General features: G+C 43.2%; 104 protein-coding genes, 2 tRNA genes and 1 CRISPR repeat array (2 of these 107 running past the window's edge). Of the genes, 45 read left to right on the forward strand and 61 right to left on the reverse strand.

Translation table 11 applies throughout. The features are described 5' to 3' along the window. The 3 genes in view from H0R92_RS05975 to H0R92_RS05985 are tightly spaced (each overlapping or abutting the next) and all read left to right on the forward strand, a layout consistent with a single transcriptional unit that may run on beyond the window. Window positions 1-589: the 3' portion of a CBS domain-containing protein gene (locus H0R92_RS05975; protein WP_432962113.1), read on the forward strand. The gene continues 335 nt to the left of window position 1, outside the view; only the last 589 of its 924 coding nucleotides appear in the window; its start codon lies off the left edge, out of view; it ends in the stop codon at window positions 587-589. Continuing rightward, entirely contained in the window at window positions 576-908 is a 333-nt protein-coding gene (locus H0R92_RS05980) for a hypothetical protein (protein WP_432962115.1), read from the forward strand. Before H0R92_RS05975 ends, H0R92_RS05980 begins: the two co-directional genes overlap by 14 nt. Beyond that, the gene (locus H0R92_RS05985; RefSeq protein WP_432962117.1) at window positions 905-1,648 is read left to right on the forward strand and encodes a PHP domain-containing protein; all 744 of its coding nucleotides are present in this window, start codon (window positions 905-907) and stop codon (window positions 1,646-1,648) included. The genes H0R92_RS05980 and H0R92_RS05985 overlap by 4 nt, the downstream gene beginning before the upstream one ends. A 65-nt stretch (window positions 1,649-1,713) precedes the next feature. On the opposite strand, the gene H0R92_RS05990 is transcribed toward H0R92_RS05985, so the two are convergent. The 10 genes from H0R92_RS05990 to cas9 form a co-directional block, all read right to left on the reverse strand. Next, the gene (locus H0R92_RS05990) at window positions 1,714-2,436 is read right to left on the reverse strand and encodes an amino acid ABC transporter ATP-binding protein (protein ID WP_432962120.1); all 723 of its coding nucleotides are present in this window, start codon (window positions 2,434-2,436) and stop codon (window positions 1,714-1,716) included. Further along, a complete protein-coding gene (locus tag H0R92_RS05995) occupies window positions 2,423-3,091 on the reverse strand; it encodes an amino acid ABC transporter permease (RefSeq protein WP_432962122.1) in 669 nt (222 codons plus the stop codon). Before H0R92_RS05995 ends, H0R92_RS05990 begins: the two co-directional genes overlap by 14 nt. Window positions 3,092-3,160: 69 nt before the next feature. Then, on the reverse strand, window positions 3,161-3,940 hold the full coding sequence (locus H0R92_RS06000) for a transporter substrate-binding domain-containing protein (RefSeq protein WP_432962125.1): 780 nt from the start codon (window positions 3,938-3,940) through the stop codon (window positions 3,161-3,163). 70 nt (window positions 3,941-4,010) lie between these two features. Then, window positions 4,011-4,790, reverse strand: coding sequence for a transporter substrate-binding domain-containing protein (locus H0R92_RS06005; protein WP_432962128.1), 780 nt, complete (start codon window positions 4,788-4,790; stop codon window positions 4,011-4,013). Between the two features lie 168 nt (window positions 4,791-4,958). After that, window positions 4,959-7,019 (reverse strand): ABC-F family ATP-binding cassette domain-containing protein, encoded by a 2,061-nt coding sequence (locus H0R92_RS06010; RefSeq protein ID WP_432962130.1) that lies wholly within the window; start codon window positions 7,017-7,019, stop codon window positions 4,959-4,961. Window positions 7,020-7,024: 5 nt separating this feature from the next. Beyond that, window positions 7,025-8,473, reverse strand: a complete 1,449-nt coding sequence (locus H0R92_RS06015; protein WP_432962133.1) for an SH3 domain-containing protein — start codon at window positions 8,471-8,473, stop codon at window positions 7,025-7,027. Continuing rightward, window positions 8,470-10,944 carry a hypothetical protein gene (locus H0R92_RS06020; RefSeq protein WP_432962136.1) on the reverse strand — a complete coding sequence of 825 codons (2,475 nt, stop codon included), beginning with the start codon at window positions 10,942-10,944 and terminating at the stop codon, window positions 8,470-8,472. The genes H0R92_RS06015 and H0R92_RS06020 overlap by 4 nt, the downstream gene beginning before the upstream one ends. A gap of 27 nt (window positions 10,945-10,971) precedes the next feature. Beyond that, window positions 10,972-13,249: a CRISPR direct-repeat array (repeat unit 36 nt; unit sequence GTTACAGGTTGACTTGGAAAATTAATCAGGTATAAT). Window positions 13,250-13,317: 68 nt separating this feature from the next. Further along, a complete protein-coding gene (gene cas2, locus H0R92_RS06025; protein ID WP_432962138.1) occupies window positions 13,318-13,659 on the reverse strand; it encodes a CRISPR-associated endonuclease Cas2 in 342 nt (113 codons plus the stop codon). After that, window positions 13,634-14,554 (reverse strand): type II CRISPR-associated endonuclease Cas1, encoded by a 921-nt coding sequence (gene cas1 / locus H0R92_RS06030; protein ID WP_432962141.1) that lies wholly within the window; start codon window positions 14,552-14,554, stop codon window positions 13,634-13,636. The genes cas2 and cas1 overlap by 26 nt, the downstream gene beginning before the upstream one ends. A gap of 32 nt (window positions 14,555-14,586) precedes the next feature. Further along, window positions 14,587-17,961: a type II CRISPR RNA-guided endonuclease Cas9 gene (gene cas9, locus H0R92_RS06035; protein ID WP_432962143.1), complete on the reverse strand. Its 3,375-nt coding sequence runs from the start codon at window positions 17,959-17,961 to the stop codon at window positions 14,587-14,589. 197 nt (window positions 17,962-18,158) lie between these two features. Between cas9 and H0R92_RS06040 the strand changes: the two genes are divergently transcribed. Beyond that, window positions 18,159-18,788: a DUF1007 family protein gene (locus tag H0R92_RS06040; protein WP_432962145.1), complete on the forward strand. Its 630-nt coding sequence runs from the start codon at window positions 18,159-18,161 to the stop codon at window positions 18,786-18,788. Window positions 18,789-18,807: 19 nt separating this feature from the next. Continuing rightward, window positions 18,808-19,911 (forward strand): nickel/cobalt transporter, encoded by a 1,104-nt coding sequence (locus tag H0R92_RS06045; protein ID WP_432962147.1) that lies wholly within the window; start codon window positions 18,808-18,810, stop codon window positions 19,909-19,911. Window positions 19,912-19,926: 15 nt separating this feature from the next. Here the strand turns inward: H0R92_RS06045 and H0R92_RS06050 are convergent, their stop codons facing one another. From H0R92_RS06050 to H0R92_RS06060, 3 genes are all read right to left on the reverse strand, one after another. Continuing rightward, window positions 19,927-21,123 carry a hypothetical protein gene (locus H0R92_RS06050; RefSeq protein ID WP_432962149.1) on the reverse strand — a complete coding sequence of 399 codons (1,197 nt, stop codon included), beginning with the start codon at window positions 21,121-21,123 and terminating at the stop codon, window positions 19,927-19,929. 42 nt (window positions 21,124-21,165) lie between these two features. Further along, the gene (locus tag H0R92_RS06055) at window positions 21,166-21,351 is read right to left on the reverse strand and encodes a hypothetical protein (protein WP_432962151.1); all 186 of its coding nucleotides are present in this window, start codon (window positions 21,349-21,351) and stop codon (window positions 21,166-21,168) included. Window positions 21,352-21,429: 78 nt separating this feature from the next. Next, window positions 21,430-21,801, reverse strand: a complete 372-nt coding sequence (locus tag H0R92_RS06060) for a hypothetical protein (RefSeq protein WP_432962154.1) — start codon at window positions 21,799-21,801, stop codon at window positions 21,430-21,432. Between the two features lie 178 nt (window positions 21,802-21,979). On the opposite strand from H0R92_RS06060, the gene H0R92_RS06065 reads away from it, so the two are divergent. Next, entirely contained in the window at window positions 21,980-23,386 is a 1,407-nt protein-coding gene (locus H0R92_RS06065) for an ATP-binding protein (protein ID WP_432962156.1), read from the forward strand. A gap of 172 nt (window positions 23,387-23,558) precedes the next feature. Here the strand turns inward: H0R92_RS06065 and H0R92_RS06070 are convergent, their stop codons facing one another. Beyond that, a complete protein-coding gene (locus H0R92_RS06070; protein ID WP_432962159.1) occupies window positions 23,559-24,599 on the reverse strand; it encodes a C45 family autoproteolytic acyltransferase/hydolase in 1,041 nt (346 codons plus the stop codon). A 311-nt stretch (window positions 24,600-24,910) separates the two neighbouring features. Here H0R92_RS06070 and H0R92_RS06075 point away from each other — a divergent pair, with 311 nt between their 5' ends. The 3 genes from H0R92_RS06075 (at window position 24,911) to H0R92_RS06085 (ending at window position 30,038) form a co-directional block, all read left to right on the forward strand. Continuing rightward, on the forward strand, window positions 24,911-27,448 hold the full coding sequence (locus H0R92_RS06075) for a ribonucleoside-diphosphate reductase subunit alpha (RefSeq protein WP_432962162.1): 2,538 nt from the start codon (window positions 24,911-24,913) through the stop codon (window positions 27,446-27,448). 28 nt (window positions 27,449-27,476) lie between these two features. Then, entirely contained in the window at window positions 27,477-28,541 is a 1,065-nt protein-coding gene (locus H0R92_RS06080; protein WP_432962165.1) for a ribonucleotide-diphosphate reductase subunit beta, read from the forward strand. Window positions 28,542-28,661: 120 nt separating this feature from the next. Further along, on the forward strand, window positions 28,662-30,038 hold the full coding sequence (locus H0R92_RS06085; protein ID WP_432962167.1) for an ATP-dependent 6-phosphofructokinase: 1,377 nt from the start codon (window positions 28,662-28,664) through the stop codon (window positions 30,036-30,038). An 11-nt stretch (window positions 30,039-30,049) separates the two neighbouring features. Here the strand turns inward: H0R92_RS06085 and H0R92_RS06090 are convergent, their stop codons facing one another. From H0R92_RS06090 to H0R92_RS06100, 3 genes are all read right to left on the reverse strand, one after another. Next, window positions 30,050-31,435 (reverse strand): aldehyde dehydrogenase, encoded by a 1,386-nt coding sequence (locus H0R92_RS06090; RefSeq protein ID WP_432962170.1) that lies wholly within the window; start codon window positions 31,433-31,435, stop codon window positions 30,050-30,052. Between the two features lie 137 nt (window positions 31,436-31,572). Then, a complete protein-coding gene (locus H0R92_RS06095) occupies window positions 31,573-32,022 on the reverse strand; it encodes a YhcH/YjgK/YiaL family protein (RefSeq protein WP_432962172.1) in 450 nt (149 codons plus the stop codon). Between the two features lie 87 nt (window positions 32,023-32,109). Continuing rightward, window positions 32,110-34,542 carry a helix-hairpin-helix domain-containing protein gene (locus H0R92_RS06100; protein WP_432962175.1) on the reverse strand — a complete coding sequence of 811 codons (2,433 nt, stop codon included), beginning with the start codon at window positions 34,540-34,542 and terminating at the stop codon, window positions 32,110-32,112. A gap of 81 nt (window positions 34,543-34,623) precedes the next feature. Here H0R92_RS06100 and H0R92_RS06105 point away from each other — a divergent pair, with 81 nt between their 5' ends. The 7 genes from H0R92_RS06105 (at window position 34,624) to H0R92_RS06135 (ending at window position 41,612) form a co-directional block, all read left to right on the forward strand. Then, window positions 34,624-35,742, forward strand: a complete 1,119-nt coding sequence (locus H0R92_RS06105; protein ID WP_432962177.1) for a C40 family peptidase — start codon at window positions 34,624-34,626, stop codon at window positions 35,740-35,742. Window positions 35,743-35,758: 16 nt separating this feature from the next. After that, window positions 35,759-36,472 carry a hypothetical protein gene (locus tag H0R92_RS06110; RefSeq protein WP_432962180.1) on the forward strand — a complete coding sequence of 238 codons (714 nt, stop codon included), beginning with the start codon at window positions 35,759-35,761 and terminating at the stop codon, window positions 36,470-36,472. A 127-nt stretch (window positions 36,473-36,599) separates the two neighbouring features. Further along, on the forward strand, window positions 36,600-37,082 hold the full coding sequence (locus H0R92_RS06115) for an NAD(P)H-dependent oxidoreductase subunit E (protein WP_432962182.1): 483 nt from the start codon (window positions 36,600-36,602) through the stop codon (window positions 37,080-37,082). Between the two features lie 7 nt (window positions 37,083-37,089). After that, a complete protein-coding gene (locus H0R92_RS06120) occupies window positions 37,090-37,635 on the forward strand; it encodes an ATP-binding protein (RefSeq protein WP_432962185.1) in 546 nt (181 codons plus the stop codon). A gap of 26 nt (window positions 37,636-37,661) precedes the next feature. Beyond that, window positions 37,662-38,057 carry a (2Fe-2S) ferredoxin domain-containing protein gene (locus tag H0R92_RS06125; protein WP_432962188.1) on the forward strand — a complete coding sequence of 132 codons (396 nt, stop codon included), beginning with the start codon at window positions 37,662-37,664 and terminating at the stop codon, window positions 38,055-38,057. Window positions 38,058-38,066: 9 nt separating this feature from the next. Then, window positions 38,067-39,848, forward strand: a complete 1,782-nt coding sequence (locus H0R92_RS06130; protein WP_432962191.1) for an NADH-ubiquinone oxidoreductase-F iron-sulfur binding region domain-containing protein — start codon at window positions 38,067-38,069, stop codon at window positions 39,846-39,848. Window positions 39,849-39,872: 24 nt separating this feature from the next. Beyond that, the gene (locus H0R92_RS06135) at window positions 39,873-41,612 is read left to right on the forward strand and encodes an NADH-dependent [FeFe] hydrogenase, group A6 (RefSeq protein WP_432962193.1); all 1,740 of its coding nucleotides are present in this window, start codon (window positions 39,873-39,875) and stop codon (window positions 41,610-41,612) included. A 160-nt stretch (window positions 41,613-41,772) separates the two neighbouring features. Here H0R92_RS06135 and H0R92_RS06140 read toward each other — a convergent pair whose 3' ends face one another. The 6 genes from H0R92_RS06140 to H0R92_RS06165 all read right to left on the reverse strand — a co-directional run bounded on the left by H0R92_RS06140 (window position 41,773) and on the right by H0R92_RS06165 (window position 47,820). Beyond that, entirely contained in the window at window positions 41,773-42,102 is a 330-nt protein-coding gene (locus tag H0R92_RS06140; protein ID WP_432962196.1) for a type II toxin-antitoxin system PemK/MazF family toxin, read from the reverse strand. After that, window positions 42,090-42,332 carry an AbrB/MazE/SpoVT family DNA-binding domain-containing protein gene (locus tag H0R92_RS06145; protein WP_432962198.1) on the reverse strand — a complete coding sequence of 81 codons (243 nt, stop codon included), beginning with the start codon at window positions 42,330-42,332 and terminating at the stop codon, window positions 42,090-42,092. Before H0R92_RS06145 ends, H0R92_RS06140 begins: the two co-directional genes overlap by 13 nt. An 87-nt stretch (window positions 42,333-42,419) precedes the next feature. Next, complete coding sequence (locus H0R92_RS06150; RefSeq protein WP_432962201.1) at window positions 42,420-43,031, reverse strand: hypothetical protein; 612 nt, start codon at window positions 43,029-43,031, stop codon at window positions 42,420-42,422. A 2-nt stretch (window positions 43,032-43,033) separates the two neighbouring features. Beyond that, window positions 43,034-44,446, reverse strand: coding sequence for a tRNA uridine-5-carboxymethylaminomethyl(34) synthesis GTPase MnmE (mnmE, locus tag H0R92_RS06155; protein ID WP_432962203.1), 1,413 nt, complete (start codon window positions 44,444-44,446; stop codon window positions 43,034-43,036). After that, window positions 44,443-45,474, reverse strand: coding sequence for a phosphatase PAP2 family protein (locus H0R92_RS06160; protein WP_432962205.1), 1,032 nt, complete (start codon window positions 45,472-45,474; stop codon window positions 44,443-44,445). The genes mnmE and H0R92_RS06160 overlap by 4 nt, the downstream gene beginning before the upstream one ends. Window positions 45,475-45,564: 90 nt before the next feature. Continuing rightward, a complete protein-coding gene (locus tag H0R92_RS06165; protein ID WP_432962208.1) occupies window positions 45,565-47,820 on the reverse strand; it encodes a putative glycoside hydrolase in 2,256 nt (751 codons plus the stop codon). Window positions 47,821-47,894: 74 nt separating this feature from the next. Here H0R92_RS06165 and H0R92_RS06170 point away from each other — a divergent pair, with 74 nt between their 5' ends. Then, window positions 47,895-48,980: a 6-phosphofructokinase gene (locus H0R92_RS06170; RefSeq protein ID WP_432962211.1), complete on the forward strand. Its 1,086-nt coding sequence runs from the start codon at window positions 47,895-47,897 to the stop codon at window positions 48,978-48,980. Between the two features lie 27 nt (window positions 48,981-49,007). Here H0R92_RS06170 and H0R92_RS06175 read toward each other — a convergent pair whose 3' ends face one another. The 4 genes from H0R92_RS06175 to H0R92_RS06190 form a co-directional block, all read right to left on the reverse strand. After that, entirely contained in the window at window positions 49,008-49,700 is a 693-nt protein-coding gene (locus H0R92_RS06175; protein WP_432962213.1) for an ABC transporter ATP-binding protein, read from the reverse strand. Continuing rightward, entirely contained in the window at window positions 49,697-51,250 is a 1,554-nt protein-coding gene (locus tag H0R92_RS06180) for an ABC transporter permease (protein WP_432962215.1), read from the reverse strand. Before H0R92_RS06180 ends, H0R92_RS06175 begins: the two co-directional genes overlap by 4 nt. A 66-nt stretch (window positions 51,251-51,316) precedes the next feature. Further along, entirely contained in the window at window positions 51,317-52,336 is a 1,020-nt protein-coding gene (locus H0R92_RS06185; RefSeq protein ID WP_432962217.1) for a thiamine ABC transporter substrate-binding protein, read from the reverse strand. Between the two features lie 158 nt (window positions 52,337-52,494). Beyond that, a tRNA-Val gene (locus H0R92_RS06190) sits at window positions 52,495-52,566 on the reverse strand. Window positions 52,567-52,766: 200 nt separating this feature from the next. Here H0R92_RS06190 and H0R92_RS06195 point away from each other — a divergent pair. Genes H0R92_RS06195 through H0R92_RS06215 form a run of 5 tightly spaced genes read left to right on the forward strand, consistent with a single transcriptional unit; the run spans window position 52,767 to window position 59,646 of the window. Next, on the forward strand, window positions 52,767-54,176 hold the full coding sequence (locus tag H0R92_RS06195; RefSeq protein ID WP_432962219.1) for a 3' terminal RNA ribose 2'-O-methyltransferase Hen1: 1,410 nt from the start codon (window positions 52,767-52,769) through the stop codon (window positions 54,174-54,176). Further along, a complete protein-coding gene (locus H0R92_RS06200) occupies window positions 54,157-56,766 on the forward strand; it encodes a polynucleotide kinase-phosphatase (RefSeq protein WP_432962221.1) in 2,610 nt (869 codons plus the stop codon). The genes H0R92_RS06195 and H0R92_RS06200 overlap by 20 nt, the downstream gene beginning before the upstream one ends. A gap of 17 nt (window positions 56,767-56,783) precedes the next feature. After that, a complete protein-coding gene (locus H0R92_RS06205; protein ID WP_432962223.1) occupies window positions 56,784-57,239 on the forward strand; it encodes a flavodoxin domain-containing protein in 456 nt (151 codons plus the stop codon). After that, the gene (locus H0R92_RS06210; RefSeq protein ID WP_432962225.1) at window positions 57,239-57,787 is read left to right on the forward strand and encodes a GNAT family N-acetyltransferase; all 549 of its coding nucleotides are present in this window, start codon (window positions 57,239-57,241) and stop codon (window positions 57,785-57,787) included. The genes H0R92_RS06205 and H0R92_RS06210 overlap by 1 nt, the downstream gene beginning before the upstream one ends. 29 nt (window positions 57,788-57,816) lie before the next feature. Further along, a complete protein-coding gene (locus H0R92_RS06215; protein WP_432962227.1) occupies window positions 57,817-59,646 on the forward strand; it encodes a methyl-accepting chemotaxis protein in 1,830 nt (609 codons plus the stop codon). 40 nt (window positions 59,647-59,686) lie between these two features. On the opposite strand, the gene H0R92_RS06220 is transcribed toward H0R92_RS06215, so the two are convergent. The 6 genes from H0R92_RS06220 to H0R92_RS06245 all read right to left on the reverse strand — a co-directional run bounded on the left by H0R92_RS06220 (window position 59,687) and on the right by H0R92_RS06245 (window position 65,979). Next, on the reverse strand, window positions 59,687-60,310 hold the full coding sequence (locus tag H0R92_RS06220) for an HD domain-containing protein (protein ID WP_432962229.1): 624 nt from the start codon (window positions 60,308-60,310) through the stop codon (window positions 59,687-59,689). Then, the gene (locus H0R92_RS06225; RefSeq protein WP_432962231.1) at window positions 60,292-60,639 is read right to left on the reverse strand and encodes a hypothetical protein; all 348 of its coding nucleotides are present in this window, start codon (window positions 60,637-60,639) and stop codon (window positions 60,292-60,294) included. Before H0R92_RS06225 ends, H0R92_RS06220 begins: the two co-directional genes overlap by 19 nt. Before the next feature lie 31 nt (window positions 60,640-60,670). Then, window positions 60,671-62,764 (reverse strand): heavy metal translocating P-type ATPase, encoded by a 2,094-nt coding sequence (locus H0R92_RS06230; protein ID WP_432962233.1) that lies wholly within the window; start codon window positions 62,762-62,764, stop codon window positions 60,671-60,673. Between the two features lie 34 nt (window positions 62,765-62,798). After that, window positions 62,799-63,101, reverse strand: coding sequence for an ArsR/SmtB family transcription factor (locus H0R92_RS06235; protein ID WP_432962235.1), 303 nt, complete (start codon window positions 63,099-63,101; stop codon window positions 62,799-62,801). 152 nt (window positions 63,102-63,253) lie between these two features. Beyond that, on the reverse strand, window positions 63,254-63,748 hold the full coding sequence (locus H0R92_RS06240; RefSeq protein ID WP_432962237.1) for a DNA-deoxyinosine glycosylase: 495 nt from the start codon (window positions 63,746-63,748) through the stop codon (window positions 63,254-63,256). 101 nt (window positions 63,749-63,849) lie between these two features. After that, window positions 63,850-65,979 carry a methyl-accepting chemotaxis protein gene (locus H0R92_RS06245; RefSeq protein WP_432962238.1) on the reverse strand — a complete coding sequence of 710 codons (2,130 nt, stop codon included), beginning with the start codon at window positions 65,977-65,979 and terminating at the stop codon, window positions 63,850-63,852. 304 nt (window positions 65,980-66,283) lie between these two features. Between H0R92_RS06245 and ychF the strand changes: the two genes are divergently transcribed. Together ychF and H0R92_RS06255 are read left to right on the forward strand one after the other, a co-directional pair. Then, on the forward strand, window positions 66,284-67,417 hold the full coding sequence (gene ychF, locus H0R92_RS06250; protein WP_432962240.1) for a redox-regulated ATPase YchF: 1,134 nt from the start codon (window positions 66,284-66,286) through the stop codon (window positions 67,415-67,417). Window positions 67,418-67,515: 98 nt separating this feature from the next. Then, window positions 67,516-68,574, forward strand: coding sequence for an endonuclease/exonuclease/phosphatase family protein (locus H0R92_RS06255; RefSeq protein ID WP_432962242.1), 1,059 nt, complete (start codon window positions 67,516-67,518; stop codon window positions 68,572-68,574). Between the two features lie 92 nt (window positions 68,575-68,666). Here the strand turns inward: H0R92_RS06255 and rd are convergent, their stop codons facing one another. Continuing rightward, window positions 68,667-68,828 (reverse strand): rubredoxin, encoded by a 162-nt coding sequence (rd, locus tag H0R92_RS06260; protein WP_432962244.1) that lies wholly within the window; start codon window positions 68,826-68,828, stop codon window positions 68,667-68,669. Between the two features lie 152 nt (window positions 68,829-68,980). Here rd and H0R92_RS06265 point away from each other — a divergent pair. Together H0R92_RS06265 and H0R92_RS06270 are read left to right on the forward strand one after the other, a co-directional pair. Continuing rightward, window positions 68,981-69,054 (forward strand) — tRNA-Ala (locus H0R92_RS06265). Window positions 69,055-69,167: 113 nt separating this feature from the next. Then, window positions 69,168-70,826 carry a hypothetical protein gene (locus H0R92_RS06270; protein WP_432962246.1) on the forward strand — a complete coding sequence of 553 codons (1,659 nt, stop codon included), beginning with the start codon at window positions 69,168-69,170 and terminating at the stop codon, window positions 70,824-70,826. Window positions 70,827-70,862: 36 nt separating this feature from the next. On the opposite strand, the gene H0R92_RS06275 is transcribed toward H0R92_RS06270, so the two are convergent. The 4 genes from H0R92_RS06275 to H0R92_RS06290 all read right to left on the reverse strand — a co-directional run bounded on the left by H0R92_RS06275 (window position 70,863) and on the right by H0R92_RS06290 (window position 73,724). Then, window positions 70,863-71,135 (reverse strand): leader peptide processing enzyme, encoded by a 273-nt coding sequence (locus tag H0R92_RS06275; RefSeq protein WP_432962248.1) that lies wholly within the window; start codon window positions 71,133-71,135, stop codon window positions 70,863-70,865. Further along, window positions 71,128-71,709, reverse strand: a complete 582-nt coding sequence (gene lspA, locus H0R92_RS06280) for a signal peptidase II (RefSeq protein WP_432962250.1) — start codon at window positions 71,707-71,709, stop codon at window positions 71,128-71,130. Before lspA ends, H0R92_RS06275 begins: the two co-directional genes overlap by 8 nt. Window positions 71,710-71,781: 72 nt before the next feature. After that, complete coding sequence (locus H0R92_RS06285) at window positions 71,782-72,549, reverse strand: Nif3-like dinuclear metal center hexameric protein (protein WP_432962252.1); 768 nt, start codon at window positions 72,547-72,549, stop codon at window positions 71,782-71,784. After that, entirely contained in the window at window positions 72,546-73,724 is a 1,179-nt protein-coding gene (locus H0R92_RS06290; RefSeq protein ID WP_432962254.1) for a hypothetical protein, read from the reverse strand. The genes H0R92_RS06285 and H0R92_RS06290 overlap by 4 nt, the downstream gene beginning before the upstream one ends. Before the next feature lie 200 nt (window positions 73,725-73,924). Here H0R92_RS06290 and H0R92_RS06295 point away from each other — a divergent pair, with 200 nt between their 5' ends. The 8 genes from H0R92_RS06295 to H0R92_RS06330 all read left to right on the forward strand — a co-directional run bounded on the left by H0R92_RS06295 (window position 73,925) and on the right by H0R92_RS06330 (window position 81,387). Beyond that, a complete protein-coding gene (locus tag H0R92_RS06295) occupies window positions 73,925-75,475 on the forward strand; it encodes a BglG family transcription antiterminator (protein WP_432962256.1) in 1,551 nt (516 codons plus the stop codon). After that, complete coding sequence (locus H0R92_RS06300) at window positions 75,465-75,920, forward strand: PTS sugar transporter subunit IIA (protein ID WP_432962258.1); 456 nt, start codon at window positions 75,465-75,467, stop codon at window positions 75,918-75,920. The genes H0R92_RS06295 and H0R92_RS06300 overlap by 11 nt, the downstream gene beginning before the upstream one ends. Beyond that, window positions 75,921-76,181, forward strand: coding sequence for an HPr family phosphocarrier protein (locus H0R92_RS06305; protein WP_432962260.1), 261 nt, complete (start codon window positions 75,921-75,923; stop codon window positions 76,179-76,181). Between the two features lie 9 nt (window positions 76,182-76,190). Continuing rightward, on the forward strand, window positions 76,191-77,852 hold the full coding sequence (ptsP, locus tag H0R92_RS06310) for a phosphoenolpyruvate--protein phosphotransferase (protein WP_432962262.1): 1,662 nt from the start codon (window positions 76,191-76,193) through the stop codon (window positions 77,850-77,852). Then, on the forward strand, window positions 77,849-78,133 hold the full coding sequence (locus H0R92_RS06315; protein ID WP_432962264.1) for a PTS sugar transporter subunit IIB: 285 nt from the start codon (window positions 77,849-77,851) through the stop codon (window positions 78,131-78,133). Before ptsP ends, H0R92_RS06315 begins: the two co-directional genes overlap by 4 nt. A 103-nt stretch (window positions 78,134-78,236) precedes the next feature. Further along, window positions 78,237-79,505: a PTS ascorbate transporter subunit IIC gene (locus H0R92_RS06320; protein WP_432962266.1), complete on the forward strand. Its 1,269-nt coding sequence runs from the start codon at window positions 78,237-78,239 to the stop codon at window positions 79,503-79,505. A gap of 122 nt (window positions 79,506-79,627) precedes the next feature. Further along, window positions 79,628-80,461, forward strand: coding sequence for a transketolase (locus tag H0R92_RS06325; RefSeq protein WP_432962268.1), 834 nt, complete (start codon window positions 79,628-79,630; stop codon window positions 80,459-80,461). Beyond that, entirely contained in the window at window positions 80,458-81,387 is a 930-nt protein-coding gene (locus H0R92_RS06330; RefSeq protein WP_432962270.1) for a transketolase family protein, read from the forward strand. The genes H0R92_RS06325 and H0R92_RS06330 overlap by 4 nt, the downstream gene beginning before the upstream one ends. Window positions 81,388-81,391: 4 nt before the next feature. Here H0R92_RS06330 and nth read toward each other — a convergent pair whose 3' ends face one another. Continuing rightward, window positions 81,392-82,048: an endonuclease III gene (gene nth, locus H0R92_RS06335; protein ID WP_432962272.1), complete on the reverse strand. Its 657-nt coding sequence runs from the start codon at window positions 82,046-82,048 to the stop codon at window positions 81,392-81,394. Then, the gene (metK, locus tag H0R92_RS06340) at window positions 82,035-83,201 is read right to left on the reverse strand and encodes a methionine adenosyltransferase (RefSeq protein WP_432962274.1); all 1,167 of its coding nucleotides are present in this window, start codon (window positions 83,199-83,201) and stop codon (window positions 82,035-82,037) included. Before metK ends, nth begins: the two co-directional genes overlap by 14 nt. Window positions 83,202-83,327: 126 nt before the next feature. On the opposite strand from metK, the gene H0R92_RS06345 reads away from it, so the two are divergent. Then, a complete protein-coding gene (locus H0R92_RS06345) occupies window positions 83,328-83,636 on the forward strand; it encodes an isoamylase early set domain-containing protein (RefSeq protein WP_432962276.1) in 309 nt (102 codons plus the stop codon). Window positions 83,637-83,641: 5 nt separating this feature from the next. Here the strand turns inward: H0R92_RS06345 and H0R92_RS06350 are convergent, their stop codons facing one another. Then, on the reverse strand, window positions 83,642-84,721 hold the full coding sequence (locus H0R92_RS06350; RefSeq protein WP_432962278.1) for an FAD:protein FMN transferase: 1,080 nt from the start codon (window positions 84,719-84,721) through the stop codon (window positions 83,642-83,644). Between the two features lie 60 nt (window positions 84,722-84,781). On the opposite strand from H0R92_RS06350, the gene H0R92_RS06355 reads away from it, so the two are divergent. From H0R92_RS06355 to H0R92_RS06380, 6 genes are all read left to right on the forward strand, one after another. Then, window positions 84,782-85,987 (forward strand): CdaR family transcriptional regulator, encoded by a 1,206-nt coding sequence (locus H0R92_RS06355; RefSeq protein WP_432962280.1) that lies wholly within the window; start codon window positions 84,782-84,784, stop codon window positions 85,985-85,987. A 194-nt stretch (window positions 85,988-86,181) separates the two neighbouring features. Then, window positions 86,182-87,213 carry a zinc-dependent alcohol dehydrogenase gene (locus H0R92_RS06360; RefSeq protein WP_432962282.1) on the forward strand — a complete coding sequence of 344 codons (1,032 nt, stop codon included), beginning with the start codon at window positions 86,182-86,184 and terminating at the stop codon, window positions 87,211-87,213. Window positions 87,214-87,311: 98 nt separating this feature from the next. Further along, window positions 87,312-88,202 (forward strand): transketolase, encoded by an 891-nt coding sequence (locus H0R92_RS06365; protein WP_432962284.1) that lies wholly within the window; start codon window positions 87,312-87,314, stop codon window positions 88,200-88,202. Next, window positions 88,199-89,131 carry a transketolase family protein gene (locus H0R92_RS06370; protein ID WP_432962286.1) on the forward strand — a complete coding sequence of 311 codons (933 nt, stop codon included), beginning with the start codon at window positions 88,199-88,201 and terminating at the stop codon, window positions 89,129-89,131. Before H0R92_RS06365 ends, H0R92_RS06370 begins: the two co-directional genes overlap by 4 nt. 18 nt (window positions 89,132-89,149) lie before the next feature. Next, window positions 89,150-90,430 carry an iron-containing alcohol dehydrogenase gene (locus H0R92_RS06375; RefSeq protein ID WP_432962288.1) on the forward strand — a complete coding sequence of 427 codons (1,281 nt, stop codon included), beginning with the start codon at window positions 89,150-89,152 and terminating at the stop codon, window positions 90,428-90,430. 162 nt (window positions 90,431-90,592) lie between these two features. Continuing rightward, a complete protein-coding gene (locus tag H0R92_RS06380) occupies window positions 90,593-91,258 on the forward strand; it encodes a GntR family transcriptional regulator (RefSeq protein WP_432962290.1) in 666 nt (221 codons plus the stop codon). 124 nt (window positions 91,259-91,382) lie between these two features. On the opposite strand, the gene H0R92_RS06385 is transcribed toward H0R92_RS06380, so the two are convergent. The 6 genes from H0R92_RS06385 to H0R92_RS06410 are packed head-to-tail and all read right to left on the reverse strand — an operon-like array spanning window position 91,383 to window position 98,432. Next, window positions 91,383-92,669, reverse strand: a complete 1,287-nt coding sequence (locus H0R92_RS06385) for a TRAP transporter large permease (protein WP_432962292.1) — start codon at window positions 92,667-92,669, stop codon at window positions 91,383-91,385. Beyond that, a complete protein-coding gene (locus H0R92_RS06390; RefSeq protein WP_432962294.1) occupies window positions 92,662-93,153 on the reverse strand; it encodes a TRAP transporter small permease in 492 nt (163 codons plus the stop codon). Before H0R92_RS06390 ends, H0R92_RS06385 begins: the two co-directional genes overlap by 8 nt. Before the next feature lie 17 nt (window positions 93,154-93,170). Continuing rightward, window positions 93,171-94,181: a C4-dicarboxylate TRAP transporter substrate-binding protein gene (locus tag H0R92_RS06395; protein WP_432962296.1), complete on the reverse strand. Its 1,011-nt coding sequence runs from the start codon at window positions 94,179-94,181 to the stop codon at window positions 93,171-93,173. 38 nt (window positions 94,182-94,219) lie between these two features. Then, window positions 94,220-95,038 (reverse strand): SDR family NAD(P)-dependent oxidoreductase, encoded by an 819-nt coding sequence (locus tag H0R92_RS06400; RefSeq protein WP_432962298.1) that lies wholly within the window; start codon window positions 95,036-95,038, stop codon window positions 94,220-94,222. A gap of 12 nt (window positions 95,039-95,050) precedes the next feature. Further along, window positions 95,051-96,760 (reverse strand): tagaturonate epimerase family protein, encoded by a 1,710-nt coding sequence (locus H0R92_RS06405; RefSeq protein ID WP_432962300.1) that lies wholly within the window; start codon window positions 96,758-96,760, stop codon window positions 95,051-95,053. 1 nt (window position 96,761) lies between these two features. Further along, the gene (locus H0R92_RS06410; protein ID WP_432962302.1) at window positions 96,762-98,432 is read right to left on the reverse strand and encodes a transaldolase family protein; all 1,671 of its coding nucleotides are present in this window, start codon (window positions 98,430-98,432) and stop codon (window positions 96,762-96,764) included. A gap of 262 nt (window positions 98,433-98,694) precedes the next feature. Between H0R92_RS06410 and H0R92_RS06415 the strand changes: the two genes are divergently transcribed. Continuing rightward, window positions 98,695-99,849 (forward strand): glycerate kinase family protein, encoded by a 1,155-nt coding sequence (locus H0R92_RS06415; RefSeq protein ID WP_432962304.1) that lies wholly within the window; start codon window positions 98,695-98,697, stop codon window positions 99,847-99,849. Window positions 99,850-99,857: 8 nt separating this feature from the next. Here the strand turns inward: H0R92_RS06415 and H0R92_RS06420 are convergent, their stop codons facing one another. The 10 genes from H0R92_RS06420 to H0R92_RS06465 form a co-directional block, all read right to left on the reverse strand. Beyond that, complete coding sequence (locus H0R92_RS06420) at window positions 99,858-100,148, reverse strand: VOC family protein (protein ID WP_432962306.1); 291 nt, start codon at window positions 100,146-100,148, stop codon at window positions 99,858-99,860. 77 nt (window positions 100,149-100,225) lie between these two features. Beyond that, window positions 100,226-100,741 carry a C39 family peptidase gene (locus tag H0R92_RS06425; protein WP_432962308.1) on the reverse strand — a complete coding sequence of 172 codons (516 nt, stop codon included), beginning with the start codon at window positions 100,739-100,741 and terminating at the stop codon, window positions 100,226-100,228. A 212-nt stretch (window positions 100,742-100,953) separates the two neighbouring features. After that, window positions 100,954-101,763 carry a tetratricopeptide repeat protein gene (locus H0R92_RS06430; protein ID WP_432962310.1) on the reverse strand — a complete coding sequence of 270 codons (810 nt, stop codon included), beginning with the start codon at window positions 101,761-101,763 and terminating at the stop codon, window positions 100,954-100,956. 138 nt (window positions 101,764-101,901) lie between these two features. Then, window positions 101,902-102,789: a hypothetical protein gene (locus tag H0R92_RS06435; protein WP_432962312.1), complete on the reverse strand. Its 888-nt coding sequence runs from the start codon at window positions 102,787-102,789 to the stop codon at window positions 101,902-101,904. 48 nt (window positions 102,790-102,837) lie between these two features. After that, a complete protein-coding gene (aspS, locus tag H0R92_RS06440; protein WP_432962314.1) occupies window positions 102,838-104,625 on the reverse strand; it encodes an aspartate--tRNA ligase in 1,788 nt (595 codons plus the stop codon). Window positions 104,626-104,673: 48 nt separating this feature from the next. After that, window positions 104,674-105,195, reverse strand: a complete 522-nt coding sequence (locus H0R92_RS06445) for a response regulator transcription factor (protein WP_432962316.1) — start codon at window positions 105,193-105,195, stop codon at window positions 104,674-104,676. Window positions 105,196-105,198: 3 nt separating this feature from the next. Continuing rightward, window positions 105,199-106,161, reverse strand: a complete 963-nt coding sequence (locus H0R92_RS06450) for a hypothetical protein (protein ID WP_432962318.1) — start codon at window positions 106,159-106,161, stop codon at window positions 105,199-105,201. A 151-nt stretch (window positions 106,162-106,312) separates the two neighbouring features. Beyond that, window positions 106,313-107,110 (reverse strand): ankyrin repeat domain-containing protein, encoded by a 798-nt coding sequence (locus H0R92_RS06455; RefSeq protein ID WP_432962320.1) that lies wholly within the window; start codon window positions 107,108-107,110, stop codon window positions 106,313-106,315. Window positions 107,111-107,221: 111 nt separating this feature from the next. Continuing rightward, complete coding sequence (locus tag H0R92_RS06460) at window positions 107,222-107,347, reverse strand: hypothetical protein (protein ID WP_432962322.1); 126 nt, start codon at window positions 107,345-107,347, stop codon at window positions 107,222-107,224. A gap of 280 nt (window positions 107,348-107,627) precedes the next feature. Next, entirely contained in the window at window positions 107,628-108,512 is an 885-nt protein-coding gene (locus tag H0R92_RS06465; protein WP_432962324.1) for a DUF4846 domain-containing protein, read from the reverse strand. A gap of 229 nt (window positions 108,513-108,741) precedes the next feature. Here H0R92_RS06465 and H0R92_RS06470 point away from each other — a divergent pair, with 229 nt between their 5' ends. After that, the gene (locus H0R92_RS06470; protein ID WP_432962326.1) at window positions 108,742-109,944 is read left to right on the forward strand and encodes an iron-containing alcohol dehydrogenase; all 1,203 of its coding nucleotides are present in this window, start codon (window positions 108,742-108,744) and stop codon (window positions 109,942-109,944) included. Between the two features lie 133 nt (window positions 109,945-110,077). On the opposite strand, the gene H0R92_RS06475 is transcribed toward H0R92_RS06470, so the two are convergent. From H0R92_RS06475 to H0R92_RS06490, 4 genes are all read right to left on the reverse strand, one after another. Next, complete coding sequence (locus H0R92_RS06475) at window positions 110,078-111,394, reverse strand: lactate racemase domain-containing protein (protein ID WP_432962328.1); 1,317 nt, start codon at window positions 111,392-111,394, stop codon at window positions 110,078-110,080. Between the two features lie 104 nt (window positions 111,395-111,498). Continuing rightward, window positions 111,499-112,788: a TRAP transporter large permease gene (locus H0R92_RS06480; RefSeq protein WP_432962330.1), complete on the reverse strand. Its 1,290-nt coding sequence runs from the start codon at window positions 112,786-112,788 to the stop codon at window positions 111,499-111,501. Next, a complete protein-coding gene (locus H0R92_RS06485) occupies window positions 112,788-113,333 on the reverse strand; it encodes a TRAP transporter small permease (RefSeq protein WP_432962332.1) in 546 nt (181 codons plus the stop codon). The genes H0R92_RS06480 and H0R92_RS06485 overlap by 1 nt, the downstream gene beginning before the upstream one ends. A 91-nt stretch (window positions 113,334-113,424) precedes the next feature. Next, entirely contained in the window at window positions 113,425-114,447 is a 1,023-nt protein-coding gene (locus H0R92_RS06490; protein ID WP_432962334.1) for a TRAP transporter substrate-binding protein, read from the reverse strand. Between the two features lie 233 nt (window positions 114,448-114,680). Between H0R92_RS06490 and H0R92_RS06495 the strand changes: the two genes are divergently transcribed. Together H0R92_RS06495 and H0R92_RS06500 are read left to right on the forward strand one after the other, a co-directional pair. After that, entirely contained in the window at window positions 114,681-115,076 is a 396-nt protein-coding gene (locus H0R92_RS06495; protein ID WP_432962336.1) for a GntR family transcriptional regulator, read from the forward strand. Beyond that, window positions 115,076-115,343 carry the 5' end (the start) of an ABC transporter ATP-binding protein gene (locus H0R92_RS06500; protein WP_432962338.1) on the forward strand. Its footprint extends 434 nt past the window's final position, so the window shows 268 of its 702 coding nt (coding positions 1-268); the start codon lies at window positions 115,076-115,078; the stop codon falls past the right edge of the window. The genes H0R92_RS06495 and H0R92_RS06500 overlap by 1 nt, the downstream gene beginning before the upstream one ends.

The raw sequence follows: 115,343 nt of genomic DNA on the forward strand, positions 1-115,343 counted from the left end.
ATACAAGTTCGGCCGGTTTCCCGTATTGAACACCGAAAACAAATTAACCGGCATCGTTACCGCCTCGGATGTTATTGAAGCTCTTCTTGTTGCAATGAATAAAGAGGTCGAGCGCTTGGAACAGGGTACGCAGGACGCTCTTAAAAAAGCCCCGAACCGCGTACTTGAATTTAAAACCGAACCTTTTAACTTTGAAACGGCAGGACAGGCGTCAACCGAAATAAAAAAGCTCTTGCGTTCTATGGGCATACATCCTGCTGTTGCACGCCGTATCGGCATTGCAAGCTATGAGTTGGAAATAAATCAAGTAGTGCATTCCAGCGGCGGTATTATGCGCTATTATATTACAAGCAGTAAATTGGTTATAGAAGCGGTCGATTTCGGTCCGGGAATCCCCGACATCGAAAAAGCGCTGTGCGAGGGATTTTCCACAGCAACCGATAAGGTGCGCGCGTTCGGCTTCGGAGCCGGTATGGGATTGCCGAATACAAAACGGGTGTCGGACGACTTTTCGATTCAATCCGAAGTCGGTAAAGGTACGACCATTCAAGCTTTATTTAATTTGGAGGCAGCCGATGAAACTCAGTGAAATGGCGGAAAAACTCGGTGTGCGCGCCCTGTTTGAGCCGTACAACGACACGGAAGTTTTAACCGCTTATGCGGGAGACTTACTCAGCGACGTTATGGGCAATGCTCCCGACGGGGCAGTGTTGATTACGATTCAAGCGCATAAAAATACGATAGCGGTAGCTTCTTTAAAAGAATCGCCTGCAATTATTATTTGCAACAGCCGCCCCGCCGCCGAGGATATGCTTGAAGCTGCAAAAGACGAGGGCATAGCCGTCTTTGTTTCGGATAAAAATCAATTCGAAATTGCAGGAAGCCTGTACGCATTGCTTTATCCATGATTATAAAGGCGGACTTACATCTTCATTCATGCCTTTCTCCCTGCGGCGATTTGTCCATGTCGCCTTCTTTAATCGTACAAACCCTTAAACAAAGAGGCATCGCCCTTGCAGCCCTTACCGATCACAACACGGCTTTAAATTGCCCCGCCTTTGCTTACCATTGTAAAAAAGAAGGCATTGCAGCCTTGTACGGTATGGAAGCACAGACAACGGAAGAAGTACATGTGCTTTGTCTTTTTTCCGAACTCGATACCGCCCTTGCCTTCGGGGAGGAAATATACGGCTTAATGCCGCACATGCCCTTTAATCCCGAAAAAAGCGGCGACCAGGTGTATGTGGATGAAAACGACGATATTATCGGGGAAGTGGACGCTTTTTTGATTGTGTCTGCCGAACTGAGCATAGACGAGCTGGCATTGCGCGTACATGAGCTTGGAGGCGCCGTTATTCCCGCCCATGCCGAGCGTCCGGCGTTTTCGATGGTCAGCCAACTGGGCTTTATACCTAAGGGCGATTGGGACGCCTTGGAACTTGTACGGCTGCCGCCACAAGGAATCGACACACTGGGCTATCCGCTTACCACTTCTTCGGACGCCCATTATCCCGAACATATCGGGCGGCGCGCCTTCGATTTGGATTTGGGAAACGCACCCTTAAAAGGAAACGGCGGCTTGTGCCGCGAAGACGGAAGCGTCGATATGGCGGTTTTTAAACAAGCCCTTTTGCGCCGCCCCCGCTAAACCGCTTGGCGGCTCCGCCGGAAGACTTACCGAGCCGCCGGACTTGTCCTTTCGGATAATTCCGGTTACAAAACCTTTTGTAAAAATTGCTGTAAGCGCTTGTTTTGCGGATGATTGAATATTTCGTCCGGCGTACCCTTTTCGGCAACAACGCCTTCATCCATAAAAAGGATTTTATCGGCAACTTCGCGCGCAAAGCCCATTTCATGAGTTACAACCGCCATAGTCATACCTTCGGCGGCAAGCTCCCGCATAAGCGAAAGCACTTCGCCGACCATTTCCGGATCGAGGGCGCTTGTAGGTTCGTCGAAAAGCATAACGTCCGGGCCCATCGCCAAAGAACGCACAATTGCAATTCTTTGCTTTTGACCGCCTGAAATTTGCGAAGGATAGACCTCCGCCTTATCTTCCAAGCCGATGCGTTTTAAAAGAGAAAGGGCCTTTGCGCGCGCTTCTTCTTTCGTTGCAAGCTTTTGCGTAACGGGAGCGAGCATAATGTTTTGCAAAACGGTTAAGTGCGGAAAAAGGTTAAAATGTTGAAACACCATTCCCATTTTGCGTCTGACCTTGTCTATATCGATTTTTTTATCGGTTAATTCAATCCCTTCAAAAAGGATGCTGCCGCTTGTCGGTTTTTCAAGTAAATTAAGGCAGCGCAAAAACGTACTTTTGCCGGAACCGGAAGGCCCGATAATGACGATTTTTTCGCCTTTTTCGATTGTTTCGGTAATGCCGTTTAAAACGTTCAAATCGCCGAATTGCTTTTTTAAGTTTTTAACCTCTATCACTTTGCGCCAGCCTTTTTTCAAAAATCGAAAAGAATTTTGTCAATCCGAGGGTTATAATCAAATACAGCAAACCCACCGATAAAAGCGGAATCCACGCATTGTAGGTTGCATTGCGAATCATATCGCCGGCCTTTGTCAAATCGGTAACCGCTATAAAACTTGCAACAGCCGTTTCTTTTATAAGAACAATAAACTCACTCGTATAAGCCGGAAGGGCAGCCTTTGCCGCCTGAGGAAACACGATTTTTAAAAGGGTTTGTCTTCTCGATAAGCCGAGCGAACGGCCCGCTTCCGTTTGGCCGATATCCACTCCCTGTATGCCCGCACGAAACAACTCGGTACAATATGCGCCGGAGTTTATACCGTATGCAAGGACGGCGACCGTTAATCTGTTTAAGCCGAGGGGGGCAAAGATAACAAAGTAAAAAATCATAAGCTGGGTTGCCAGCGGAATTCCCCGGATAACGGTTGTATACAACTCTCCCACACCGCGCAAAAAGCGTTTTTCGGATATTTTAAAAAGGGCAAAAACACAACCCAATACGGTACCGATTATAATGGAACACAGGGATATGTACATAGTCGTTCCCAAACCCCGAATCAGCAGCTTCCAACGGTCAGCGGCAATTATCGTATCATAGACGGACTGAAACACCGTTTACCTCCAAAAATACGAATCGGGTTGCCCGATTCGGACAAACCCGTTGCGTATGTTCACATTGTTTTATTTTTTAATGATGATAACTTGTTCGGATGCAAAATAAGGCTCGGAAAAGTCCACATTCTTTTTCCGCTCTTCGGTAACCGACATACCCGCAGCAATAAAGTCTATTGCACCCGACGAAAGAGCCGGAATAAGGCTGTCGAAGGCCATGTCAACCACTTCCAATTTTGCATTGAAGTTTTTTGCAATATATTGTCCCATTGTAATGTCAAAGCCGACTATTTCCGTTCCTTCCACATATTCAAAGGGAGGAAACGCGGCGTTGGTTCCCAATTTTACGGTTTTGCCCTGTGCGCTGCCGGTAAGGACGGGCGGAATTTTAATTTTTCCGTCTGCGGGCATAAAGGCCGCAATCAATTTTTCGTAACCGCCGTTTGATTTAAGCGTTTGAATGGTACCGTTGATGGAATCCAATAAAACTTTATTTCCTTTTTTTACGGCAATCGCATACTCTTCTTTTGCAAATTTGTCGGTTACAATCATTAATGACGGATTTTTTGAAACGATTTCTTTTGCCGGAAGTTCATCCAACACAACCGCATCAAGGGCGCCGTTTTTCAAATCCAAGGCCGCATCTATACCCGATTTAAAAGAAACGAGTTTGACATCGGAATAGTTTTCCTGTACATAAAGTTCACCGGTTGTTCCCGCCTGCACGCCGACTTTTTTTCCTTCCAAATCGGCCGCCGACGCAATCGTCACCTTTTCTTTACTTCCGCCGGCAAACACAAGGGCGGACACAAAAAACATTACAACACATACACTTACAATTTTTTTCATACTATACCTCCTGATTAATCTGTAAGTTTGGCAAATGCCGATTATGTTTTTAACAAAATCGGCGGCTGTCTTATTTTTTTACCATAATAACCAATCCGGTTTTATAATAGGGGATGGAAAAATCCACATTCTTTTTCCGTTCTTCGGTAACGGTCATACCCGCCGCAATAAAATCTATCGCACCGGACGCCAAGGCGGGAATAAGGCTGTCGAAGGCCATATCGACCGTTTCAAGCTTTGCCTGATACGTTTTTGCGATATAATGACTCAGCGTTATATCGAAGCCGACCAATTCGTTACCCTCCACATATTCAAAGGGCGGAAAAGCCGATTCCGTACCGAGCTTTACGGTTTTGCCCTGTGCGGGATTTGAAGGCGGTGCGGGAATTTTGATTTTCCCGTCGGCAGGCATAAAAGCATCGATAAGCTTATTATAGCTGCCGTCTTTTTTCATGGTTTCTATCGTTTTATTGATTGAATCCAATAAAGCTTTATTTCCTTTTTTTACGGCAATCGCATATTCTTCTTCAGACAAATAGGTATCTAAAATCATTAAGCTGCTGTTTTTTGCAACAATCTCTTTTGCCGGAAGTTCGTCCAATACGACTGCATCGAGGGCGCCGGTTTTTAAATCCATAGCGGCATCGATAACCGATTTGAAAGAAGCGATTTTTGCGCTCGGATAATTTTCCTGTACATAGAGTTCGCCGGTTGTTCCCGCTTGTACGCCTATACGCTTACCTTTTAAGTCGGCAGCCGACTTAACGGCGTTTTTTTCACTATTTCCGTTTGCAAAAAGGACTACGGAAAACACAGAACATACCGCGAGCATAAGTGCAGTTTTTTTCATAGCAATCCTCCTGATAATCGGCAGTATAGAGTATTACAGAAATATTGTCAATAAAATTTTGCATAAATATACAAAATTTAGCCATTTTTATGCATAAAAAACGCCTTTTATTCGATTTTAGAGCAAAAATACGGCATCTATGCATAATCACGGCAGTATATACGACTTTTAACGATTTAAAAAGGTTTCAAGTTTGTGCAGCGCTTTTTCCCATTCGGAGTTTAAAACGTCCAATTCCGATGAAAGTTTTTCTATATGATTTTGTACGGCGCGGCTTTTTTGTACGTCCGAATAGATTTCGGGCTTTGCAAGTTCGGCTTCGAATTCCGCTTTGCGCTCTTCTTTTTGAGTAATTTCATCCATAAGGCGCTTTTCTTCTTTTTCGAGCTTGCGCCGTGCAGCTTGCAGTTTTTTTTGTTCTTCATAACTGAGCGGAACGGCGGGAGCGGCAAGCGCTGCGGATAAAGAACCGACATTTTCGATACCGCCGGCCGCTTGTTCAAAAACGGTATGCTGCAAAGCCCCTTTTGAAGAAAAATCGATTTTAGGCGCAGGCTCTTGCGTATGCACGTTTTCGTCTTGCATAAAAAGATTCCGCTTTGCACGCTGTTCCATATAATAATCGTAGGGCCCCGGATAAAGGCTGTATCGGCCGCCGTCCAATTCCAAAATACGCGTCGCCAGGCTTTGGGTAAAACTTCTGTCGTGCGAAATAAAAACAACCGTGCCGCCGAAGCTTTCAAGTGCATGTAACAGCGCATCCTTTGAATGAATGTCCAAGTGGTTTGTCGGTTCGTCGAGAATCAATAAGTTTACGGGACGCAGCAACAAGCGTAAAAGGGCAAGACGGCTTTTTTCTCCGCCGGAAAGAACGTTCACCGATTTATAAATATCGTCGCCGCGGAACAAAAAGGCCGCGAGCATATCGCGCAATTTGGGAACAAGGGCGGTCGGCGCTTCCGCTTCGAGCATATCGATAACGGAAAAATCGCCTTTAAGCGTTTCGGCGTTGTCTTGACTGAAATAACCGATACTTACATTGGCGCCCAAAGCAAGATTTCCGTCATATGCCGCATCTTCCTGCGCAAGAATACGCAGCAAAGTTGTTTTTCCCGCCCCGTTGCATCCGGTAACGACTATGCGTTCTCCTTTTTCTACGGTAAGATCGATGTTTTGTAAAACGGTGTGGGCAAAGGTTTCGCCGTTTTTACGCACTCCCGTATAGGTTTTGCCGATTTTTTCGAGGTTCAAAACGATGCGGCCGGAATGCGGAGCCGGCGGAAAAGCAAAGCGGATTTTTTTTAAAGCTTCGGGGATTTCGATAAGCTCGGTTTTTTCCAATTGTTTTATGCGCTCCTGCACTTGGGCGGCCTTTGCGGCATTGTATCTGAAGCGGCGGATAAATTCTTCGGTTTTGCGGATTTTTTCCTGCTGAAGTTCATAGCGTGCAACGATCCCTTCCATTTCGCTTTTGCGGATTTTTTCGTATGCACTGAAGTTGCCCGCATAACGGTGAAGTTCGGCATTAAAAAGTTCGTAAACTTCGTTTACGCAGGTATCTAAAAAATAGCGGTCGTGACTTACAAGCAAAAAACCGCCTGAAAAATTCAGTAAAAATTCTTCAAGCCAAGTTCGCGCTTCTATATCCAAATAGTTGGTCGGTTCGTCTAAAAGCAAAATATCCGGGTTTTGCAGCAATGCCTTTGCCAAGGCGATTCTCATTTGCCAGCCGCCGGAAAATTCTTCAACGGGTTTTGTAAAATCGCTTTGTGAAAACCCCAAGCCGGCAAGCACTTGTTCGATTTGCGTATTGCGGTAATACCACTTCGAATCGTTTAAAAAATCGGCGATTTCCTGATAACGCTCCAAAAGCGGCGCTTGAGATTTTTCGTCGGTAACGGTTTTTAAGCGTTCCGCGATTTTTTCCATTTCTTCATACAGGCGGTAACCTTCACCGAAAGCTTTATCCGCTTCTTCGCGCAGGTTTGTTCCTTTGTGAACGATACCCGATTGCGGCAAATAGACAATGCGGCAATTTTTTTGAACCGTTCTGTCTCCCGAATCGGCATCGCTCAAGCCGGCGGCAATTTTCATAAGCGTTGTTTTTCCGCAGCCGTTTGCACCTGCAAGGGCGGCTCTGCTTTGTTTACGTAAATTCAGCGTAACGTTTTTTAAGATTTCACGCTCTCCGAATTTTAAACCGATGCCCGATAATTGTAAAAAAGACATGGCTTTTACCGCTTTGCAAAAAACAAAACAAGCGGGTTGATGCTTCTGTTGTTAACCGTACTTTTTTTGACCGAACCGTTTGCGATATTTTCCAAGCGTAACCCCGTTTCTTCCATTTTATACAAAAAGCTTACTTCCGCGTCCGCACCCGTAAAAGAAAAAGTTAACACTCCGTCGAATTGGCGCTCAAGTTCGCCTGCAATAAAGTATTTTATGGAAGCGCTGCCGCGTCCCGTATTCGACCTGCTCAACGACTGCGGAAGAATGCCGGAATTCAGTAAAAGACGGAACCCGGTCCACGTAAAACTTTGATCTTCGTTAAGCGTTAAGGTTCCGTAGTTCGAACTGACAAAAACCGGTCCGTAGGATACGAGAGTTGAATATTGGCGCAATCGCCGACCGCGTTCGTAGGCAATCAATTCGTTTATAAATTGGGCCGTACTTTTTTGTTCCGTGTCCGAATCTTCATCGGCAGCAGGCGTAAAAGACGTATCGGTTTCCGTGGGAATATCGTTTTCCCTGGGAATATCATTTTCCGTCAGCCGGTTTAAAGATAAAAACTGGGGTATGCCGCTTTTTTCCAAACTGACAAAGCCGTATGAAACCGGCAGGCCGTTTTTTCCGACATACTGAACGACAATCGTGTCTTCCGATTGAACAGTCATCGTAAAGGGAGTTTGTGTAAAAGTATAGGTGTTTATACCCGTTTTTTTTGCTCCTTGAAATTCTTCGCTTGTGCTTAGACCTTCTAAGGAAATGCTTACAAAGCCGCTTTCGCTGCCCGTATCAAATCCGTATTCCGGTTTAATACGTTCCAAGTCGATTTTTCCGCTGTCGATAATTCCCTTGTAAAAGTCGGGTACCCAGCGCTTCGCAAGCACTTTTTCCAATACGGCGTCTTTTTCTTCGATTTCTTCCGCTATACCCGCGTCGGTCTTTGTTTCGTCAAAGAGGCGGAGGTTGTAGGAAAAGCACCAGCCGCGTGAGCCGTCAGCAGTGAGTACCCGAAGCCATTCGCCTTCAAGAGGGGTTTTACCCATCATAACGGCTTGGCCTTCACCCTTGTACAGAATCTTTATCACTTCGTTGTGACGCAGACGGTATACTTGCTTTGCCGTATTTACGGGTTCGGCACGTATCGGAAGACCGTCCAATGCCGCACGTGCATAGTGCCGGCGGTATTCGGCATAATACGAAGCGGTTTTTTGTGCCGTTCGTTTCGATTCAGGCTCGCTTATCTGCCAAAGGGGAACTTCGAGTTTTTCCTTTGAGCCGGGAATACCGATTATATATACCTTGCCTATATTCGAACGCACATAAACGGGAACGATGTCGCCGTCGTGCAAATTATGTTCGGGAATCGACCAAAGAACTACCCCGTAGCCCATTTTTCCGGAACAGCCTGCAAGGATAAAAAGCAGGGATATAAGCAGCATTATATATACACGTTTCATAGGCAAAGCATACCACAACGATAAAATAACCTCAAGAGAAGAAGAAAAGGCTGTTCGCTGCCGGTATAGAAAAAACTCGAAAGTTCTCGCGGCTCTTTTCCGATAACAATCTTTTCAACGTCATGCTCCAGCACCTCTTTATTGATTGCCTGCGTACTTTCTTCGTAAAAATCTGCTTCCGTTTGAAAATACAGCGCTTCAGGATTTTCGCCGATAATGTCGCTTTTGGTTAAAAAAGGCTTGACAGATTCCGCTTTTTCTCCGATACTGTCGGTAGAAGGGTTGAGCTTGGAGAATGCCTCTAAGGGGAATGATACCCCGGTGATTGCGCTCCATTTATCAGCCCTTTTGTCGTCTATATATAATAAACGCCCCGCATCTATAAAGTTTTCCTGTAAAATATTCAAACCTTTTTTTGAATACACATCTCTTTCATACACGCTTCGTATGGAATTCATTTGGATATGCTTATCTTTGTGGTTCATTTCAATAGCTACGACAACCGGTTTTCCGCGTACAAAGTGCTCGGTAAATATTAAGCGACTGTTAGGCTTATCTTCTTTTTGCGACTTAAACACCGCTACAGGGTCAAGCAGCTGTTCGGGTAAAGTATTTAATAATTCCTGCGTTATAGCCTTATGTTTGTTCGTGATATGTGTAAGGCTTGCCCCCGTTATCGTTATCGGCTTATCAGCAAAACCCACAGCGCGCAGTATTGCAGGGGTCTTTTTGCACACTGTTATACTTTCATGGCTCTTCATTTGCCGTGCAAAATAGCGCGCAATATCGGCTCGGTACTTACTGGCGGCTTGCGCAAACTCCTGCTGTTCTTCCGTTACGACTTCTGTTTGAAAAAGTAATGTATCCCACGGCTCTTGCTCAAACGCATTAAAATCATCTTCACTAAGACTTTCGTATAAAGCAAGGTCTTCTTGCCAACGTTGCCGCATATATTCATCTTGTTCTTCGGCTATCATTTTTTTTGCAAATTCAATATCACTGCGTCTTTGTGCTTCAAAATCAAAGTTATATCCCTTTGCAATAACGGTATAACGGTTATAAACACCGTCCTGCGCACTCTTAAAAGGTCTAGTCATATCGTAAAAATCGCCCCATGTGCTGAAACCGACTTTTACCGTACCTTGTATTTGTTGCCCGTCCAAAGGCCATTTACATGATGCTACATTTCCCCAGTGGTCACTTCTCCTATATACACCCTCGTCCGAATACCAATATTCGGAGCCGGAACGGCTTTTGAAATCGGGCTTCCGATCCGGCGCATTCGTTACTTCGTGCCAATCCGCATAACTTGATGTATAAAAATTATTGCGATTTATTTGTTTACCGTCTTCAATACTCTCTACTGCCGCCTGAAACAGCATATCTTTCAACTGCTCATCACTGAACGGCCTCATCTCCTGTACCGCTTTACCCGCGGCATTGTACGCATCCTGCGCTTGTTCATACACCGTTTTTTCGCTGTTGACCTCATCGTCTTGTTGTGCTATAGTATCAGTAATGGAGCCGTGCAATAAAGGGACGTTCACTTCTTTTGAACTGGCGTTAGCCCTGAGTGCGGCTTCTTCTTTTATCCTGTCCAGTACCATATCCTCAAGCGATATGTCTTCCAAATAATAATGATATGCTTTAGTCGTACTATCTTGTACCTTTCGAGCAGTTAAATGTGCCTTGTAGGTTTTATCTTCTACGCTTAAACCCGTTTCAAAATATTTTACACTTTCTATGTTACGACGATTTTCTTTGTCATCAACCGCATTTGTTTCTACTGCTGATTCAATCAATTTATCAAGTATTTGCATGGAAAGTATTTGCTCGCGGGTCTTTGTTTTGGATTTCCATTCTCCTAAAATATCCCGCGATACCCTTATATCCGTATCGGTATCGATATTATGATAGCTGTTCCCCTGAAAATGCGCTTTAGCATAGTTCATGTATTTATCTTTTAATGCGGCGTTATCAAGCGCCTTATCTTCCGCTGTTTCGACAATTCTGTTTTGCTCGTAACTTTCAGCGCTTGCGTATTTTCCGCTCGTATTTTGTTTTGCCCTTTTCGCGCTTTCCGCCTCTTGTATATTCTGCTCCGCCTGCCGTAATGCGCCGCCTTGTACGCCCAAAAGCTCATCATACACTGCGCGTATATCATCGTTTATATGTACCAGCTCTTTTAAGCTCTTGTATATACGCGCCAAAAATTCTGCCGCCTTTTGGAATATGTTTTTTAATTCCGCACTCGGTGCCTTTCCCTCTTTCAGGTATTGCTCAAAACCGCGTGCAAACCGCTCTTCCGTTTCGCGCGTCCATTTGCCGTCTGTTACACCAAAGGCTTTTTCCGCCTGCTGTAAAAGCTCTCCTTGCATAGTGCGCCGCGCTACGTGGGCGGCTTCATGCACAAAGGTCGAAAAATCGCTTTTTTCACTTACATAGACAAGTGCTTTTATATCGCCTTCCAAGCCCTTAAAATCGGTCGCACCCTTAATGTTACAGGTTGACTTGGAAAATTAATCAGGTATAATGCGGGCGAAAATCGAATTCGTTTCCGATTTGTTACAGGTTGACTTGGAAAATTAATCAGGTATAATAACTTACGGCCTAAATGCCAGTAATCAAACGTTACAGGTTGACTTGGAAAATTAATCAGGTATAATGTAAGATATGGCAACGATAGATACGACACTGTTACAGGTTGACTTGGAAAATTAATCAGGTATAATGCCGGTCAAAAGCCCCTCGTCCTTTTTGTTGTTACAGGTTGACTTGGAAAATTAATCAGGTATAATCCGTATCGTAACCAAGACGCTACAGTCGCGGTTACAGGTTGACTTGGAAAATTAATCAGGTATAATTTAAGCGCGAGACCTATACGTTCACTGTCGGTTACAGGTTGACTTGGAAAATTAATCAGGTATAATCCGTATCGTAACCAAGACGCTACAGTCGCGGTTACAGGTTGACTTGGAAAATTAATCAGGTATAATTTAAGCGCGAGACCTATACGTTCACTGTCGGTTACAGGTTGACTTGGAAAATTAATCAGGTATAATCTCGTTGCCGTTGTCTGGTTCGGCTACTGTGTTACAGGTTGACTTGGAAAATTAATCAGGTATAATTTTCCTGCTTTTTCCTGTAACCACACACCAGTTACAGGTTGACTTGGAAAATTAATCAGGTATAATTTTAGAGTTTCAGAGATTTTTGAAGGTGAAGTTACAGGTTGACTTGGAAAATTAATCAGGTATAATGGGCATCCGCCGTCTTTTGCAATTCTTTTAGTTACAGGTTGACTTGGAAAATTAATCAGGTATAATCTATTTCCGTTTATCATTATTTATTCCTCTGTTACAGGTTGACTTGGAAAATTAATCAGGTATAATTGACCGTCAACGGATATGCCTTTTCCTGCGGTTACAGGTTGACTTGGAAAATTAATCAGGTATAATTCAAACGTCGTTATATTTTCAAGAGATACCGTTACAGGTTGACTTGGAAAATTAATCAGGTATAATATGCCGGTTGGATTGAAGCAATTTCGACTTGTTACAGGTTGACTTGGAAAATTAATCAGGTATAATTAAGGAAAAGCAGTACAGAATATTATGAAGGTTACAGGTTGACTTGGAAAATTAATCAGGTATAATCTATAGGCCGTTCTTTACCGATAGGGTGTCGTTACAGGTTGACTTGGAAAATTAATCAGGTATAATTCATCGCTACTACCAAGCGTTTGGTTTCCGTTACAGGTTGACTTGGAAAATTAATCAGGTATAATGCCGGAACGAGTGGAAGCACAGCCCGCGTTGTTACAGGTTGACTTGGAAAATTAATCAGGTATAATTCGAGTTGCGCCCTAAAGGACGCAACTTTTGTTACAGGTTGACTTGGAAAATTAATCAGGTATAATATAATGCGTCGTTCTGTCTAATTTGTCAAGGTTACAGGTTGACTTGGAAAATTAATCAGGTATAATATATATTACGATACGTTCCTACATCTTCTTGTTACAGGTTGACTTGGAAAATTAATCAGGTATAATAAATGCTAATGTTTCCACAAGCCGCTCTGAGTTACAGGTTGACTTGGAAAATTAATCAGGTATAATGACGGCGTGTTGTTTGTAGTTTTCTCTACGTTACAGGTTGACTTGGAAAATTAATCAGGTATAATCAAATAATATTCACTCTGTAAAAGCCGAGTGTTACAGGTTGACTTGGAAAATTAATCAGGTATAATACCTTTGAGGTACGGTGTATGAAAGATTTTGTTACAGGTTGACTTGGAAAATTAATCAGGTATAATCGCGGCAAATGTCGGGCGGCGCAGGTCTATGTTACAGGTTGACTTGGAAAATTAATCAGGTATAATGGGACACGTACGCCCTTACGATTTAAAGAAGTTACAGGTTGACTTGGAAAATTAATCAGGTATAATCCTGTTTCATACAATATTTGGAAACATAACGTTACAGGTTGACTTGGAAAATTAATCAGGTATAATGTTACGTTGTGAAGTTGAAAAGATTCGACAGTTACAGGTTGACTTGGAAAATTAATCAGGTATAATTTTAATAACCTTTTCCATAATAAGCCTCCAGTTACAGGTTGACTTGGAAAATTAATCAGGTATAATGTATGTTCATTCCGGTGCGAGTCCGCACTGGTTACAGGTTGACTTGGAAAATTAATCAGGTATAATTTGTTGGTAGCGCTGTCGGTTTGTCTGGTAGTTACAGGTTGACTTGGAAAATTAATCAGGTATAATAGGTCCGTTCTATTGTGTTTCTAAGCAAGGAATTACATGGGACGGACTTATTATTTTTCCGGTCAAAACTAAAACATTAAAAGCTGTTTTGACGGATTTTTTTTGCTTTTTTTGGCATTACCGACATAACTTTTTATGTTTTCATACTGACGGTCGGTAACGGTGAGGATATCCACCTTTCCTTTACTGGGCAAGCTTTTTTCAATAAGTCGGTAGTATTTATCACAAGCATCTATTCCCGACAACACTTTTACATAAATTGAGTATTGTACCATAGAAAAACCGCAGTCCAATAAAAAATTTCTAAAATCGGTTGCATCTTTTCGTTCTTTTTTTTCCACAACCGGCAAATCGAATAATACCATCATCCACATAAGCTCGTACTTATTCAATACGGGAAAATTTTTCATTTTTTCCCTCCCAAACAGGGATTTCAAAATCGGCATCGCGTAACTTCAAAGCTTTTACAAAAGAAGATGCCATATAATGCATACTTTGAAATGCCGGCGAATAGCCTTCAACCGTTTTCATCTTTATCCATAACGCTTGGATTAAGGTTTTTTTCGTTTCAGGAGTTAAAACAAACAGCATATTTTCACACAATTTGTACACAATACAGTCTACAATCGGCCGGTATATTTCAAAAAAATCATCGGCAAGACAAAACGGATTGAGCATATTTTGATGATGGATTCCAAGTGCCGGATGTAATCCTGCGGCACACAGTGCCCTGCACATAGAAGAACGCATAACGGCATAACCGTAATTCAGCAGGGCGTTTATTCCGTCCCCATCCTGATCGCGAATAAAATCCTTGCCGAATAATGCCTGCCAATACACCTTTGCCCCATACCCTTCCCGTTGGTCCTTATCGCCGGATTTTACATCTTTTGAAATATGTTCCAACAAGGCTGCTTCCGGTTTATTGCCGCATAGCAACAGTGATTTTGCCTGATTGTGCAGTTTTCTGCTTACAATTTGCTTCCAAATTTGTTTTTGAAAGGGAATACTTGCATCTATTTGTGTCCGTATAATACCTGCATGCCTATAATTACCTGCAACAGGATACACAATGGAAACAGGTTCATAATTTTTACCGCACAAAACAGTAACGGCGCCGCGGGAAGATAATTCGACAATAATATTTTTTGTTATGCTTGCACCCTGTGCACTGATAAGTAAAACGGCAATATCGTCGAGGGCGACTTTTCCTATTTCTTCATCCTTTGTGCGGATATTGAGAAAGCCGCGCTCAAGAGAAAGGTGACGATTTTCCTCTTGAATTTCGACAATTTGGTGCAGCATACCTTTAGTATCGGTATAAAAAGCCCCTTATTTTAGCTTTCGTTTTTTCCGCGGAACACTTTGCCGGTCGGAGATACCGTTATCTTCCGTGCCGCCCTCGTACCGAACAGTACATTTATCGAAATAAAGTTTTGTCCCGCATTTGTTCCCCAGTCTTTTTCCAAAAGGTTTTCGTTTGTCGCATATACCCATGACTCAATGTCTTTTGCCGCATAAATCGGGCGTATATCTAATTTGTTTTGAGTTGCGCTAAAACTCGCTATCCTGGCTTTTTTCCATATTCCGTTTTGCGAAAATTCAATATAATCGTCTTTGTGCAAAAGACAAACTTTTCGTGCGGCAGGATGAGGCTTTTTTTCAATCGGCCGTTTGTTTTTATCGATATCTTCAGGATCCCGTCGAATGTATTGGCCTTGAAAAGTCGATTTTTCCCCTTCTTTTTTCGGAGGAATTTCCCAAATCATAACGCAAAAATAATCTTCCGGATTTAAATACCGCGTGCAGATATTTCGCTTTTTTGCATTCGGAGAAATGACAATCGGTTTTTGTATAAAGGTTTTACACCGTATATGTCTTATTGGCGGAAGCTTTAATCTTTCCCGTTCGTCATTAAAATCGGCCAACACTTTTTCAACTGATTCGTTAGGATGTGCATCGGTACGTGTACGCAGTTTTTCGCGAATCTCTTTATCGACAATTGTTTCTATGTCTTTTTTTGTTTTTAAGGATGAAAAATCGGTACGCGCAGCAAAAAAATATTTGTAAACCGATATTTGCGGGTATGTAGTTTTTAATTCGCTTACCGCTTTTTTTAAGCTGCCGCGTTCGGCAATCAATTCTTCAAATTCTTCACGTATACGTTCGTCCTTAATGTTTTCAATATCTTCTTGTATCAGGCTTTGTATCGGAACCTTTGTTTCCTGTTTTATACGGCCGAGTAAGGTTTCTTTTGAAAGTTTGCCTTCCGGACCGTGATCCGGTTTAAAACTGACGACGATTTTTCGCAGTGCCTCTGTAATATCGCTTCTCGCAAAGGGCAGCGGGGGCAAAGCATTCCCCGTTTTTGTACTTTTTTCCCGCATGGTATGCAAATTCGATATCTTTTGAAGTAAAGATCTGTCGGTTAATGCGATAACCATAGCGTCAAGGGCGTGATGACGGTGATCGTATCTGTTTTTTTTAAGCTCTCCTATTTGTTCGCTTTTTAAATTAAATTCGGCAATAACAGCGTCGGTCAACTCGCGGTTTAAAATCTTGTCTATTTGCCAAACGTCGCGCAATTTTTTTGTCATAGCTCCCGTGATAACCCATACGTTCGAAGGTTTATCGGTTATACTGGTTATATACCTGCGTGCAGCTTTGGACAGGTAGCGGGTATCGTTCAATTGGCGTTCGATAAAATTTCTGCTTGCCAAAAATGCTTCCACGGCATCCGATGCAAAACGCGCCTGTTTTTTGGGATTGCTCAAGCGCGAAACTCTTTCCATAATATCAGCCCAATTATACCCTTCCGGATTTGTGCCGAATGCTTCGTAGGGCGTGTGTTCTCCTTTTATCGCATTGCAGCGTGCATGAGCTACGGTCAAATTCGATTCATTATCTAAAAAACTTCGGCTGTAGGGAATAATATGTTCGATTTCAATATTTTTTGTAAACAGTTCCGATGCACTTATTTGCTTGCCGCAGTATAAACAGGGGCGGCTTAAACTGTCGTTTCCCAATTCTTCCCATAATCTCATTTTTCTGCGTTCAAGCCGGCCGGGAAAGGAAATTGCAGAATATGCTTCTTTTATTTTTTTATTTAAAATTTCGTTTTGTTTTGCTTGCAAAGCTTGTTTTTTACGTATTTCTTTTTTTGCATCCGTGCTTGCTTTTAATTCGCGTGAAAGCTCTACGACTATTTCGGCCGGTTTTCCGTACTCTTTGATAAGACCGTTTACGACGACTCTTGTTTGATTTAATGCGACATGTACGGTCGGGTTCCCTATTTTCCCGTATTTTTTTTCGGGATTTTTTTCGTCGGCTTGACCGTTTGCACCGATAGTGCTGCCGGTAAGCACTTTTCCGTAGTAGGGTAAAAGGTTGTGTTTTTGAACCGAATCGTCATAATGATCGTATCCGAGCAAAAGCAATGCTTTATCGAATTGGAGGCGTTTTTCGCTCATTTCCCGCACAAGCTTTTGCTGAAGTTCGGCACATAAACTTACCGTGCCGTCTTGAAGGGATATTTTTGCGATGTTACGCCTTTGTTCCTCGGAAAGTTCATACTTTGAAAGCATCGCAAACACATCTTTGTCTTCATTTGCGCTGATAAGACATTCCGTAATGGCGTCTTGTTCTTCCAGCGAAAAGCTATCCCACATTTCACCGAAACATTCCGGTTTACGCATAACCGCTGCAGTACGGTTACCGTTTAATTTGCTGCGCGCTTCGGTTTCAAGGTTAAAACGGCCTTCTATATGCAAAAGTTTTTTGATTTTGCCGAAACTCAATTCGTTTACCTTGTCCAAAGCATCTATCAAAATATCCTGCTGTTCTTCATTTAAACACACGGGATTATTTTTTTCGTCATAATATTTTAAATTGTATACTTCCTGTAAAATACGGTATTTATGCGAACTGGGCATAGCCTTAAAAGTGCGTTCTTTATCCGTCATAAATTGACACTTACCCCGTTCTTGGGGCTGCAGCGGTCGTTGGAAAAAAATAAGATGCTTTATTTTATCCCAATTTACGTTTGGGAAAAAAGGTTCTTGTGTTTTACGCAATAAATCGAATTCCGTTTCATACATAGCGCGCAGGGGATAAAAATCGGTTCTTCCGGGAACAAAGCGGATACCCTTATTATTATCGCGGTTTTTCCATAAAAATTCGCCCAAACTTCTGCATCCGCTGTCATCTATTATTTTCGTTAAAAGTTCACACTTTTCGCTTTGACTTAACTTTGCTCCCGCGTTTTTTTGTGTGCTTTCCGTTTTTTTTGTATCCGTTACATTATCTTTATCTTTACGGTTGCTTTTAAAACCGCGCCGGACACCCAAATGAAATAAGGCACGCCCGAGTTCAAAAGCTTCCAATTTTTTATCCAATCCCTTTACCCGCAGTTCATAGGGATTTACCGCTTTAAGTTTAAGCGCTTCTTCAGTATTTGCCGGAAAGAGGCCGTCCGTCCGTAATTGTACAAATAAAGCGCGCCTGCGTTGTTTTCTTCGTCGTAAATTCTTTCTGATACCGCGCGCCTGCCTGCGTGCGACAGCAAGCGGTTCTCCCGTTTTAGGTTCTCTTCCGTCGGAAAAAATACGTACGCCCATATCGACCAATTTGTCGGGTTCGCCGTCTTTATTGAGACCCAAAGCACACCAGCCTATTGAATTTGTTCCTAAATCGAGTCCTAATCGCCACTGCATATCGACTTCCTTATTATGTTACGGTATCAATAAAAACTGTAGCACAGGCAGGCGCTCTTGTCAAATTTTATTATAAAAAAATGTAAACAATTTTTATAGATGGTCTTTTATAAATTCGATTTATGCGCTTTTTCTTTGACGGGTTTTATCCTTTTGCCCCCTTGACTTAAAAAGGCATAAAAGGACACTATAAGACTATGAAAAAACACTTTTTTACGGTTGCGGTTTTAATGTACGGCGCATTTGTGTTTGCACATCCTCATGTTGCAATTACCTCATCGGTTAATTTTGTATGGGAAGGCAAAAGTTTACAGGGTGCTTATATCGAATGGACCTTCGACAGATTTTTCAGCGCGGACATTATAAACTGGCTTGATGCCGACCGCGACGGTACCTTTAATAAAGCGGAAAACGAACAAGTATATAATAACGCTTTTATCAATTTACGAAATTACTATTATTATACCTTTATTCGGCAAGGGAAAAAACGGACAAATCCCGAAAAAGTTACGCAGTTTAAAGCAACTCAAAATAAGGGAATTATGACATATCGGTTTTATATCGATCTATCCTCGTATGCAGGCAATGAACTCTACGTCGCCGTATATGATTATACGTATTTTTGCGACATACGCTATGCCGAAGACAGGGGCGTACTTTTGACATACGACCGCTCTCAAATTAACCCCTCTTTTACAATAATTGAAAACCGCGACTACCCCGTGTTTTACGATCCGCTCGGTCCGATCACCGATACGAGCGTATATTATGAATGGAAACCGGGATTGCAAACCTATTATCCGCGCGAAATTCGTATCAGCTGGTAGCGGGCGGGACGGCCGGTTTATGCGGAATACAAAGCGTACAATTTTTATCTGCGCTTTATGTGCACTTTTTTTTACGATTGCCGCTCCCGCGTTAAAAGCAAACCCCTTGTATACGCCCGGTGCTGCCGGCGCCGCACAGGAGCAAAAAAAGACAAACAGTGGAAACGGGCAGGCGGAGCAAAACGAAGCCGCACAAACAAAGGAGCATACCCCCGACGCTCAGGGTGCGGACATAAAACAGCTTCGCCCGGTGCGTATAAGCGGCGCTTCTTCCGAATTAATCGGAATGCAGCGTTCCGTCCGCGAGCGTGTAGGCGATTTATTGTATGCATTTAAAGAGGGTAAAGCTGAAGGCAGCCTATCCTCCGGAAAAAACACAGGCATTTTGCGGCTTCTTTTTATACTTTCTTTTTTATACGGCATTTTACACGCCGCAGGCCCCGGACACAGAAAAACCCTTGTGTTTTCGCTGTATTTAACCCGCTGCGCCCCTGTGTGGGAACCGTTTGCCGCTTCATGTGTACTTACATTTTTACACGGCGGAACCGCGGTAGCGCTGATTTTAATTTTAAAAGGCGTGGAATCTTCTTTGGGAGCCTCCGCCGACCGTATCGGCATTTACTTGGAAGGTTTTTCTTATTTGCTTATTATTCTTACCGCTGCCGTTCTTTTGGTAAAAGAGAGTGTCGAATTTTTTATGCACGGGCGCTGTTCGTGCGGCGGCAGACACAGACTGCAAAACACAAAGCTTCCCGCCAAACAAAGCGCGCCGAACGCTTCTTTTGAAAAAACCGGCCCCGTGCAAAATATATCGCTGATATCGCTTTTTGTATCCGGCCTTTATCCCTGCCCCGGTGCAGTTCTTGTTTTGATTTTATCCTATACGCTTGATGTAACCGGGCTGGGAATTATTTGCGTTTTTATTATGTCGGCCGGTATGGCACTGCCTGTAGGCGCCTCTGCCTACCTTGCATGGGCAGGCAGAAGCGGTTTGTTTCAAATCCTAAAGAAAAACCGAAAAAGCGCCGCCGCGCTTTCGTTTGCAGTAGAAGCGTTCGGCTATGTGCTGCTCATCGTTTTTTCACTGTATATTGCCCTGCCCTTTTTCAAAAACTTTATATAAGCGGCCTTGCTCTTTTTAATACTCCCTCATGTGTTTGGTTTTCCGCTGTTCAAAAAAACCTTTTTTTGTTACCGTTTCGGACACTGCCCGTATGTATTCTTCATTCCGTTCCATTTCGCTTACCGTATAGAATTTATAGGCTTTATCGCTTATGTTCGAAAGCTCGGCTTTATAATAATTGGAATCCGCTTTTTTTGAAAAACGGTAATATTTGGATAGATGAACGGCAAAAAACCATTCGGCGTCATTGTTAATCATGTAAATATAAAACACAGGCCTTCCGGAAGGTGCGTATTGAGGGTCGAACCTTTGTTCGATTTTTCTTCCCAAGCCTTTTTCCAATTCGCTGTAAAAATCTTTCGGCGAAATTAATATATGCTTATTCGGATTGTCGTCTTTTGAATACTTTTTTTGCTCTTTGTTGTAAATTAAACAATACACGAGCTCGGTATTGCCTTCAAACGGATATGCTCCTGTTTTTGTTTTATATTCTTCGATAAGTTTTCCGTAATATACCAAATCGCGCAGCCTGATAATATCGCAGTCGTCTTGAAACGCCTGCTCGATTTTATCTAATGGCGGAGACGCATTTTTTAGATAGTCGATTTCCTCTTCGGATTTTTCCGGACTTGTAATTTTTTCAGTAATAAACTGCAAGATAGGTTCCGTATGTTCAATGCTTTTTTGAAATACGATTTCAATTTTATTTAAGCGGCGGGGAAAAGACATTTTTATAAGATTTTCATTTTTGTAAAGGCCGGCCGCATTATTCGATCCGATTTTTATTCCGCTGCCGTCAAAATATACATTCAACCCGTCATCTTCCACTTTGGCGCTTACTTTTTTTCCTAATGTTTTTGAAAATAAATCCTCTATTATTTCCAAGGTCGCACTTTGAGCGGTAATTAAATGGAAATCTCCCTTTACAAATTTTCCCTCATTGGAAACGGATTCTTCGACTGCCGTAAAATAGGTATAGTTATATTTTTCTTTTACATAACGCGCTTTGGCAATCAGTTTTTTTATTGAATTGACATCGTTTACAATCGATCCGGTATTTTGTTTATGCACAATATTATATTCGATTACATGTGCATAATTGTCCGCAAAATAATAGGCAACATATATTTCTTGAGCCGAAAAATTATTCACTTGTGCAAAACACATTGCTGCAACACAAAAGAAAATCAATAACCATAGGCTTTTTTTCATTTTTGTCCTCCGCTTTTGTGCCGATATTTTTTGCATCTCTTTTTATTCAACGGCGATATTTCCGGTTACGGGCTTTCCGTTCCATATTTTCCCGTCAGAGATATAGTACAATCTCATGTTTGTTTTATCGGTTTTTATATAATCAATTACATACACATTGCCGGATTCTACATTCATAGGATAATTATCATAAGGCAGCACGTCGCCGGTTTTTGGTTTGCCTTTCATTGCCTCATATGCTCCGTCAAGCTGCCAAAACTCCTGTATTCTTTTTGGTGCAAAGATAAAGCAATATTAAAAACGGTGTTAGGCCGCTATTTCAATATAAAAAGGGCTGCCTCGTGTTCCCGTTCCTTTTATCTCTTTTATAATATGTATTTCCTTTAGTAGTGAAAAGAAAAAAGTGCAATTACAATTGTGTCTGCCTTTTGTTGAATCAAATACTGACGGATTATAGGCCTTTAAATCATTTGAAGAACATTTTCTGCCTCTAAACATATTATATGCATCATATAAATCTTTTATATTTACATATATTTTTGAATTTCCTCGTTGATAACAAATGTTTCCCGCCTCAGAAATATTTTTAATAATGCTTTGTCCGCCGCCGGGGTTTTGCAGTTTTAATTCGGGTTTTATGAGAGCAAATACTTTTTCTTCAAATTCCGTTTCATTCATATTTTCCAAGACTCCTATGTATTGTTTTTTTACAGTATACCACACAGAGAACAGTTGTCAATAATGCAAAACTCCTCAAATTCATCAAAAAATGTGCGAGGACAGATCTCCTTGACAAACCCCTTCCGGCATGAGATACTTTACTCGGATACAACCGAGTCGGAAGGAGCCGAGTAAAATGAAATTTTTAGGAAGAAAAACGGAGCTCAAGCGATTAAAAAAAAGCCTATCCGATAAAGGCAATAAAACAATACTCATCTACGGACGCAGGAGAATCGGAAAAAGCGAACTCATTAAGCATGCGCTCGCAGACGAAAAAGCAAAAAGTATATACTATGAATGCAGACAAACATCGGAGCATAATAATACTGAAGGCCTGTCAACTCTTTTATCGGAAATATTCCGAATGCCGCCGCTTGCCTTTAGAGAAATTGAAGATGTCCTCAGATTTATTTTCAAAAAATCCCTTGAAGAAAAGATACTCCTATGTCTGGACGAATATACTTATTTACGTGAGTCGGTACACGGAATGGACAGCATACTGAAATCACTTATAGATGAGTACCGTGAATATTCAAATCTTAAACTGATACTATGCGGCTCCTTTGTTGATACAATGCGATCGCTTTTGGAAGTTCAAAATCCTCTATACGGCAGAATCGATTTAACCATGTTCATAGAGCCTATGGATTATTATGACTCGGCATTGTTTTACAATGACTTTTCAGACGAGGATAAGGTCAAGCTGTACAGTGTGTTCGGGGGAATTCCTTATTATAACAGACTTATAGATCCGAAATTGACTGCCTACGAAAATATATCGGAGCTTATAGTATCGGAGGGCTCACGGCTTGAAAACGAAGTAACGATGAATCTTAAATCGGAATTAAGCAAATTGGTGAACGCTAACGAAGTTTTTGATGCGCTTTCCCGCGGATATTCAAAATTCAGCGATATACTTTCGCAATCCCATGTTTCAAGCAGTCCCGCACTTTCCGATACGCTCGATAAACTGATTAAGATGACCGTTATTGTAAAGAACTCTCCGATTAACGATAAAAACAATCGTAAAAAAACAGGCTATTATATAAGCGATAATCTGTCAAAATTCTATTACAGATATATTTTCAGATACTCTTCACAAAGAAGCGTAATGGAAACAAACACCTTTTATGAAAGATACATAAAAGAAGATTTTGAAACGAACTTTATCCCCAAAACATTTGAAGAAATAACCAAACAATATTTGATACGAAAAAATAAAAGCGGAACTTTTCCGGAACCCTTTGATTTAATAGGATCGTACTATTATGACAATCCGGCAGAAAAAACAAACGGGGAATTCGATGTAGTAACATCCGGACCGAACGGATATATCTTTTTTGAAGTCAAGTACCGTAATTCCGAAATTTCCGAAAAAACGATTCGTAAAGAGATAGAGCAAGTCGAAAAAACGGGACTCCGATGTTATAAGTACGGGTTCGTATCAAAATCCGGCTTTGGAAATATTGTAAATAAAAAAGACTTGCTTTTAATAACATTAAAAGAGATGTATCGGACAGATAGCGCGAAAAACGGATATTAACTGTTTTATCATACCCTAAACTGCTGTCAATTATGCAAAACCCCTCAAATTTGCCGAAAAATGCGCCAAACGTGCAGCCTGCATAATTCTCCATACACAAAACTCCTCAAATTCGTCAAAAAATGCCTCAAACGTACTAGCGACACACCTTTTTTCCCGCCGGGAATTTCCGTTAGGGCAAAACCGGTTTTAATCGAGTATCGGATATATACTTTTTCTTTAACGGATGTCCTTCTGCCCTCAATATTTCTCCATTGGAGATATTAATAACCGATGACCAAATTGTGGTAAAATTCATATCTTTAGGATATTGGCACATAAGACCGTATTTTCCCATAAGTATATTTTTCAAATATTCAACGGGATTATAAATATCTGCGCTTTTCATTGCCCTTTCAACAATATTAAATCTGATATCCGACATAAAATCTTTTGGATTACCGGCATCATATTTCCGCATAGAATTTGATATAAAATGATTGACTGCTATTATATATTTATTATTTTGAATGTTAAACTCTGCTTGTCTGATATTTATTTTTTGCGGATGACACTCAAGAACAGCCATCTCGCCTATTTTATCTATCACCAAGATATTACAGCTTGAAGCTACCGGGAGCTTTTTAATAAACAGAATCGCCTCATTAACCGTTTTACATTTTTCTAAAATCAATCGGACTATAAAAACCGAATTTATTCCCGGAAGAATTTCATTTATTTTAGGTTTTACAAAGGTCATTGCCGCCGCTAACCCGTGTTCATTCATACCTTCTTCACCATTCACAAATGCAGATGTATTTAGAATAAATTTGTTTCCGTATTCGGGTTGATAATAAACACTTTTACTTACGGGTTCCAGAAACGGAGGTAAATCGTTATTTCTGCCGTAATACACTTTATTGTTGCAAACAAAACCGAATGCGGTACAGCCTCGAATTTCCGTAGATTCGTTTTCATTTAAATCAAGACAACACCCCATGCACATTAACCATGAGGCAAACTTATTATTATCTATTTCAATTTGATCCGTAATTCCTCTAATTTCTTCATATATTTCCGGAAAAAGATCTTTCATAATTTTCGTACTTTCCGTTCCGAATTTCTTTTGAAAGACATCAAGGGCAATAGGAAAATGCACATTACTTTTTTTCAATACAAGCCCCATCTTTTTTCCCATTTCATAATGATTTCCTTTAAATCTTGGGTGATACATAATTTTCCCCTATACCTTAATTCTATAAGAATAAATTTTAATGTCAATTGAAAAACAAATAAATCCGCTTTTTATTGTTATCGGGAACAAAGATTCGTTTCAGTTCAAATTCGGGCAAATGTGCGCCAAACGCACAATCGATTTACCAAACATGCACAAAACCCCTCAAATTCGTCAAAAAATGCCCCAAACGAGCATCCTCTGCGCTCCTTGCGGTTTGCTTCCTCAAAGCCCTTGCCTTTTATTCCTCAGAAGTTTATAATCACTACAATATCGCATAGATTACAAAGCGATTAACGGATGGAAAATCAATGGAAATTATTAAACGGACGGGGCAAACGGAAGCCTTTAGAAGTATAAAAATTGCGGACGCGATGGCTGCGGCTTTTAAAAGCGTCGGAACGGACACAGGCGCGGTAGGGCACCTGACTGCGGAAATTGAAGAAGAATTAAAACGGCTGCACGAGGCGGGAAACCGAATTCATATAGAAACGATACAGGATTTGGTTGAAAAAACGCTGATAAAGCATAACTATCCGGCCGAAGTAAAAAGCTTTATTTTATACCGCGAAAACCGGACAAAAAAGCGCCGCGCGCGTAAAAGAATTGTCGAAACCTTTGTATCGCTCGATTTGGACGGCGAATTAAAGTCCATTCAAAAAGATTTTCCCGATGACGAATATTCGCTTGACGCGCTGTATCATAAATATTCGGCATTCAAAAAAGAAGGAGTTTCCGATGCCGATGCATTAAGCGCCCTTATCCGCGCGGCGGTGGAATTGAGCACACAGGAAGCGCCGAATTGGGAATATATCGCATCCCGCCTTTTAATGATTCAATTCAAAATCAAACTGAACGAAAATCTTAGCGTGGCGGGTATCGAAAGTTTTTACGGTAAAATCAAATACTTAACCGATGAAAAACTGTACGGCTCTTATATTCTTGAGCAATATTCAAAAAGCGAAATCGACTCTTTTGAAAAAATATTAAAACGCTGCGATTCGGGAGAAGAAAACCGAAACGCCCTTTTAACTTACAGCGCCCTCGACCTGCTTTTGCGCCGCTACGTTATCCGCACGCGCTCAAACGTTCCCCTTGAAACACCGCAGGAAATGTTTATGGGAATCGCCATGCATTTGGCTATGAGCGAAAAAACGGAACGCTCCTCATGGGTACTGCGCTTTTACGACATGCTCAGTAAATTGCAGGTAACGGTTGCAACGCCCACCCTTTCAAATGCGCGCAAACCCTACCATCAACTTTCATCCTGCTTTATAGACACCGTTCCCGATTCTCTTGAAGGCATATACCGCTCTATAAACAACTTTGCACAAGTGTCCAAATTCGGCGGCGGCATGGGGCTGTACTTCGGAAAGGTGCGCGCTTCAGGCTCGCCGATACGCGGTTTTCAGGGAGCGGCGGGAGGCATTGTCCGCTGGATAAAACTTGCAAACGACACCGCCGTTGCCGTAGACCAGCTGGGAGTCCGCCAAGGCTCGGTTGCCGTTTATCTTGACGTATGGCACAAAGACATTCCCGAATTTTTGCAGCTGCGCACAAACAACGGCGACGACCGCATGAAGGCCCATGACGTATTTCCCGCCGTCTGTTATCCGGACTTGTTTTGGAAAACCGCAAAAGAAAACATAGACGCCCCCTGGTATCTTTTATGTCCGCACGAAGTTTTAAAAATCAAAGGCTATGCCCTCGAAGATTTTTACGGCGAAGAATGGGAAGTGCGCTATAAGGACTGTATCAACGACAGCCGCATTCACAAGCGGTCGATTTCGGTAAAAGAATTGGTGCGACTTATTTTAAAGTCCGCAGTGGAAACGGGTACCCCCTTTGCCTTTTTCCGCGACACGGTAAACCGCGCAAACCCCAACCCCCACACGGGAATGATTTACTGCTCGAACCTCTGTACCGAAATCGCCCAAAACATGAGCGCCATTGAATTCGTTAAGCGCGAAATAAAAGACGAAAACGGAGATACCCTGATTGCCGAAACCACAAAGGCGGGAGACTTTGTCGTATGCAACCTCGCTTCTTTGGTGCTCGGCAATATCGACACCGACAAAGAAGGCGAGCTTGAATCGATAACCGAAAGCGCGGTACGCGCCCTCGACAACGTTATAGATTTGAACTTTTATCCTTTAACCTATGCCGAAATTACAAACAAACGCTACCGCTCAATCGGATTGGGAACAAGCGGCTACCACCACATACTGGCAAAAAAGGGAATCGTGTGGGAAAGCGAAGCACACCTTGCCTTTGCCGATAAACTTTTTGAGCGCATTAACAGGGCGGCGGTAAAAGCAAGCGCGTCGATAGCCGCCGAAAAGGGTTCATACAGCCTGTTTGAAGGCTCCGACTGGAATACGGGCGCTTATTTTGAAAAGCGCGGCTATACGGGCAATGAATGGAATGAGGTAAAAAAAGCGGCTTGCAAGGGAATGCGCAACGCCTACCTTATTGCCGTTGCCCCGACAAGCTCCACATCGATTATCGCAGGCACCAGTGCGGGAGTAGACCCGATTATGAACCGCTATTTTTTAGAAGAAAAAAAGGGCAGCATTATGCCGCGTGTCGCTCCGGGCTTAAACCGGGACACCTTTTGGCTGTATAAAAGCGCCCACACCATAGACCAAAGCTGGTCGCTGCGGGCTGCGGGAGCGCGCCAAAGGCATATAGACCAGGCGCAGTCGGTAAACCTGTACATCACCAATACCTTTACAATGCGTCAAGTTATGGACTTATACATACTCGCTTGGGAAAAAGGTGTCAAGTCGATTTACTATGTGCGCTCAAAATCCCTTGAAGTGGAAGAATGCGAATCCTGCGCGGGATAAAAATAACCGAATACCATAGGAGAGAAGTATGAACAACAGCGAAAACATACACAGACATTTATCAAAAAAAGCGCTTTTTAATGCCGACGGGGACACCGATGTTGTAAAGCGTCGCATGATAGGCGGCAATACCACCAATTTGAACGATTTTAACAACATAAAATATGCGTGGACAAGCGATTGGTACCGCCAGGCAATGAACAATTTTTGGATTCCCGAAGAAATCAATTTGCAAAACGACGTGCAGGAATACCGCCGCTTATCCCCCGAAGAGCGCACCGGCTATGACAAAACCCTGTCTTTTTTAGTGTTTTTGGACAGCATTCAAACGGCAAACCTTCCGTCAATCGGCGAATACATCACCGCAAACGAGGTGAACCTCTGCCTTGCCATTCAAACCTATCAGGAAGCCATCCATTCGCAAAGCTACGGCTACATGCTCGACACAATCTGCAATCCGGCGGAGCGCAGCGAAATTCTGTATCAGTGGAAAAACGATGAACATTTGCTTGCGCGTAACAGTTTTATAGGCGGCTTGTACAACGATTTTCAAAAAAATCAAAGCCCCTATACCCTTGTGCGCACCGCAGTGGCAAACTATATTTTGGAAGGCATTTATTTTTATTCGGGCTTTATGTTTTTTTACAATTTGGGACGCAACGGCAAAATGAGCGGCTCGGTACAGGAAATCCGCTATATAAACCGCGACGAAAACACTCACCTGTGGCTGTTCCGCTCGATTTTGCAGGAACTGCAAAAAGAAGAGCCTGAACTGTTCACCCCCGAACTTGTTGACGAATACCGCGCAATGATTAAAGAAGGCGCGGAGCAGGAAATCAAATGGGGGCACTACGTTATAGGCGACAAAATTCCGGGTCTGAACAAAACGATGATAAGCGATTATATAAAATATCTTGCAAACCTGCGCTGCGCCAACTTGAAGTTCGCCCCGATATACGAGGGACATGAAGAAGAACCGAGCGCAACCGCGTGGATAAGCCAGTACAGCAATGCAAACCTTATCAAAACCGATTTTTTTGAAGCAAAGTCCACCGCCTACGCAAAATCAACCGCCCTTGTGGACGATTTATAGGCACAGTCAAACCGGCGCGGGAGCGGGCAGGCAGCGCATACGTGCTTTTAATAGCGGCTTACAAGTACCCGCCTTGCTTTTTTTTGGAATAGACACTACGATATAAAAAAGGAGCTTTTTATGAAAGGTGTGTTCGATTTTACCGTTGATCAATTAGGTCCCTGTAAGGTTGCTTCTCCGATTATGCTTTCAAAGGTTTACGGAGATTTTATTGCAAACTACGTAAAAGACGATGATTTTATCCGCTATAATGTGGATATTTATGACAATGTTCTTGAAACGGAAGCGGAAGCTTACAATAACAATTTAATTCAAAAAGCCGGCCCGCGCGAATACATCTATTTTAATCCGAAGCATGTAAACGCGGGAATTATGACGTGCGGGGGATTATGTCCCGGATTGAATGACGTTATCCGCTCAGTGGTACGCTGTTTGTGGAACCGCTATGGAGTACGCCGCATCCGCGGTATCCGTTTCGGTTTTCAAGGCCTTTTTTCGGAAGCCGGGTTCGATACAATCGATTTAAATCCCGACTTGGTTGACGATATTCATAAATCGGGCGGTTCTTTTTTAGGAACAAGCCGCGGCGGCGGCAACCGCGTAATCGAAATAGTCGATGCAATAGAAGCGCTGAATTTAAACATGCTTTTTATTATCGGCGGAGACGGTACCCAGCGAGGAGCTTTGGAAGTAGCCGATGAAATTGAAAAACGCGGTTTAAAAATTTCGGTTGTAGGCGTTCCCAAAACGGTAGACAACGATCTTATTTTTATTCAAAAATCGTTCGGTTTCGATACGGCAGTGGAACAAGCGACACAAACGGTTGCCGCCGCCCATATGGAAGCTCATTCGCAAATAAACGGCATAGGCCTTATAAAGCTTATGGGGCGTGAAGCGGGCTTTATTGCCGCCGCAACCGCCCTTGCAAGCCATGAAGCCAACTTTTGTCTTATTCCCGAAGTGCCCTTTCATTTGGAAGGAGAAGGCGGCTTTTTGGATTCGCTGGAGCAGCGCATAAAAAGGCGGCATCATGCGGTGGTTATCGTCGCCGAAGGTGCGGGTCAAGAACTTTTAAAAACAACCGATGCAAAAGATGCGTCGGGTAATAAAAAACTCGGCGATATCGGCGTTTTTTTAAAAGACAAAATCAGCGAATATTTTGCCGAAAAGAAAATTCCCATCAACTTAAAATATATCGACCCCAGCTACCAAATACGTTCGGCGCGGACCACGGCTACCGATTCGATTTATTGCGAGCGTTTGGGAAACAATGCGGTTCACGCGGCGATGGCCGGAAAAACAAAGCTGGTTATCGGACTTATTCACAATAAATACGTACACTTGCCGACCCGCTTGGTAACCAGCCGGCGCAACACGGTAGATCCCGAAGGTTCATTATGGCGCGACGTTATCGATGCAACCGGACAACCCATTTTAATGCTGAAAAACAAAGATTTTTTTCTTTCGCAAAGCGGCGGAACAGCAAAAGAAAAATAAGTTCGGTAAGCTTACTTCATAAGCTTTTGTAACAGTGCAAGTTTTGAGCTGTAGGGCGGATAGCGCACGGTTATGTCGGGGAAGGTGCCGCGCGTAAGCACCGACTTTGTATGGCTGAAAGTGTCGAAGCTTGCCTTGCCGTGATAACGGCCCATACCGCTGTTTCCGATACCTCCGAAGGGCATCTTTGAAGAAGCCAGATGGACAATCGTATCGTTTATGCAGCCGCCCCCGTAAGAAAGGCGTTTGACGATAAAGCGGATATTTTGTTTCGACGACGAAAAAAAGTACAGGGCGAGGGGGCGGGGGCGTTCCGTAACAAAGCGGCGCACTTCTTCCAAAGAGGAAAATTCCAAAACTGGCATTATCGGGCCGAATATTTCTTCGCTCATAACGGGCGAGTCCGGCAAAGGAGAGTCCAAAATAACCGGCGCTATTTTGCGGGAAGCGGCATCGCGTGCGCCGCCTAACACACATTTTCCGTTTGCGGGATTTGTTCCGTCAGACAGGGCGGCCAAGCGTTCAAAATGACGTTCCGTGATAATTTTTGCGTAGTCGGGATTTGTAAGCGGATTGTCTCCGTAATGGCGGCCGGCCCAATAGCACATGCGTTCAATCAGTTTTTGTTTTATGTCCTTGTGCGCCAAAACATAGTCCGGGCATACACAGGTTTGCCCCGCATTCAAATACTTTCCCCATACGATACGGCGCGCCGCCAAATCGATATCGGCGCTTTCGTCTACAATACAAGGGCTTTTGCCGCCCAGCTCCAAACTGACGGGGGTTAAAAACTTCGCGGCGCTTTCCATAACGAGTCGGCCGACCGTTGTGCCTCCCGTAAAAAATATATAGTCGAACTGCTGTTTGAGCAAATCGGCATTTGCTTCGCGTCCGCCTTCGACGACGGCAACGTATTTTTCAGGATATATCGAACGGATAAGTTTTTGTATAAGTTTGGAAGTTGCCGGAGAATAATTCGATGGTTTTAAAACGGCGCAGTTTCCGGCCGCAATAGCTCCCGCAAGGGGATCCATTGCAAGCTGAAAGGGATAGTTCCACGGCGACATAATAAGAACGCGCCCGTAGGGCTCAAAATGCATGGCCCCCTTTGCCGGAAACAAAGCCAAAGGCATTGAAGCGCGTTTCGGCTTTGCCCATTTTGAAAGGTGTGTAAGCAAGTAACGTATTTCTTCAAGCACAATGCCGATTTCGGTTGCGTAGGTTTCAAAGGGCGCCTTATTTAAATCGGCTTTAAGGGCGTCAAAGATTTCGGTTTGATTGTCGGCGATAACCCGATACAGTTTTTTTAATTGATTTTTGCGGAAGTTTATATCGAGGGTTTCTCCGCCGTTAAAATACTCTTTTTGGATTTGTACCAATTCGGCTATATTACTCATAGCGGCAAGCATAAACCGAGAGGCGCCGAAAGTCAAGGGTATGGCGGCAGTATTTAAAAACACCGGTTTTTAAATACTGCCGTCCGCACGGTATTTTTTCCGCTATTATAATCCTATTACGGATAAAATATCTTAACTTAATTTCTTATTTTGAAAATTACTTTTTTAACCTTTTCACTTGATCCTGCGGGCAAGCCGGGTTTATGCGGTTCTCCGGGAAAAAATATTACAAAATCTTTTGTTGAAGCTTCAAGGCTTAAAAGGCTTTTACCGTCGGCGAGTTCGACATCCTTTTGTTCATCGTAATCGCCGTAAGCACCGCACGAAGGATTAAAGGTAAAGTCCATTTTTTCTTTTCCCTTAAGCACAACTTGTACGTCCGTATCTAAACGGTGTTTTTCAAAGCGTTTTCCTTCCGCGCTTGTGTCGTACTCACCGATATTGTAGCGAACGCGCTTATCGTCGGTCGTATATGAACCGGGAGCTTTTTCCGCAAGGTTGTCGTTTTGTAAGCAATACAGCACTTTTTCCAAGCCGTCCACAAAGGGGATGTATTTGGGAAGGTTTTCAAGCGTATCAAAAATCATTTTTTCCTCCTTAAAAGTGTGATTTTTCAATTTAGAAAGCGCCTGAAAACCGATAGAATTCGATGGCAATCAGCGCGCTTCCGCTTGCTATTTTTTAAGCAAAGCCGCAAAGGGATTGTAGGTCATGCCGTCGTCGCGGCCGCTGTTTTGCCGAGGCCTTTCATCCCGTGTGCGGTTTGCAGATACACCAGAACGCACCACCCTGACTGCGGCTTTTTTTGTTCCCGTAAAACCTGCCGGAACACCGCCCGATCGCTCGGAGCGCGAATTCCGATATGCGCCCGAAGCCTCCCCGTCGCGCAAGTTCCGGCTTTTTTCGGAAGTTCCGCCCGCAGCCGCGCCTGCAGTACCTCCTGCCGAATGAAGGGAGGGATTGCTTTTAAGCGACAAGCTTATGCGCCTTCTGTCGGCATCGAGGCCGATAATCGTGCACTCTTTTATATCGCCGACGCGCACCACATCCATCGGGTCGGACACGTAAGAGTCGCTCAATTCCGAAATATGCACGAGGGCGGTTTCTTTTATGCCCAAATCGACAAAGGCTCCGAAGTCTACGACATTTTTGATTTTGCCGGTAACCTTCATGCCTTCTTTTAAATCTTCAAAGGTAACAACGCCCTTTTGCATAATGGGCTTGGGATAGCCGTCGCGCGGGTCGCGGTTGGGCTTTTTTAATTCTTCTACAATGTCCTGAACGGTTTGCTCGCCGAGGCTGTAGGTTTCCTTGAGTTCTTTTTTAACATCGCCCGTTACGTCCGCATTTTTTTGAATTAAGCCGAAGATAATGCGTGCAGGCTCGTAGTTTTCGGGGTGTACCCAGGTATTGTCTAAAGGCTCCGAGCTTTCAGGGATTTTTAAAAATCCCGCGCACTGTTCGTAAGCTTTAGGACCCAAGCCCGATACGTTTTGCAGTTCGCTTCTGCTGGTGATTTTTCCCTTTTCTTCGCGGTAGGCGACAATGCGCTTTGCAACCGATGCGCTTATGCCCGACACGTATTTTAAAAGAGAAGCCGAAGCGGTGTTCAAATTGACGCCTACGTTGTTTACAACCGAGCCTACCACTTCATCGAGCATATCCGAAAGCTTTTTTTGATTTAAATCGTGCTGATACAAGCCCACACCGATTGATTTGGGGTCGATTTTTACCAATTCGGCAAGGGGGTCTTGGAGCCTTCGGCCTATGGAAATGGCGCCGCGGATGGTTAAGTCAAGGTCGGGAAACTCTTCGCGGGCGGTGTCGCTTGCCGAGTATACCGAAGCGCCGTCTTCATCGACAACCGTGTATAAAACGTCGGGAAAGTTTTCGCTCAGCACCTTTGAAACGATTTCCTGCACTTCTTTGGTGCCCGTTCCGTTTCCGACCGCAACCAGCTGCACTTTATAATCCTGTATCGCTTTGCGCAAAGCGGCGCAGGATTCGTCGGCTTTGTGCTGATAGATAACAAAGCTGCCCAAATATTTTCCCGTTTCGTCAAGGGCGGCGCATTTGGTACCCGTGCGGATTCCGGGGTCTACCCCCAAAACGCGGGTGCCCTTGATGGGCTGCGTCATAAGCAGGTTTTTTAAGTTTTCGCTGAAAATCCCGATACCGTGATCGTCGGCTTCATCGCTTTGATTGCCGCGTATTTCCCTTAAAACCGCAGGCGATAAAAGGCGGGCAAGACCGTCTTCTATCGCTTCGGCATGGTAGGGATTGTGAATCACAACGCGCTTTTTTAAAAGTTCTGCAGCTTCGTCCGTGTCCACGTCGACCTTAACTTCAAGGACGCCTTCGCGCTCGCCGCGGTTGACGGCTAAAATGCGGTGCGGCTTTATTTGATTTAAAGGCTCCGAATAATCCCAGTACATTTGGTACACGGACGTTTTTTGCGCCTCTTCATCGCCGATACCCTGTACGCGGATAAGACCGCTTTTAATATAAAAATCGCTGACTGCTTGGCGGTTTGCACCGTCCTGAGCGGTACGCTCGGCGATAATGTCCTGTGCGCCTGCAAGGGCTGCCTGAACGTCGGGTACGCGCAGTTCTTCCGGCTCCGCACTTGTATTGACGAACTCTTCCGCTTTTTTTTCAAGCGACTCCTTATCCATAGAAAGCATCGCTTCGGCTAAGGGTTCAAGGCCGCGTTCGGCTGCAAGCATACCGCGGGTTTTCTTTTTCTTTTTAAAGGGAGCCCATAAGTCTTCAAGCTCGGTGAGGGTTTTAGCCGCCTTTACCGCTTCGTATAAAAAGTCGGTCAACTTGCCCTGGGCAAAAATGCCGCGTATAATTTCGAAGCGGCGGTTTTCGAGGTTCATGCGGCTTTTAAACAAATGATCGCAGCTTCGCACCTGCACTTCGTCCAAGGAGCCGTGCTGTTCTTTTCGGTAGCGCGAAATAAAGGGTACCGTACAGCCTTCGTTTACCAGCGAAATAACCGCGTGCACTTGCTGTGCGCGTATATCCAATTCGTCCGCGACCTGTTTCATAATTTCGGCTTCGTCAGCCGAAAGGGAGTCAATAAATTCCTGCGTAAATTCCATAGAGGGCTATTTTACGGCAAATGCATAAAAATGTAAATGCCGCCCCTTGAACCTCGAACCGAAATCTCCGATATTTAATATATGAAACTTTTTTGCCTATCCGGAAACGGATCGCGCTCTTTTATTCGCCGGTACCGGCCTTTGATATTTTTTGTCCTTTTATGTTTGTTTTGTACATCTTCACTTTCGGCACAAACTGCACCCGCACCGGAAGCTTCCGATACATCTTCGGCACAGGTTCTTCGGGCAAAGGTTATAAGAGCGGCAAAGCAGTATGTCGGAGTTCCCTACCGTTACGGGGGAATAAGCGTGTCGGGCATGGATTGTTCCGGCTTTATTTACACGGTTGCACGGGAAGCGGCGCAAGTTCAGCTTCCGCGTACGGCGGCGGCTATGTATTCTTTTTGCCGTATTGTAAACGATGCTCAAAAAGAACCCGGCGATATTCTTTTTTTTAGAGACGGAGGGAAAATCACCCACGCCGGCTTATATATAGGTAACAATCAATTTATTCATGCGGTAAGCGACGGGCCGAATACGGGCGTTATCGTGTCTTCGTTGAATCAAACAACGTGGAAGCAAAAATATGCGGGCTGCGGTCAATTTTTGCCGAGTGCAAAAACCGCCGAGTCGCAGCCGAAAAGCCCCGACACCAAAGAAAAGGTAAATCAACGGCAACCGGCCGCCGGCAGCAATCTTTTAAACGATGTATTGTTCGATTTTTCCGGACACGTAAAATGGACCGTTTATGCGGCCGACCGGTTTGACTTGCATATAAGAGGGGCGGGTTTTCAAGCTCATATCCGCTATAGCCGATGGCCGATACAACCCGGCTTGGCTTTTGAATTTCGCTTAGAGCCGCTTATGCATATATATCAATTTCCCCTTCTTTTAACGGCAAGCATTCCGCACGGTTTTCGCTTTTACGGCGGGCCCGTTTTTACCGTCGGCTCGGCACATCTTATCGGAAAAAGCGATTCGGTTTATGCATCCGTATTTCCGGGAGTCTTCGGTATCGGTTGGCAAAGCCCCGGCCTCCAAGTTGATAAAAGTAAAATTTCTTTTACGCAAGACATAAGCTGGTCGGCATTCTACAAGCCCGATAAAGCGGCCTTGAATTTTAAAGACAGTATTGCCTCGAGTTTAAGCTTTTCTACAGGTGTGCGTGTAACGATTTCGGCAAAAGATTTGTTTAGTTAATTGTTGGAGTGTTAAAATGTACGATAGTATAAAACTGTTTGCATTTATATGTGCAGTTCTCTTTATTTTGGCCGGCTGTACGGCACGGGCGTCTATCATTGTAAACGAAGATAAAAGTGCATCGATCGGGTTAAAAACCGAATCGGGAGAAACGCTTGTACAAACGCTCACCGCTTTTACCGGCACAAGCGAAAATAAAACCCTGTTTAACGAAAAGGATGTGCGTGCAGGTTTTGAAAAAGCTTCATTTACACTTAAACATCTTTCTTTTTCCGGAAAAACGGGAATGGTTTTGACAGCCGATTGTAAAGATCTACGCAAAGTGGATTCCGGAGGCGCCCTAACGCTCGAAAGCGATACATCAAGCGACACGTTGACCCTCACCTTCAGCCCGCAAACCTTGAACAACCTGCTCAAATTAATGCCCGATGAAACCGCCGAATATACGGACTTGCTTATGGCGCCCGCTTTTACCGGCGAACAGCTAAACGAAACCGAATACAGCGAAATTATCGGCAATATGTACGGTTCTACACTGCAAAAAGAACTGATATCGTCTTTTTTTATTTTCGATGTCGGCGCTCCTGCTGAAATTACGCATGCATCGATTATCCCGCCGGAAGCCGGAAGCGTTCGAATTAACGGAAAAAAAGCGTCGTTTAACCTGTATCTGAATAAATTTTTATCAAATTCGGAAAAAATAAAAATCCGCATACAGTGGAAAAAATAAGAAAAGAATAGAAAACAAAACCTTTCTTTACCATATTCTTCTTGAACTCTTACAAATCCGCCCTTGCGTTCTTTATCTTAATACACTATACTCCGCCTTATAGAAAACTAAAGACGAGAGGTTTTTTATGGCATACAGTACAAATGCGGGCTTTTCGGACGAACTTGAAGCTTTTATCGAAGAATGGAAGCATAAGCCCGGCAACCTCATTATGATTTTGCACAAAGTGCAGGAAGAACAAAGCTATATTTCCAAAGAAGCCGCCCAAGCCGTTGCCGAACGGACGGGAACCCATTTGGCGCGCGTATACGGAGTTATGTCTTTTTACCACTTTTTCAAAACCCAAAAACCCGGCAAAAACCGCATAAGCGTTTGTTTGGGCACTGCCTGCTATTTAAAGGGCGGCCAAGACCTGATCGACGAAGCGCGGGAACTGCTCGGCCTTTCACCCGAAGACATTTCGACATCCGACGGTCTTTTTTCGGTGGAACCCGTGCGCTGTATCGGCTGTTGCGGTTTGGCTCCGGTTTTGTCCGTAAACGGCGATGTGTACGGCAAGTTGGAAAAAGGGCAAATGGCCGGTATTTTGAATAAGTACAAAACGGCGTAAGAAAACGATGCATTATACCCTGTGCGATTTGATTGCCGATTTAACGCAAAATGCAGTGGAAGCGGCTTCATCTCATATCCGGGTGGAATTTACGGAGTCGGATGACAAACTGACCGTATATATCCGCGACAACGGCAAGGGTATGGACGGCGAACTTTTAAAAAAAGTGCGCGACCCTTTTTATACGGACGGTATAAAGCATCCGAATCGGAAAATAGGAATGGGGATTCCCTTTCTTATTCAAACAACGGCGGATACCGGCGGAAACTGGAAGATAGACTCCGTTCCCGGAAAAGGTACCGTTGTATATATGTGCTTTGATTTAAGCAATATCGACACACCTCCTGTCGGGGATGTGTGCCGATTATTCAGGCAGCTGTTGATTTTTCCCGGCAGTTATGAACTTGAAATTGTACGGACGAAACATACAAAAGATTGTTCCTTAAATTACACCTTGCTGCGCTCGGAACTTTCGGATGCGTTGGGGAAAATGGAAACGGCTGCCGACTTGGCTTTACTTGATGAATTTTTGCAAAGTCAGGAAAACGGTTAAAAACCATATGAAGGATGGAGAACAGTATGGCAAAAATGTCTCTTGAAGAATTGCGTAAACTGCGCGGAGAAAAACAAAACGAATTAAAGCGGCGCGACACGGACGGAAAAACCATGCAAATTATAGTCGGCATGGGTACTTGCGGTATCGCCGCCGGTGCAAAAGACACCTTGGATGCTTTTATTTCCGAACTGACCAAACGAGGGCTTTCGGAACACGCCATTATCCGGCAAACCGGCTGTATGGGTTTATGCGCCAACGAACCGACAGTTGAATTGATTGTTCCCGACATGCCTACGGTTATGTACGGTAACGTAAAAGCCGATAAGGTAGCCGAACTTGTGGAAAGTCATATTATCGGTAAAAAGTTGCTCGATAAAATGATTTTAAACCGCCCGTCCGCCGACATAGTAAATCAATAGGAGACAATTATGGCATACACACACTATATACTTGTCTGCGGCGGAACCGCGTGCGAATCGAGCAATGCGGACGAAATTTACAAAAATTTATTACACGAAGCGAAAAATGCAGGCGTCGGCGATAAGGTACAAATCGTAAAAACCGGCTGTTTCGGTTTTTGCGAAAAAGGCCCGATTGTGAAGGTTTTGCCGGAAGATTCTTTTTATGTCGAAGTAAAACCCGAAGACGCAAAAGACATTATCGCCGAGCAAATCATAAAGGGACGTGAAGTAACGCGCCTCTTATACAATAAAGAAAAAAAGAGCTTGGAAGCCGTAGAAGACATTCAATTTTATCAAAAACAACTGCGCGTTGTTTTGCGCAACTGCGGTGTTATCAATCCCGAAGATATAAACGAATATATCGCACGCGACGGCTATCTTGCCCTCGAAAAAGCCCTTTTTGAAATGACCGGCGAAGAAATCGTCGAAGAAATTAAAAAATCGGGATTGCGCGGCCGAGGCGGCGCCGGTTTCCCGACAGGCGTAAAATGGGAGGCCGGTCTTAAAGCTGCAGGAGACGTAAAATACGTTGTTTGTAATGCCGACGAAGGAGATCCGGGCGCATATATGGACCGTTCCACAGTTGAAGGCGACCCGCATTCCATTATTGAAGCGATGACTATCTGCGGAAAAGCCATAGGCGCTCATAAGGGCTTTGTGTATATCCGCGCCGAATATCCGCTTGCCATCGACCGCTTGAAAATCGCTATGCATCAAGCGCAGGAAGCAGGTCTTTTGGGAACAAATATTTTAGGTTCGGGATTCGATTTCGACATAGAAATCCGCTTGGGAGCCGGCGCCTTTGTCTGCGGTGAAGAAACCGCCCTCTTGCGCTCAATAGAGGGCTTGCGCGGTATGCCTACGCCGAAACCTCCCTTCCCGGCTCAATGCGGTTTGTGGGGAAAGCCAACCGTTATAAATAATGTCGAAACATGGGCGAACATTCCCGTCATTTTAACAAAGGGAGCCGATTGGTTTAATAAAATCGGCACCGAAGATTCTAAGGGCACAAAGGTATTCGCCCTTACGGGTAAGGTTGAAAACTCCGGCCTTGTCGAAGTTCCGATGGGAACAACCCTGCGCGAAATTATCTTTGAAATCGGCGGCGGCATAAAGGGCGGTAAAAAATTTAAAGGTGTACAAACCGGCGGTCCTTCGGGCGGAATTATCACCGAAGAAAATCTGGACACCCCTATCGACTTCGGCGCCTTGGTGCGCTTGGGTTCAATGATGGGTTCCGGCGGTATGATTGTTATGGACGAAGACGACTGCGTTGTCGACGTCGCCAAATTCTATATGGAATTCTGTGTGGACGAATCCTGCGGAAAATGTTCTCCCTGCCGTATCGGTACGCGCCAACTTCACACAATTTTGGAAAAAATATCGCGCGGAAACGGCGAGCCGGAAGATTTGCAAAAGCTTAAAGACATCGGCTTGGCTATGAAAACCGCTTCTTTGTGCGCCTTGGGACAGTCGGCCCCGAACCCGACCCTTTCAACGATTGCAAAGTACGAACAGGAATACATCGACCATATTGTGCATAAAAAATGTGCTGCGGGTAAATGTAAACATTTGGTATCTTTTTTTATCACTGAAAAATGTATCGGCTGCGGAGCCTGTGCACGCAAATGTCCCGCTGCATGTATTACCGGAGAGCGCAGGGCACAACATACCATTGAGCAAAGCAAGTGCTTAAAATGCGGCGAATGCGAACGCACCTGTAAGTTCGGGGCTATAGAAAAGAGATAAAAAAGACAGGAAGAGGAGAATATTATGATTAATCTTACTATAAACGGAAAAGCGGTGCAGGTTACCGAAGGTGCAACCCTTTTGGACGCCGCAAAAAAGGTACATATAAAGATTCCCACTCTTTGTCATACGCCGGATCTTCCGCCATGGGCATCCTGCGGTATTTGTATTGTGCGTGCGGCCGGAACACACCGTATGATGAGGGCGTGCTGCACAAAGGCGGCAGAGGGAATGAATATTATTACCCATGACCCGGAGATAATAAAAGCGCGGCGCACCGTTCTTGAGTTGATTTTGTCGAATCATCCGGACGACTGCTTAAAATGCAGCCGAAGCGGGCAGTGCGAATTGCAGGATTTGGCGGCCGAGTTCGGTTTGCGCGAAGTGCGTTTCGATACGATATTGAAAAATCAGCCGGTCGATAAATCAAACAATACGGTTGTATTAAACCGAAATAAATGCATCAACTGCGGCCGCTGTATTGAAGCGTGTCAGGAAATGCAAAACGTATGGGCGCTTGAATATACGGGGCGCGGAGACAAAACTCTTATAGGACCCGTTTCGGGTGTCGATTTGGCACACAGCCCCTGCGTGCGCTGCGGACAGTGTACGGTTCACTGCCCGACGGCGGCTATCCGCACGGGACGCACAACCGAAAACATATGGGCGAATTTGCAAAATCCCGAAATGACTTGCGTTGTACAAATCGCCCCGTCGGTGCGCGTTGCAATCGGTGAAGAATTCGGCTTAAAACCGGGGGATATTTCAACAAAAAAAATCTATACGGCGCTTCGTCTTATCGGTTTCGATTACGTATTTGACACGAACTTTTCGGCCGACATGACGATTATGGAAGAAGCGACCGAATTCGCTTCGCGTCTTACCGAGGGAAAAAATCTTCCGCTGTTTACAAGCTGCTGTCCGGGCTGGGTTGACTATTGCGAAAAAAATTACCACGACCTTTTGCCCCACCTTTCCACGGCAAAAAGCCCTCAGCAAATGATGGGTGCTGCCATCAAAAATTATTGGGCACAAAAAAAAGGCTTGGATCCGAAAAAGATTTACAGCTTGGCGATTATGCCCTGTACGGCAAAAGATTACGAAACACACCGCGACGAACATATGTTTTCGTCGGGAGCCGCAGACGTTGACGAAGCTCTTACCACACGCGAATTTGCCCGCCTTATAAAAGAAGCCGGCATCAGCTTTAACGATTTGGAAGAAACCGAGGCGGACAATCCGCTCGGAGAATACACGGGTGCGGGAACTATTTTCGGGGCAACCGGAGGCGTTATGGAAGCCGCCGTGCGTACCGCCTACCATTTGGTAACAAAAGATGAGCTTGCCGATGTAAACTTTAAACCCGTGCGCGGTCTTGACGGCGTAAAAGAAGCCGAAGTGGATGTGGGCGGTACTAAGGTGCGCCTTGCCGTTATTCATCAGCTCGGCAATGTGGACGACGTTATGCAAAAAATCCGCGGAGAACTTGCCGCAGGAAAAGAGCCGTCGTATCATTTTGTGGAAGTTATGGCATGCCGCGGAGGCTGTGTCGGCGGCGGCGGTCAGCCCTACGGCGCAACCGATGAAGTGCGTACCCTGCGTGCGGCGGGCTTATACAGCGACGACGAAAATCAAAAAATCCGCGTGTCGCATAAAAACCCCGACCTTTTGCAGGCGTACAAAGAATTTTTCGGAGAGCCGGGCAAAGGCAAAGCGCACGAGCTTTTACATACACAATATACTGCGCGCAATACGTATAAGTAATTTGTAAAGCACGTATCGAAAAAACGGGGGTTGTCAAAAAAGCTCGCGGCTTTTAAGACAACCCCTTTTTTATTCGTTCGTTTTCAGTTATTAAAAAAGTGCAAGTACCTACAAATTGAGAATTCGGGTGCGGCAGAACTCTCCGAATCCGGACGGCTTTTTAGTCAACCAGCATTTCCCGTATAATGTTTTTTACCTGTTTAACCGCTTTGGGGCTTATTTTTCCCATTTTTTTTACAAGCCTGACATTATCGACCGTTCTTATTTGATCCAGTACAATCCAACCGTTTTTACCGTCAAATTTTACCGGTACCCTCGTAGGATATGAACGGGATTTTGTAGTCATGGGGGCAACTATCACGGTGCCGATATTATTGTTCATCTCATTCGGGGAGAGTACCACACAGGGACGTGTTTTTTTTATTTCATGGCCGACTGTCGGATCGAGGTTGACAAGATAGACCTCGTATTGTGCAATTACCATTCCCATTCAAAATCTCTTGAATCGGGTATCTCTTCCAATATATCTTCTCGGTTTCGATGCATATCGCAAAAGGCTTGCGCCCATCCCTGTCTCGGAGGGTCTTTTACGGGAGAAAGCATAATACCCTTTTCCGTTACTTCCATTTCCATTTTATCTTTTACGGACAATCTGTCTAAAACAATTTTCGGCAATCTTATGCCGCGGGAATTACCTATCGGGATAAGGGATACCAACATACTGCACCTCTGTATACGTTATTACATTGTAATTATATGTTGTTTTTGCGATATGTGCAAGCGGAATTTTTTTTAATGCCGAAACGGTCAGTGATGAGAAACCCAATAGATATCGGGTTGCAATTTTTCTATTTCGGTTCGGGACTCTTCATACAAATCATAAAAGAGTGAAGGATCGCCTCCTTTCGGCAAATATAAAAAGCCCGCATAATTGTCCAATATGCCGCGGTATGTATAAAAAAACACATAGGGTTTGCCGTCGTTTGTTTCTACGACAATTTGATTGCCGCCCAAAGAAACGAGGGGAAAAGACGAATCAAGTTCAATTAAGGAGCCGTTATATTCAACATTGGGCTTTAATTCTCCTGCTATAACCTTTTTGACTATTTTTTCGCGCTCTTCTTTGTAATGCAGAAAATTCCACTTGAGCCATAAGCGGGTAAACGGAACAAAGAATATAATAAAAACCGTAACGATTTGTATGATTAAGGGAATAAAACAAAACCGGTGCCGTTTTCGATAATCCCATGCGTACATAACGCTTAGCGCAAAAGAACCTAAAAAAGCGATGCCGATAAATCCGGCAAGGGGGAGAAAAAGAAATTCGGTAATCGTATCGATTATCGGCCATTCAAAGGCAGCTGTTCCTATCGCAAACAGAGAAGCTGCCATTGCAATAAACAGTACGGATTTTTTCATCGTTATTTTCCGACACAAAAGCGTGAAAAAATATTTTCCAAAATATCGTCGGGGCTGACTTCGCCGGTTATTTCTCCTAAAAAAGCCAATGCGTCTTCCATGTCCTGAACGGCGGCATCTAAAGAAAGTCCCGTATCCGGCACCGCAATCGCATGGTTTAAAGATTCCAAGGCTTCGTCGGCCGCTTGTTTTTGCCGCAGCGAACCGAAGCCCGATTGCCCCCGCTCGGTGTGAATGCCGGCAAAAAGCAGTTTTTGTACGGTTTCGGTCAAATCGTCTATGCCCTGCCCGTTTTTTGCACTGACTCTAACTTGTGCCGTTCCGTTAAAGGCGCCGCCTTTTTCCGCATCCGGCGCGGATTGCAGCGTTTCGCTTTGGGCGGCTGTTTTCACTTTATCGATTTTATTCCATACAATGACAAGGGGCTTTCCATGTTGTGCCAATCGCTCTATAGCACGTTTGTCTTCTTCGGCGGCACCTTGGCTTGAATCTATAAGGTATAAAAGAATATCCGCTTCGGACGATAAGTCCATAGTCCGTTCGACGCCCGCTTTTTCAACTATATCTTCGGTTTCGCGCAAACCTGCCGTATCGAAGAGGCGGACGGGGATGCCGCCGAAAGAAAGCCAACTTTCAATCCAATCGCGGGTTGTGCCGTGAATGTCCGAAACAATGGCGCGCTCTTCTTTTAAAAGAGCGTTGAACAAGCTCGATTTTCCGGCATTTGTCCGCCCGCACAATACCATACGCACCCCGTCTTGATACAGTTTTTCGCACTCCCACGATGAAATAAGAGAGGCAAGTTTGTCGCGCGCTTCTATTAAGTGTGCCGGATCAAAGGCTCCCGATACGGCATTTTCATCTTCGGGATATTCAATATCGGCTTCCAAGCCGGAAAGGGCAAAGATAACCGCTTTTTTTATTTCCGCCAATTCTTCGTATAAAGAACCGGCAAGACGGCCGCATGCACGGCTTCGGGAAACTTCCGTTTTCGAATCGATGATTTCCTTTACCGCTTCGGCGCGCGTTAAATCGGTTTTGCCGTTAATAAAGGCCCTAAATGAAAACTCGCCGGGTTCGGCGGCGCGGAAGCCGTTTTGCAAAAGCAATCGGTAAACGGCAAGCACGGGCGAAGTTCCGCCGTGGCAAAAAATTTCAACCATATCTTCGCCCGTAAAACTTTTGGGCGCGCGGTATACGCCGAGCATTACTTCATCTATTTTTTCGGTTCCGTTTTGAATCCAACCGTATACGAGGCTGTTTCCTTCGGCTTTTAAAAGCGTTTGCGACCGTGAAAAAACGGTGCTTACGAGTTTTATACAGTCCGCTCCGGATGTGCGTATCACGGCAAGAGCCGAAGGTCCAAGAGCGGTTGCAACAGCGGCGACGGCTTCGTTAGGAGCATAGCGTTTCATAATCGATTTTTCCCGTTTTTATCCGAAACGATACCCGATTCGGCATCTTGAGCGACGACAGATGCTCCTGTGCCGGAGGCACATGCACAAGAAAAAGGCTGCGCGCACCTAAGGATTATACAGAGTTTGGGAACGACAAAGCCGGCGCAAAAAGAAACGATACCGTAGCGCAAAAAGCGGAATAGCTGATAGTATGCGCTTTCCGTTCCCGGAAAAAAAGTTTTTAAAACAAAGAAAAGGGGCGCGCATACAGCCGCACAGAGTGCAAGGCGCAAAATCTTTTGAGCTGCCGACCCCTTTGATGCGCAAAAACCGCCTTGTTCTTTTAACAAGATATAACCGAAACCGAAGCCGAAAAAAGCGGCGTTCATCGATGTGTCCGCAGGAGAAAGGGCATTTAAACCGGCAGTTATAAGGCCGAGTATCAAAATTTTAAATATACGCGCACAACGGTTTATAAAACATTCAATATGCGGGCCGAATAAAATAAGACCCGCCGAAAATAAAAAACCCAAGGTTAAACCCATAAGCACGTCCGAAGGATAGTGAACGCCCAAATATACACGCGAAAAACCGATTAAAAGGGGAAGCCCTACGGCGCATACAAGCTTTAAAACGCGCACAGCCGTTTTATTTTGTACGGCTTTATCCTTTTGTGCTGCGCGGGGGAAAAAAAGACGGATAAAATACGGCCAAAATGAAGCGGACGATTGGGAATGCCCTGACGGCGTAGAATATCCGTGTACGCTGTCCAAGCCGACCGAAGGGTCCCGTATGTACGGGCGCGGAATTTTAAGTGCATTTTTTATCGCCGTATTAAGAGAGCCGGCAAAAAAGACGCTCATTGTAAGCTTCATACCGCGTTTTTCATCGATGCATAAAAAAGCAAGGGGTAAAAAAAGAGTATAGGCTTTCGGGTCCGATAAAAAGCTAACCGCTTTCATAAAAAGCGTTAAAGGCGCGGACTTTATAAGCTGTACCGTTTTTATAACTTGCAAACCCCATTCATACACTGATTCCGAAAACATAGCACCTCCTATAAAAACAAATAGAATATGTACCCTGCGCACATGCGGATAAACAAAACCGTTTATACCGCTTTTATTTTACATCGTTTTTTAAAAATTCGATACTGCCGGTTTACGGAAAGTTTTATCCCGCATTGCTTTTTCTTTTTCCCACGGGTAAACGTTCCCTGTGTGTATGTTTCCGACATCGGGGCTTAAATCGGTATAGCGTCCCGAGTTGTTCCAATACATATAGCCGTTATCTGCCGCATCCCGTACGCCGTAGACTTGGCGCAAAACGTAATCCTTGTCGTAAAAACGCCGGTCAAAGGATACGTTCAAATAAAACGCTTGAATCCACGGCCGAACCAATACTTGCGAACGCGCGATTACGGTATTGCGATACGTACCGTAAAAGTACACACGGTAGGGACGTTCGATAATCGGCGTATACGCTAAAAAATCCTGCTCAAAGTGACTCGGATAAAACATGGGACAAATAACATCCACATACGGGGCCATCAATTCAACATCCTGTCCCGTGCGTGTGCCGCTGCGATACCAGCCGTTTGCTCCGTAAATATCTATCGCTATGGGCGCATCTATGTTTTTGCGGGCATAGGCTAAAAATGAAATCAATGCACTTTCCATATCCATACCCTTATCCCGCCAGCGGTATTGAGCATCAAAAATATTTTTCCCGTCCGTGGGAAAGCGTATATAATCGAATTGAATTTCATCAAAGCCGCGTCCTATCAGTTCTTTCGCTATTGCCGTGTTATATTCCCACACTTCTTCCGAATAGGGATCTACCCAATATTCATCGTAAAAAACCGTTTTCTTTTGCGCTTGATTTCCGTTTTCGCCCGGCACGTCTTCAACGCCCCGTACTCCCAGCCACGGAGTATTTTTTTTGGAATCCCAAACCGCATAGGCGCCGCCGTTCCACTTATATAAATTACGGTCTTTAAAAACAACAATACGCGCTATAAGATAAATATCTTTCTTTTTAAATGTTTCGACAAAGCTGTCTATGTCAAGGGCATATTTGCTTTCTTGCGCTTTTTTTATTACCAGCGGGTCGGTTGAACGATAACGCAAAAGCCCGTAATCGTCTTTCATATCTATGACGAGGCTGTTCAAGTTGTTTTTTTCTATGATAGCCGAAAATTTGTCTATGCCCGTTTTGCTTAATACTTGTCCTGCCGGCACATAAAGACTTTTTTTATTTTTGATTTTATCTTCATAACCCGATTGAACGGAACCCGCACGAGTAAGCCATAATTCATTCAAAGAAAGAGGTGTTCCCAAACCTGTCATCCACGAGGGAAACCAACCGCAGCGAGGCACTTCCCGTATTTCAAAAAGGATTTTTTTTATTTTTTCCGTACCGGGGTTTTGCGGCAAACTTGAAAAAGAAAAGGGATCGTATACAACCAAGCCGTCCATACTCATAAACGCAAGGTATTTGCCGGCAGAGGTTAAGCCGTCCCATGTATCGGCGGCCTCCGTTCCCTTTGCAATAAGAGTACCCGATTTGCTTTCCCAATCCAAACGATATAAACGGGGCAAAAAACTTTGAGTAAGGTAAACCGTTTCTTGTATGCTCCCGTCGGAATTTCTTAAAGGTAAAATCCCGATATCGGCAATTTCATCCATATACGGCAGGGTCGGAACAGCTTCAAATCCTTGCGTGATATCCGTCCAAACCGCCCCCGGAACATCGGGGAAAATATACGAAAGGCCGTATAGCGCGTGCGAGTGAAAAACCGTTAAAACTTTTTTTATACCTGACGGGGTAACTTCATCCATCATAGCCGCCGCGACGGCTTTTCCTCCGCTTGTTTTAGAGCTGAACCCGAGAGACTGCCAACTGAGTCCCGCATTTTTACTTATAAACACTTCATTTTTTGTCAATGTAACCAATACATTTTCATTTGAAGCAAGCATTTCCAAATCTTTTAAAGGACGGACTTCACGCACAAAGTTTTTTTGACTGCCGTCAAATTCTTTTATTGTATTGACCGGTAAACCCTCGTTACGCAATTGAAAGGTCTTTAAATCGGAACTGAACAAAACCCCCTTCGAGGTTAAAAAAAACCACCCGTTGCCGTATAGGATTTTATCGACCGCCCCTTCCGTCCACAACGGAACAACGGCTAAAGAGGAAACGGCAAAAAGCCCCTTTGCATTTCCGATAAGGGTTTCATTATAAGACGGATTTCTTTTATAAAGGACGGAAGAAACAACAGATGATTGTACATTCGCCGGCGGGGGTGTTTGTATCGGATATTGAACTTGGGCAAAAAGAATCGTTCCGAAGCTTAACAAAGCGGCAATAAAAAAACGTATATTTTTGACTTGCATAGGTTTATATTTTAGCATAAAAAACGGTTGCGTGAAAGGGGGCTGACTGTTATACTGTAAAGTAAGAGGCCTATATGAATAAACCCGTTGTAAAAACCTTCGGTATCTTAACATCCGGCGGAGATGCTCCCGGATTAAATGCGGCAATCCGCGGTGTAGCACGCACCGCTATGGATAAATACGGCATGAGAGTAATCGGTATCAAAGACGGTTACCGCGGTCTTATACAGGGAAATTGCCGTGAATTAAAAGCGGACGATTTTTCCGGTATCTTAGCCCGCGGCGGAACGATTTTAGGTACATCCCGCGAAAAACCTTTTAAAAATCCCGTAAAAGATCCCGTAACGGGACTTACCGCGGTTCAAAGCATAAAACATAATTATAAAAAATGGGATTTAGACGCCTTGGTTGTTATCGGCGGAAACGGTACGAACACAACGGGCGCTCTTTTACAGGAAGAAGGATTAAACGTTATAGGATTGCCCAAAACAATCGACAATGATTTGGCGGGTACGGACATTACTTTCGGCTTTCATACCGCCGTTACCGTTGCAACCGAAGCTATAGACCGTATACATACAACCGCCCACAGCCACAACCGTATTATGATAATCGAAGTAATGGGACACAAGGCCGGCTGGCTCGGCCTCTATGCAGGCGTTGCAGGCGGCGGCGACGTTATTCTTATTCCGGAGATTCCTTACAAAATAGAAAGTATTGCAAAACATTTAAAAAAACGTAAAGATGCGGGTAAAGCTTTTTCAATCGTTGTAGTTGCCGAAGGCGCTCTTTCGGAAAGCGAAACCGATATGGACAAAAAAACCTTCAAACAAAGCCGCAAGGCGATGCCTCATTCCATCGCATACCGTGTCGCCCATGAACTTGAAGCGGCAACGGGTTTGGAATCCCGCGTAACGGTTTTAGGCTATTTACAACGAGGCGGCACTCCTTCTCCCTACGACAGAATTTTAGCAACCCAATTCGGCGTAGAAGCGGCGCATATGCTCGCCCGCGGAGAATTCGGCACAATGGTTGCCTTTGTAAACGGAACTTTAACTTCAGTACCGTTAAAAAAAGTCGCGGGCAAAACAAAAAACGTTCCTATGGACGATAGCGTTCTGTTATGCGGCAGGGCTGCCGGTACTTGTTTCGGCGAATAAAAGCGTATATCTTATATGGGCAAACTTTTAGATAAACGCTTCGCTAAAATCCTCTGGAGAACCCGTCCATGTTTGCCTTCCTTTTTTTAGAACCGTTATATGGTCGCACATTGCCTTTGCTTCGTTTATATCATGGGTAACGATAATTCCGGTAAAGCCGATTTTTTTTTGCAAATCGCGTATATCGGATGCCAACTTTTTACGAAGCGGCGCGTCCAGCGATGAAAAGGGTTCGTCAAAAAGCACAAGGGAAGGACGGACAATCAGGGTACGGGCAAGACTTACGCGCTGGGCCTCTCCGCCGGAAAGAGATTCGGGATAGCGTTCCGCAAAGCCTTCGAGAGCAAAATTTTTTAAGAATTCGGCCGCAACGCGGCGGCTTTGTTTTTTTCCCATTCCGGTACAACGTAAACCGTAGGCAACATTATCATCAACCCTCATATGAGGGAAAAGGGCGGCGTTTTGAAAAACCATACCTAAGCCGCGTTTTGCCGGGGACATATGCTTTATGCTTTTTCCGCCGACCGACAAAACAAACGGCGTATCGCTTTTTTCGGAATCAGGTTGAATCAAGCCCGCAATAAGGCGCAATACGGTGGATTTTCCGCTGCCCGAATGGCCGGCAATACCGAGCATCTTTGCTCGTTCTATAGAACACGAAAAATCGATTTTTATCTCCGGCCACGTTTTTTGCAGGCCGATAATTTCAACATAGCTCATTTAAGCCGATCTCCCAATATAAAAAAGGCTATTGCCAAAAACCCCAAAACACTGCCTGCGGCACATGCTTCGTTAAAGCGATACGCACCTGCAAGCCGATATGTAAAAAGAGCAAGGGTTTCAAAACGCGGTATCGATAAAAGAAGAGGCAAAGATGCATCGGCGCTTGCAGCCGCAAAACAAAAACCGAATGCCGATATAATGCTGCGGTATAAAAGCGGTATTTGTATGCGGAAAACAGAATCCAACGGATCCGGCGACAAAAGACGCGCCGCATCCAATGTCAATTCGGGAATTCTGTCAACAGCCGAAGAAACATAGCGGAAAGCAAGCGGCCAAAGTAAAGCGCTTTGGACGGCAATTAATGTTAAGGGACTGCCTTGCTTGACAAGTACTATAATCCCGAAGCCCAACACAATTGATGAAACGGCCATCGGAATAAGAGGAATAAAACGCAGCTGTACCTTGGTTTTGAACGGATCGATTTTATGTACAAAAAGAGCAAACACGGATCCGGCCGTAACGGCGGCCGCGGCGGCGGCTGCGGCGCTTTTAACGGTATTCAGTAAAGCCGTCCAAAAAGCGGGGCGGGAAAAAAGCTGTAAAAAAGCGGCTAAAGAAAGAGAACCTTTATACGTAACGGCATTTTTTAAAACCGCAAAAAGCGGCCACAAAAAGAACAATATAACCGGAATAAAAACGACTGCAAACAATGCGTATTCTTTTTTTGTTTGCAGCGGACGATTTTCCGCCGTTTTTTTTGTTCCCGTAAGACCGCTGCTGCGCCTGCCTTTTTGTTCAAAGCGGCTGTATAGGAAAACAAAACAAAGGGCAATAAAAGTTTCAGTCAAAGCAAAAAGCGCACCTTCTTTAAAATTAAGAGAAGTACGGACGGAACGGTATACCGCAACCTCCAATGTTGTTCCTCCTGCGGATCCGAACAACAGCACAATGATAAAACTGAAAAAACAATATAAAAAAACAAGCATTGCCGAAGATGCGATAGTAGGTGCAAGCTGATACAGGGTAACTGTGCGGAACACCTTCCATTCCGACGCCCCCAAAAGACGTGCTGCATCCGCTTCTTCTTGGGGAAGGCGCTGCCACAGATCCGAACACAAGCGCATAACTAAGGGGAAATTATAAAACCCCTGTACTATGATAATCCCCCAAAATGAATATAAAAACGAAACCGGTTCGCTTTGCAACGCAAAACCGGTATAAAGGCTAACGGCTTTGAGCATTCGGTTAAAACTTCCGCCGATTCCGAAAACCCCGACAAAGCCCAAAGCAATTAAAAGAGTGGGAACGGAAAGGGGGACGGCCGACAGTACAAGTAAAAAACGCCGGCCTGCGAAGGTACGGTTTGCGGTAAAAAACGCTGCAGGGATCCCCACCAATAAGGCTATGCAAGTTGACAATGCGGCAATTTTAACTGTGTAAACGGCAGGCGGTATTACAGTCGAAAAAAACAACGAAAAAGATAAAACCTCGCCTTGCCGTGCCGCTAAGGGAGTGAGAGCCGCTCCCAAAGCAAGCAAAAAAATCACACAAAGCGATATAAAAATACAAATACTTGCAGCGGCAATAATCCGCCTGATATTTGAAAAAAACAATTACTTTGCTAAAAGGGATGTTATTTCCCGTGCGGCTTTTTCGGTTTCCGCATTTTTCAAAGTGAGCGTCTTTTGAGCTTTGGGTGCTGCCTTATAGGAATCGGGCAAAGCAATTCCCCCATTAACAGGATACATCCACTGAGTAAGCGGCAGCACGGATTGTGCCTTTTCACCGATTAAAAAGTCCAAAAAAGCTTTACCGCCCTTTTCGTTCGGCGCCCCCTTTACCAACCCTGCGCCTTCAATTTGCATAATATGCCCTTCATCGAAAATCAAAGCCTTGTACCGGTCGGTTTTATCGTATTCGGCATGATACGCAGGGCTGGTTGTGTAGCTTATAACAAGCGGCGCTTCTCCCGCCGTAAAAAGACCGTAACCTGCATCCCAGCCGGGAGCCATCGTTAAAATGCTCGGCTTAAGGGCTTTCCAATATTCGAGATACGTGTCGCCGAATACGGCCCGTGTCCATGCGGCAAAACCCAAGCCGGGTGTTGAAGTGCGCGGATCCATTAAAATCAATTTTTTTGCATATATGCTCTTTGTCAAATCCGACAAAGATTCGGGCGCAGGGGTTCCCGATTGCGTATCGTAAATCAGGGCAAAATAACTCCAATCATAAGGTGTTAGTTTCCACTCGGAATCCAAAATCAACCCTGCGGGAATAAGGCGGTCGGCATGTGCCGGTTTATATGCTTTTAAAACATCCGCATTTTTTACCGTTTCAACTTGATTATTATCTATACCAAGCAAAACATCCGCTTGCGGAGCTTTTTTTTCCAAAGCTGCACGAGTAAGTACTTGCACCGCATCTCCTGCGGAAATAAGCGTACATTTGTAACCCGTTTCGGCTTCAAAGAGTTTTACCAATTCGGGGCCCGGCCCCCAATCTGCTGTAAACGAATCGTATGCGTAAACGACAACCTCTTTCGCCCGCGCATCGGAAACGTCGGTTTTTCCTTTTGCGGGGAGAACTGCAATAAAAGTAATTAATAAAAAGAGAATACAAAGACGAGTCTTCATAACTTCCTCCGCCGGTATTGTCCGGATCAGGTTGGGACAGCCGTACGGCCGTCCTGCGGGTTTGCTCTCAGAAAACGGTCGGACTTGAAAATCCGCACGTTAACACCCCGGTATGAAAAGCAGTATAGCCGTAATTCATTTTTTTAGCAAGACGGGTATGGACGATACTGGGTTTGAACCAGTGACTTCTACCGTGTGAAGGTAGCACTCTACCGCTGAGTTAATCGTCCGACAAATAGGCACACCGCAAAAAATAGCAATTTTCAATGTGTGATGATTCAGAATAGCACAAAGAAAGTTTTGTGTAAACCGCCGGTATTCCTTTTTTTCCGATTGAATGCCTGCCCGATTTTTTATATACTCATAACAGAGCTGTTCAAAAACTCCGGTTTTGGGGCAGCCGAGTTATTCCAATCACAGGAAATCCGCAATGTTGTTGACCATAAGCGCCGAGGGGCAAGGCTCCGGTGCATTAAGTTTTTTACTGCATAAACATCCCGGTAAACTCCAAACGGTTGAATTATCCGTGGGATCGGCTCACGTATTTTACCCCGAATACTCGGAGGAAAAAACGACGGCAGCCCTGCTTTTGGACATAGATCCGATCGGCATGGTGCGCAATGCCAAAAATTTTGCCGGAAAAGAATTTTTACTCGGTCAATACGTGAATGACCGCCCCTATGCGGCATCTTCGTTTTTAAGTTCGGCAATCTCAAAAACCTTTTCAAGCGCCATGAACGGAAGCTGTAAAGAACACCCGGAACTCGTTGATATTCCCCTCAATTTGACGGCACGGATTTCCGTACTGCCCGCACCGAAAGGGGGAGAGGTTTTAATCAATAAATTATTTGAGCCTCTCGGATACACGGTTGAAGCCGAACGGCACATACTGGACACGCAGTTTACCGATTGGGGATACGGAAAGTATTTTTCCCTTACGCTCAAAAACAACATCACGCTTAAAGATTTGCTTTCCCATTTATATGTGTTGATTCCCGTTTCCGATAACGAAAAGCATTATTTTATTACCCGGGATGAAGTGGATAAACTTTTGCAAAAAGGACGCGGCTGGCTTGAAAATCATCCTGAAAAAGATCTTATCGTTTCCCGCTATTTAATCAATATACGTTCTCTTGTGCGCTCGGCCTTTGAAATATTGTCCGCTCAGGAAGAAGCCCCGGAAGAAGACGCAAACACCGACACCCCTGTTCAGCGTGAAAAAAAGGAGCGGCTGCACGATCTGAGACTGCAGACGGTTGCCGAACAATTAAAAGCAAGCGGGGCCGAAAGCGTTATCGACCTGGGCTGCGGAGACGGCAAGCTTTTAAAACTTCTTTTAAAAGAACGGCAGTTTCAACGGATAGCCGGAACCGATGTGTCCTTTTCGGAATTGACAAAATGCAAGGACAGGCTTCATTGGGAAGAAATGCCGCCTAAGCAAAAAGAAAGAATCAGCCTGTTTCAAAGTTCGGTAACATACCGCGATAAACGCTTTTCCGGTTTTGATGCGGCCGCCCTTGTGGAAGTAATCGAACACCTTGACGAAAACCGTTTAAGCGCCTTGGAAAAATCGGTTTTTAAATATGCAAAACCGCACACAATCGTCCTTACCACGCCGAACAGAGAATACAATGTGCACTATGAAAATCTCGCGGCGGGAAAACTGCGGCATTCCGATCACCGCTTTGAATGGACCCGCGCCGAATTCAAAGCTTGGGCACAAAAAACGGCCGAAACATACGGCTACAGCCTTGTGATTTTTCCGGTCGGCGAAGAAGAAAACACAATAGGAGCGCCGTGTCAAATGGCGGTATTTACGTATGGAACTCAGCATACCTAAACTTTCACTGGTTTTACTCATAGGCGTTTCCGGCTCCGGAAAAAGCAGCTTTGCAAAAAAACATTTCGGCAGGTACGAAATCGTCTCTTCCGACGAGTGCCGCGGAATCGTTTCCGATGACGAAAACAATCAGGCGGCTACACACGATGCCTTTGAATTGTTTAATTTTATTATTTCCAAGCGCCTAAAAAGCGGATTGCTCACGGTTGCGGATGCGACAAACGTTCAGCAGGAATCAAGAAAAAAACTGATCGATCTTGCACGCTCTTTTCATGCGCTGCCCGTAGCGATTGTCTTTAATATGCCTCAGGAAATCTGCGAGGAGCGTAACGCAAATCGCACCGACAGAACGATTTCCCGGCGTACATTGCAGCGGCAAATGCAGGACTTAAAACAGTCGCTCAGATCTTTAAAACGGGAAGGCTTTGCAAAAATCCATATTTTACGCTCAGAAGAAGAGGTTAATGCCGTTACCGCGATTGTACGCGAAAAACTTTATAACGATAAAACCGACGAATGCGGCCCCTTTGATATAATAGGAGATATTCACGGCTGTTATGACGAACTGCTTGAACTTTTACACAAACTGAATTATTCCGTCGATTCGGTAGAAGATAACGGAACAAATTACGGTCTTAATATACGTCATCCGGAAAACCGCAAAGCCGTTTTTTTAGGCGATTTGGTTGACCGCGGCCCCGATTCACCTGCCGTTCTGAAGCTGGTAATGAGTATGGTGCGCAGCGGAAGCGCCCTCTGTGTGCCCGGTAATCACGATATGAAGCTGCAAAAAAAACTGAACGGAAAAACCGTACAGGAAAAACACGGCTTGGCGGAAACGCTCAAACAGCTTGAAAGCGAATCCGATGCTTTTAAAAACGATGTAAACGGTTTTTTAAACGATTTAATCAGCCACTATGTTTTGGACAGGGGAAAGCTTGTCGTCTCTCATGCGGGGCTGAAAGAAGAAATGCACGGGCGCGGTTCCGGAGCGGTACGCTCGTTTTGTCTATACGGAGAGACCACCGGAGAAACCGATGAATTCGGCTTACCGGTACGCCATAATTGGGCAGCCGAATACCGCGGGCGCGCAAAAGTCGTCTACGGTCATACGCCGGTACCCGAGGCGCAATGGCTTAACAATACTATAGATATAGACACGGGCTGTGTATTCGGAGGTTCCCTAACCGCCCTGCGTTACCCGGAAGAAGAACTTATATCGGTTAAGGCGCGCAAAGCCTATGCGGATTCTGTCCGCCCGCTTGAGATGCCGCAAAACATTTTCTCAAACAAAGACGAGGCAAAAAATGAAAACACATTTTCTTTACAGCATGAAGACGACGATTTACTGGATATTGAAGATGTGAGCGGAAGACGGATTATTCAAACACGCTTAAAAAACAATATTTTGATCCGTGAAGAAAATTCGATTGCCGCGCTTGAAGCGGTAAGCCGCTTTGCCGTAAATCCTAAATGGCTGATTTACCTTCCTCCCACAATGTCGCCGTCCGAAACAAGCAGTCTCGACGATTTTTTGGAGCACCCGCTTGAAGCGGTTGATTATTATAAAAGCCGCGGCATAAAAAGAATCATACTGGAAGAAAAACACATGGGCTCCAGAGCCGTCCTTGTCATCTGCAAAAACGAAAAAACTGCGGAACAAAGGTTCGGTATTAAAAATGAAGGTATCGGAGTCTGCTACACACGTACCGGACGGAATTTTTTTAACGATCCGGCGGTAGAAACGGCGTTTTTGGAAAAAATTAAAAATGCATTGGAAGGCTCCGGCTTTTGGGAAAAGCATAATACGGATTGGGTGTGTCTGGATGCCGAACTTATGCCCTGGTCTGCAAAGGCTCAAAGTTTGTTGCGCAGCCAATATGCTTCTACCGGTTCGGCGGCAGTTCATGCGCTTTCGGAAGCGGTTGGGGTTTTAGAGCCGACTTCCAAGCGCGGAATTGAAGACGCGCAGCCTCTTTTTGAAAAATTCTTACGGAAACAAGATGCGGCGCATAAATTCGTTACCTCGTACCGGAACTATTGCTGGGATGTAAAAAGTATCGATGATTATAAACTTGCACCCTTTCACATTTTGGCAACGGAAGGCTGCGTGCACGCGGATAAAAATCATGAATGGCACATGGAGCATATAAAAGAAATCTGCCGTGCCGATACAAAGCTTTTTAAGCTTACTCCGTATAAAATCGTAGACACGGAAAGTGAAACCGACGTGCGGAATGCCGTAGATTGGTGGCTTTCGCTTACGGCAAAGGGCGGAGAAGGAACGGTTATCAAACCCTATGATTTTACCGCACGCAGCGGTAAACATGAACTTATTCAGCCGGCGGTTAAATGCCGCGGCAAAGAATATCTTCGCATCATCTACGGCCCCGAATACTGCGAGCCGGAAAATTTGTCCCGTTTAAAAAAACGCGGCTTGGCAAAAAAGCGTTCCCTTGCCTTGCAGGAATTTGCATTGGGCATTGAAGCCCTTGAGCGTTTTGTCAAAAATGAACCTTTAAGACGAATTCATGAAAGCGTCTTTGCAGTCCTCGCTCTCGAAAGCGAAGCCGTAGACCCGCGCTTATAAATTAAGGAGAACATATTATGAAAAAAACGGCAATTATTTATGCTTCGGTCCATCACAAAAATACGGAGCGCTTATTAAAAGAAGCGGTTAAAAACCTTAATATCGACCTTTTAACCGTAAAAGAAGCCGAAAGCGCCGATCTTTCCCCTTACGAAGCGGTCGGCTTTGCATCGGGTATCTATGCAGGAAAACTTCATGCATCCGTTGAGCGTTTTATAAAAAACCGCGAACAAGCCCTCCCCCGAAAAAGCTTTATTCTTTGTACCAGCGGCATGGGAAAAGGATTTTTCGCAAAAAGATGTTCCGCATATTTAAGACAAAAAGGTTTTGAGGTGCTCGGCTCCTTTGAATGCAAGGGCTTTGATACCTTCGCATTTTTCAAATTGTTCGGCGGAATTGCAAAAAATCATCCCGACGAAAAAGATGTCCAAAATGCCGCGGCATTTTTAAAAAAACTCACGGAGGCCTCATAATGTACTTTAAAAAATTAAGCGGAACAAAATGTTATCTTTCGCCGATTGACGTAAACGATGCGGAAACCTATACGCGCTGGCTTAACGACCTCGAAGTAACCGAAAATTTAACCCTTGCTTCGACCGTCATTCCCCTTGAAGGTGAAAAAGAATTGCTGCAAAAACTGGCCGCAGGCTCTCCTACGGAGCAGGATTACGCAATAGTCAATGCCGAAAACGACACGCTTATCGGAAACGTCGGCTTGGTCAATATAAATCATCTGCACAGGACGGCCGAAATCGGTATTTTTATCGGCGATAAAAGCTGCTGGGGAAGAGGTTTCGGAACTGAAGCAATGTCGCTTTTAATTGATTACGCTTATAAGGTGTTGAACCTGCACAATATATTTTTAAGAACTTATGCCTTTAACAAGCGTGCAATCCGCTGTTACGAAAAAGTCGGTTTTAAAAAAATCGGCGAAATACGGGAAGCCCATGTGTACGGCGGCAAAGCTCACAATGTCATATTGATGGATATACTGCCCTGCGATTTTTATAAAAACCGGTAAACCGGCATATATAAGGAGGAAGTCGGCTTATGGAAAAAAAAGAACGGAGGATTCCGAAAACACTTTTGTTGTTTGATTATTTGACGAATTTCGGCTGGGTTGCGGGCAATTTTGCAACCAATTTGATTTTCGGTGCAACCGGCAGTATTGCCCTTGTCGTAAAATCAAAATCTTTTTTTTGTATCATTGTATTGATTGCGCTTGTGCCGCTGCTTAAGCGGTATTTTATTTTACGGCCGGTTATCGATTGGGAAAAAGATGCGGTAAAAGCGCAAAAAAATATTTTACTGTATGAAAAGCTTTTATTGATGATTCCGCTTGCCCTGGCTTTATTCGGCCCGATTGTTATCGGTGTGGAAAAAAAGTTTATTACCGATACGAATTTATTTTTTGCTCTTATGCTTATTACAAGCGGGAATATTTTTGTAATGGCGCCCTTTTTCGCCGCGCAAACTGTCCGGATACTGGAAAAATGGGCGGCATTTGTTCCTATTGATAAAAAACGCATACGCGCGATGCCGAACGGCATTGCACTTATAGGCTTTTCCTGTATGATGGGTACCGTCTTTGTTTGTGCGGTTCCTCTTTTGCGCTTGCGTCCCGGCGATAATGTCGGCACCGTACTTTTTCGCGCCGTTTTGCCCGTTTTTATATACGGACTGTTTTTTGCAATTCTAAATCTGGTATCGATGGCAAAACTGACGGCAAAACGGATAATGCTGCTGCAAGACAGTATACAAAAATTGGCCGAAGGAAATTACCGGCAAGAGCCGGTCCGAATCGATTCCCGTGACGAGCTTGCCTGTTTAACTGCCGATTTTAACACTTTTTTGACGTTTAATAAACAATTTCTTACGGATTTACTGCATACGGTTGCGATACTCAACGAAGCTTCCGAGCACTTGTCTTCAAATATGGAAGAAACGTTACAAGCCGTACATCATATTACCGATAATATTTTTCAAGTAGACGATCAGATTCAAAATCAAGCGGCGGAAGTACTTAAAGCGCAAACCACTTTGGAAAAAACGGCGCGGAATCTGGAAAAACTGGATACGAACATTGCAAGTCAATCGACAGCCGTAACCGAATCCGTTGCAACTATCGAGCAAATGTCCGCAAATATGCAAGCGGTCAGTACCGTTGTAACCGGTAATATGGACTCAATCAACGAACTGAACCGGGCGGCTGCGGAAGGAAACCGGGTAATCAGCAGTACGGCGGAAATCGTACAAGTTATCAATGACAGTTCGGAAGGGCTTTTGGAAGCGAGCGATGTGATTCAAAGCATCGCCTCACAAACAAACCTTTTGGCAATGAATGCCGCAATTGAAGCCGCCCATGCAGGAGAAGCCGGCAAAGGGTTTGCCGTTGTCGCCGATGAAATCAGAAAACTTGCCGAGGAATCAAGCGTGCAGGGAAAAACGATTACAACGGTATTGAGAGAACTTAAAGATAAAATAGAAGCATTGAGCGCGTCGGCAAATACGGCTGAAAAACAGTTTGCCCATATTATGAACCTTTTGGAATCGGTACGTAATCGCAGCAACGAAATTATGAACACGATGAGCGAACAAAGCTCCGGCAGTACTCAAGTGCTTGAGGCTATCCGCGAAATTAACGATATTACGGTAAAAGTAAAAGAAGGCTCCGTAGAAATGCTGACCGAAAATACCGAAGCGGGAAAGGAAACGGCAAAACTTGTTGAAGCGTCGCAGGAAATAAGCGCGAGTATGAAAAACATAGATTCGAGCGCGGCACGGATAAGCGAATCGGCAAACAATGTTGTAGATGCAGGCAAAAAAAATACCGAAGCGCTTGCCCAAGTGGTTAATCACTTAAACCGCTTGACCGTATAATATTTTGAACTGAAAAAACGATTCCGATTTTCAAAAACGGTTATTCGTTTTTATACAAGCCCATTGTGACGCTGTCGTCGATTATTTTGAGGGCAAAGCGCCACAGCTCGTCGGAAAAATCTTTTATAAAGGTTTTTTTGGCAACGATTTGCGCTTTGGAAAGCTTTTTTGCAACAATATTTTGATTGTTGACGGCATAATGATTTAAAAGCGGCTGAAGATTGTCCAGCACAAGGGCGTACTGCGCTTCCTTTGTTTCGGCTTTTTCAAACTCTTCCCACGTGCTAAGAAAATACTCTTTTTGGTCTTCGGGCAATAAGCCGAATATTTTATGCGCCGCCTCGCGCTCTGCGGGTTTTATCCGTTCGCGCGCATTGTCGTCGTATAAAAAAACATCTCCCGCATAGATTTCCACAACATCGTGAATTAAAAGCATGGTAAGCGTTTTTTCAATGTCGATTTTTTCTTTGCAGTATTCGCGCAGTACAAGGGCCATCATCGACACGTGCCAAGAATGCTCCGCACTGTTTTCGCGGCGTTTGCCGCCGTGCGTTCCGTTTTGCCTGTATACGACTTTCAGCTTTTCGAGTTCAAAGATAAATTTCATTTGCTGTTCGAGGCGAGTGTTCATAGCTTTAAAAACCTTTATCGATTGATTATCCACACTTCGTTGTCGCGGTAAAAGGTGCGGGTTGCATATATGTTTCCGGATGTTTTCCCGATTGCCGAAATGCGCACGCCTTTTACAACCGATATAATCACATCGGCATCGGCAGGAATAATCACATCAAGAAAAGTTTTACCGGTTGAAACGGAAAGCGGTTCCGCCGTTTTGTTATATGTGTGCACGCGGACATATTCGGCCGGCGCAAACCAATCGCACTGTGTAAAAACCACAACGGTAAAAAACAAAGCAGCACACAGAAAAAGCATTTTACCGAAAGCGCGTTTTTTTATGTTTTGCCCGGCAAAGCAGTTTTTCTTATCTGTCATAAGTCGTATTATATCACATTCTTCCGTTCTTTCAAGACCGTATCTTTAAAGCCCGCATCGAATTTAAAACCGCAAGCAGGGCGACTCCCGTATCCGCAAAAACGGCCGTCCACATATTCGCAATGCCGAATGCGCCGAGTATCAGCACAACCGCTTTTATACCGAGCGCAAAAGCGATATTTTCGCGGATAATCGTAAGACTGCGCCGCGCTATACGGATACTCAAGGGAAGTTTTACCGGATCGTCGTCCATAAGAACAACATCCGCAGCTTCTATAGCCGCATCGCTTCCCAACGCACCCATTGCAATGCCGACATCGGCAAGAGCAAGTACGGGGGCATCGTTTATGCCGTCGCCGGTAAATGCAAGCGTTCCCCTTCTTTTTGCGTTTTTTTCGCCGCCTGCCTTTTGAACGTTATCCGCAAGCAGTTTTTCCACCATTTCAACTTTTCCGGCCGGCAGTAAATCCGTATATACTTTATCTATACCCAGTTTTTCGGCTATGTAATCCGCTGCGGCTTTGGAATCTCCGGTAAGCATAACGGTTTGTTTTACGCCGGTTTTTTTTAACTGCCGCACGGCTTCTGCGGAATGCGGCTTTGGCTCGTCCGTAATGACAATATGGCCGGCATAAAATCCGTCTACCGATACGTGAACGATGGTTCCGAAACTGCTGCAAGGGCGCCATTTTGCGTTAATCGAATCCATAAGACGCGAGTTTCCCGCGCAAATGTTTTTTCCGTCGACAACGGCGCGTATACCCTGCCCCGCAATTTCGTTTACGTTTGTAACACGCTTTTCGAACAAGGGGCCTTCGACATTTCCCCCCGTGCGTTTGCGGTACTCTTCTTTTATCGATAAGGAAATCGGGTGGTTTGAATAGCGCTCGGCGGCAGCCGTCAATTCGAGAAGCTGTTCTTCGTTGATTGTATCGGCGTGAACGGCGGTTACCGTAAAAACGCCGCGCGTAAGCGTGCCCGTTTTGTCGAACACGGCGGTTTGTACGTGCGCCAAAGCTTCAAGATAATTACCGCCCTTAATTAAAATACCGTGCTTTGACGCGCAGCCTATGCCCGCAAAAAAGCCCAGCGGAACCGAAATGACAAGGGCGCAGGGGCAGGAAATAACCAAAAATATGAGAGCGCGCTGTACCCATACCGCCCATTGACCGCCGAAAAAAAGCGGAGGCAAAACCGCAAGAAAAACGGCGCTGAATACGACAATAGGCGTGTATACGCGGGCGAAGCGCGTAATAAAGGTTTCCGTTTTTGCTTTTTTTTCGGCCGCGTGTTCCACCATTTCAAGTATTTTGGAAACGGTCGAATCGCCGAAGCCCTTTGTTACCTTTACTTTTAAAAGACCGCGCAAATTTACGCTGCCGCTCAAAACCGCATCTCCGGTTTGTACGTCGCGCGGCAAAGACTCTCCTGTTAAAGCGGCCGTGTTTAAACTGCTTTCGCCTTCAACTATTATACCGTCCAGCGGTATTTTTTCTCCGGGTTTTATCACAATCGTACTTCCGATTCCAACCGAAGAAGGCGGAACTTGAACCAAACCGCCGTCTTTTTCAATGTTTGCATAATCGGGGCGGATGTCCATCAAAGCGGTTATGGATTTTTTTGAACGGTTTACCGCGTAGCCCTGCAAAGCTTCTCCGATTTGATAAAAAAGCATAACCGCCGAAGCTTCCGTATATTCGCCCAAAATCATCGCGCCGACGGTTGCAACCGACATTAAAAAATTTTCATCGAACACTTCGCCGCGCAAAATATTTTTTACCGCGCTCCATAAAATATCATAGCCGATTATAAGATAGGGAATCGCGTATAAAAGCACGGCGGCAATCCTTTGTTCGCCGATAAAAAAAAGCGGACCTTTTTCAAGCAATACAAGTGCGGCAAAGGTCAGCACCGTCAGTACGACGCGCAAAACCATATGGGAGCTTGAACCGTGGGAGTGAGAACATCCGCAGCCGCAGCCGTGTTCTTCCTTATGAGAATGCTCATGCGCACAGCAACACTCTTCTTTATGCACATGATTATGAGTATGTATATGGGCATACTCATGCCCGCATGAATGTTCGTGTGTGCAGCCGCACGAATCGCCGCAGTGTACCTGTTCCATTCTATTCCTCCTCATATTCTATAATATGCCGTATTTACTCACAAATATGTTCCATACCCTGATCTATAATCGTAACGACGTGATGATCGTTCAGCGAATAAAAAAGCGATTTTCCTTCGCGTCTGTTGCGTACCAGTTTGCTTTGGCGCAAAATTTTCAATTGGTGCGAAACCGCCGATTGCGTCATATTTAAAACCTGAGCCAAATCGTTTACGCACAATTCTTTTTTCCGCAGCGTGTACAGAATTTTTATGCGTGTGGTATCGCCGAAAATTTTAAACAAATCGGCTAAATCGTAGAGTTTTTCTTCATCAAAATCGTTTGTCTGTGTATTCATTTTTACCTCATATGATTATCTGTTCATATGTTTATATACCGATATTTAAAACTTGTCAAGTCCTTAATTTAAAACCGATGTAAAACGGAACGAGTATTAAATAAAAATGAATTTGATATAAAAGATTTTACATCCCGGTATGCCGGGCAGCTTTATATCGGTTCGGCGAGAATCCGGTAGGCTTCTATAAGCTTTTCAAGCGGCCAGCGGCCGCGGTTTGCCGCACTTGTTGAAGGAAGATACACCGCTTTTATACCGGTCTGCGGTGCGCAATAGGCCGTATACAGACGATGTGCCATTTTTCCCGTCGTATATATGCGTTTTACGCCGGCTTTAATAAGCGCAGATAAATCGTTAACCCGAGGCTCGCGGATGGAAGCGTCGTCGGCCCCCGCAATCGAACAGGAATGCAAGACATCCCAAAGCGCAATCCCTTCATGCAAAACAAAGGTACGTTTTGCTTCGTTTGTACGCGGACATTGCTTTTCAAAAACGGCGGCAAGAACGTTCCAAAAACGGTTTTGAGGGTGGCCGTAATAAAAACCGTTTTCGCGCGAACGGGGAGAAGGCATGCTGCCCAAAATAAGAATGCGCGAATTATCGTCAAAAACGGGTTCAAAGGGATGAATGACCGTATCGGGATGCATAGACGTGTACCTTGTAATAAAATAAGGGCGGATAAAGGGTACTGTAGCGAAAAACGAATTGTATGTTACCCTGCTTTTGCACCGCTTTTCCGCCGTTTATTTTAAACCTTAAACTTTTTCACTTCCGATGTCAAGTTTTCAATGCTTTGTTTATTCCGTACGGTCAATTCGCTTACTTCTCTTACGGCATTATTTATTTGTGTTGCGCCGGCGGCCATTTCATTCATACTCTCCGTGATAATACGTGTCAGACCGTCAAGTTTATTCATTTCCTGCGCTACCTGTTCTCCGCCTTTGAGCATTTCGTTGGAACCGTCGTTTACTTGCACCGTTACCGTATTGATGTCTTTTATAGCCGTGAGAACTTCTTTGCTCGCATTTTCTTGTTCCCGCATAGCTTCGGTAAGCCGGTTACTCATGGTTTTTACCTGCTCGGACAGTGTAAAAATAATATTGAATTTTTCTTCCACCGTCTTTGACGCATTCGACAAAACTTCGATTTCTCCGCTTAAATTTTTAAGAGTTGCGGTTATCGTTTTACCCTGTGCACTCGATTCTTCGGCAAGCTTACGGATTTCATCGGCAACAACGGCAAAGCCTTTTCCGGCTTCCCCTGCATGAGCGGCTTCAATTGCGGCATTCATCGCAAGCAAATTCGTTTGACTTGCAATATGCTGGATAACGCTTGAAGCTTCCAAAAGGCTGCCGGATTCTTCGGCAATTTGTTGTGTAATACCGCTTGAACTGAGCAGAGTTTCTTTTCCGTCGGAGGTTGCCGATGCAAGATCTTTTATCGTTCCGTCCGTTTTTTCCAGTGTTTGCGTAATGGAACCGATATTTGCAACCATTTCTTCAATTGCAGATGAAGATTCGGAAACACTTGCAGCCTGCGTTTCAATACTTTCATTAAGTTTTTTTATCGTATGAATAATTTCTTCAATAGTTGCCGCCGTTTCCGTAACGCTTGCAGCTTGAGTCAATGCCTGTTGTTTTACGCCTTCGATATTTGCACTTATTTCTGTTACGGCACTTGCCGTTTCAGTCATGTTGCTTGCAAGCTCATTACCTATTTGCTGCATTATTTCGGCGTTATTATCAACCGATTTAATCGATATGCCTATTTTTTCAATTGTTTGATTAAAGTAGCCGGATAAATCCGTAACTTCATCATTGTATGCAACAGGCAGCCGCACCGTTAAATCGCCTTCCCCTTGTGCGATATTTTTCAAAGCTTCTACAATCACTTTAACGGGATTAACCATCTTTACCGCAATAAAATATACGATAATAAGGGTAACGGCCAATAAAGATGCACAGGCAAAAATCATAGAACGACGCAAATCTTTTACCGTTCCCATAAACTCTTCAACGGGTGCCCGTATAACAACTTCCCAGCCCGTTGTCTGCAGGGTGGCATACGAACCGATGTTACCTTGTCCGTTATATGTATAATAGGCTACGGAAGGTATTTTTTCTTCCATCGCTTTTTTTGCAAAATTCGCAATGGAAACGAGGGCGGGATTTGTTTTGGCATTTTCCTGAAAATTATCCTGTTGCAACACCAAATCTCTGTTGCGGTGAGCAAGGGTTGTTCCGGTTAAGCCTAAAATAAAACAATAACCGGTTTTCCCGACGGTAATGTGGTCTATATCGTCTGAAAGTCTTGTACCCGGTGTATCGACCGATAAAACCCCGATAATTTGTTTTCCGCTGTAAATGGGAACTGCCAATGTATTTACGAGCGTACCGGTATCCCGCTCTATATAGGCTTCCGAAACAAAGGGGGTGCCCGCAATTGCGGATTTAAAATACGACCGGTCGCTTACGGGGAACACTTTTCCGTCCGCAGTATAAAACCTTCCCTGCCTATCCGTTATATTAAGCGAAACAATTCTATCGTTTGCGGCGGCGGAAGGCAACAGCGCTTTTATTTTTTCAGGATAGGAAAGAGTATCGTCTTGTAATGCCGGCATACGGGCCAACCCCTCCAAAAATTGCAAAAAGATGGTTACCTTTGCATCGACAATTTCCGCAGTATCGCGCGCTTTATCGACAAGATGCGCTTCAACTTTTTCGCTGACCGCTTTTTTTGCAATAAATACGGCAAGAACGGTTAACCCTATTTCCGCCAGTAAAATCAATATTCCGAATACAATAACAAGTTTTTTTCTGATGGAAAAGCGCTTTTTTTCAGCCGCTTTTTTCTCCGTCAAACCGTTGCCATGGTCCATGAAGCCGCCTCCTTAAGTGCAATTGCTTGCTTTATAACATTATAATTATATACCCTGTTTTAAAATATAACAACAATTGATTTTTTTTTAGTTTCTTTTTTTATACATTTTTGCCGACCGAGCGCCGATTTTCACCAAAATCTCTTGATTTTGACGTTTTATCCGTGTGTTTTGCATAAAAACTTGCGTATTTTTTTGAAAACGTATAAAATAAAAGTTCTTGGAAAACATCTTGGAAAACATCTTGGAAAACATAAACGTGTTTTACCGAAAGTATAACTAGTGATTTTTATGAGGACAGTGTATGGCAGTTAACTGCGGTATTGTAGGGTTGCCCAATGTAGGTAAATCAACCATTTTTTCCGCTCTCACTTCGGCTCCGGCAGAGGCGGCAAATTATCCGTTTTGTACGATAAATCCCAATGTAGGCATTGTCGATTTACCGGACGAGCGCCTTGATTTTTTATATGAAAAATTCGCCTCTAAACGCCGGGTGCCGGCTTGTGTCGAATTTGTAGACATTGCCGGATTGGTAAAAGGCGCGTCAAAAGGCGAAGGTTTGGGCAATCAATTTTTAGCCCATATACGCGAAGTCGGAATTATCGCCCATGTTGTACGGTGTTTTGAAAACAGCGACATTATCCATGTGGCAAACAAAATAGACCCCGCCGACGATATTGAAACAATCAATATGGAACTTGCATTTGCCGATTTGGATACGGTTGAAAAGCGCATCGAAAAAGCCAATCGTGCCGCCCGTGTTATGGGCAAAGACGAACAAAAAAAAGCTGCGGTCATACTGTCGGCTTTGGATAAAATCAAGCCCCTGCTTGAAAACGGTAAAAGCGCACGCTTCGCTTCTTTAAGCGATGAAGAAAGGGCGGCCGTTTACGATTTGCATCTTATAACGATGAAACCCCAGCTTTATGTATGTAATGTCGATGAAGAAGGAATAAAAAACGGCAACCGATACATCGAAACGGTAAAAAAAATAGCCGCAGCCGAACGTTTTGCAGACGGTACTTTTTCCGATGTGGTAGTCATTTGCGGCAAATTCGAAGCGGAACTTGCCGGTCTTGAAAGCGAAGAAGAACGCAAAGAGTTTTTAAGTGAATTAGGACTCACAGAATCCGGTTTAAGCGTTTTAGCCCGAACCGCTTACCGCCTTTTGGGATTGCGTACTTTTTTAACTGCCGGAGAAGACGAGTGCCGTGCATGGACCATTCGATCCGGCGATACGGCACCCCGGGCGGCGGGCGTTATTCATACCGATTTTGAAAAGGGCTTTATCAAAGCCGAAACATACTCCTTTGAAGATTTTAAAACCTACGGCTCCGAAGCGGCTATAAAAGCTGCAGGAAAATACCGTATCGAAGGACGCGATTATATTGTACAGGACGGCGATGTTATTTTCTTTAAATTTAACGTAACAAAATAATATCCTGCTATAACGCCGTTTTTTTCTTTTTTACCCCTATAATATATGTAAAGCGTTTGCTTTTCAGCGCTTTATATTTCGGTAAGGGGGATAAAGGTATGAACAATACCCTCATACAAAAAATCGGCCTTTTGTCGTGTTTGTTTTTTCTTTTTTTCGATGTATCCGCTTGCCGCACGGAAAAACGGCCCGTTCGTATTATCAGCTGGAATGTACAAACTTTTTTTGATGCACATACTGCCGGAACCGAATATGCCGAATTCGGCGATAAAAGCGGTTTGTGGAGCATCGGCAAATATGAAGCCCGCTTAAAGCGGCTCTGTGCTTTTATGCGCGAAAACCCCGCAGACATTTATGTATTTGAAGAAATAGAAAACCGAGCCGTTTTACAAGATATTGCAAATTACAACGCAGGCTTTTCGGGGGCGGCGCAAAAAACCGTTACAGCCCTTTTTGCCGGGGAAAAAAACGGCAGTTTGGGTATTGCGGTTATATCCCGGCTTCCGATAAAAAAAGCGGCGGTACACCAAATACATGTACAGGCATTGATAAGGCCGGATAAAAAAGAAACCGGAAAAATGCGGCAACTAAAAGCGCCGCCGCTCAGACCGCTTTTGGAAATACACTTTGAAAATAAAGACGACACCTTTATTCTTTTTGCCTGTCACTGGAAATCAAAAAGCGGCGGTGCACAAAAAAGCGATATATGGAGGGAATTGCAGGAAAAGCTGCTTGTACAAAGTATTGCCGCTCTTACAGAAGCTGAAAAAGAAAAAGCGCTTATCGTTTGCGGCGATTTTAACCGCGCCTTGGAAGAATTTTCCCTTTGCCCAAAGGATTCGGATAAAAAAAACACGGTCGCATTAACCGGAGCATCGGATACGCTCAAGCTGTATTCGGCATGGCTTACATTTCAATCTGCCGGCAAAATAATGGTCCCGGAAAAAAAATTCGAAAAAGAACGCGGCTCATATTATTTTAAAGGAAGATGGGAAAAAATAGACCACTTTTTTTATAACGGGCAAGTACAAGCAAAAAATTTTTTCCCCCTCGATTTCGGGGCGCATACGGACAAAGGGGGTCTTCCCCTTCGTTATAATATACATACGGGAGCAGGCTATTCGGATCACTTGCCCCTGGTTTTTGATTTTATATAAAGCCTTTTAAGGCTGCCGGGACATCGGAAAATACGGCACCCCGCCCTCATTCGGCCGTTTTACCGCCCGCCTGCCCCGGCAAGGGTTAAAGTTTATTCCACTTTGGAAAAACTGTCTTTTCCTACTCCGCACAGGGGGCATACCCAATCATCGGGAATATCCTCAAAAGCGGTTCCCGGAGCGATTCCGCTGTCAGGGTCGCCCACTGCGGGATCGTATTCATAACCGCATACAGTACATACGTATTTTGCCATAATTTCCTCCTGGCTCTGTAATAAAAATCATCATAACTTATATTCCCGTTTCTGTCGATACTGATTAAACAAATTTTACGTTCAAAACTTTTTTGTTGCCGTTTTTACTACTTGACATGAGTACCGCTTTCTTGATATGCTGGGCGAAGCTTGGGGGTGTAGCTCATCTGGCTAGAGCGATTGCATGGCATGCAATAGGTAAGGGGTTCAAGTCCCCTCATCTCCAGTTTTTAGATATGCACAACAGCTTCCCTTATTCTTAACCTTGCAAAATAAAGCATAAGATGTTACACTGTTTTAAACTATTTGGTTTGCACTTTAAAATACGGCGGTATCGTTATGAGTGATGAACTGGCTCCTGAAATTGCAGCCTTGCTTGAAAACGCTGCATCGGTTTTTGAAGAAGAAAATATAGATCAAGTTTCGGAAGAAATCCCTGTAGACCCGGCAAGTCTCAAGCCGACTGCACCTTGGGCTCCGGTAAATTTGCTTATAAAGCAATTTCAGCCCATAGAACGCTTTTTTTCCGACACTAACACAACTCAAGTTTTTAACGATACCTCATATTACAAAGTCGCCTTATCCGGCGAAAAAGAAAGTTCGCAGAGGCTTCATTCCGTATTATCAAAATATTTAAACTGCCAAGACGCAAAAGACCGTACCGTTTTACGACAGCAACTCGTTACCGCATATTGGGAATTCGTCCGTTCTTTAGCACCTAAAATGGCAAGCCGCTCAACGCCGGAAATAAAAAAGATGGTGCTGCGTTACGGGGTTGTACTGCCCTCTTTGTTTACAAACGAACAAAAAGATATGTTTTCAAAAGCGATTACGGAAAATGTTTCAAACGAACCCGTATATTATCTCGATGAATGGTTCCGCGACATCGCCTTAGGCCGAATTAAAATTTCCGCAACCGATGAAGCCCCGACCCGCAAAAAACCGGCAGCCGGCAGTGCCGAAGAAGCGGCGCGCCTTCAGCAGCTTAAAACAAAAAATGCCGGAAAACTGCAATCGGCAGAAAACTTCCTAACTATGAAAGAAAGCGAGCGGGCTATGCTGGAGGCCGAAATAAGATCGCGCATAGATATTGTGTTTGACCATCCGCCGATGATCGGGGCGGAACCGCATAAACAGCCGCTTTCGGAAATGCAAAAAAGAATCGTAATGGAAATAAATGAAAAGCTGCGCGCTTTTCTTAAAAACGACAAAGAATTAACTTCCTATGCGGCCGAATATGAAGATGCTAAAGAGATTTACAACTCTTTGGAACAAAAACTGGCATCGAGCGGCGAACAAGCGATTGAAGTCAGCAGTTCGGAAATAAACACCGAAATAGGAACAATACGGCAAATGGCAAAAATGACCGTCGGCCGGCAAGGAAATCAATTTCCTGTTTTTACACGGGAATTTTTTCACTGCATTCCGCGCGAAACGGGCTTTAGAGAAAATGTAATAGATATTATGACATGGATAGAGTCTGTAGATCCGGGAGCCTTTTGCCGCGTACACAAAAACATACAAAACCGTATTATTCCCTTTGTTATTTTAATTCCGACCTACGGCGAATACGGTTTTTGCTGGGAACCCTTCGACCGCTACAACCGCATCACCAGCCGCGGCCGAATCGTTATTCCCATGTATCCTAAAAGTTTAAAAGCCGCATTGCTTATGGCCGTTGCCGATTTGCGTTGGCAGGTTGCAAAAGAAAAAGCTTCTTATTACTGGATGGAAGAAGGCCTAACGGGACAATATTACCAATGGTTTGTATCTGAAAAATTAAAGGGCGATATAAAAGACTACTTTATTAAAGATTATCTTTTATGGATGACAAAGGAAAGCGACGGAGTGCAGCGGCTCGAAAAAGAAATACGCGGCATTTTTTGGCGGCATATGCCTTTTTCACAGGACATAAAAGACAAACTGCGAACCCGCAGTTTGGTGTACCAAGAGCTGTATCAGCGCGATTTAAACCGCGCTATGTCGGACGGTTATTAATACACGATAAAAACGGCAGCGCGGTAAAAGCCTCTTTCAGTCCAACTTATTTCTGCCCCTGCTGCCGAAAAGCGGATCCATCTTTTCTTCCAACCGGAATTTTTTTACAATAACCTTTATCGCTTTTTGGTAGATAAAAATACCGGTCAGTATTGCGCCTGCAAACAAAAAGGGCATAGCCGTTCCCAATCGGTCTTTAAAAATCAAACCGCCTAAAACCGTAAACAAAATAAGTAAACCAAGAACAAGCACAATATTGGCTAAGGTCGCGGTTATAAGAAAAACAAGGGTCGTTTGTTTTTTAGTCATTTTTACTTCCTTGCTCAATTTCTTCGGCGGTTTTTGCATCGGCTTTTCCGGCAATAATAAAAGAAATCAAAAGAAGAATGCCGCACACGACAACGGCCATATCGGCAATATTAAATGTCGGCCACCGTTCATATCCCAATATACCGAAAAACTTTACATCTATAAAATCGATAACCCCTTCTGTCCTGAAAAAGCGGTCGATTAAATTACCGCTTCCTCCGCCGACGACGCCGCATACGGCCCAACGCTGCAAACGGGTAAAATCTTTCGACTTAAAATAAAGCACCATAATACAAATAAGAACAATAAGGGGCAAAAAGGCAAAAACCAATCGCCTTACAGGATGAGGCAATCCGACGCCTATGCTGAAAGCGACACCGGGATTATGGACATGAATAATGCGGATAAAATCTCCGAAAAATTGGGTACCGACAGTGTAAGGCGGAATCATGTGCACAATAAGATATTTTGTAAGCTGATCCGCCGCTATAATGATAAAAGTCAACATGAGGGGCAGCAATTTTTTACCCACACCGTTGTTATCTTGTAAATGTACGGGAACTATTTCTTCCACAGGAACTCCTTGCGTTCTTTTTTATTTAAAGTATAACGAATTCGGCTTAAAACGGCTAGACTATCGAATCGTTTATAAACCGGTAGGAACATCTATAAAAACGGTTTCTACGGAAAGCTCTTTATGCATTTTTTCCGCCAACAAAGAAACGCCGACCGTTTCCGTTTGGTAATGTCCCCCGGCTATTACATTAATACCGTTTTCCAAAGCTTCATGATACTGCTCGTGCCCTATTTCGCCGGTTATAAAAAGATCTATTTTTTCTTGCACGGCTTGCTGTAATTGATTTCCCGCACCGCCGGAAATAATTGCAACTTTTTTTATGTCTTTTTTTCCGAAGGGTAAAAGAGTTTGTATTTTTTCGCCGTTCGGAAAAAGTCGCCGGATAATTGTATCGAGGCAAAGACTTTGATCGAATTCGCCCTGCACTCCTATCGTCATCCCCTTCCATAAGCCGAAAGGACGGATATTACTTAAGCAAAGGCGGCGTGCAATGCCGTAGTTGTTTCCCGTGAGTTCATCGGCGTCAAGGGGTAAGTGCGATGCATACAAGGCCATATCGTTATCCATCAGTGCCTTTATTCTGCGGTAATGGATGCCGGTCAATACCTGTTCTTTTCCCCAAAACAAACCGTGATGCACGACAAGAAGCTGTGCCTGTATTTTTGCCGCCCGTTCTATGGTTTCCAAACATGCATCCACCGCAAAAGCCGCTTTGATAATGTGCGTCCCGTCCGGATTTACGTTTTGAACTTGAATCCCGTTTTGCGACGAATCCTGTGCAAAAGCGTGCATATCCAAAAAAGAACGGAACCACGCATCTATTTCGTGTAAAGTCATTGTAACTCCTCTATATATGATTGCAATTTTTGTGCAAATACAATATGACTGCGCCGTGTTTTTTCAAGACGGCGTATAGCAAAAAAATCCTTTATTTGCCGAACGTCTTTTCTACCGAGCACAAATGCATCAAAAGGGTGTATCGATATAAGATCCGCCGTTCCGGAAGCATAGAATGCCGCAGCTTCCCGTTCGTCCGCAGACAAGGGAGCGGACTCTTGCGTTTGCGAAAAGGAGCGCGGCATGATTATACCCTTTAACTCGGACGCATCGAAAATACCGCAGATAAAATCCGGATATTTTAAATACAGCGCTTTTGCACATGTTAAAGCATCGCCTTCGGTTACGACAACGACGGAAGATGCATCGTTACCCGCTATTATAAGAAGCGCTTCCAATTCCGCTTGTTTTTGCCGGATTAAATGCGCCCGCAAAGTTTTGTATGCCGCTTCATTTTTATGCAATCTGCGGGTAAAAAAAGCCTTTGTTTGAAAATAATCAAGCAAAAAAGTCCCGTGCGCTTCTCTATCCGGCACGCGGGATTTATAAAAATCGCCCGTAAGAACGGGAATACCTTTTTCGGCAGCCGCACTTAAACGCAAAGACGAATCGTTTGATACGTTTTTTGTATCGGGCAAAAAAACGACAAGCGGTTTTTTTTGTGTAAAACCGTTTTTACCGGCGTCGGACAAGGATTGATAGTCGGCCGGCAAGTAGGCGGTTGTTATTGCATTTATGGGACGGAAAAATTCCTGCCGTTGACTAAAACCCCGATTAAACGAACCCGTATACAAGGTTTTTACCGCATTCGTCATCGTACCTGCCGGATGAAAAAAGTATAAAATAATACATGCAAAAAGAATACACAGTGTTTCAAAAAACGCGGCTATGCGAAACGTTAAACTGTAATAATCGACATAAAGCTGACTGTTAAACCGCTGTAACGCTCTGACATTCGTCAATAAAACCAGCAAAGAAAGAGAAGCCGTAAGTATATGCATGTATGACAAACCGTAGACAACAATCAATAAAAGAGAAAGCACAAAGCTGAGCGGAGAAAGCATAACCGTTGAATCGGCATGTTTGCGTTTTTTAAAAAGCGGGCGCAGCACTACCGGCAGCAATAAAAGCAAAACGGTTGCCTGTCCTATAAATTCATCGACTGATCCGAACATTTTTCTATAATAAAGCAAAAAAAAAAATAGTACAACAGCCGTTCAAGCCGTTTGAAAACCGAATTAAAAAGGCAAAACCGCTAAAAAACGGCTTTGCCGTTATTATAGACAAAAATGACATTATCTGTTTATGTCAATAAAAATTTACTTTTCCTTTACAAAATTTATGAAGTCGGGTTATCATTCTTATAGTATCTGATATGGATGTTCGCATAGTAAACATTATCAATGTTCTTTTCGAGGCAAACGATTATATTTCGTCAATCGTTATTGCGGAAAAAGTCGGTATTAGTGAAAGTACCCTTTTCCGCCTATTGCCCCAAGTGGAAAAGTATGTTGCTTCTTATAACTTAAGCTTTTTTAAACTGCGGGGCAAGGGATTTATGCTTACCGGTAATAAAGAAGCAAAAAAACATCTTATAGCCGATTTTGCAAAAAAAAATTACAGGCCCGAATTTTCGCCGGCCGAAAAGGGGTTTTTGGTTTTTTTATATTTACTGAACGAAAAAGAAACTGTAAAAATCGCACTTCTTGCAAATGAATTGCATATATCGGAAACAAGCCTTTCAAAAATCCTATCCGAATTGGAAAACCGGCTTATAGGAGCGGATTGTATGATTTTACGCCGCCGCGGGTTCGGAACCTGTATCGGCGGTAATGAAATCGCAGTCAGGCTAGCCGCATTGAATGCCGCTTGTCTATATTTGAATTTCAACGAATTTATGAGTTTTTTATATGCGTATATTCATAAACCTGCAGAAGAACAGCATATATTGAAGTTATATTCTCTTACCTGTGCCGTTTTTGAATATTTAAATGCAAAAACAAATATAGCACAAAACTTTGCTTTTGTTGAAAAAATAGAACAGTTGACAAATATTTCTTTTTCCGACATCGACTTTGTTCTTATGTTTTTATATGTAAGCATAACGGAACTTCGCTGTAAAAACGATTTCTTTATACAGTCGTATACGAACGAACATATCAATACAAAAAATGAAGTTTTTGAAAAAATCGCACAAGCCGCCTGTGAGTTGGAATTCTTTAAGCCCGAAGCTCAGTGCTATGAAAATGAAATACGCCTTTTAATGGAAGTATTTCAAAGTACCGAAGCTGTAAACAATGCATTACCCAATCAAAAAGAATATGAGCAAACGGCCGCAAACTTTATAACCTTTATTGAAGGCGCGTTGGACGGCAGAGTATTGGAGCATAAAAAAATCGAGTACCTTATCTATCTGCAAATTCTGCATCTTATAAAAAAGCATCGGGGACTTTTTTCAATACGACAAAACACCGCTTTTCTTGCCGAAAATATCATAAATAAAAATAACGGAATGCAAAGCATTCTAAAGCGTTCGGCCGAATATTTACAAAAACACTTGCATATTCCCATCTCCGATGAAGACAGTGCGGTGATATTGGGTTTTATTTCGCCTTTTTTTGAACACAATACTCATAAAATTGCAGCAGGATTGGTGTGTGCATCGGGCATTGTTATCAGCAGTATTTTAAAAGAAAAAATAAGCAAAAATTTTCCGGAACTGGATCCGATAGAAACCATTTCCATTCGCAAACTAACCGATACGCATATAAAAGAACAAAATATAGATTTTATCATTTCTTTTATAGAAACGCCGCAGTTAAGCGTACCGGTAGCACATGTTTCGGTTCAAATGGAAGATTCCGACATTGAGCAAATCAAACAGATAATACAAAATATCCGAAAAGGAGAAACCCATGCTTGCTGAATTTATATTAAAGCATAAAACCTATCGTCTAAAATACCGCGCGCAAACTTGGCAGGAAGCTATAAAAAGCTCCGTAGATCTTTTAATTGCCTCCGGTTGTGCCGAAGAGCGTTATTATGCATCCATTTTGGAAAACGTAAAAGAATTCGGTCCGTACTTTGTGATTGCACCGGGAATCGCGATGCCCCATGCACGCCCCGAACAGGGCGCCTTAGCAGTCGGGTTCAGCTTAATAACGCTCGAAACCCCGGTTGTTTTCGGTCACAAAACAAACGATCCGGTGGACATTTTATTGTGTATCAGTGCGCCGGATAAAGAATCCTTAAATGAAAAAGCGATTATCGATGTAATGACCTTATTCGATAATGAAAAATCATTAACCGACCTGCGTCAAGCCGAAACCGAAACGGATTTGGAAAAAATCTTTAAAAATATGGAGGAATAAATGATTTCAAAAGAAATAACAATACAAAATCCTACAGGCCTACATACACGTCCTGCAAACGATTTTATTTCATTGGCAAATACCTTTAAGTGCAACATTACAATCGGTAAAAACGACAAAAGCGCGAACGCAAAAAGTATTATAAAATTGCTCCGTATCGGTATTTCCCAGCATGATGTCATTACACTGCAAACCGACGGAGAAGATGAAGAACAAGCAATGCAGGCTTTAACGCAATTTCTTGCCGAATTAAAGGAGTAAACGGGCCTTATGCAAAGAGAAATGCGCGGAACGGTCTTATCCGAAGGTTTGTGTATCGGTACGGTTGTTAAGCTGCCGCATAAGAAAAACAAAGATACGCGAGAAAAAATTCCGGCAGACAAGGTCGCCGACGAGTGTTTGAAGTTTAAAGATATTCAAGAAACCGTATACCAAAAACTTCAAGCGCTTATAGAAAAAGCCGAAAAAACCGACGATAGCGCACAAGCCGAAATTTTAAAAGGCTATGTTGCTATTTTAAACGATCCGGAACTTGAGGCGGATATTACCGAAAAAATAAAAACCGAACACGACTCGCTGCCGACCGCTCTTTTTCTTACGGCAAACGAATATGTAGAAGACATGAAAAGTTTGGAAGACGAATATTTGCGTCAACGCGCGGATGATTTTAACGAATTGTTTTCAATGCTGCTGTTTTGTACGGATCCGTCCTCCGATCGAAAAACGCCCCTGTTAGTGCAAAAATCGGTTGTAGCGGCACATACTCTTACTCCCATCGATATGGCGGAACTGGATAAAAACATGCTGCTCGGTATTGTCAGCCAAACCGGCAACAAAACATCGCATGCGGCAATTATTGCCCGCGCAAACGGAATTCCCATGCTTTCCGGCATACCCTATGATACGGTAAAAAACGGCGATACGGTTATTATCGACGGAGCCGACCTTTTTATAAACCCCGACGCAGATAAAATTCAATCGGCAAATACAAAACATACGATTTTGCAAAAAGAACAACAAAGCTTAAAAACGCTTATTTCAAAACCTGCCGTTACGCTTAACGGACTTAGAGTCGAACTGAAAGCAAACATCGGCTCTCCGGACGAACTGCCGAAGGTAAAAGAACAAAACGCCGACGGCATAGGGCTGTTTAGAACCGAATTTATTTTAAATGAAAATGTACAAACCGCTCCCTCCGAGGATTTTCAATACGGAATTTACTCAAGCGTTTTAAAAGCTATGAATGATAAACCGGTAACAATCCGGACATTTGATATCGGAGGTGATAAACAGTATCCCTGTTTTCCCATACCGCCGGAAGAAAATCCGTTTTTGGGCTGGAGAGGCATACGCTATTGCTTGGATAATCCCGATTTCTTTTGTACTCAGCTTCGCGCTCTTTTTAGAGCAAGTACCGAAGGGAACCTGCACATTATGTTTCCGATGATTTCAACGGAAAACGAAGTAAAAAAAATCCTCGAATTCGTCGGTCAAGTAAAAGCCGATTTGGATGCAAAGGGCATCCCGTACAGCACGCAGGTAAAACTGGGCATTATGATTGAAACTCCTGCCGCAGCTCTTATTGCAGACAAACTTGCTCCCTTAGTCGATTTTTTCAGCATCGGTTCCAACGATTTAACCCAATACACACTTGCAGTCGATCGCGGCAATGATAAAATAAGCGCTTTGTATCAAGAATCGCATCCGGCCGTTTTACAGCTTATACGAAAAGTTATAGAAACAGGTATAAAACACGGCAAAGAAGTTTCCGTTTGCGGAGAAATGGCCGGAGACAGCGCATTGACAAAAAAATTGCTGAACTTGGGCTTGCGTTGTTTTAGCATGACGGCAGTGAATATACAAAAAGTTAAAAGAGAAATTCTCTCGGCAAATATCGAATTTGCCGAAAAAAACAATGAGGAGGTACAATGAAAATTCTAGTAGTATGCGGCAGCGGATTGGGCAGTAGTTTTATGATGGAGATCAATATCAAAAATATTTTAAAAGAATTGAATCTTACCGATATTGAAGTCGAACATACGGATTTGAGTTCCGCAAAAGGCATGCAAGCCGACATCTATATGGGCACCCGTGACATTACTACCCAATTTACCGGATTCAAAGGAGAGATTATCTCTTTGGATAATATGATTGACAAAGACTATATGAAAAGCAAACTTGTTGAAAAATTAACGGAAATGAAAGTCATATAGTCCAACCGAAGAGTATGGAATCGGCATACAAAACGCCGCTGTCGATTTTCACTCTGTTGTTTTTTGCGGCGTAACACGAAAATCTTTAACTTAGGAGGAAAAGATGGGTTTTTTTCGTTTTTTAATGAACGACGTGTTGAGTGTACCCGCTGTGCTTGTGGGTTTGGTAGCTTTGGTAGGTCTTTTGATCCAAAAAAAAGATACCTCTGAATGTGTAAAAGGCTTTACCAAAAGCGTTCTGGGCTTTTTGGTATTGGGCGCCGGAGCGACGGTAATCGTCGGTTCGTTGGGACATTTTTCCGATATGTTCCAATACGGATTTAACATACAGGGAATAGTTCCTAATAACGAAGCTATTGTTTCCATAGCACAAAAATCGATGGGATCCGAAATGGCCTTAATTATGTTTTTCGGCATGGTAGTAAACATTTTAATTGCACGTTTTACTCCTTTAAAATACATATTTTTAACCGGACATCATACCATCTATATGGCTATTTTAATTGCGGTTATCCTTTCCGTAGGCGGATTAACCGGCTGGGTGCTTATTTTGGTCGGTTCGTTGATTTTAGGATTTGTTATGGCCGTTTTCCCCGCATGGGCGCAACCGGTTATGCGTAAAATCACCGGCACAAACGAAATAGCCTTCGGTCACTTCGGAATACTCGGCTATATGACGTCCGCATATGTCGGAAAACTCGTAGGCAAAAATTCAAAATCAACCGAAGAAATCCAGTTTCCCAAATGGCTCGGCTTTTTCCGCGATACGCCCGTTGCCATTTCCGTAACAATGGGTATTATTTTTATCATTTCCGCCATTGTCGCCGGCCCCGAATATGTACAAACAAATCAAAGCGGCGGACAGAACTTTATCGTATTTGCAATTTTACAATCCATTACTTTTGCCGGCGGTGTTTTTATCGTTTTATCCGGCGTCCGTTTGATTCTCGGTGAAATAGTTCCGGCCTTTACCGGTATTTCTCAAAAACTTGTTCCCAACGCAAAACCGGCATTGGATTGTCCGGTCGTATTCCCCTATGCCCCCAATGCCGTTCTCATCGGCTTTTTGGCAAGCTTTTTAGGGGGTATTTTGGGAATGCTTTTGTGCATAGCATTTAAGCTTCCGATTATTATTCCCGGCGTTGTTCCGCACTTTTTTTGCGGAGCTTCGGCAGGTGTATTCGGAAACGCTACCGGCGGACGCAGAGGTTGTTTTTTCGGCGCCTTTATACACGGTTTGCTTATAACATTTTTGCCGATTATTCTTATGCCCTTACTCGGAAATTTGGGATTTGTCAGTACAACTTTTAGCGATTCCGATTTCTGTATTGTCGGTATTTTGTTGGGCGGAATTATCAGTATCTTCAAATAAAATCCGAAAAAACCTCAAATCACAGATGTTTTGAGGCGGGATTAAAACAAGGGAGGGCTTAAAACCGAAGTGTTTTAAGCCCTCTCGACATCTTTTTATCTATTCTGTGGAATAAAATAATTATGAACACTTTAAATTTAGCTGAAAAAGCTCATTATATTCGCTGTAAAAGCCTTGAAACGGCTTATTATACCGGAGCGGCACATATAGGAGGCTCTCTTTCTACCGTAGAGATTCTAACGGTTCTTTACTATAAAATTATGAATGTGAATCCGGTAAATTTTAAAGAAAAAGCACACGATCGCTTTATTTTAAGCAAGGGACACGGCGCTTTAGCGTTATATGCGATTTTGGCCGATAAAGGCTTTTATGCTGAAAACGAACTCCATTCCGTAAAACGGTTCCGCGCTCTTTTGCAAGGACATCCGATAAAAACCATTCCGGGCATTGAAATGAGTTCCGGATCTTTAGGACAAGGCATTTCTTTCGGTATAGGAAAAGCAATAGCTTTAGAGCGGCAGCATAATACGTCCCGCGTTTTTGTTCTCGCCGGCGACGGTGAAATGCAAGAAGGTCAAAACTGGGAAGCTTTGCTTTTAGGAGCAAAATGCGGATTAAAAAATCTTACGGTTATAGTCGATGCAAATAAATTACAATTGGACAATACAATTGAACGGGTATTATCTTCCAACACCGCTTTAAAAGAAAAATTCGCGGCTTTCGGCTGGGATGCTTTGGAAGTAGACGGTCATAACATCGACGAACTTGAAAAAGCCTTTGAATGTAAACCTTCCGACAAACCTAAAGCCGTTATCGCAAACACAGTAAAAGGCAAGGGCGTTTCTTTTATGGAAAACGCACTCGAATGGCATTCCGCCAAGATAAGCACAGAACAATTACTGAAAGCCGGAGCCGAACTTAACTACAGCTTTAAAATACCGGAGGGAAATCTATGAAAGCACCGAGAGATGTATTCGGCGAAACAATAACGGCAATAAGTGACGATTATCCGAATTTGGTTGTTTTATGCGCCGATTTGGCGGCAGCCACAAAGGCAGGTGTGTTTGCCGTACAACATCCTGAAAAATATTTGAACGTCGGAATCTGTGAGCAAAACATGATGTCGGTTGCTGCCGGCCTTGCAAGCGAAGGATTTATCGTTTGTGCATCCACCTTTGCCGTCTTTGCTGCCGGCAGGGCCTTTGACCAAGTCCGCCAAAGTATTGCCTTTGATTCATATAATGTGAAGATAGCGGCAACACATCCGGGGTTGGCTGTCGGAGCCGACGGAGCGATTCATCAATGTTTGGAAGATATTGCTTTAATGCGCAGTATTCCGAACATGACGGTTTTATGCCCTTCCGATGAAATAAGTACGGCCGAGGCGGTAAAAACCGCATTACAGACACCGGGACCGGTGTATATACGTATCGGCAGAGCGGAATTACCTAAATTATATACAACCCCCTTCCGCTTTGAAGTCGGACGCTCTTACGTATTGCGCGAAGGCCGGGATATAACTTTAGCGGCATGCGGAATTATGACATACCGTGCGCTTTTACTGGCGGATAAATTGGCTCAAAAAAATATCTTTTGTGAAGTGTTGGATTGTTCTTCGATAAAGCCGTTCGACACAAAAACGCTTATACAATCGGCAAAAAAAACCGGTTGTGTGATGACCGTCGAAGACCATTCCCGGTTTGGGGGACTCGGTTCTTGCGTGGCAGAAGTTTTGGCCGAACAGTATCCCGTTCCTCTTAAAATAATAGGTACAAACGATTGTTTCGGCGAATCCGGAGACAGAGAAACCTTGTTTGATGCATACGGTTTCGGTTTTGACGATTTAACCGCTCAGGTTGAAGCTTTAATAAAAAAGAAATAAGCGTTTATTCGAGTCCGTTATGTTTGCATAAATCCCCGATTATACACTCGGTGCATTTCGGGTTTCGTGCCGTGCAAACATAACGCCCGTGCAAAATAAGCCAGTGATGCGCATGATTCATAAATTCGGCTGGGATACACTCAAGCAGGTCCCGCTCAACTTGGAGCGGCGTTGTACCGGCGGAAAGCCCTATCCGCGGCGAAATGCGCAAAAGATGCGTATCTACCGGCATAGTCGGTTCGCCGTAAACGACATTCAGCACAACGTTTGCCGTTTTACGTCCGACACCCGGCAGGCGCTCAAGGTCTTCGCGTTTTCTCGGTAATTGTCCGCCGTACTCATCGATAAGCATACGGCACAAACCCATAACATGTTTTGCTTTTGACCGGTACAACCCGATAGTTTTTATATAGGAAATCAAACCGTCTTCGCCCAGCTCAAGAATTTTTTCGGGAGTATCCGCAATTTTATAGAGGGCCTCAGTCGCCTTGTTTACACTTTTATCCGTTGCTTGGGCGGAAAGCACAACCGACACCAATAGGGTAAAATAATTGGGCGCTTTTAATTCGGTAGCAGGAGAAGGATTATGTTCTTGAAAGCGCCGAAAGATTTCGCCGATTTCTTGTGCACCGGCTTTTACAAACCCGTTATTTGACGGCATTTTTTAAGGCTTCGGCTTTATCCGTTTTTTCCCAGCTGAATTCCTTTCGTCCGAAGTGACCGTACACGGAAGTATTTTGGTATATCGGTTTTTTCAAATCAAGCGTTTGAACGATACCGGCAGGAGAACAGTCGAATACGCGCTTTACCGCTTCAACCAATTTGTTTTCCGGAAGTTTTCCCGTACCGAAGGTGTCAACCATAATCGAAACGGGAAAGGGAACACCGATTGCATACGCAAGCTGCACCTCACATCGATCGGCAAGTTTCGCCGCTACAAGATTTTTAGCTATATAGCGCGCCATATACGCCCCCGACCGGTCTACCTTTGAAGGATCCTTTCCGCTAAAAGCACCCCCGCCGTGCCTGCCCATTCCGCCGTAAGTATCCACGATAATTTTACGGCCGGTAAGACCGGTATCGCCTGAAGGACCGCCGATTACAAAGCGCCCGGTGGGATTGATAAAGAATTTCGTTTTTTTATCCAAAAGACCGGTCGGCTCCAAAACAGGTTTAATAATTTCTTCAATGATGCCTTCCGTTATCGTTTTATGCTTTACATCGGGACTGTGTTGATGCGAAACGACAACGGTATCGATGCGGACGGGCTTATGCCCCTCATATTCGACCGTAACTTGGCTTTTTGCATCGGGACGAAGCCAATTTATAGTCCCGTCTTTACGGATTTTTGAGGCTTTGCGCAAAATCTTATGTGCATACATAATGGGAGCGGGCATAAGTTCGGGCGTTTCGGTGCAGGCAAAACCGAACATCATTCCCTGATCTCCGGCACCCTGCAAGCCTTTAAATTCTTTTAAACCGGTACCCGCAACCCCCTGATTAATATCGGGAGATTGGGCATGAATGATATTTAAAACCGCCATAGAGTCGCAATCCAAACCGTAAGCGGCATCCGTATATCCGATGTCGCTCGTTATTTTTCGTGCCAAAGACGGAACATCCACAAAGGTATGCGTTGTAATTTCACCTCCGACTAAAAGCAGGGCAGTTGACGCAAAAGTTTCGCAGGCAACATGACTTTCGGGGTCATCTTTTAAACAGGCATCCAAAACGGCATCGGAGATTTGATCGCAAAGCTTATCGGGGTGTCCTTCTCCGACGGATTCCGATGTAAATAAGTATTTTCCCGACATATAAACTCCTTGCAGAAAAAAGAATTTTAGCGTAATTGCAAAATAAAACTACACAAAACGACTTTTTACTATTATAATACAATAGATTCTTTTTGGGAATATGTAAAAAATTTTACAGGAGGACTTATGGCCTTAAAAAAAACATACACTAAAACCGGAAAAAAATGCAGCGTTACCTTTTCTCTTCCTGCCGAAGCAGCACACGGCGCGGAAAAAGTATGGCTGTGCGGAGATTTTAATAATTGGAGCACATCAGAAACCCCGCTTAAAAAGCAAAAAAACGGCTCGTTTTCCGTAACGCTCAGTCTTGAAAGCGGCCAAGAATATCAATTCCGCTATCTTATAGACGGAAAAACATGGGAAAACGATTGGGCGGCAGACAAGTATTTGCCGGCACCCTTTTCCGCTACAGACAACTCGGTAGTATGTGTGTAATACAATTACCGAATTGAAAAATCTTCCGAAAGCAATATGCTTTGTGCATAAATTGCCGGGCTTACCGTAATATTTTTTTCGCTGTCAATACAAAGGCCGTCCGTGTTTTGTGTACGCAGTAAATTCATTCCCCGTTCTTTACCCATAATAAAAACGGCCGTTGCAAGAGCATCGGCATCCATAGAAGACTTATGTATTACGGTTACCGACATAAGACTGTTATCGGCAGGTTTGCCTGTTTTATAATCCAACAGATGATGAAAAACCTGCCCCTGATATTCAAAAAAGCGTTCGTACACGCCGGAAGTAACAACGGAAACATCCTTTACGCTCAGAGCAATTACGGGAGCCGCCGCCGAATTAAAGGGATTTTTTATACCCACCGTCCACGCAGCGCCTTCTTTTTTTTCACCGACTGCATAAATATTTCCGCCCAAATCGACAATCGCACTCTTTATATGAAAAGATTTTATCATTTTTGCAATTTCATCGGCGGCATACCCCTTTGCAATACCGCCCAAATCCAATGCGGTTCCCTCTTTTGTAAGGTAGACGGTTTTTTTTGTTTTCCCGCTTTTTTTATCGGCAAAATCACAATCTTCTTCTTTTAAAACAACGCTATGCCAATCGCACAGGGGCAGCGTATCGTCAATTTCCGTCTGAGTAGGTACGCGGGGATTATCGCTTCCGATACTCCATAATTTTACCAAAGCACCCGCCGCCGGGTTAAAAGCACCCTCGGTTAATTCGGCAAAATATAAGGCTCGCTTTATTACCTCAAAGGTATCGTCGTGCACTTCTACCGCTTCAATACCCGCAGCAGCGTTGATACGCGCAATATCGGAAGAGGGAATATTCATGCTCATGTGCGATTCTATGTGCGCAAGACGTGCAAACAATGCATCATAATATGTTTGCCGCCCCTTTTCGAACAGCTGAATTGTGCACACGGTTCCCAATACCGGACGCGTTTGTGCAGATAAAGCCCTTTTATTGCAGGAGGTAAAACAAAACAAAACACATACCGTACATAAAAACGGTACACACATAAAACCAATACGGCGTTTATAAATCGATGTATGCATATACATACTATAACGGTTTTCGGTCTTTTATAAAAGCGATTATACAGATATAATATACACATGACTTTATCGACAAAAACCGCAAAAATTATAGTTGAAGAAATAAGCGGAATCATCGGTCGGCAAATAAATATGATGAATGCCGAAGGCATTATTATTGCAAGTACCGATGCCGCACGGGTCGGAACATTTCACGCTGCGGCAAAAAAAATCATCGATGAAAATTTAAGTGAAATAACCGTACACAGCGATACCGAATATGCAGGCGCTTTGTCCGGAACGAATATCGCCGTACGATTCAAAGGAGCGCCGGTTGCAGTTATCGGCGTTACCGGACCTTATCAGGAAGTGGTAAAGTACGGTCAAATGCTCAAAAAAATGACCGAGATTCTTATGCGGGACGAATATTATAAACAGCAAAGCGATACGGACAAACGCATAAAAAACCGATTTTTAAATGAATGGCTGTACGGTTCTCCGGAAACGATAGACCGCCGCTTGGAAAATCGGGGGAAGTCTTTGGGCATTGACATCAGTATTCCGCGCCGCGTCGTTGTTTTTGAACCGGTTGTACAAATTCCGGAAACAACGGATATCGGAGGAGCAAACGCCGCTCTTTCCGATTCGGAAATTGACGGAGCGCTTAAACCGTCGGAAATACAGCGCCATATAGACAACACATGGAAAACGCTGGGCACAATAATCGGTCATGAAAAAAATGCGGTAATGCTTGTTTCCGGTACCGTATTTATTTGTGCGCTAAGCAGCCGCAGCGACAAACAACTGCTTGATTTTGTACGTACCGTGCGCGACTCCATACAATCGAAATATCCGGTAATATTGGCGGCGGGATTGGACAGTAAAACCGACGATTACCGTTTAATAAACAGCGCACGATTAAAAGCGGAAAAAGCTTTAAAAACATGCTTGCGTTCCCCCTCAAAGGAACCGCGGCTATATGATACGATAAATATGGAAATCTTTTCCGGCGAAATACCGGATCCCGTAAAACGGGAATACATTACCCGTATTTTTAAGTCCTATAGCGAAGAAGACATACGATATTGGATTAACCTGTTGGATACTCTGTACCAAGAAGAAGGTTCGATAGCCAAAACGGCAATACGGCTTTTTATGCATAAAAATACCCTTCAATACCAATTAAACAAATTAAAACAAAAAACCGGTTACGATCCGCGCTCTATCCGATTTTCTTCTCTTTTTTACAATGCCATTCATTTTTACCGCGATATTGAAAATCGCTGATATATTATACATTCTAAAATCGGCACAGTCCGGTTATTTATCCGCTAAAATTTGTTTTACAGAACACAAAAGCCTTATAATTATTGGTCTTTATACCATATGAAAAGGATTAAAAATCACGTATACTGATTACGCTTATGTAAAAACACATAAGCGCTTGTTCGGAGAGTACCGTATAATGTAAGGAGAATAATGTGAAAGCTCTTGTAAAATATGCCGCAGGCCCCGGAAATATGGAGATTCGGGATGTTGAAGAACCGAAGGTAAAACCCGGCTATGTTAAAATCGAAGTTAAAGCAACGGGAATCTGCGGTTCCGACATACACATATTGCACAGCGATATAGCAATTCCGGTACGCCCGCCTGTTATTACAGGCCACGAATTCAGCGGAATTGTTGTCGAAGTGGGTGAAGGGGTAAGCTCATGCAAGGTCGGCGACAGGGTAACGTCGGAAACCGCGTATGAATATTGTAACCGCTGTGAAAATTGCAAAAACGGCAGATACAATTTATGTAATCACCGGAAAACGCTCGGATATTGGTATAACGGAGCCTTTGCAAAATACACACTCGTACCGCAGGACAGGATTCATTTGCTTGCGGATTCCATTTCCTTTGAAGAAGCGGCTTTGTTGGAACCGCTGGCCTGCGTATGTCACGCCGCAATGGATCTGGCACAAATAAAGCCCACAGACCTTGTTCTCGTAACGGGTCCCGGCCCGGTAGGTCTTATGACACTGCAAGTAGTAAAGGCGCACGGTGCAAAGGTTATCGTTTCCGGCACCAATGCCGATGCCGCGCGTCTTAAAAAAGCCGAAGAGTACGGAGCGGATTTTATTATAAATGTTCAACAAAACAATTTAATTGAAGAAATACAAAAAATAACCGGAGAAAAAGGCGTCGATATTGTATTCGAATGTTCCGGCGCGCCTGCGGCAACTCGAACAGGTATTGAAGCGGTAAAAAAGTACGGTCAATTTGTTCAAGTAGGCCTTGCCGGTGCTCCTTTTGAATTTGATTTTGCCCGTATTTGTTATAAAGAAATAAAAGTTACGGGTTCTTTGGGATCTATTTGGAATTCTTGGGATTATGCCATCCGTATGGCGGAAAATAAACAAGTCAAATTAAAAGACCTCGTTTCGGATATTTTTCCGCTGGAAAAATGGGAAGAAGCCTTTAAAAAATTTGAAAACAAAGACGGATTGAAAATATTAATACAAAATTAGTTGTTTGACAGTTTTGATTAATTCGAGTAGTATATCGTATACCGTATATACTGTAAAAAAAATCTTTTTTAGCAGGATCTTAAGGAGGAATGTAAAGTATGGCAACGAAAATAAACGATCTGCTTTCAAATCCTAATCGAAAATTTTCGGAAACGGAGCTATCCGCTCTTGCGGCATATTTCCGAAAATACATGTTTGAAATATTGCATAGTCGGGGAACGGGACATTGGGGAGGAGCCGCATCCGCAGCGGAAATAATTACCGCCCTTTATTTTAACCGCTTACATATCAACCCCGAAAAACCGGATTGGGAAGACCGGGACAGATTTGTCTTAAGCAAGGGACATGCATCGGTAAACATTTATACGATTTTAGCTCATAGAGGCTTTTTCCCCGTAGCCGATTTAATGTCGTTTAGAACACTGGGTTCTCCCCTTCAAGGACATCCCTCAATGACAAAACTCAAGGGTATAGATATGTCAACCGGAGCTCTCGGACACGGTATTTCCGTCGGACTCGGCATGGCGCTTGCCTCAAAATTGCAAGGTAAAAAATTCTGGACCTATGTTCTTACCGGTGAAGGCTGTCTTAACGAAGGCCAGTCATGGGAAGCTTTAATGATGGCTGCGAAATACAAGGTTGAACGCTTAGTTCTGTTGGTAGACTATAATAAGGTTCAGCTTGACGGTACGGAACAGGAAATTATGCCCTTGGATTCTCTTAAAAACAAGCTTACTTCTTTCGGATGGCATGTTAACTCAAAGGCTTATAACGGGCACAAAGTACAGGATGTTCTTGATTCCTTTAAATGGCTTGATTCCGACAACGTGTGGCCGAAGGCCGTTATATACGATACCGTCAAAGGAAAAGGAGTTTCTTTTACGGAAGGAAAAAATACCTGGCACGGAGCCGTCATTACCGACGATGCCTATGAAAAAGGCATGGTTGAGTTGGAAAAAGACCTGGCAAAAAAGGAGGCTTTACTATGAGTCTTGCGATGAGAGACGCTTTTGGAAAAAAACTTGCGGAATTGGGTGCCGTCCATCCGGAACTTGTTGTTTTGGATGCAGACGTATCTTCTTCGACAAAAAGTAATATATTTGCGGAAAAATATCCCGACCGATTTTTTAACTGCGGTGTGGCCGAAGCGAATATGGCCGGTGTTGCCGCCGGACTGGCGACTTGCGGGTTACGTCCGGTTATCAATGCATTTTCCATTTTCCTTTCTTTAAAAGCGACCGACCAAATTCGAAACGATATTTGCTACAATAATCTTCCCGTAATTATTGCAGGAAGCTACGGCGGCCTTTCGGATTCCTATGACGGTGCAAGCCATCAATCCATTACGGACATTGCTATTATGCGGGCCTTACCCAATATGCAGGTTATTGTTCCCGCCGATTCAAATCAAGCCGAACTTGCTTTGGAATATGCATTACAGCAAAATGGCCCTGTTTTTATACGGATAAACAGAAACGCACTGCCCGAATTACCCGGCAAAAAAGATTTTACCGAAAAAAAAGTAATAAAATGTACAACCGGTACGGATATTACGATTGCGGCAAACGGTATTACAGCTTCGTTTGCTATGGAAGCCTTTGAAACCCTTAAAAAACAGGGCATACATGCGGAAGTTTTTTCGGTTCCCTTTGTAAAACCCTTCGATATCAAACCCATCGCTGCCAGTATAAAGAAAACCGGCAAGCTTTTATGTATTGAAGAACATGTACTTAAAGGCGGCTTTACCGGAGCTGTTTGCGAAGAGCTGATGAAAAAGAAGATTACGTGTGAGTTTGACGCTATCGGTATTGAAGACACCTTTACCGAAACGGGAGACTATTTTAAATTACTTGCCGCCTACGGACTAAGCGCAGGTAATGTTGTAAAAAGAGTTAAAAAACTCTGTAAAAACCATTAATATTAAGGAGAATACACCATGGATCAATTGAAAGAAGCTTATCGGCTTTTAAAAGAATGGAAGGGCGATTCCTATGTTTTCGGATTGTCTGTTATAGACCAAATCGGGAAAATAACCCTACGTTTCGGTAAAAAGGCTCTTTTGGTAAGCAATACGACATATATGAAACCCTTTGCCGATACGGTTGTAAAGTATCTGAACGAAAGCGGCGTAGAATTGGCCGGCGGATGTATATGCCCCGATGCAAAACCCAATGCACCGCGCGAAGACGTTTACAGAATCGAATCCTATATTTTACACACAAAACCCGATTGTATTATAGCCTTAGGCGGAGGTTCGACAATCGACGCTTGTAAGGCGGCTTGCGCGCTTGCAACGCTCGGCGCAAAGGTAACGCCTGAAATCGATCACTATTTCGGAACCGGAGTCGTAACAAAAGAATTGCAAGCAACCCAATCTAAAATGATTCCGCTGATTGCAATTGAAACCTCCGCTTCTTCCGGCGCACACCTTACAAAATACGCCAATATTACGGATCCGGTAGTCGGCCAAAAAAAATTAATAGTAGATGAATCGATTGTACCGAATGTTGCGGTTTTCGATTATTCGGTAACAAAATCGATGCCTGTAAAAGTTACTATCGACGGCGCATTGGATGCAATTGCTCATACCTTTGAAGTGTTTTGCGGCGCAAAAGAAGCTTCGTATGATAAAACAAAGGAATTGGCCGAATGTGCAATAAGTTTGTGTGCCGAATATGCCCATAAATTAATAGCGAATCCTTCGGACATGCAAGCACGTGAAGCAATCGGTTTGGCAACCGACTTAGGCGGATATGCTATTATGGTCGGAGGAACATCCGGAGCGCACTTAACGAGTTTTTCGCTGGTGGATATAGTAGGACACGGAACCGCCTGCGGTATAATGAATCCCTACTACGCCATTTTATACTCCAAGGCAATCCAGCCTCAATTAAAAGTTGTTGGAAAAATATTCAAAAAATTCGGCTACACAAACGACGATGTGGACAATTTGTCGGGTAGAGATTTGGCCGTATCCGTTGCAAAAGCAATGATTGCATACGGTAAGAGCATCAACGCTCCGACAACGCTCGGCGAAATAGAAGGATTCACCGAAGAACATATCAAAAGAGCTTTGTCCGCCGCAAAAGATCCCCAATTGGACATGAAGCTGCGAAACATGCCCGTTCCCATGAATGCATCCTTGGTCGATGAATATATGGGGCCGGTTCTTCGCGCCGCCGTTTCGGGCGATATGTCTATCATTAAAGAATTGTAAGCTTAGGCGGCTTATTGCCGTAAAAGCTGTTTTTTAACGATTTTGTAAAACGGAGTACGTTCGGAGGTATCTAAAAATCGATATTTTTAGATACCTCCTTATTTTTATAGGAGCGGAACTTGTTGTTGAACACTATTATATTATATGATAAAATAATTGCAGATGAAGATTAGCCAAATCAAAAGAGTGAGCCTAAGCGAACAGGCTATGAATATTATAAAAGCAAAAATTATCTGCGCAGATTTTAAGTCCGGCGAAAAGCTGAGAGTTGATATACTTGCCGAAAAACTCGATATAAGCAGAACTCCCGTACGGGATGCTCTTAAAGCCTTAGTCGAGCAAGGCTTGGTTATGTACAACGGAATTCATTATGAAGTATATGCTCCTACAATCGAAGATTTGGAAAATCTTTTTTCGATACGCGGCTGCCTCGAAAGCTTTGCCGTAAAGCATGCCGTAAAAAAAATAACCGCCAGTAAACAAACCGAATTACAACAGATGCGTTCCGAAGGAAACCGGCTTGTAGAATCGAATCAAAAAGAAAGTTTTCTTGAATATGACAGAAACTTGCATGATTGGATAATCCGTGTTGCCGAAAATCAAAAATTGGAGAGCATCATTAAGGGAATTCAGGATCAGTGTTGGTTGATTAGAAATAATTTTTTTCGGCAATATGACCCGAACATTGAAACGGCGGCAATGCAAGAACATATACATATTATAAACCTTATGCTCAACGGAGAAGCGTCCGCCGCAGGCAGCGCAATGGAAGAACATTTGTTGAATTCCGCACAAAGAATGAAAAGCGCTTTTTTAATAAAAAAATAGAAATATAGACCGCTTCAAAAGGCCGGTATTTCAAACAGGACATTTTATCCCGAAAATAAAAAACGGAGCCGGCAAAAATACCGTCTCCGTTTTTTATACGTTCCAATCTCTTTTTGTGCTTAAATCAATAAAAGATATCGATAAGAAAGGTTGAAAAAAACGGCACAAATGTAAGTAAAAGAAGATCTATAATCAACATAATGTAAAAGGGTACGGATTCTTTTATAAAATCCTTTGTTTTACATCCGGTAACTCCGCACGTTACAAACATTAAAGTTCCCATCGGGGGTGAAAGGGCGCCGATAGAATTATTAAAAATATAAATCATTGCAAACTGAATTTCATCAATGCCGTATGCGGCGGCAACCGGTGCCAAAAGGGGCACAAGTACTATCATTGAAGCATTTCCCTCAATAAACATACCGATTAGTAATAAAAATACGTTAACCAGTATCAAAAACGTATATTTATTATTTATATGCGTAATCATCCATGCCGTCAATTGCTGCGGTATTCTTTCTTTTGTGAGCACCCACGAAAAGACGGTTGCCGCCGCAACAATAAGCATAATCGATGCTGTGCTTTCTATTGTTTCTTTTAGAGAGTTTTTTATACCGCTCAGCGTAAGATCCTTGTATGCAAATCCTAAAATTATGGAATACAAGATGGCAACGGCGCCCGCCTCTGTCGCAGTAAACACACCGATTCTGATTCCTCCGATTATAATGATAGGTAAACACAGAGGCGCGATAGCCGGAAAAAGAGATTTTTTAAATTCTTCTTTTTTGAGCGGTTCCGTTCTTAAAGGTTTGTATCCGCGTTTTTTTGAAATTTGTGCGACAAAAAGCATTAACGAAACACAAAGCAAAGTGCCTACTCCGAAACCCGAAATAAACAGCTTGCCTATGGACACATTGGCAATACATCCGTATATTATCATTGCAATGCCCGGCGGTATTATCGGCGTTATCATAGAACTGACCGCCGTAACTACAGTTGAAAAAGCTTTTGAGTAGCCGTTTCGCTCCATTTCCGGAACCAACATTTTAGCTTCCATTGCCGCATCGGCAAGATTTGAACCGGATAAGCCTCCCATCAATGTAGACAAAAGAACGTTTACTTGCGCAAGTCCGCCGTTCAAACGGCCTGTTACGAGCGCACAAAAATTCATAATTCTTCTTGTTACACCCGTATAATTCATACAAGTTCCGGCAAATACAAAAAACGGAATTGCCAATAGGGTTATGCTTTCCGTGCCGGTAATGAATTGCTGTGCAAAGATAACCGGGCTTATTCCTTCATTAAATACAAAATAAACCATTGAACCGGCGAGAATAGATATAAAAATGGGTACTTTTAAAAAAAGAAATAATAATAAAACTACCGCTGAAATTGCAATAATACTAGTCATTGTTTCCGCCTTTTTTATTCCTGTAGTGCGCATAGGTTATGTATATATGTGAAATTATCATGTCGGCAGATGCAATCGGAGCGGCTAAGTATACAAACCACATCGGAATATCAAGCATCGGAGTTGTTCTTGCATTAAGTATAAACATTCGAATATAACCTAAGCTTTGATAAAAAAAATACGACATAACGCCTATAAAAACAATATCAATGAAAATGTTTATAATATTTTGAATTTTCAAAGGAAATAACTCAACTATAATTTCAATTGCAACATGACTGCCGGATCTAAGTGCGGGGGCTGCACCGAAAAAAACAACCCAAACCATACAAAAAAGCTGAACTTCTTCAAGCCACGTAAACGGTTTTCCGAATATATACCGCATAACAACTCCCATTACCGTTAAAAAAACCAAGGTACTCAAAGTAATGCCTGCAAGTATGTAATCAACTTTCTTTAAATAGCCGAGATATTTCCTTACCATAAAACACGCTCCAACAATTATTCCATTGCTTTTAAAACTTTTTGATATAAGCCTTCCGACCAGTTAAATTCTTTTCCGTGGTCATAAAAGCTTTGTGCCTTAGCCTTAAAGGCGGCCAATTCTTGCGGGCTTAAATATTTTACCGTACAACCTTCGGCAACCATTTTATCCAAGTATTCTTTATCGGCACTCGCTTGACATTCATTATTATATAAACCGGCTTTGTTTCCCGTACTGATTAACAGCTGCTGTTGTTCCGGTGTCAGCGATTTGAAAAATTGATTCGACGTCAGCCAAGAAACAAGCATTTTTACATGTCCGTCAAGCACAAGATATTTTGCCACTTCATGCAGTTTTCTTCCGTACAGAGTCGACAACGGGTTTTCCGCTCCGTCTATCGTTTTGGTTTGCAAAGCTTGATATACGTCGCCTAAGCTCATACCGGTTGCAGTGCAGCCTAAAACATTCATTCCGATTGTTTGGATTTTATTGTTGGGAACGCGGATTTTTAAGCCTTTAAAATCTTCTACTTTGTTAACCGGTTTTGTGGTTAACGTATGTCTTTCGCCGTATACCCAGTTTGAAGTCAAAATTTTTAGACCCTTTGTTTCAAGCTTTTTACATTGTTCGGCATACCAGGGACTGTCTATCAATTTCCAGCACTGATCCCAGTTGTCAAACAAAAAGGGCGATACTAAGATTCCGAAATCGGGTACTCCGTATTCGGCATAAAAAGAACCTTCGGCAATTGTAATTACCGGCTCTCCCAAAAGCATCGAGTCTATCAATTTATTTTTTGAACCCAATTGGCTGTCCGGATAAATTTCAAGCTTCATTGTGCCCTTGCTTTCTTGTTCAAGGAGTTCTTTCCATTTTTGCACCGCCTGTCCTACCGGTTCATACATTGCGTTTTCAAAGCCGATTTGTATTACAACCGGTTTTCCGGCTTTGGCTTCCTGGCTACCATTAGCAAAACCGATTCCTAAAGCTAATGCCAACACACTTAATACCACTACAAATTTTTTCATCTGTTCCTCCTAATCGTTTATTTGTAGTAAATTCTATTTCAGTTCATTTCGAATCCGCCGTCAACATTTAATGTTTGACCGGTGATATAATCCGATTCTTTTGAACATAAAAACGCCACCGCATTTGCCATTTCTTCAACGGTACCCGCCCGCTTAAGCGGAATTCTGTTTATAAAATCTTCGGTTTCTTTTAAAACGTCTTTATTAAATGCAAGGCTTTTTTCCTGCACATTTTTTTCCCACATCGGCGTTTTGACAACACTTGGAGATATGGCATTGACATTAATACCGAAGGGAGCAAAGGCTAAAGCGGCCGACTGCGTTATGCTGATAATCGCCGCCTTCGAAGCCGCATAATGAACTTGCAGTTCACGCCCGCGCCTGCCTGAAATGGAAGAGCATAAAACGATTTTACCGTAACAGTGCGTACTTTTTTTTGCATTTTTTACGGAATCCGGTACTTGATCGACCATTTGTTTTGCTATTTTTTGCAGACAAAAAACCGTTCCTTTTTGATTAATGTCGACAATAAAATCCCAGTCCTTTTCCGTAACGTCAAGCAGGGGTTTGCTTTGACACACGCCGGCAACATTAACCAAAATATGTATATGCCCGAATGAGGCTACAGCCTCCGAAACGAGATTGTTGATGGAATCGATTGATGTCAAGTCCACTTTGACGGCTTTTGCCGTACCGCCGCTGTCTTTTATTTCATCAACCGTTTGCAACAAACCGTCAAAGTTTAGATCGGCACAAACGACCGCAGCTCCTTCCGCGGCAAGCCGTATCGCGCACGCCTTCCCGATACCGGAAGCGGCTCCTACGACAACGGCCGTTTGATTTTCCAAATGATACATAGCTTCATCCTTTTATTTTATATAATTAAATAAATCATCCGCCGCTTCAAAAAGAAAAGCGTCAAGTTTGGCGCTCAATTCGTCTTTGAAAAAATCGGAAACATCATAAAATTTGGCTCTATTTATAAATTGCCCCTTATCGTCCCTCATGCCGACAATGGCAAAGCCGTATTCAAGAAAGAAAAAATGCTCCGGCGAAGGCGATTGAGTTTCGTACAATTCATGCCGCTTGAGTGCGTTTATTGCAAACGGCGAGCCTTGAGCGGCACATTTTTTCGTATATTCATATGTTTGAGTATACCAATCGGTAAAAATCTCAGGATGCACATCGGCTAAAACTTTACCGTATAATTGCTGCAATGAAGGCGATAGTTTAAAATTAATTTTTCCGCGCGAAGCCGATCCGAATATTCTTCTGGTTGCCTTACTTAAATCGTCGCCGGAATGGCAATCCAGCATAAAGCCGTACTTATTCGCCATATTTACCTGTGCCGAGATTCTTCTTTCCAGCATTTCAAGCCCGTCGGGACATCTGTAATCCGTGCATTTTTCAACGCCGAAATTCGGGGCCAAATGTGTAACCGGCATGTTCCGCCGCCTTATTTCTTCCATTAAAAAAAGCAGTTCTTCGTTTGTCGTAATCGTATCGAAAGTTCTGACGTCGGGCGGATTTTCATCAATGCTGAGTTCAACATCAAAGGCTTCACCCTTTTTAATATGTTTAATATATGCGATAAGTTCTTCTACATGATTAAGCGCTTCCCAATACTTTCCAATCATTCTGGAAATCTGAGCATCGTCAAATTGATATACTTGTTTTCCGATTACCTTTTTTTGCCGATGGAAAAAGAAAACATCTGTGCGCAAAGTCTTGCTCGGCAGCACAGTGCGGACTATTGCTTCGCACGAGGCGCAATCTTTTATCCACATAGCATGATAATTAAGTATATCGGAAACATCCAACGTATAAAAAGAATAATATTTGGCTGCATCTATAAACTTTTTTGTCCGTTCAATGCCTTCACTGCCTCGTTTTACTTGAAGGTGATCCGCATCCGCACCGTATTTTAAGTCGTATTCGCTTATCAGCGCATTATAAACGCCGTATGTCCATAAACCTTCAAAGGAACTGCCGCTATGCCCTTCCGGAACGGGGCCGAAACTGAAAAGATGGTTTGTTCTGGGCGGAATACCGGCTATAAGATCGTTGAGCAAATATAATTCACGAACCGAATTTTGAATAAAGTTTGCGGCAAAATCGCCCCTGTTCATCGCTCTAAAAATACCCGGCCAAAGACAAGTTGTATGCCGAACACCGATTCCGAGCCGCGGCACGGAACCGAGCGCCTTGGGGCCTTTTCGCGAATTGATAAGGGAAACATAGGTATGCAGCACATCATCCGTTACGGGAAAAACCTCGAACTCATCTTTTTCGGCAACAGGCTTTGTATTAAAAATCTTTTCATTTTTACCTTGCGCGATAATGACGCTTTGGCCGTCCGGTAAATCTGCGATAACATAAGAATTGCCTTTGTATACGGATAATGAAAGATCGTGTATCTTTATAGTATCCGACACAATAGCATGAGTGTCCGCTTTATAAGTTATTTGTGCGGATTTTACCTGTTCGGCTGCCTTTTCCCGATCCCATGTCAGCGTATTTAAGATAGCAGGATTCACGGTCGGGTCAATTCTCAGTTTTCCGAATTCATATTCTTTCATATTATGCCTCCTCAGGTATTAACATATCCATTTTTGCCGCTAAAGCTTTATACGAGTCCAAAAATTGACTTAAAGTAGCGGCAATGGGCGGCCAATCGATTATTTCGTTTTCATGCTCGATATCAAACGGAATGTATCCTTCGGGCCGTGATTCCGTGCCGTCTGCCTCATACCAGTATGCTTGGGAAAATTGAGAACTTTTTTTAAGAACACCGATATATTTTTCATCGGTTTTTTTAAACACCGCATCTAAAGATATTTCCCGTTTTGCGGCATCAAAAACCTGCCGGGCATTCGGAAAGATTGTAATTAACGGAGAACCCCATAATTCGGTTAAATCGGGAATATCGGTTCCGTAATCTCTTAAAGACGCATTCATAATGCGAACCTTCTTTTTATCCAGCTCCAATCCGCCATCGGCTTTTTTTGCATATAAAACCCGATACAAGCGCCTTGTTATTTCAACCCCCGTAAAACGGTAGGAAAGATCCGTTTCGGGGACACCGGATTCGAGCAGTTCATCTCTGACAGGGAAGGCAATTCTGCCGTTCATAATAACGAGATTGTTTATCAACGCCTTGCTTTCCTTAAAGATTTTTGCAAACGCAAGCGCTTGAAACAAGCCGTATTCAAGTGTGATAGTGGCGCTTATTCCTTCCGCACCAAGACGTTCCGCAACTTTTAGGCCGGCGGGAAGACCGGGCAGTTTAAAAGATACGTTCGGTATTCCGCCGAGGCGTTTTTGCAGCACTTTATATACAAACAGTACTTCGCCGAGCATCTTTTCGCAGTCGCGGTGATTTAGCGGATTAACTTGATAACAGCAATAACCGGTTTCTCCGCCGGCGGTTAAAAAGATATCTCTGAGCATTTTGCAGTTTTTTTCAACGACTAAAAGAGTTGCACACGCACAGAGTTTTTCGGTTTTTGTCATCCAACTCGGAGCTTCGGCTAAAAGCTCTTGTTCTTGTTTTAAAAATGCTTTTAAAGCATTTTGCCAATAGCTTTCATCAAGCGCCCATGCCGCATTTATCAACGGAGGATTTGTAGTAACAAAAGAAGCACCCAGCCACAACGTTTCCTGTAAAAAATCGCCGAAATCGTTACCGATTATAATACGGTCGGGATGAGAATTTGCCAATCTTGAAATTTTCGCAAGATTTGAAGAACAAATGAGTTCCGCCGTATTTTTACAATATTCAACAAGGTTTATTCCGCAATGCTTTTTTGCTAAAGCTTTTTGTAAGTCCGGTTTTATTTTTTCCGCTTCATAGCGGTTAATCGTTCTGGCTGTCAATTTTTCGATAACTTCTTTTGAGCGTGCGGGAGCTGAAGCCTCCAGCTTTTCCAACAACGCTAAAACAGCTTTTTTAGCACGCTCGACGGCATCCGCATCTATCGTTTTTTCAACATGCCACATACAATATGCACCTGACAAGTCTATATACAAAGTTGCCAATTCTTCAAGTATTTCGGCTTGCCCTTCTTCGGAATTCAAGAATTTATTTTCAAAAAACGACAAAACGTGTTTTACATCCTTATCCCATGAATGGGCTTGCGAATAAAACAAAAGATAGTTTCTAAGTTTTGTAATATTTTGTTCCTGTAAAAACGTATCCTGTTTTTGATTTTTTACATATTCCTCTTTAAGCAGCGCATATTGGAAAGACATTTTTTTCTCCTGTTTCGTATTTCGTATACAGTATATTATACGGCCAGAAATTTCAGTTGTCAATGTTTTTATTTTGAATTCGTTGAAATTTATAAGCAGCGGCTCAGTAAAATTGTAAAACGCTGCGGTAAAAGTGTAAAACACTTGCGTACCCCATATCCCTTTGTCTTAGAGAACATAAGAACGGTTTAATTATTGGTCTTTAAGCCATATTCGAAGATAAGTAAAAGGTGTATACTATGCTTACTAGAGAGGTATCGATATGAAAAAAATTCTGCTTATTCCCGATTCATTTAAAGGAACCATGAGTTCCGCACGCATTTGCGCGCTTATGAAAGAGGCGGTTCAGGATATTTTTCCGACATGCGAAACTCTCAGTATTCCCGTTGCCGACGGGGGAGAAGGCAGCGTCGATGCTTTTTTGGAGGCCGTCGGCGGTACAAAAGAAAAGACTGTTGTAAAAAATCCTTTTTTTGAAGATATGGAAAGTTTTTACGGCATTTTGAACGGCAGCGATACCGAAAAAACGGCCGTTGTGGAAATGGCCGCTTGTGCCGGACTGCCCCTTGCCGCCGGAAGATTAAATCCCCGTATTACAACCACCTACGGAGCCGGCCAGCTGATTGCCGACGCCTTGGCAAAGGGCTGCAAAAAAATAATTATAGGCTTGGGCGGCAGTGCGACAAACGATGCCGGCTGCGGAACAGCAGCCGCTTTGGGCGTTCAATTTTTCGATAAAAACGGCAAAAGCTTTGTGCCCGTCGGCGGAACGCTTAAAGATATTGCACGCATCGACACTTCAGCTATCGACACACGTATTAAACACTCCGATTTTACCGCCATGTGCGACATAGATAACCCCTTATACGGCGAAAACGGCGCCGCCTACATTTTCGGTCCACAAAAAGGCGCCGATGAAGCTGCGGTACGGGAATTGGACGCGGGTTTGCGCCATTTAGCCGAAATTGTCAAACGCGACCTCGGTATCGATAAAGCCGATTATCCGGGAGCGGGAGCCGCCGGCGGTATGGGCTACGGTATGCTTTGTCTTTTAGGCGCTCAATTAAAAATGGGCATAGAAACCGTATTGGATACAACCGGATTCGACCGCCGGCTTGCAAATGCAGACTGTGTTTTTACCGGCGAAGGAAAAATCGACAGCCAAAGTTTGCGCGGCAAAGTCGTTATCGGCGTTGCGCGGCGCGCAAAAAAAGCGGGCGTTCCGGTTATCGCAGTTGTAGGAGATGCGGAAAAAGGCCTTGATGCCGCTTACGACACGGGGGTTACTGCCGTATTCAGCATAAACCGCCTTGCCGTTCCTTTCAGCGAAGCGAAAAAAACCGCCGAAGCCGATTTGTCCGCTACTATGCGCGACATTTTGCGCTTAATGCGCATGTGTGAAAAACGCACCCGTTAATACGTTTTTTATTCGGTCAGTTCTATTTGATTTTTTTCAACACCGAGGATACAACTTTCATAATAGCCGTCGCCGGTAGTCCGCCGCCCGCTTAAAACCTCGTATCCGTCGGATTTCAGTTTTTCCGTAAGGGTATCCACCTTTTCTTTGCTCCCCACGCTGAACGAAAGATGAATGTAGCCCGTGCGCGCACTATTTTTTTTATCGTCCGTAATTTCGGGTTTTGTCATTATTTCGAGCCTCGAACCGTCATCGAAGGAAACAAAATACGAGCGGAAATTCGTTTTTTTATAGTGCAATATGGTCTATTTTCATGATAACTCCTTTTTACGGATTGAGCAAAATTGATATGCACGGCTATATAATCACTTCCTTGTTAAAAGCACACAAGAGCCCAATTTCTAAAAAATATTTTATAGCCGCCCTTATTCCATAAGATCAAAAATTCTTCGTTTGTGTAATATCTGTTGCCGGCGTACAGGGGCTTGTCCGTAACGGTTTTTCGCGGATTGTCTTTTGTTTTTTCCTGAAGCGAATCATAAGCCATTAATCCGTGCTCGTCGTACCCTATAATTGTCACATAATGCTGAATATGTTTGACTTTTATCAAAACTATAACGGGACGGCCTTCGAACACTGTATTTTTTATCCAATCGATTTTTTCACTGTCCGATTTATTCTTTAAGACAAATTCCTTTGTGCTTACACGATACTTGTGCAAAAGATTTATTAGGCCCTGAGGGAAGGTAAGATTTTTATGCATTCTCCACGTCATTTCGGCCGCAAGCTTTTCGGGATTATATGTTTGATTTTTTAACACGTTTAATACCGCCATAACCGCATAGGGACCGCAATTATTCAGTGTTTGCCTGTAGAACAAAGCTTTATCCATATGCAGCCCCATTGTGTTTTGCACGGGAATCGATTCGGATTTTATATAAGAAGGAAAAGAACGCCCGAAACAAAGCAGAGCAAAAATCGAAAGAAAAAAGACTCCGGGAAAGACAAATAATTGATTTTTTTTTCAGACAATTAAAAGAAGTTCCTTTTTTGCTTATTATATAGACAGTCAAGTCCATATAATAAGCAAATCAGTGTAAGCCGCTATTTTTCCAAAGTATTTAAATAGTCCTGAGCATCACGAACATCGTTCTCTGCCGCCTCTTTAATTAAAGCCAATCCTTTTTCTTTATTCAGAGGTACACCGTCACGTCCCTCAAACTGCATAACTCCTACCAGATATTTTGCATAAGGCACGTTGTCATCTGCCGCCTTCCGCAAGTTTTTCATTCCTTGTTCTATATTTTTTTCTACACCGTTTTCTCCACGTAATTGACATTCACCCAGCCGCAACATAGCATATGTATTACCTTTTTGCACGGCACTGATTAACTGTTTTTTTCCTTCCGGTATATTCTGTTCGCAGCCTGCTCCGACCAAGAGTAAAAAACCATAGTATGCCTGCGCTTCTACATTTTTTTTATAGCCTTTCTCAAAAAAGGAAAATGCTTTTTTCGGATCTGCGTCACACCCGTCACCGTTCAAATACAGAACACCTGCCAGCAAAGCCGCATCGGCATTTTTATCAGCCATCATTTCCGCTTTTTCTAAAGCTTGGGTATATCTTTTTTGGTTAAATAACTCCCATGCCTCTTCAACTCTTTTTTGGTTAGCCATTGCATTCCCTTTTATTACTCCGATTATAACAGGAATGATAACGATAATTACAACCAACAGCGCAATAACACCTTTTATTCCGTAGTTTACACCTACCATTATAAAAACTGCGATAATAACAAAACCTAATAATGATGTTAGGCAGCCGCCATTGTTTTGGGAACCGCTCCCCTTGTTCCCATTCAACATTTTTCCTAAAATTAACCCTGTTAAAAAATTTCCAGAACTTTTGTTCATTTTTATCCTCCTTTAATGTTATGAACTAAAGACTCTAAACGAGTTCTAAAGCATGTGGCCGTAATTTTATATTTTTTAATAAAATTTGTCTATGATAATATCATGTACTTTAATTAACGCAGCTTTATAAAGATTTTATTATTTCAAATATTTCCGAGCTCCGATTTCCGTAAGAACTGAAATAAAGAATTCTTTCAAAATGTTTTTTTGCTTTTCAACATCGATGCTCTCATTACACAGGATATTAAATTTATTATCTTTAAGGGTAAACCAATAATCTCCGTAATTCCCGTCAGGCGATTTAATCGGTTGGTCAAAATATTCCGTGCCGCGGCCGTTTGCTATTAACGTTTCTATATTCTTCCGAATACAATCGGGAACCCATGTATCGGCATCTTTTAAACCTATATAAATTTTCTCAGGGGAAAAATAAAGTCCAAACCAAAGATATAAATCTTCTTTATAAAAAAATTGTCCATAGTAATTGCTGCAAAAAGACTTACTCGAATTATATTCCCAAAAACCGAATTCCTTTTTAGCAATATATATCAGATTATTATAAAAGTCGGGTAAACTCGTACAAAGATTTAGATTCATAGCTTTAAATTCCTCTATCCCTATCACCATTTTAAGATATTCGATATAACCTGAAATCAAACTGTTGTTGTGTATTAAGCCTTTTTTAACTATAGCATCGCAGAAGCTTCCCCATGTTTTTATAGTCCAATCCTGCACTTCTTGATGAGGATAATTTGCAATAAAAGCATATTTTGCATCGGGAAAATCTTTTCTATATTGATCAAAGTGCTGATTTTTATCGTATATTTTTACTTCAATAATTCTTTCCTGTCCATGCATATCACATAGGTAAAAATCAGGTCTGGAGTTCTTGACTGCATATTCGCGATTTATATCCTCAACACTTATTTTTTCATCAAAGCAAAACTCAAAAAAGAAATCTCTGAATTTTTCATCCGCCCTACATAACGCATATGTGATGTCCGATAAGTCATTTTCTTTATTCATTCTTTCGGCAAGAGCCTGAAAAAAGACCGATGCCGGATTATCCATTTTTTATTCCGTAAATTTTATATGCAATTCGTCAAGCTGTTTGGTATCTACTTCGGAAGGGCATTCGTCCATCGGGCTTACGGCAAAGGTGTTTTTCGGGAAGGCGATAACTTCTTTTATCGAAGACTCTTTGCACATAAGCATAACCAAGCGGTCGAGGCCGGGAGCTATACCGCCGTGGGGAGGAGCGCCGTATTTAAAGGCTTCGGTTAAAAAGCCGAATTTCTTTTGGCCTTCTTCTTCGTTAAAGCCGACAATTTTGAAAATCCGCTTTTGCAGTTCCGGGTTATGAATACGGATTGAACCGGAAGCAAGCTCGTAGCCGTTTAAAACCAAATCATAGAGATCGCCCTTTACGCTCGCAGGATCGCTTTCAAGAGTTGCGTGGTATTGTTCCTGCGGCATACTGAACATGTGGTGGGCGGCGTCCCACTTTTGCTCGTCCTCGTTCCATTCAAAGAGGGGAAAATCGATAATCCATGCAAAGGCAAACTCATCCGGATTTGCAAGATTCAAATCTTTCCCCAAACGGGAGCGCACCGCGCCGAGTGCGGTACAAGCCGTTTTATATTGAGCATCGGCGGCAAAAAGCAAGAGGTCGCCTGCTTGAGCGCCGAGTTTTTTGATAATCTCCGCTTCGTTTCCCGCAAAGAATTTGGAAATGCCGCCTTCAAGGCTTGTACCGGATGTAACCTTCATCCACGCAAGTCCCTTGGCCTTATAGATTTTTGCAACCGCTTCGAGCTCTTCTATGCGCTTTCGGCTGTACTGTTCGGCTTGACCGGGCACAACCAATGCCTTAACGGTTCCCGACGGAAGCGCGTCTTTAAAGACTTGAAAACTGCCCATATCGGCCATAAAGGAAGCATCCTGCATTTTCATATCGAAGCGCAAATCCGGCTTATCCGTTCCGTACAAATCGATTGCGTCATCGTAAGCTATGCGCGTAAAGCGGGCGGGAAGCTCGATATTCAGCGTTTCTTTAAAAACCGCTCCCATTAAGCCTTCGGTTATACTTAAAACGTCGTCGCGCGACACAAAGCTCATTTCCATATCGATTTGGGTAAATTCGGGCTGACGGTCGCCCCGGGCATCTTCGTCGCGGTAACAGCGCGCTATCTGAAAATAGCGGTCAAAGCCGGAAACCATGAGAATCTGCTTATACAGCTGCGGCGATTGGGGAAGCGCATAGAATTTTCCCGGATACAGGCGGGAGGGAACCAAATAGTCGCGTGCTCCTTCCGGGGTCGATTTTATAAAGGTCGGCGTTTCAAGCTCGTAAAATCCGTGAGAAGAAAGATAGTTTCTGACCGCGAGGCACACCTTGTGGCGCAGCGCCAAGTGATGCTGCATTTGAGCGCGGCGTAAATCCAAATAGCGGTATTTAAGGCGCAAATCTTCATTCGGAATAACGGGAGTGCCGTCTTTTTGCACTTCGTCAATCATAAAGGGAAGCACTTCGCTTTTTGAAAGCACAATGACTTTTTGCGCAAGCACTTCGATTTCTCCCGTCGGCATCTCCGGATTTATCATCGAATCGGGGCGCGCTCTGACACGTCCTTCAACGGCAATGCAGAATTCCATATGCAAATCTTTTGCGCTCGAGTGCAATTCTGAAGGAGAATCGGCGTCCACGACAACTTGGGTAATACCGTATCTGTCGCGCAAATTGATAAAGGTAATACCGCCGTGTTCGCGGATGCGGTGTATCCAGCCGTTTAATGTAACCGTTTTTTCGGCATCGCTTTTGCGTAAATCGCCGCACGTGCAGCTTCGTTTAAATGCTTCCATAATGCCCTATAATAACGCTATTAAGACGGATATGCAAGCACAAATGTTTTATACCGTTATGCCAAACAGTTCGTGCCGCGAATTAATGCCCGTTTTTTTAAATACCGTTGCAAGATGGCGTTTTACCGTTACGACCGAAATACACAGTTCGTCGGCTATCTGTGCATTTGTTAAACCTTTTGCCGCAAGCCGGACAACTTCAATTTCTCTATTGCTTAAAAGTTCCGGCCGCAATTCAGCGATACGGTCTTTTTTTTCTCCGTTTCCGCTGCAGTTTGTTTTTTGCATTACAAACTGACGTAAAACAAGACGGACAATGATTCCGTACACAAGCGCTCTAAAATTGGTAAACACCGTTACGCTAAAACGCAAAAAGGAAACATTAAACGGTAAACCGCCCATACCCTTTTCCAATATATACATAAGGGCTAAAAGTTTTACACTCGTTACAAAACCGCCGGCATAAAAAGCGCTTTTATATAGTGCATATAAGAATTTTTCTTTACGGAACATTCCCGGTAAAATAAAAATCGAAATAACCGCCGCATATAAAAATAAATCGGTAACCATAAGCTATTCTATGCGGCCCTGCTTTTCGATTCCCGCCTCAAATGCCAAAAACGTAAAGTTTATTATTACGGCATAAAAAACCGGCAGCACTGCGGCATACATAACCGTACCGAGATATTTTTTATCCGCAAGGTTATTTAAAGCTGCCATACACGCAATGGCCGTACTTAAAAAGGCAAACAGTAAAACCGTAATTCTTGTTGTCTTAAAAGCATTTTGATACAATTTTTTCTCGGTGTAGCCGGTTTCGCCGTTGCTCAAAGGAGCAAAGACCGGCCGGACGCCTCTGTAAACACCGGAAATTAAAAGAAGGACAATGCTGCCTGCGCATAAAAACAGGATTGTAGGGAAATCCGCAAAGTCGGTAATGTTCGATTTTGAACGGTCGATAAAACCCGCCAAAGAAATTCCCCATCCGCAGCAAATTAAAAAACCGATAAACAGCGTCAACTTTGCAATCGCCTGTGCCGCTTTTTTTACAGCCGGCATTCCCGTTTTTTCGCCGGGAGATTCTTCAGCCATCATTAAAATCAACCTGTGTTTTACATGCCCTTTTAAGGTAAAAATAATTAAACCGTAGGTACATAATTCTTTTATCGAAACAAGAGCGGCTGCAAGATTGTGCCCCATCGCATCCAAAACGCCGTAATTCAAACAAAAATACAGCATTCCGAAAATCGTAAAAAACAGGCACGTATAAACGATTACTTTGAACAACAGACTTAGTGAATCATTTAAAGATTTTAATTGCCCAAAATCCGATTGGCCTAATTTTTTTTCTTTGCAAAATAAGGGTGAATATGCTTTCACCTTGCCGAATAAGCAGATACACATAAAAGACATAACCGGAATGCCGAATGTTACGGCCGGTTCATACATTCCTAAAACATACGTACCGCTGAAAAAGGCATACAAAACAGATGCGCCGATAACGGCAACCGGTGTAAGTATCGATTTTAAAATCATAAAGCACCTCTCAAAGCCGAATTTATTTTCGTATTTGATTATCGCGCCCTTTTTGCGATAAAACAAGGGTGCAAAAGATGTAAAAAAGATGTATTAAGCAGATATTTACAACAAAAGCCTCGCCCTATCTATGCAGTTATATCGGCAGGTTTTATTTTCCGTGTAACAGGGATATTACCTCCTGATTATTCTTTTCGTACGCATATTGAATACAAGTCATATTCAAATCTTCGATAAAGCAATTTAAATCTACATTGTGTTGTAACAAAAGTTTTATTACGCGTAAATCCTCACGAGCTATCGCTTCCGAGAGAATATTTCCGTAATATGCGGTCTGATTTACATCAAAACCTTTTGCGAAGATATACTCAAGCATTTTATAATAATCGTCGTATTGCCTTGCAGAAAACTTTGAATGCATTTGATCGAATAAAAAGAGAGCGGCACCTTCTCCTTCCAAGCCTGTTCCCTTATTTATATCGGCATTCCGAGATAATAAATAGTCTACCATTTCATAGTTTACATGTATTATCGCAGTTAATATTGCAGAACCGCCTCCCGAAAGACCTCCATATCGGGCAGTCGAATTTATATCCGCACCATGTGCTATCAACAGTTTCACCATTTTTAAATCATCTTTATAAGCTGCCTTTTCTAAAGGAGTTCCCTTATTACTCGGTTTGTTTATATCGGCACCATTTTCAATAAACCATTCAACTGTTTCATATTGTTGTTTTTCAACGGCAAAATATAAATATGTTTCATTACTTCTATTTACGTTTTCTTTATTTATATCTATATTATTATTCTTGAATATCTTTTTTATAGCCTGTAAATCATTTCTTTCAATTTTTTCAAAAATAATTTGTTCTATTGTTTTTGTATTGTTACACGATATAAGCAACACCTGAAAAAAAACATACAAAAGTATCTGCATCCGTTTTTTCATTTATTTGTCCTTCCTTACCCCGGCTTTCTTACTTTTTTTTACAGTATCGGTAATATCGGCTTTTGCAAGCTCAATTTTTACCGTATTAACTCAAAATATACGGAAAGCGGTTTATCTTGCTCTTACAGCCTCTATCTTTGCAATTATTTTCCAACCTTCCGCGCCGAAAATATCATGTTCATCCGGGATTTTTCCGCTCCGTACATTGCCGCAAAGAGCTTTTTCAAATTCATTCATAAAAAACACTCCTTTGATTAAAAATGCTTAACTGTTACCCGTATATAAATACAATATCTTAGGTTCAAAGAAAAAAAATTGCGGCAATACCTATCAGCACGGAAACAAGCAGCCGATTTTGAGGGATTAAACAGCATAAATACCTCTGCAGCTGATAAAAATAAAATACCGACTGCAACAGCCTTCGTGAAAATGAGCATTGTTATTTTTCCGTCATTACCTTTTCAATATCGGACAAAAAAGCAATACTTAGCAAGAGAGGGCTTGACGGCGCATAGTGCTATTCAAAACACATCAAGCTGTTTTGTTTAAAAGTCCATTCGGGCGTAACCAAATCGCCTTCTTGTACGTAGTACCAAGGAGAAATATCTTCAAAGCTTTTTAAGATATGAAATTCTTGTGAAGGCATATAGCTTTGCCCCAGCAGCATTATTTTTTTTCCGGTTTTGCGGTCTTGAGCTAAATCAAGAACCAATACTGCATGACCGGGATTGCCGCCGTAGATAAAAAAATCTCCTATTTTTATGTGCTCCAAATTCGTATGTTTCGCTTCGTGTGCTAAAGAATATGTTCCCGCATATATGTAGATGAATTTTAAATACTCATCAAAAATATCTCGCGTTATACCTTTTTTATATCCCTCCTTCCAAACGGTTTTATTGTTATTGACTATAACTCTATCGCCTTTGGAATATCTTTCGAACGGAACGGACATTCCATTGGTAATATTGAATGAAATCTCGGAAAATTTCTTTTTACTATACAAATATTCGGCTTTTAATTTTATAATGGCATCGGCACATTGAATCAAATCCTGTTTAAGCAAGGGCATGGAAAAAACCGACACATGCACATTATGTACCTTTGTTTCTCCGTTATATAAGAGAACGGGGGCGGTATATTCTTTGAGCGGATATAAGCGCAAATATTGCTGAAACGAATTATCGGCATAATCAAGCCGTACATATCCGTGCGGCGGTATAAATCGTTCCAGTATATTTTTACCGAATCGGTTAATTGTCTGTGCATATACACGGGCGGATAATAGTATGTATATAATAAATACAGCGAACGATATTTTCTTTTTCAGTTTCGGTAATTCAACATTAATCATTTTGTACAATCTCCATTCGGCGGCCGCTTCAAACCGCATGTGTTTTTTCACCGATATTGTTTACAGTATATCATAGTCTAAGCTGCTGTCAACCTGGGTACTGTATGTACACACAGCCACAGAGATACGTTTATTCTACAGCTGCTGTGTCTTTTCAGGCAGTGCGGCCAAATCAAGTGCATTCTTCTTTAGGTGCTGTTCTTTATACACGACAGAAACCATTATGACAAAAATAGTCTTATTGACATTTTGAAAAAGGCATGGTAGATTTGATTTCATCATGTTTTTTCCAAAAGCCGTATACTGCCGTTTGTTCCAAGCCGCTTTTCGATTGACCCAACCCCTTCTTCCGTATCGGGAGCCGCAAATCATTTTTTCCTGCGTAAAGCTGGACAAAGTGCTGCAAAAAGAAGCCCTTAAATCCGTTCTTATCGTAACCGACAGGGGTATCGTTGAAAACGGTTTAACCGAACCGCTTATACGGGTTTTACAGGAAAACGGCATACGCTTTTGCGTTTATGATAAAACCGAAGCAAACCCGACCGTATCAAATGTTGAAGAAGCGTTTACCCTCTATAAAGATTCGGGAGCCGAGGGTATTATCGCTATAGGAGGCGGCTCTCCGATGGACTGCGCAAAAGCCGTCGGAGCACGGATTGCCTATCCCGAAAAACCGGTGGAAAAAATGAAGGGGACATGCCGGGTACGGCGGCCGCTTGTGCCGCTCATTGCCGTTCCTACAACGGCCGGCACCGGAAGCGAAGTTACCCTTGCGGCCATCATTACCGACGGCAAAAAACACGAAAAATATGCGCTTATGAGTTTTCCCCTGATTCCCCGCTATGCAGTCCTCGATGCCTCACTCACTTATAGCCTTCCGCCCCATATTACCGCTTCCACCGGAATCGACGCGCTTACCCATGCGGTAGAAGCCTACATCGGCCGATCGGCTACGAGGGAAACACGTGCTCTTGCACTGGAAGCGGCAAAGCTTGTTTTTGAAAATATCGAAGCGGCCTATAAAGACGGCTCAAATCACCGGGCGCGGGAAAACATGCTGCATGCGGCTCATAAGGCGGGGCTTGCCTTTTCAAAATCCTATGTAGGCTATATCCATGCCGTCGCCCATTCTCTCGGCGGTTTTTACGGAACGCCCCACGGCCTTGCCAATGCCGTGATTATGCCCTATGTTTTGGAAGCCTACGGCAAAAGCGTTCACAAAAAACTGTATCAAATGGCGCTGGCAGCCGGTCTTTGTACCGAAAACACGCCCTGCAAACAGGGAGCGGAAATTTTTATAAAAGCCGTAAAAGATTTAAATGCGCGGATGAACATTCCCGATAAGATTGCAGGCATAAAAGAGGTGGACATCCCCTTTTTGGCAGCTCTTGCCGAAAAAGAAGCAAACCCCCTCTACCCCGTTCCCAAACTGATGACCCGAACCGAACTTGCCGCTTTTTATTATCAAATCGCGGAAACATAAAGAACGGGTTGCCTCTATATGATAATTGAAAACCGGCAATGTATCGGTTTTATTTTCAATACGGAGCCGAATTTATTGATGAGTAAAAACAGCAGTTATACAAAATGAGTTATAAACTCATTTTTAGAGCTTCTCAGAACTCGCCTATTTTCAAATTACCGTCCTTATCAAAATCAAGAACTTGAAATTCAGAAAGAAAACTCATTTCGGTATGCGCTTCAACTTCGGCCTTGAGTGCCTCAGACACCATAATTTTTTCAATATGGGCAGAATTGGCAATACGAACAATTCTGGGAGATTTTTTATCAATTCCTACACATGTAAAAACAGCCGCCTGGATGGCAGTCTTATCATTTTTGAGAATAACGGGAACTTTCACACCTTTCAAAACCGTACAAGTAAGAGCATTGGGATAAGCCGCATCGAAATCCATTTTATCAAACACTCTTTTGGTGCTAAAGTCTGCCATACCGGCACCCATGGCATTGCCATGCGTTTCATCGCTCAAATCAAGAACAATATATCGCTGAACCTCCGGACCTCCATGCGCATAGGGGGTACAATAAGAGGCTGTTATATTCGGGTCCATACCGTCCCCGCTAAAATTTTTACCGATCTGATCGACAATAAGAATGTCTATGTTATTAATATATATCTTAGGCATCAATTCTTTAGCCTTTAATAACAATTCCGGTTCTCTTGTAGGAATTCGGCTTACCGGGATTGCCTCAATAATTGCGGTATTATCAAAAGAATCTTCCACAAGTGCTAAACCGAATAAAATCGGTGCCTTATCAAGAATAATTTTTCCAAAGGTTTTTACATTGTGGGCCATATTTTTAAACCCTTCCGAATGACAAAATTCAGCCCCTTTTTGTTTGCCAAGCCCGATAGTCATCATTTTATATAAGCCGCTTTCAAATTCTCCCGTAAAAGCTGTATGCGGTTTAATCCGCCCCGCAACAATTATACCGTCTGCTTGAGCAGCATGAGCATCAATTCGAACTTCTTTACCATCGGCAGTTTCTGCAATTTTAACTGTGTCCATAGACGATATAATAGGCGCCCCTATATATTCCTCTGTAACTCCAAGTCCTTCCAGATATTCTTTTTGTCCCTGTGCTGTAGCACCGCCGTGAGACCCCATAGCAGGAACAATAAAAGGCTTACCTCCCAGTTCCTTGACATTTTTGATAATTTCTCGTGTTATCAGAGGAATATTTGCAATACCCCGGCTCCCTACTGTGACAGCAATAGAATGACCGGGTTTTATTGTTTTTGCAATTTCCGGCCGATGGAATTCCTTTTTAACCGCAGCAGGAATATCCGAAATTGAATTATCTTTAAAATATTGTTTTACAACAGCCATCCTAGGAATCGGCACATCTTTTAACATTTCATTAATAACTCCGTCCCTGTCCCATTGACTGTCCCGTCTTTTAGTATTCATATATCATCTCCATAAACTATTAGTCAAATTCAAAACATTAAATGATGTTACCGTAGGATTTTTATCTAAAAAAATAATTATTTTCTTTTTCCGCCTAAATTCCGCTAACCAAAAATTAACTTCGGTAAAAAAAGAACAATATTTGGAAAAAGTGTTGCTAATATCAATACAACAAGAAGAGAGGCATACAGAGGAAAAGATGCTTTAAGCAAATTTTCCATACTAATCTTAGCTACATTACAAACACTGAATAAACAAACTCCAAAAGGAGGCGTTACCAACCCAATAGCTAAGTTAAGAACAACAAGAACTCCAAAATGAATTGGATCTACCCCTACCTGTAAAACAACAGGAAAAAGGATGGGAGCTAAAATAATAATAGCCACACCGGCATCTATTAGCATTCCAACAAATAGAAGTAAAATATTAATAAGCATAAGAATAACAATGGGCTTTGTTGATATTGAAAGCAGTGCCTTTGCTGCAATTTGGGGCAACCCTTCAAACGTAAGGATAAATGTGAAAATCGAAGAAACGGCAATGATAGAAACCACAGAAGCTGTAATTTGAGCACCATTTATAAAAGAACGGTACAAAACTTTCCAGTTCATTGTTTTATAATAAAAAATAGAAATTATCAGGGTATAGAAAAAAACAATAGCCCCGGATTCGGTTGGAGTAACGATACCCGTCATAATGCCCGAAAGAATAATAGCCGGCGCTCCCAGTGCCCAAAAGCCGCATTTGAATGTTTTCCATAGATACGAAAAAGAAAATTTCTTCACATGCCCAAAAGAATGTCGTCTGGAGATAATATTATTTTGAATCATCATGCTCAAAGTCATAAGAATTCCCGGAACAATACCCCCTACCAGCAACCAGGAAACCGAAAGTTCTGCCACTCCTCCTAAAATTATCATTAAAATACTGGGAGGAACAACAACAGAAAGAGTTGAAGAAATAACAGTAATAGCGGCAGAGTATTCTTTGCTATATCCGTCTTCCTCCATCTCAGGAATCATAATAGAACCGATAGCAACAGTATCGGCAACTGAAGAGCCGGAAATTCCACCGAATATAAAACTGGAAAGAATATTTACCGCTCCTAACCCGCCTCGAGCCCAGCTGACTTGAGCTTTACAGAAATTGATAAGATGTTTTGCGACGCCACAAGTTTCCATCATTACGCCGGCAAGAATAAACAGAGGGATTGCAACCAGAACATAGGATTCCATACCGGAAAACATTAATTGAGGAATAGATATCAAAGGAACAGGATGATAAAAAACTATTGTCAAAATACTGGAAAGTCCGATTGCCACAAAAACCGGAGAACCCAAAATCATTAATACTACTGCTAAAACAAAAACCGTTATGCTCATTATAGGTACCATCAAAATTCCTCCTGTTTTGCATTTTCAGGTAGCTGAGTATATGAGTGTAATTCATCTTGCATAAATTCAGGATCTTTTCCTGTTAGAATTCCGTGAATTTTTTCAATAATTCTATACACAGAAAGAATAGCCCCAAAAACACAAGGAGATCTTAAAAACCAATATGGAAGATGGGTTGCCGGAGCAAGTGTTTGACTGCGAAAATATCCGATTATAGCATGAGTCCCCAAATAGCCCAAAAAAACCATCATAATCATAAAAAGAAGGCTGTTAAAAATCTTTAATATTTTGCGTATTTTTATAGGGAAATGCCTGTAAACAGCCTCAATCCCCACATGAATATTTTCTTTTATGGCAATACTAATTCCAAACCACACGGAAGCACTGAAAAGGAAGGTAATTAATTCAAGAGTCCACGGAGTCTTTAGAAAATGCAAAAAGCGGTACAGCACTTGTATTAGAGCCGCAATAAGCAAAAAAGACATCAAAACAGGTTGTATATGGTAATCAATATTTCGTAAAAACTTAATTATTTTTTTCCCCATTGTTAATCCTTTTTTAGAAAAACGGATACCAACAGCATAAAATGTCGGTATCCGTTAATTCAAATCGGTCATTAAAATATAATAATAGTTGTTATCGTGTTGCGTCAGCGCCGGCTTTCAGTTTTTTAAAAGTTTCTTCACCAACAGTTTTTGCCACACTTGAATATACAGGTTCCATCCGGTCAATCCAGGGTTTTTTCATCTCAGGAGTAAAATCTGTAAATTTTATTCCCTTTGCAGCCATTTCTTCACGTGCTTTTAACTCTCCTTTGGTTACTAATTCGAGCATTACTTTTGTCGATTCTTTTGCAATATTATTAAGATCTGTCCGGAAATCTGCGGGAAGCTTGTCATACCATGCTTTATTTACAACAACAAGAACACCGTCTGCCATATAATTCCATACATTAAAATATTTACCTTGTTCAAAGGTTTTTGTATCACGAATTGTTTGTAAAGAGTTATCCTCTCCGGCAACCGTTCCAAGCTGCATTGCCGTGTAAATTTCACCCGAAGGCATAGGAACAGGTTTGGCACCCATAGCTTCAAAAGTTGTAATAAAAAGAGGCATGCCGGGAACCCTAAATTTCAGTCCGGCAATATCCGCAGGAGAAACAATCGGCCTCTTAGAATTTAAAAGTTGGCGGGGTCCTCTTGGCCAATAAGTCAATACTTTCAAATTATTATCTTCCAATTTTGCAAACCATTCTTTAACATATTCCGGGTCCGTTTCCATAAACCGAATCAGGTGATTCATATCTTCAAAAAGAAAAGGAGTGCTTAGTGAAAACAACTCGGGAACTAAAGTCGCCAGAGTTACCTGAGATTCACACGTCATCTGTACAACATTACTCTGTGTCTGCTCAAAAATAATTTTCCAATCTCCCTTTGCCAGTTGTCCGTTCGGATAAATGGTAGACTTTGTATTGGGATATTTTTTGAGCATCTGCTCTTTGATATATTCAAAACCGGCTTGCCAAGGATTTGAGATAGGTAGATTGTGTTGAATATTCATTGTAATACTTCCCGTATCTGCAGAGTCCTTTTTCCCTTCGGCACTTGCAGAAACCGCTATCAGTAATACAACCAAAAATGCCATAACCAATTTTTTCATTAAATACTCCTTTAAGAACAATTATATACACACGGTATATTGCGTAATTATAGCACGAATATCGGAGTTGTCAACATTTTTCTTTACAGACCGGCTCGGATTTTCCGCCCCCGCTTACCTGAAAAAAAGCTTACCGAAGCCCATTATGAATGTTTCCAAGTCTCCGAACTTTTCTCTTGACATTTTTTTTAGTCTAGTGTATTATACATCTATAACACTAAGGCGGGAGAAAAATGAATGATATGACTCAATTCAACGACACGGCGCCGATCTATCTTCAAATCATGGATACAATCAAGCGGCGCCTTATTTCCGAAGAATTAAAACCGGGCCAACAGCTTCCTTCGGTGAGGCAAACGGCCGAAGACATGCGGGTAAACCCGAATACGGTTATCCGTTCTTATGCGGAACTTGAACGCGAAGGCATTGCCGAAAAAAGGCGGGGTATGGGAACTTTTATAACCGAAAACAAAGCGGTTATAGAAAATGTACGGAACGAGGTATCGCATAACCTTGTAAGCGATTTTGTGAGCGGCATGAACGAATGCGGTTTTTCCGCCGCCGACATTATTGCTCTCGTACAAAAACATATTGAAAACCGAACCGAATGTAAACAGGAGAATGTATAATGGAAACGATTTTAAAAACCGAAAACCTGAATAAACGGTTTTTCAAAAAACAAGCGCTGCGCGATGTAAATCTTGAATTAAAAGCGGGACGCATTTTAGGCCTTATGGGACCGAACGGAAGCGGAAAAACCACCCTGCTGAAAATCGCCGCAGGGCTTCAAAAGCCTTCTTCGGGTTCTATTTCAATTTGCGGATTGAATATCGGAAGCGAAACAAAGGCATTGACGGCTCTTTTACCCGACCGCAATACGCTTCCCCTCTGGATGA

It is taken from the genome of Treponema sp. OMZ 840 (assembly GCF_050937815.1).
GTDB lineage: Bacteria > Spirochaetota > Spirochaetia > Treponematales > Treponemataceae > Treponema_C.

Excerpts from the sequence above, each read along its gene's own strand:
- H0R92_RS06380 (WP_432962290.1), top strand. The coding sequence starts at position 90,593 with ATGAAGATTAGCCAAATCAAAAGAGTGAGCCTAAGCGAACAGGCTATG.
- H0R92_RS06450 (WP_432962318.1), bottom strand. The coding sequence starts at position 106,161 with ATGATTTTAAAATCGATACTTACACCGGTTGCCGTTATCGGCGCATCT.
- H0R92_RS06460 (WP_432962322.1), bottom strand. The coding sequence starts at position 107,347 with ATGAATGAATTTGAAAAAGCTCTTTGCGGCAATGTACGGAGCGGAAAA.
- H0R92_RS06295 (WP_432962256.1), top strand. The coding sequence starts at position 73,925 with ATGGATGTTCGCATAGTAAACATTATCAATGTTCTTTTCGAGGCAAAC.
- H0R92_RS06365 (WP_432962284.1), top strand. The coding sequence starts at position 87,312 with ATGGCAACGAAAATAAACGATCTGCTTTCAAATCCTAATCGAAAATTT.
- H0R92_RS06405 (WP_432962300.1), bottom strand. The coding sequence starts at position 96,760 with ATGAAAGAATATGAATTCGGAAAACTGAGAATTGACCCGACCGTGAAT.
- H0R92_RS06495 (WP_432962336.1), top strand. The coding sequence starts at position 114,681 with ATGAATGATATGACTCAATTCAACGACACGGCGCCGATCTATCTTCAA.
- metK (WP_432962274.1), bottom strand. The coding sequence starts at position 83,201 with ATGTCGGGAAAATACTTATTTACATCGGAATCCGTCGGAGAAGGACAC.
- H0R92_RS06345 (WP_432962276.1), top strand. The coding sequence starts at position 83,328 with ATGGCCTTAAAAAAAACATACACTAAAACCGGAAAAAAATGCAGCGTT.
- H0R92_RS06165 (WP_432962208.1), bottom strand. The coding sequence starts at position 47,820 with ATGCAAGTCAAAAATATACGTTTTTTTATTGCCGCTTTGTTAAGCTTC.
- H0R92_RS06390 (WP_432962294.1), bottom strand. The coding sequence starts at position 93,153 with ATGGTAAGGAAATATCTCGGCTATTTAAAGAAAGTTGATTACATACTT.
- H0R92_RS06400 (WP_432962298.1), bottom strand. The coding sequence starts at position 95,038 with ATGTATCATTTGGAAAATCAAACGGCCGTTGTCGTAGGAGCCGCTTCC.
- ptsP (WP_432962262.1), top strand. The coding sequence starts at position 76,191 with ATGCAAAGAGAAATGCGCGGAACGGTCTTATCCGAAGGTTTGTGTATC.
- H0R92_RS06125 (WP_432962188.1), top strand. The coding sequence starts at position 37,662 with ATGGCAAAAATGTCTCTTGAAGAATTGCGTAAACTGCGCGGAGAAAAA.
- H0R92_RS06270 (WP_432962246.1), top strand. The coding sequence starts at position 69,168 with ATGAGTGATGAACTGGCTCCTGAAATTGCAGCCTTGCTTGAAAACGCT.
- H0R92_RS06150 (WP_432962201.1), bottom strand. The coding sequence starts at position 43,031 with ATGAAAAAATCCGTACTGTTTATTGCAATGGCAGCTTCTCTGTTTGCG.
- H0R92_RS06215 (WP_432962227.1), top strand. The coding sequence starts at position 57,817 with ATGGAAAAAAAAGAACGGAGGATTCCGAAAACACTTTTGTTGTTTGAT.
- H0R92_RS06355 (WP_432962280.1), top strand. The coding sequence starts at position 84,782 with ATGACTTTATCGACAAAAACCGCAAAAATTATAGTTGAAGAAATAAGC.
- nth (WP_432962272.1), bottom strand. The coding sequence starts at position 82,048 with ATGCCGTCAAATAACGGGTTTGTAAAAGCCGGTGCACAAGAAATCGGC.
- rd (WP_432962244.1), bottom strand. The coding sequence starts at position 68,828 with ATGGCAAAATACGTATGTACTGTATGCGGTTATGAATACGATCCCGCA.
- H0R92_RS06385 (WP_432962292.1), bottom strand. The coding sequence starts at position 92,669 with ATGACTAGTATTATTGCAATTTCAGCGGTAGTTTTATTATTATTTCTT.
- H0R92_RS06275 (WP_432962248.1), bottom strand. The coding sequence starts at position 71,135 with ATGACTAAAAAACAAACGACCCTTGTTTTTCTTATAACCGCGACCTTA.
- H0R92_RS06245 (WP_432962238.1), bottom strand. The coding sequence starts at position 65,979 with ATGGACCATGGCAACGGTTTGACGGAGAAAAAAGCGGCTGAAAAAAAG.
- H0R92_RS06445 (WP_432962316.1), bottom strand. The coding sequence starts at position 105,195 with ATGGTTACCGATTTATTTTTATATGCGGCGGTTATTTCGATTTTTATT.
- aspS (WP_432962314.1), bottom strand. The coding sequence starts at position 104,625 with ATGGAAGCATTTAAACGAAGCTGCACGTGCGGCGATTTACGCAAAAGC.
- H0R92_RS06145 (WP_432962198.1), bottom strand. The coding sequence starts at position 42,332 with ATGTTGGTATCCCTTATCCCGATAGGTAATTCCCGCGGCATAAGATTG.
- H0R92_RS06330 (WP_432962270.1), top strand. The coding sequence starts at position 80,458 with ATGAAAGCACCGAGAGATGTATTCGGCGAAACAATAACGGCAATAAGT.
- cas9 (WP_432962143.1), bottom strand. The coding sequence starts at position 17,961 with ATGCAGTGGCGATTAGGACTCGATTTAGGAACAAATTCAATAGGCTGG.
- H0R92_RS05980 (WP_432962115.1), top strand. The coding sequence starts at position 576 with ATGAAACTCAGTGAAATGGCGGAAAAACTCGGTGTGCGCGCCCTGTTT.
- H0R92_RS06075 (WP_432962162.1), top strand. The coding sequence starts at position 24,911 with ATGGAAATTATTAAACGGACGGGGCAAACGGAAGCCTTTAGAAGTATA.
- mnmE (WP_432962203.1), bottom strand. The coding sequence starts at position 44,446 with ATGAAACGCTATGCTCCTAACGAAGCCGTCGCCGCTGTTGCAACCGCT.
- H0R92_RS06160 (WP_432962205.1), bottom strand. The coding sequence starts at position 45,474 with ATGTTTTCGGAATCAGTGTATGAATGGGGTTTGCAAGTTATAAAAACG.
- H0R92_RS06240 (WP_432962237.1), bottom strand. The coding sequence starts at position 63,748 with ATGCATCCCGATACGGTCATTCATCCCTTTGAACCCGTTTTTGACGAT.
- H0R92_RS06285 (WP_432962252.1), bottom strand. The coding sequence starts at position 72,549 with ATGACTTTACACGAAATAGATGCGTGGTTCCGTTCTTTTTTGGATATG.
- H0R92_RS06235 (WP_432962235.1), bottom strand. The coding sequence starts at position 63,101 with ATGAATACACAGACAAACGATTTTGATGAAGAAAAACTCTACGATTTA.
- H0R92_RS06050 (WP_432962149.1), bottom strand. The coding sequence starts at position 21,123 with ATGAAAAAAAGCCTATGGTTATTGATTTTCTTTTGTGTTGCAGCAATG.
- H0R92_RS06005 (WP_432962128.1), bottom strand. The coding sequence starts at position 4,790 with ATGAAAAAAACTGCACTTATGCTCGCGGTATGTTCTGTGTTTTCCGTA.
- H0R92_RS06425 (WP_432962308.1), bottom strand. The coding sequence starts at position 100,741 with ATGGATAAAGCTTTGTTCTACAGGCAAACACTGAATAATTGCGGTCCC.
- cas2 (WP_432962138.1), bottom strand. The coding sequence starts at position 13,659 with ATGAAAAATTTTCCCGTATTGAATAAGTACGAGCTTATGTGGATGATG.
- H0R92_RS06000 (WP_432962125.1), bottom strand. The coding sequence starts at position 3,940 with ATGAAAAAAATTGTAAGTGTATGTGTTGTAATGTTTTTTGTGTCCGCC.
- H0R92_RS06375 (WP_432962288.1), top strand. The coding sequence starts at position 89,150 with ATGGATCAATTGAAAGAAGCTTATCGGCTTTTAAAAGAATGGAAGGGC.
- H0R92_RS06040 (WP_432962145.1), top strand. The coding sequence starts at position 18,159 with ATGAAAAAACACTTTTTTACGGTTGCGGTTTTAATGTACGGCGCATTT.
- ychF (WP_432962240.1), top strand. The coding sequence starts at position 66,284 with ATGGCAGTTAACTGCGGTATTGTAGGGTTGCCCAATGTAGGTAAATCA.
- H0R92_RS06490 (WP_432962334.1), bottom strand. The coding sequence starts at position 114,447 with ATGAAAAAATTGGTTATGGCATTTTTGGTTGTATTACTGATAGCGGTT.
- H0R92_RS06120 (WP_432962185.1), top strand. The coding sequence starts at position 37,090 with ATGCATTATACCCTGTGCGATTTGATTGCCGATTTAACGCAAAATGCA.
- H0R92_RS06455 (WP_432962320.1), bottom strand. The coding sequence starts at position 107,110 with ATGAAAAAACGGATGCAGATACTTTTGTATGTTTTTTTTCAGGTGTTG.
- H0R92_RS06090 (WP_432962170.1), bottom strand. The coding sequence starts at position 31,435 with ATGAGTAATATAGCCGAATTGGTACAAATCCAAAAAGAGTATTTTAAC.
- H0R92_RS06170 (WP_432962211.1), top strand. The coding sequence starts at position 47,895 with ATGAATAAACCCGTTGTAAAAACCTTCGGTATCTTAACATCCGGCGGA.
- H0R92_RS05985 (WP_432962117.1), top strand. The coding sequence starts at position 905 with ATGATTATAAAGGCGGACTTACATCTTCATTCATGCCTTTCTCCCTGC.
- H0R92_RS06070 (WP_432962159.1), bottom strand. The coding sequence starts at position 24,599 with ATGTATCACCCAAGATTTAAAGGAAATCATTATGAAATGGGAAAAAAG.
- H0R92_RS06080 (WP_432962165.1), top strand. The coding sequence starts at position 27,477 with ATGAACAACAGCGAAAACATACACAGACATTTATCAAAAAAAGCGCTT.
- H0R92_RS06255 (WP_432962242.1), top strand. The coding sequence starts at position 67,516 with ATGAACAATACCCTCATACAAAAAATCGGCCTTTTGTCGTGTTTGTTT.
- H0R92_RS06320 (WP_432962266.1), top strand. The coding sequence starts at position 78,237 with ATGGGTTTTTTTCGTTTTTTAATGAACGACGTGTTGAGTGTACCCGCT.
- cas1 (WP_432962141.1), bottom strand. The coding sequence starts at position 14,554 with ATGCTGCACCAAATTGTCGAAATTCAAGAGGAAAATCGTCACCTTTCT.
- H0R92_RS06415 (WP_432962304.1), top strand. The coding sequence starts at position 98,695 with ATGAAAAAAATTCTGCTTATTCCCGATTCATTTAAAGGAACCATGAGT.
- H0R92_RS06350 (WP_432962278.1), bottom strand. The coding sequence starts at position 84,721 with ATGCATACATCGATTTATAAACGCCGTATTGGTTTTATGTGTGTACCG.
- H0R92_RS06195 (WP_432962219.1), top strand. The coding sequence starts at position 52,767 with ATGTTGTTGACCATAAGCGCCGAGGGGCAAGGCTCCGGTGCATTAAGT.
- H0R92_RS06135 (WP_432962193.1), top strand. The coding sequence starts at position 39,873 with ATGATTAATCTTACTATAAACGGAAAAGCGGTGCAGGTTACCGAAGGT.
- H0R92_RS06045 (WP_432962147.1), top strand. The coding sequence starts at position 18,808 with ATGCGGAATACAAAGCGTACAATTTTTATCTGCGCTTTATGTGCACTT.
- H0R92_RS06055 (WP_432962151.1), bottom strand. The coding sequence starts at position 21,351 with ATGAAAGGCAAACCAAAAACCGGCGACGTGCTGCCTTATGATAATTAT.
- H0R92_RS06140 (WP_432962196.1), bottom strand. The coding sequence starts at position 42,102 with ATGGGAATGGTAATTGCACAATACGAGGTCTATCTTGTCAACCTCGAT.
- H0R92_RS06100 (WP_432962175.1), bottom strand. The coding sequence starts at position 34,542 with ATGGAATTTACGCAGGAATTTATTGACTCCCTTTCGGCTGACGAAGCC.
- H0R92_RS06205 (WP_432962223.1), top strand. The coding sequence starts at position 56,784 with ATGAAAAAAACGGCAATTATTTATGCTTCGGTCCATCACAAAAATACG.
- H0R92_RS06105 (WP_432962177.1), top strand. The coding sequence starts at position 34,624 with ATGAAACTTTTTTGCCTATCCGGAAACGGATCGCGCTCTTTTATTCGC.
- H0R92_RS06175 (WP_432962213.1), bottom strand. The coding sequence starts at position 49,700 with ATGAGCTATGTTGAAATTATCGGCCTGCAAAAAACGTGGCCGGAGATA.
- H0R92_RS06410 (WP_432962302.1), bottom strand. The coding sequence starts at position 98,432 with ATGTCTTTCCAATATGCGCTGCTTAAAGAGGAATATGTAAAAAATCAA.
- H0R92_RS06200 (WP_432962221.1), top strand. The coding sequence starts at position 54,157 with ATGGAACTCAGCATACCTAAACTTTCACTGGTTTTACTCATAGGCGTT.
- H0R92_RS06085 (WP_432962167.1), top strand. The coding sequence starts at position 28,662 with ATGAAAGGTGTGTTCGATTTTACCGTTGATCAATTAGGTCCCTGTAAG.
- H0R92_RS06435 (WP_432962312.1), bottom strand. The coding sequence starts at position 102,789 with ATGAATAAAGAAAATGACTTATCGGACATCACATATGCGTTATGTAGG.
- H0R92_RS06095 (WP_432962172.1), bottom strand. The coding sequence starts at position 32,022 with ATGATTTTTGATACGCTTGAAAACCTTCCCAAATACATCCCCTTTGTG.
- H0R92_RS06300 (WP_432962258.1), top strand. The coding sequence starts at position 75,465 with ATGCTTGCTGAATTTATATTAAAGCATAAAACCTATCGTCTAAAATAC.
- H0R92_RS06110 (WP_432962180.1), top strand. The coding sequence starts at position 35,759 with ATGTACGATAGTATAAAACTGTTTGCATTTATATGTGCAGTTCTCTTT.
- H0R92_RS06485 (WP_432962332.1), bottom strand. The coding sequence starts at position 113,333 with ATGGGGAAAAAAATAATTAAGTTTTTACGAAATATTGATTACCATATA.
- H0R92_RS06115 (WP_432962182.1), top strand. The coding sequence starts at position 36,600 with ATGGCATACAGTACAAATGCGGGCTTTTCGGACGAACTTGAAGCTTTT.
- H0R92_RS06290 (WP_432962254.1), bottom strand. The coding sequence starts at position 73,724 with ATGTTCGGATCAGTCGATGAATTTATAGGACAGGCAACCGTTTTGCTT.
- H0R92_RS06430 (WP_432962310.1), bottom strand. The coding sequence starts at position 101,763 with ATGAACAAAAGTTCTGGAAATTTTTTAACAGGGTTAATTTTAGGAAAA.
- H0R92_RS06315 (WP_432962264.1), top strand. The coding sequence starts at position 77,849 with ATGAAAATTCTAGTAGTATGCGGCAGCGGATTGGGCAGTAGTTTTATG.
- H0R92_RS06015 (WP_432962133.1), bottom strand. The coding sequence starts at position 8,473 with ATGAAACGTGTATATATAATGCTGCTTATATCCCTGCTTTTTATCCTT.
- H0R92_RS06065 (WP_432962156.1), top strand. The coding sequence starts at position 21,980 with ATGAAATTTTTAGGAAGAAAAACGGAGCTCAAGCGATTAAAAAAAAGC.
- H0R92_RS06470 (WP_432962326.1), top strand. The coding sequence starts at position 108,742 with ATGTTTTTTCCAAAAGCCGTATACTGCCGTTTGTTCCAAGCCGCTTTT.
- H0R92_RS06130 (WP_432962191.1), top strand. The coding sequence starts at position 38,067 with ATGGCATACACACACTATATACTTGTCTGCGGCGGAACCGCGTGCGAA.
- H0R92_RS06475 (WP_432962328.1), bottom strand. The coding sequence starts at position 111,394 with ATGAATACTAAAAGACGGGACAGTCAATGGGACAGGGACGGAGTTATT.
- H0R92_RS06480 (WP_432962330.1), bottom strand. The coding sequence starts at position 112,788 with ATGGTACCTATAATGAGCATAACGGTTTTTGTTTTAGCAGTAGTATTA.
- H0R92_RS06230 (WP_432962233.1), bottom strand. The coding sequence starts at position 62,764 with ATGGAACAGGTACACTGCGGCGATTCGTGCGGCTGCACACACGAACAT.
- H0R92_RS06010 (WP_432962130.1), bottom strand. The coding sequence starts at position 7,019 with ATGTCTTTTTTACAATTATCGGGCATCGGTTTAAAATTCGGAGAGCGT.
- H0R92_RS06185 (WP_432962217.1), bottom strand. The coding sequence starts at position 52,336 with ATGAAGACTCGTCTTTGTATTCTCTTTTTATTAATTACTTTTATTGCA.
- H0R92_RS06305 (WP_432962260.1), top strand. The coding sequence starts at position 75,921 with ATGATTTCAAAAGAAATAACAATACAAAATCCTACAGGCCTACATACA.
- H0R92_RS06225 (WP_432962231.1), bottom strand. The coding sequence starts at position 60,639 with ATGACAGATAAGAAAAACTGCTTTGCCGGGCAAAACATAAAAAAACGC.
- H0R92_RS06060 (WP_432962154.1), bottom strand. The coding sequence starts at position 21,801 with ATGAATGAAACGGAATTTGAAGAAAAAGTATTTGCTCTCATAAAACCC.
- H0R92_RS06395 (WP_432962296.1), bottom strand. The coding sequence starts at position 94,181 with ATGAAAAAATTTGTAGTGGTATTAAGTGTGTTGGCATTAGCTTTAGGA.
- H0R92_RS06325 (WP_432962268.1), top strand. The coding sequence starts at position 79,628 with ATGAACACTTTAAATTTAGCTGAAAAAGCTCATTATATTCGCTGTAAA.
- H0R92_RS06210 (WP_432962225.1), top strand. The coding sequence starts at position 57,239 with ATGTACTTTAAAAAATTAAGCGGAACAAAATGTTATCTTTCGCCGATT.
- H0R92_RS06370 (WP_432962286.1), top strand. The coding sequence starts at position 88,199 with ATGAGTCTTGCGATGAGAGACGCTTTTGGAAAAAAACTTGCGGAATTG.